General features: G+C 53.7%; 106 protein-coding genes, 1 pseudogene and 1 riboswitch (2 of these 108 running past the window's edge). Of the genes and pseudogenes, 45 read left to right on the top strand and 62 right to left on the bottom strand.

Annotated features, from left to right (window positions below; genetic code table 11):
* From LH23_RS18365 to LH23_RS18390, 5 genes are all read right to left on the bottom strand, one after another.
* The gene (locus LH23_RS18365; protein ID WP_374733224.1) for an IS3 family transposase occupies nt 1-179 on the bottom strand (it extends 930 nt beyond the left edge of the window). Within the gene, nt 1-179 belong to an annotated coding region that runs on past the window's edge; the region does not span the whole gene.
* Nucleotides 180-293: 114 nt separating this feature from the next.
* The gene (locus LH23_RS18375) at nt 294-1,532 is read right to left on the bottom strand and encodes a Wadjet anti-phage system protein JetD domain-containing protein (protein WP_159868352.1); all 1,239 of its coding nucleotides are present in this window, start codon (nt 1,530-1,532) and stop codon (nt 294-296) included.
* A 1-nt stretch (nt 1,533) separates the two neighbouring features.
* Nucleotides 1,534-5,046, bottom strand: coding sequence for an SbcC/MukB-like Walker B domain-containing protein (locus LH23_RS18380; protein ID WP_071842748.1), 3,513 nt, complete (start codon nt 5,044-5,046; stop codon nt 1,534-1,536).
* On the bottom strand, nt 5,030-5,701 hold the full coding sequence (locus LH23_RS18385; RefSeq protein ID WP_039294299.1) for a DUF4194 domain-containing protein: 672 nt from the start codon (nt 5,699-5,701) through the stop codon (nt 5,030-5,032). The genes LH23_RS18380 and LH23_RS18385 overlap by 17 nt, the downstream gene beginning before the upstream one ends.
* Nucleotides 5,691-7,097 carry a Wadjet anti-phage system protein JetA family protein gene (locus LH23_RS18390; RefSeq protein ID WP_039294301.1) on the bottom strand — a complete coding sequence of 469 codons (1,407 nt, stop codon included), beginning with the start codon at nt 7,095-7,097 and terminating at the stop codon, nt 5,691-5,693. Before LH23_RS18390 ends, LH23_RS18385 begins: the two co-directional genes overlap by 11 nt.
* A gap of 345 nt (nt 7,098-7,442) precedes the next feature.
* Between LH23_RS18390 and LH23_RS18395 the strand changes: the two genes are divergently transcribed.
* On the top strand, nt 7,443-8,267 hold the full coding sequence (locus LH23_RS18395) for a WYL domain-containing protein (RefSeq protein ID WP_156108060.1): 825 nt from the start codon (nt 7,443-7,445) through the stop codon (nt 8,265-8,267).
* Between the two features lie 132 nt (nt 8,268-8,399).
* Here LH23_RS18395 and LH23_RS18400 read toward each other — a convergent pair whose 3' ends face one another.
* From LH23_RS18400 to LH23_RS18440, 9 genes are all read right to left on the bottom strand, one after another.
* Nucleotides 8,400-9,695, bottom strand: coding sequence for a hypothetical protein (locus tag LH23_RS18400; RefSeq protein WP_039294302.1), 1,296 nt, complete (start codon nt 9,693-9,695; stop codon nt 8,400-8,402).
* A gap of 644 nt (nt 9,696-10,339) precedes the next feature.
* Nucleotides 10,340-10,858, bottom strand: a complete 519-nt coding sequence (locus LH23_RS18405; protein WP_039294303.1) for a hypothetical protein — start codon at nt 10,856-10,858, stop codon at nt 10,340-10,342.
* A 316-nt stretch (nt 10,859-11,174) separates the two neighbouring features.
* Nucleotides 11,175-12,611, bottom strand: a complete 1,437-nt coding sequence (locus LH23_RS18410; protein WP_039294308.1) for a purine-cytosine permease family protein — start codon at nt 12,609-12,611, stop codon at nt 11,175-11,177.
* Nucleotides 12,612-12,943: 332 nt separating this feature from the next.
* A complete protein-coding gene (locus tag LH23_RS18415; protein ID WP_008454157.1) occupies nt 12,944-13,345 on the bottom strand; it encodes a DUF6515 family protein in 402 nt (133 codons plus the stop codon).
* A gap of 205 nt (nt 13,346-13,550) precedes the next feature.
* The gene (locus LH23_RS18420) at nt 13,551-14,186 is read right to left on the bottom strand and encodes a carbonic anhydrase (RefSeq protein ID WP_039294310.1); all 636 of its coding nucleotides are present in this window, start codon (nt 14,184-14,186) and stop codon (nt 13,551-13,553) included.
* Nucleotides 14,187-14,332: 146 nt separating this feature from the next.
* Nucleotides 14,333-15,211, bottom strand: a complete 879-nt coding sequence (locus LH23_RS18425; protein ID WP_081946128.1) for a cycle-inhibiting factor — start codon at nt 15,209-15,211, stop codon at nt 14,333-14,335.
* Nucleotides 15,212-15,314: 103 nt separating this feature from the next.
* Complete coding sequence (locus LH23_RS18430; protein WP_039294313.1) at nt 15,315-16,778, bottom strand: hypothetical protein; 1,464 nt, start codon at nt 16,776-16,778, stop codon at nt 15,315-15,317.
* A gap of 87 nt (nt 16,779-16,865) precedes the next feature.
* A complete protein-coding gene (locus LH23_RS18435; protein ID WP_039294316.1) occupies nt 16,866-17,573 on the bottom strand; it encodes an SDR family oxidoreductase in 708 nt (235 codons plus the stop codon).
* A gap of 92 nt (nt 17,574-17,665) precedes the next feature.
* The gene (locus tag LH23_RS18440; RefSeq protein WP_039294319.1) at nt 17,666-19,033 is read right to left on the bottom strand and encodes a formimidoylglutamate deiminase; all 1,368 of its coding nucleotides are present in this window, start codon (nt 19,031-19,033) and stop codon (nt 17,666-17,668) included.
* A gap of 107 nt (nt 19,034-19,140) precedes the next feature.
* Here LH23_RS18440 and hutC point away from each other — a divergent pair, with 107 nt between their 5' ends.
* Both hutC and LH23_RS18450 read left to right on the top strand, forming a co-directional pair.
* Nucleotides 19,141-19,902: a histidine utilization repressor gene (gene hutC, locus LH23_RS18445; protein WP_008454147.1), complete on the top strand. Its 762-nt coding sequence runs from the start codon at nt 19,141-19,143 to the stop codon at nt 19,900-19,902.
* Entirely contained in the window at nt 19,899-20,453 is a 555-nt protein-coding gene (locus LH23_RS18450; RefSeq protein ID WP_039294321.1) for a HutD family protein, read from the top strand. Before hutC ends, LH23_RS18450 begins: the two co-directional genes overlap by 4 nt.
* Before the next feature lie 42 nt (nt 20,454-20,495).
* Here the strand turns inward: LH23_RS18450 and LH23_RS18455 are convergent, their stop codons facing one another.
* Genes LH23_RS18455 through LH23_RS18490 form a run of 8 tightly spaced genes read right to left on the bottom strand, consistent with a single transcriptional unit; the run spans nt 20,496 to nt 28,258 of the window.
* On the bottom strand, nt 20,496-21,257 hold the full coding sequence (locus LH23_RS18455; protein WP_039294323.1) for an enoyl-CoA hydratase-related protein: 762 nt from the start codon (nt 21,255-21,257) through the stop codon (nt 20,496-20,498).
* Nucleotides 21,250-22,143 (bottom strand): 3-hydroxyacyl-CoA dehydrogenase family protein, encoded by an 894-nt coding sequence (locus LH23_RS18460; RefSeq protein ID WP_039294326.1) that lies wholly within the window; start codon nt 22,141-22,143, stop codon nt 21,250-21,252. Before LH23_RS18460 ends, LH23_RS18455 begins: the two co-directional genes overlap by 8 nt.
* Before the next feature lie 16 nt (nt 22,144-22,159).
* Complete coding sequence (locus LH23_RS18465) at nt 22,160-23,356, bottom strand: CaiB/BaiF CoA transferase family protein (RefSeq protein WP_039294330.1); 1,197 nt, start codon at nt 23,354-23,356, stop codon at nt 22,160-22,162.
* On the bottom strand, nt 23,349-24,908 hold the full coding sequence (locus LH23_RS18470; protein WP_039294333.1) for an HAL/PAL/TAL family ammonia-lyase: 1,560 nt from the start codon (nt 24,906-24,908) through the stop codon (nt 23,349-23,351). The genes LH23_RS18465 and LH23_RS18470 overlap by 8 nt, the downstream gene beginning before the upstream one ends.
* A gap of 9 nt (nt 24,909-24,917) precedes the next feature.
* Nucleotides 24,918-25,802 carry an ABC transporter substrate-binding protein gene (locus tag LH23_RS18475; protein WP_039294335.1) on the bottom strand — a complete coding sequence of 295 codons (885 nt, stop codon included), beginning with the start codon at nt 25,800-25,802 and terminating at the stop codon, nt 24,918-24,920.
* Between the two features lie 33 nt (nt 25,803-25,835).
* Nucleotides 25,836-26,516 carry an ABC transporter permease gene (locus LH23_RS18480; protein ID WP_039294337.1) on the bottom strand — a complete coding sequence of 227 codons (681 nt, stop codon included), beginning with the start codon at nt 26,514-26,516 and terminating at the stop codon, nt 25,836-25,838.
* A 3-nt stretch (nt 26,517-26,519) separates the two neighbouring features.
* Entirely contained in the window at nt 26,520-27,164 is a 645-nt protein-coding gene (locus LH23_RS18485; RefSeq protein WP_008454132.1) for an ABC transporter permease, read from the bottom strand.
* Complete coding sequence (locus tag LH23_RS18490; RefSeq protein WP_039294340.1) at nt 27,161-28,258, bottom strand: ABC transporter ATP-binding protein; 1,098 nt, start codon at nt 28,256-28,258, stop codon at nt 27,161-27,163. The genes LH23_RS18485 and LH23_RS18490 overlap by 4 nt, the downstream gene beginning before the upstream one ends.
* A gap of 495 nt (nt 28,259-28,753) precedes the next feature.
* On the opposite strand from LH23_RS18490, the gene hutU reads away from it, so the two are divergent.
* From hutU to gap, 5 genes are all read left to right on the top strand, one after another.
* A complete protein-coding gene (gene hutU / locus LH23_RS18495) occupies nt 28,754-30,430 on the top strand; it encodes a urocanate hydratase (RefSeq protein ID WP_039294350.1) in 1,677 nt (558 codons plus the stop codon).
* A gap of 51 nt (nt 30,431-30,481) precedes the next feature.
* Nucleotides 30,482-31,690, top strand: a complete 1,209-nt coding sequence (gene hutI / locus LH23_RS18500) for an imidazolonepropionase (protein WP_039294353.1) — start codon at nt 30,482-30,484, stop codon at nt 31,688-31,690.
* On the top strand, nt 31,683-32,480 hold the full coding sequence (hutG, locus tag LH23_RS18505; RefSeq protein WP_039294355.1) for an N-formylglutamate deformylase: 798 nt from the start codon (nt 31,683-31,685) through the stop codon (nt 32,478-32,480). Before hutI ends, hutG begins: the two co-directional genes overlap by 8 nt.
* 40 nt (nt 32,481-32,520) lie before the next feature.
* A complete protein-coding gene (locus tag LH23_RS18510; protein ID WP_039294358.1) occupies nt 32,521-33,501 on the top strand; it encodes a GlxA family transcriptional regulator in 981 nt (326 codons plus the stop codon).
* A gap of 78 nt (nt 33,502-33,579) precedes the next feature.
* Entirely contained in the window at nt 33,580-34,590 is a 1,011-nt protein-coding gene (gap, locus tag LH23_RS18515; RefSeq protein ID WP_039294361.1) for a type I glyceraldehyde-3-phosphate dehydrogenase, read from the top strand.
* 85 nt (nt 34,591-34,675) lie between these two features.
* Here gap and mqo read toward each other — a convergent pair whose 3' ends face one another.
* Both mqo and LH23_RS18525 read right to left on the bottom strand, forming a co-directional pair.
* Entirely contained in the window at nt 34,676-36,334 is a 1,659-nt protein-coding gene (gene mqo / locus LH23_RS18520; protein ID WP_156108061.1) for a malate dehydrogenase (quinone), read from the bottom strand.
* A gap of 301 nt (nt 36,335-36,635) precedes the next feature.
* Nucleotides 36,636-37,196, bottom strand: coding sequence for an NADPH-dependent FMN reductase (locus tag LH23_RS18525; protein ID WP_039294367.1), 561 nt, complete (start codon nt 37,194-37,196; stop codon nt 36,636-36,638).
* A gap of 97 nt (nt 37,197-37,293) precedes the next feature.
* On the opposite strand from LH23_RS18525, the gene LH23_RS18530 reads away from it, so the two are divergent.
* A complete protein-coding gene (locus LH23_RS18530; RefSeq protein WP_052050342.1) occupies nt 37,294-38,064 on the top strand; it encodes a helix-turn-helix domain-containing protein in 771 nt (256 codons plus the stop codon).
* On the opposite strand, the gene LH23_RS18535 is transcribed toward LH23_RS18530, so the two are convergent.
* Entirely contained in the window at nt 38,028-39,449 is a 1,422-nt protein-coding gene (locus LH23_RS18535; protein WP_039294370.1) for an MFS transporter, read from the bottom strand. The two genes, LH23_RS18530 and LH23_RS18535, sit on opposite strands and share 37 nt — an antisense overlap.
* Nucleotides 39,450-39,557: 108 nt before the next feature.
* On the opposite strand from LH23_RS18535, the gene LH23_RS18540 reads away from it, so the two are divergent.
* From LH23_RS18540 to LH23_RS18580, 9 genes are all read left to right on the top strand, one after another.
* Nucleotides 39,558-40,436 carry a helix-turn-helix transcriptional regulator gene (locus LH23_RS18540; protein WP_409335196.1) on the top strand — a complete coding sequence of 293 codons (879 nt, stop codon included), beginning with the start codon at nt 39,558-39,560 and terminating at the stop codon, nt 40,434-40,436.
* A 484-nt stretch (nt 40,437-40,920) separates the two neighbouring features.
* Nucleotides 40,921-41,415: an SH3 domain-containing protein gene (locus tag LH23_RS18545; protein ID WP_039294373.1), complete on the top strand. Its 495-nt coding sequence runs from the start codon at nt 40,921-40,923 to the stop codon at nt 41,413-41,415.
* Nucleotides 41,416-41,536: 121 nt separating this feature from the next.
* Nucleotides 41,537-42,496: a hypothetical protein gene (locus tag LH23_RS18550; RefSeq protein WP_039294376.1), complete on the top strand. Its 960-nt coding sequence runs from the start codon at nt 41,537-41,539 to the stop codon at nt 42,494-42,496.
* A gap of 38 nt (nt 42,497-42,534) precedes the next feature.
* Nucleotides 42,535-43,917: a serine/threonine protein kinase gene (locus tag LH23_RS18555; RefSeq protein ID WP_039294379.1), complete on the top strand. Its 1,383-nt coding sequence runs from the start codon at nt 42,535-42,537 to the stop codon at nt 43,915-43,917.
* Nucleotides 43,918-43,981: 64 nt separating this feature from the next.
* Nucleotides 43,982-45,142 (top strand): merozoite surface protein 3b, encoded by a 1,161-nt coding sequence (locus LH23_RS18560; RefSeq protein WP_231560149.1) that lies wholly within the window; start codon nt 43,982-43,984, stop codon nt 45,140-45,142.
* A gap of 54 nt (nt 45,143-45,196) precedes the next feature.
* Entirely contained in the window at nt 45,197-46,591 is a 1,395-nt protein-coding gene (locus LH23_RS18565) for a hypothetical protein (RefSeq protein ID WP_039294385.1), read from the top strand.
* Nucleotides 46,591-47,991, top strand: a complete 1,401-nt coding sequence (locus LH23_RS18570; RefSeq protein WP_039294387.1) for a DUF6384 family protein — start codon at nt 46,591-46,593, stop codon at nt 47,989-47,991. The genes LH23_RS18565 and LH23_RS18570 overlap by 1 nt, the downstream gene beginning before the upstream one ends.
* 205 nt (nt 47,992-48,196) lie before the next feature.
* The gene (treA, locus tag LH23_RS18575; protein ID WP_039296875.1) at nt 48,197-49,954 is read left to right on the top strand and encodes an alpha,alpha-trehalase TreA; all 1,758 of its coding nucleotides are present in this window, start codon (nt 48,197-48,199) and stop codon (nt 49,952-49,954) included.
* A 238-nt stretch (nt 49,955-50,192) separates the two neighbouring features.
* Nucleotides 50,193-52,370: a TonB-dependent siderophore receptor gene (locus LH23_RS18580; RefSeq protein ID WP_039296877.1), complete on the top strand. Its 2,178-nt coding sequence runs from the start codon at nt 50,193-50,195 to the stop codon at nt 52,368-52,370.
* A gap of 63 nt (nt 52,371-52,433) precedes the next feature.
* Here LH23_RS18580 and LH23_RS18585 read toward each other — a convergent pair whose 3' ends face one another.
* On the bottom strand, nt 52,434-52,685 hold the full coding sequence (locus tag LH23_RS18585; protein ID WP_016536859.1) for a GlsB/YeaQ/YmgE family stress response membrane protein: 252 nt from the start codon (nt 52,683-52,685) through the stop codon (nt 52,434-52,436).
* A 236-nt stretch (nt 52,686-52,921) separates the two neighbouring features.
* On the opposite strand from LH23_RS18585, the gene ycgR reads away from it, so the two are divergent.
* On the top strand, nt 52,922-53,653 hold the full coding sequence (gene ycgR, locus LH23_RS18590) for a flagellar brake protein YcgR (protein ID WP_039294390.1): 732 nt from the start codon (nt 52,922-52,924) through the stop codon (nt 53,651-53,653).
* A gap of 1 nt (nt 53,654) precedes the next feature.
* Here the strand turns inward: ycgR and emtA are convergent, their stop codons facing one another.
* On the bottom strand, nt 53,655-54,266 hold the full coding sequence (gene emtA / locus LH23_RS18595; protein WP_039294392.1) for a membrane-bound lytic murein transglycosylase EmtA: 612 nt from the start codon (nt 54,264-54,266) through the stop codon (nt 53,655-53,657).
* A gap of 95 nt (nt 54,267-54,361) precedes the next feature.
* Here emtA and ldcA point away from each other — a divergent pair, with 95 nt between their 5' ends.
* Both ldcA and LH23_RS18605 read left to right on the top strand, forming a co-directional pair.
* Nucleotides 54,362-55,273: a muramoyltetrapeptide carboxypeptidase gene (ldcA, locus tag LH23_RS18600; protein WP_039294395.1), complete on the top strand. Its 912-nt coding sequence runs from the start codon at nt 54,362-54,364 to the stop codon at nt 55,271-55,273.
* An 89-nt stretch (nt 55,274-55,362) separates the two neighbouring features.
* The gene (locus LH23_RS18605) at nt 55,363-57,093 is read left to right on the top strand and encodes a potassium/proton antiporter (RefSeq protein WP_039296880.1); all 1,731 of its coding nucleotides are present in this window, start codon (nt 55,363-55,365) and stop codon (nt 57,091-57,093) included.
* On the opposite strand, the pseudogene LH23_RS24460 reads toward LH23_RS18605, so the two are convergent.
* The 3 genes and pseudogenes from LH23_RS24460 to LH23_RS18615 form a co-directional block, all read right to left on the bottom strand.
* Nucleotides 57,025-57,204, bottom strand: a pseudogene (locus LH23_RS24460) (hypothetical protein); the annotation flags it as partial. The gene LH23_RS18605 and the pseudogene LH23_RS24460 overlap by 69 nt on opposite strands.
* 59 nt (nt 57,205-57,263) lie before the next feature.
* Complete coding sequence (dadX, locus tag LH23_RS18610; RefSeq protein ID WP_039294397.1) at nt 57,264-58,334, bottom strand: catabolic alanine racemase DadX; 1,071 nt, start codon at nt 58,332-58,334, stop codon at nt 57,264-57,266.
* Between the two features lie 11 nt (nt 58,335-58,345).
* The gene (locus LH23_RS18615) at nt 58,346-59,644 is read right to left on the bottom strand and encodes a D-amino acid dehydrogenase (RefSeq protein ID WP_039294400.1); all 1,299 of its coding nucleotides are present in this window, start codon (nt 59,642-59,644) and stop codon (nt 58,346-58,348) included.
* 325 nt (nt 59,645-59,969) lie between these two features.
* Here LH23_RS18615 and LH23_RS18620 point away from each other — a divergent pair, with 325 nt between their 5' ends.
* The gene (locus LH23_RS18620; protein ID WP_039296882.1) at nt 59,970-61,502 is read left to right on the top strand and encodes a SpoVR family protein; all 1,533 of its coding nucleotides are present in this window, start codon (nt 59,970-59,972) and stop codon (nt 61,500-61,502) included.
* Nucleotides 61,503-61,547: 45 nt separating this feature from the next.
* Here LH23_RS18620 and fadR read toward each other — a convergent pair whose 3' ends face one another.
* Nucleotides 61,548-62,267 carry a fatty acid metabolism transcriptional regulator FadR gene (fadR, locus tag LH23_RS18625; RefSeq protein WP_008454089.1) on the bottom strand — a complete coding sequence of 240 codons (720 nt, stop codon included), beginning with the start codon at nt 62,265-62,267 and terminating at the stop codon, nt 61,548-61,550.
* Nucleotides 62,268-62,495: 228 nt separating this feature from the next.
* Between fadR and nhaB the strand changes: the two genes are divergently transcribed.
* Both nhaB and dsbB read left to right on the top strand, forming a co-directional pair.
* The gene (gene nhaB, locus LH23_RS18630) at nt 62,496-64,061 is read left to right on the top strand and encodes a sodium/proton antiporter NhaB (RefSeq protein ID WP_039294402.1); all 1,566 of its coding nucleotides are present in this window, start codon (nt 62,496-62,498) and stop codon (nt 64,059-64,061) included.
* Between the two features lie 145 nt (nt 64,062-64,206).
* A complete protein-coding gene (dsbB, locus tag LH23_RS18635; protein ID WP_039294405.1) occupies nt 64,207-64,737 on the top strand; it encodes a disulfide bond formation protein DsbB in 531 nt (176 codons plus the stop codon).
* Nucleotides 64,738-64,787: 50 nt separating this feature from the next.
* Here the strand turns inward: dsbB and LH23_RS18640 are convergent, their stop codons facing one another.
* The 6 genes from LH23_RS18640 to LH23_RS18665 form a co-directional block, all read right to left on the bottom strand.
* Nucleotides 64,788-65,027 (bottom strand): DUF333 domain-containing protein, encoded by a 240-nt coding sequence (locus LH23_RS18640; RefSeq protein ID WP_039294408.1) that lies wholly within the window; start codon nt 65,025-65,027, stop codon nt 64,788-64,790.
* 144 nt (nt 65,028-65,171) lie between these two features.
* Nucleotides 65,172-66,035, bottom strand: a complete 864-nt coding sequence (locus LH23_RS18645; RefSeq protein ID WP_039294411.1) for an aspartyl protease family protein — start codon at nt 66,033-66,035, stop codon at nt 65,172-65,174.
* Between the two features lie 409 nt (nt 66,036-66,444).
* Nucleotides 66,445-66,891 (bottom strand): YcgN family cysteine cluster protein, encoded by a 447-nt coding sequence (locus tag LH23_RS18650; RefSeq protein ID WP_008454079.1) that lies wholly within the window; start codon nt 66,889-66,891, stop codon nt 66,445-66,447.
* An 89-nt stretch (nt 66,892-66,980) separates the two neighbouring features.
* A complete protein-coding gene (locus LH23_RS18655) occupies nt 66,981-67,640 on the bottom strand; it encodes a fumarylacetoacetate hydrolase family protein (RefSeq protein ID WP_039294414.1) in 660 nt (219 codons plus the stop codon).
* A 90-nt stretch (nt 67,641-67,730) separates the two neighbouring features.
* A complete protein-coding gene (locus tag LH23_RS18660; protein WP_039296884.1) occupies nt 67,731-68,789 on the bottom strand; it encodes a lytic murein transglycosylase in 1,059 nt (352 codons plus the stop codon).
* A 75-nt stretch (nt 68,790-68,864) separates the two neighbouring features.
* Nucleotides 68,865-69,140 carry a YcgL domain-containing protein gene (locus LH23_RS18665; protein WP_039294416.1) on the bottom strand — a complete coding sequence of 92 codons (276 nt, stop codon included), beginning with the start codon at nt 69,138-69,140 and terminating at the stop codon, nt 68,865-68,867.
* Between the two features lie 126 nt (nt 69,141-69,266).
* Between LH23_RS18665 and minC the strand changes: the two genes are divergently transcribed.
* Genes minC through minE form a run of 3 tightly spaced genes read left to right on the top strand, consistent with a single transcriptional unit; the run spans nt 69,267 to nt 71,093 of the window.
* Nucleotides 69,267-69,977 (top strand): septum site-determining protein MinC, encoded by a 711-nt coding sequence (gene minC, locus LH23_RS18670; RefSeq protein WP_039294418.1) that lies wholly within the window; start codon nt 69,267-69,269, stop codon nt 69,975-69,977.
* 24 nt (nt 69,978-70,001) lie between these two features.
* Complete coding sequence (gene minD / locus LH23_RS18675) at nt 70,002-70,814, top strand: septum site-determining protein MinD (RefSeq protein WP_039294422.1); 813 nt, start codon at nt 70,002-70,004, stop codon at nt 70,812-70,814.
* Between the two features lie 3 nt (nt 70,815-70,817).
* Complete coding sequence (minE, locus tag LH23_RS18680; RefSeq protein WP_008454068.1) at nt 70,818-71,093, top strand: cell division topological specificity factor MinE; 276 nt, start codon at nt 70,818-70,820, stop codon at nt 71,091-71,093.
* A gap of 140 nt (nt 71,094-71,233) precedes the next feature.
* Here minE and rnd read toward each other — a convergent pair whose 3' ends face one another.
* The 5 genes from rnd to LH23_RS18705 form a co-directional block, all read right to left on the bottom strand.
* The gene (gene rnd / locus LH23_RS18685; protein WP_156108062.1) at nt 71,234-72,355 is read right to left on the bottom strand and encodes a ribonuclease D; all 1,122 of its coding nucleotides are present in this window, start codon (nt 72,353-72,355) and stop codon (nt 71,234-71,236) included.
* A 69-nt stretch (nt 72,356-72,424) separates the two neighbouring features.
* Nucleotides 72,425-74,110, bottom strand: a complete 1,686-nt coding sequence (gene fadD, locus LH23_RS18690) for a long-chain-fatty-acid--CoA ligase FadD (protein ID WP_156108063.1) — start codon at nt 74,108-74,110, stop codon at nt 72,425-72,427.
* A 201-nt stretch (nt 74,111-74,311) separates the two neighbouring features.
* Nucleotides 74,312-74,902: a Slp family lipoprotein gene (locus LH23_RS18695; protein WP_039294432.1), complete on the bottom strand. Its 591-nt coding sequence runs from the start codon at nt 74,900-74,902 to the stop codon at nt 74,312-74,314.
* Nucleotides 74,903-74,945: 43 nt separating this feature from the next.
* Nucleotides 74,946-75,641, bottom strand: coding sequence for a tRNA (adenosine(37)-N6)-threonylcarbamoyltransferase complex dimerization subunit type 1 TsaB (tsaB, locus tag LH23_RS18700; RefSeq protein WP_039294434.1), 696 nt, complete (start codon nt 75,639-75,641; stop codon nt 74,946-74,948).
* Between the two features lie 68 nt (nt 75,642-75,709).
* Nucleotides 75,710-77,620: an ATP-dependent DNA helicase gene (locus tag LH23_RS18705; RefSeq protein WP_039294437.1), complete on the bottom strand. Its 1,911-nt coding sequence runs from the start codon at nt 77,618-77,620 to the stop codon at nt 75,710-75,712.
* Nucleotides 77,621-77,748: 128 nt separating this feature from the next.
* Between LH23_RS18705 and LH23_RS18710 the strand changes: the two genes are divergently transcribed.
* Nucleotides 77,749-78,093: a RidA family protein gene (locus LH23_RS18710; RefSeq protein WP_039294440.1), complete on the top strand. Its 345-nt coding sequence runs from the start codon at nt 77,749-77,751 to the stop codon at nt 78,091-78,093.
* A gap of 21 nt (nt 78,094-78,114) precedes the next feature.
* Here LH23_RS18710 and LH23_RS18715 read toward each other — a convergent pair whose 3' ends face one another.
* Nucleotides 78,115-78,315: a YoaH family protein gene (locus tag LH23_RS18715; RefSeq protein WP_008454053.1), complete on the bottom strand. Its 201-nt coding sequence runs from the start codon at nt 78,313-78,315 to the stop codon at nt 78,115-78,117.
* A 62-nt stretch (nt 78,316-78,377) separates the two neighbouring features.
* Here LH23_RS18715 and pabB point away from each other — a divergent pair, with 62 nt between their 5' ends.
* The 3 genes from pabB to sdaA all read left to right on the top strand — a co-directional run bounded on the left by pabB (nt 78,378) and on the right by sdaA (nt 81,893).
* Nucleotides 78,378-79,745, top strand: coding sequence for an aminodeoxychorismate synthase component 1 (pabB, locus tag LH23_RS18720; protein ID WP_039294443.1), 1,368 nt, complete (start codon nt 78,378-78,380; stop codon nt 79,743-79,745).
* Nucleotides 79,746-79,748: 3 nt separating this feature from the next.
* Entirely contained in the window at nt 79,749-80,345 is a 597-nt protein-coding gene (locus LH23_RS18725) for a CoA pyrophosphatase (RefSeq protein ID WP_039294446.1), read from the top strand.
* Between the two features lie 183 nt (nt 80,346-80,528).
* On the top strand, nt 80,529-81,893 hold the full coding sequence (gene sdaA, locus LH23_RS18730) for an L-serine ammonia-lyase (protein ID WP_039294449.1): 1,365 nt from the start codon (nt 80,529-80,531) through the stop codon (nt 81,891-81,893).
* A gap of 142 nt (nt 81,894-82,035) precedes the next feature.
* Here sdaA and LH23_RS18735 read toward each other — a convergent pair whose 3' ends face one another.
* Complete coding sequence (locus LH23_RS18735) at nt 82,036-82,896, bottom strand: LysR family transcriptional regulator (RefSeq protein ID WP_039294452.1); 861 nt, start codon at nt 82,894-82,896, stop codon at nt 82,036-82,038.
* 95 nt (nt 82,897-82,991) lie between these two features.
* Between LH23_RS18735 and LH23_RS18740 the strand changes: the two genes are divergently transcribed.
* Both LH23_RS18740 and LH23_RS18745 read left to right on the top strand, forming a co-directional pair.
* Nucleotides 82,992-84,005 (top strand): nitrilase family protein, encoded by a 1,014-nt coding sequence (locus LH23_RS18740; RefSeq protein ID WP_039294454.1) that lies wholly within the window; start codon nt 82,992-82,994, stop codon nt 84,003-84,005.
* Nucleotides 84,006-84,193: 188 nt separating this feature from the next.
* Nucleotides 84,194-85,792, top strand: a complete 1,599-nt coding sequence (locus tag LH23_RS18745; RefSeq protein ID WP_039294458.1) for an EAL domain-containing protein — start codon at nt 84,194-84,196, stop codon at nt 85,790-85,792.
* A 1-nt stretch (nt 85,793) separates the two neighbouring features.
* Here the strand turns inward: LH23_RS18745 and yoaE are convergent, their stop codons facing one another.
* Nucleotides 85,794-87,356 carry a CNNM family cation transport protein YoaE gene (gene yoaE, locus LH23_RS18750; protein WP_039294460.1) on the bottom strand — a complete coding sequence of 521 codons (1,563 nt, stop codon included), beginning with the start codon at nt 87,354-87,356 and terminating at the stop codon, nt 85,794-85,796.
* Between the two features lie 474 nt (nt 87,357-87,830).
* On the opposite strand from yoaE, the gene manX reads away from it, so the two are divergent.
* The 5 genes from manX to mntP all read left to right on the top strand — a co-directional run bounded on the left by manX (nt 87,831) and on the right by mntP (nt 92,009).
* Nucleotides 87,831-88,796 carry a PTS mannose transporter subunit IIAB gene (gene manX, locus LH23_RS18755; protein ID WP_039294463.1) on the top strand — a complete coding sequence of 322 codons (966 nt, stop codon included), beginning with the start codon at nt 87,831-87,833 and terminating at the stop codon, nt 88,794-88,796.
* 63 nt (nt 88,797-88,859) lie between these two features.
* Nucleotides 88,860-89,660, top strand: coding sequence for a PTS mannose/fructose/sorbose transporter subunit IIC (locus LH23_RS18760; protein ID WP_008454035.1), 801 nt, complete (start codon nt 88,860-88,862; stop codon nt 89,658-89,660).
* A gap of 12 nt (nt 89,661-89,672) precedes the next feature.
* Complete coding sequence (locus LH23_RS18765) at nt 89,673-90,524, top strand: PTS mannose transporter subunit IID (protein ID WP_008454033.1); 852 nt, start codon at nt 89,673-89,675, stop codon at nt 90,522-90,524.
* Nucleotides 90,525-90,584: 60 nt separating this feature from the next.
* Nucleotides 90,585-91,043 carry a DUF986 family protein gene (locus LH23_RS18770; RefSeq protein WP_039294466.1) on the top strand — a complete coding sequence of 153 codons (459 nt, stop codon included), beginning with the start codon at nt 90,585-90,587 and terminating at the stop codon, nt 91,041-91,043.
* 198 nt (nt 91,044-91,241) lie between these two features.
* Nucleotides 91,242-91,430, top strand: a riboswitch (yybP-ykoY riboswitch).
* A 6-nt stretch (nt 91,431-91,436) separates the two neighbouring features.
* On the top strand, nt 91,437-92,009 hold the full coding sequence (gene mntP, locus LH23_RS18775) for a manganese efflux pump MntP (protein ID WP_039294468.1): 573 nt from the start codon (nt 91,437-91,439) through the stop codon (nt 92,007-92,009).
* Here mntP and rlmA read toward each other — a convergent pair whose 3' ends face one another.
* From rlmA to mgrB, 7 genes are all read right to left on the bottom strand, one after another.
* Entirely contained in the window at nt 92,010-92,813 is an 804-nt protein-coding gene (gene rlmA / locus LH23_RS18780) for a 23S rRNA (guanine(745)-N(1))-methyltransferase (RefSeq protein WP_039294473.1), read from the bottom strand.
* Between the two features lie 55 nt (nt 92,814-92,868).
* Nucleotides 92,869-94,614, bottom strand: coding sequence for a peptidoglycan glycosyltransferase FtsI (gene ftsI / locus LH23_RS18785; RefSeq protein ID WP_039294475.1), 1,746 nt, complete (start codon nt 94,612-94,614; stop codon nt 92,869-92,871).
* A gap of 231 nt (nt 94,615-94,845) precedes the next feature.
* A complete protein-coding gene (gene cspE / locus LH23_RS18790) occupies nt 94,846-95,055 on the bottom strand; it encodes a transcription antiterminator/RNA stability regulator CspE (RefSeq protein ID WP_001062678.1) in 210 nt (69 codons plus the stop codon).
* A gap of 12 nt (nt 95,056-95,067) precedes the next feature.
* On the bottom strand, nt 95,068-95,211 hold the full coding sequence (locus LH23_RS23630) for a DUF2627 domain-containing protein (RefSeq protein WP_008454022.1): 144 nt from the start codon (nt 95,209-95,211) through the stop codon (nt 95,068-95,070).
* A 541-nt stretch (nt 95,212-95,752) separates the two neighbouring features.
* Nucleotides 95,753-96,754 carry an MBL fold metallo-hydrolase gene (locus LH23_RS18795; protein WP_039294481.1) on the bottom strand — a complete coding sequence of 334 codons (1,002 nt, stop codon included), beginning with the start codon at nt 96,752-96,754 and terminating at the stop codon, nt 95,753-95,755.
* Nucleotides 96,755-96,770: 16 nt separating this feature from the next.
* Entirely contained in the window at nt 96,771-97,052 is a 282-nt protein-coding gene (locus LH23_RS18800; RefSeq protein WP_039294484.1) for a YebO family protein, read from the bottom strand.
* A 54-nt stretch (nt 97,053-97,106) separates the two neighbouring features.
* On the bottom strand, nt 97,107-97,250 hold the full coding sequence (gene mgrB / locus LH23_RS23635; protein WP_071842749.1) for a PhoP/PhoQ regulator MgrB: 144 nt from the start codon (nt 97,248-97,250) through the stop codon (nt 97,107-97,109).
* A gap of 159 nt (nt 97,251-97,409) precedes the next feature.
* On the opposite strand from mgrB, the gene LH23_RS18805 reads away from it, so the two are divergent.
* A complete protein-coding gene (locus tag LH23_RS18805; RefSeq protein ID WP_039296886.1) occupies nt 97,410-97,649 on the top strand; it encodes a YobH family protein in 240 nt (79 codons plus the stop codon).
* Nucleotides 97,650-97,691: 42 nt separating this feature from the next.
* On the opposite strand, the gene kdgR is transcribed toward LH23_RS18805, so the two are convergent.
* The gene (gene kdgR / locus LH23_RS18810; RefSeq protein WP_039294487.1) at nt 97,692-98,483 is read right to left on the bottom strand and encodes a DNA-binding transcriptional regulator KdgR; all 792 of its coding nucleotides are present in this window, start codon (nt 98,481-98,483) and stop codon (nt 97,692-97,694) included.
* 176 nt (nt 98,484-98,659) lie between these two features.
* Here kdgR and LH23_RS18815 point away from each other — a divergent pair, with 176 nt between their 5' ends.
* Nucleotides 98,660-100,033, top strand: a complete 1,374-nt coding sequence (locus tag LH23_RS18815) for an MFS transporter (protein WP_039296888.1) — start codon at nt 98,660-98,662, stop codon at nt 100,031-100,033.
* Between the two features lie 44 nt (nt 100,034-100,077).
* On the opposite strand, the gene htpX is transcribed toward LH23_RS18815, so the two are convergent.
* From htpX to LH23_RS18835, 4 genes are all read right to left on the bottom strand, one after another.
* Entirely contained in the window at nt 100,078-100,959 is an 882-nt protein-coding gene (gene htpX / locus LH23_RS18820; RefSeq protein WP_039296902.1) for a protease HtpX, read from the bottom strand.
* A gap of 193 nt (nt 100,960-101,152) precedes the next feature.
* Nucleotides 101,153-103,201: a carboxy terminal-processing peptidase gene (prc, locus tag LH23_RS18825; RefSeq protein ID WP_039294490.1), complete on the bottom strand. Its 2,049-nt coding sequence runs from the start codon at nt 103,199-103,201 to the stop codon at nt 101,153-101,155.
* Between the two features lie 20 nt (nt 103,202-103,221).
* Nucleotides 103,222-103,905: an RNA chaperone ProQ gene (proQ, locus tag LH23_RS18830; protein WP_039294493.1), complete on the bottom strand. Its 684-nt coding sequence runs from the start codon at nt 103,903-103,905 to the stop codon at nt 103,222-103,224.
* A gap of 104 nt (nt 103,906-104,009) precedes the next feature.
* The gene (locus LH23_RS18835) at nt 104,010-104,498 is read right to left on the bottom strand and encodes a GAF domain-containing protein (protein ID WP_039294495.1); all 489 of its coding nucleotides are present in this window, start codon (nt 104,496-104,498) and stop codon (nt 104,010-104,012) included.
* Nucleotides 104,499-104,644: 146 nt separating this feature from the next.
* Between LH23_RS18835 and yebS the strand changes: the two genes are divergently transcribed.
* The 5 genes from yebS to LH23_RS18860 all read left to right on the top strand — a co-directional run bounded on the left by yebS (nt 104,645) and on the right by LH23_RS18860 (nt 110,651).
* Nucleotides 104,645-105,889 carry a membrane integrity lipid transport subunit YebS gene (gene yebS, locus LH23_RS18840; protein WP_409335195.1) on the top strand — a complete coding sequence of 415 codons (1,245 nt, stop codon included), beginning with the start codon at nt 104,645-104,647 and terminating at the stop codon, nt 105,887-105,889.
* A complete protein-coding gene (locus LH23_RS18845; protein WP_039294500.1) occupies nt 105,858-108,491 on the top strand; it encodes a PqiB family protein in 2,634 nt (877 codons plus the stop codon). Before yebS ends, LH23_RS18845 begins: the two co-directional genes overlap by 32 nt.
* A 78-nt stretch (nt 108,492-108,569) precedes the next feature.
* Nucleotides 108,570-110,018, top strand: a complete 1,449-nt coding sequence (gene rsmF / locus LH23_RS18850; protein WP_052050346.1) for a 16S rRNA (cytosine(1407)-C(5))-methyltransferase RsmF — start codon at nt 108,570-108,572, stop codon at nt 110,016-110,018.
* Nucleotides 110,019-110,123: 105 nt separating this feature from the next.
* On the top strand, nt 110,124-110,363 hold the full coding sequence (locus LH23_RS18855; RefSeq protein ID WP_008453991.1) for a YebV family protein: 240 nt from the start codon (nt 110,124-110,126) through the stop codon (nt 110,361-110,363).
* A gap of 96 nt (nt 110,364-110,459) precedes the next feature.
* A complete protein-coding gene (locus tag LH23_RS18860) occupies nt 110,460-110,651 on the top strand; it encodes a YebW family protein (RefSeq protein ID WP_039294507.1) in 192 nt (63 codons plus the stop codon).
* A 16-nt stretch (nt 110,652-110,667) separates the two neighbouring features.
* Here LH23_RS18860 and LH23_RS18865 read toward each other — a convergent pair whose 3' ends face one another.
* The 5 genes from LH23_RS18865 to copD all read right to left on the bottom strand — a co-directional run.
* Complete coding sequence (locus LH23_RS18865; RefSeq protein ID WP_197062496.1) at nt 110,668-111,201, bottom strand: GNAT family N-acetyltransferase; 534 nt, start codon at nt 111,199-111,201, stop codon at nt 110,668-110,670.
* Nucleotides 111,202-111,215: 14 nt separating this feature from the next.
* Nucleotides 111,216-112,463, bottom strand: a complete 1,248-nt coding sequence (locus LH23_RS18870) for an MFS transporter (RefSeq protein WP_039294514.1) — start codon at nt 112,461-112,463, stop codon at nt 111,216-111,218.
* A 256-nt stretch (nt 112,464-112,719) separates the two neighbouring features.
* Nucleotides 112,720-114,216 carry a SulP family inorganic anion transporter gene (locus LH23_RS18875; RefSeq protein WP_039294517.1) on the bottom strand — a complete coding sequence of 499 codons (1,497 nt, stop codon included), beginning with the start codon at nt 114,214-114,216 and terminating at the stop codon, nt 112,720-112,722.
* Between the two features lie 542 nt (nt 114,217-114,758).
* A complete protein-coding gene (locus LH23_RS18880) occupies nt 114,759-115,103 on the bottom strand; it encodes a YebY family protein (protein ID WP_039294520.1) in 345 nt (114 codons plus the stop codon).
* A gap of 28 nt (nt 115,104-115,131) precedes the next feature.
* Nucleotides 115,132-115,343: the final stretch of a copper homeostasis membrane protein CopD gene (copD, locus tag LH23_RS18885; RefSeq protein WP_039294522.1), read on the bottom strand. Its footprint extends 664 nt past the window's final position; only the last 212 of its 876 coding nucleotides appear in the window; its start codon lies off the right edge, out of view — the gene reads right to left on this strand; its stop codon occupies nt 115,132-115,134.

Consider the following 115,343-nt stretch of genomic DNA (forward strand, 5'->3'; position numbering starts at 1 on the left):
TCAAGCTGCCGCATGTGCTTCAGCTCCGAAGGAGAAATCCCGCCGTATTTCTTGCGCCACGTATAGAACGTGGCATCGGAGATGCCCAGTTTGCGACAGACGTCCGGCACGGACGTCCCCAGTTCAGCCTGCTTCAGGGCAAAAACAATCTGTTCTTCGGTGAATCGTGATTTTTTCATCGGCACCACCTCCGTTCAGGGAGTGTAGATCATGCCGGAATTCTGTTTCTGAATGGAGCAGGATTTCGGGTCAGGGTCATAAGGACATGAAATATCAACGAATAGGGAGAACTTTCAATATTTCCGAGGGCTAACAGGGGCTATCTGCTCCTGCTCGATCCAAGGTAGATTCTTAATTTGGAGTTTCGCTAGATCTCTATAAAGCGCTAAAATAGCTGGATAGTGCTTTGCTGACTCCAGCGCCTGCATTAATTCGACTACAGGTTTATCAACGAGCTCATCATCAGCCTGAGTCAATGCTTCAGCCCCCACCCCCATCAGATATGGCTGAATATCAATATCAAGTCGCTTCGCCAAAAATGCAAGAATACGATAGCCACCGGCATCTCGATCACCCCAATGGTAAATCGGTATCTCCATACGCAGTTCAGCGATAATGATCTCTATTACATGTACCCAAGAGCGCGGCGGGAAGCCGGCGGTGTAAATAATCACACCCAAATCATCAATTTCGCGCACATACCGCTCGAAACTAGCACGATTTTCAATGAAAAGCACATAGGGTGGCCGTTGTCCCCACACAATGCCTTTGACTTCATCCGGGGAAACACCGATTCCGTAGTGGAGTGCAGATAAATCGATAATCCCCCTGCAATGCAACAACCCATTGGCTTTGAAACGCATTGGTATTGGGTATTTACTAATCCCAAAATACTCCAGCAGCTTAACCCCATCGTCAAGCAAATCCACAACATCATCGTCAATATGCGGCAACATCAACTTTCGAATAAGACCGGAAAAGCTCTTACATTCTAACTTCTTGGAGTTGCCATACAACATGGCACTGAGGGTCCGAATATCGGGAACATTCTCAGAGACAGGTAGTTGAACGATCCACTCAATAACTTTCATTGCATCAAAAAGTCGGTCTGCCTGGTTGCGATTCACACCACAAAACGTCTTGTTGCTCGACCATTCCTTGGCAATCTCCAGCTTCGTATTATCCCACCAAGGTACATTGAACACCGTTGTCTCTAAATGCCGAAATGAAACTTTGATTTCATCAGCCTGTGGTATAACTCCCTGACTATCCATTAATCTGTAGCCATCAACGATCTCGATATACTCAATATGTTTAAACGCTCCCAGCGCGACTTTACGCTGATAGTGGATATTCAAGTATGCAATGGATTCCAACGTCTTATGCAGCGCCGTTTTGGTACTATTATTGAGGGCGAAGTACCAACGATAGGCGTGATCTGTGATACGTATCCTGCACTCAAGTTCCACACCTTCTGGTTTATCTATCTTCTTGATCAATTGATTGATGAACTTCTCAACATAAGAGTTCATATCATTCAACCATCTCGGCTTTAGCTTTCAATTCAGCAGCGCGTTCAGCCACAAGCTCTGGATGGTAAACTGGATTACGTTGGTCTATAAGCTCCTGCCCTGCTTCGAAAATCTGCGTGTGGTCAATCACCACATCTCTGTCCTCACGGCAAATGGTATAAATTTGCTCCATCTCTTTACCAATTTTCAGGGTCACTTCTGGCGGGGCAGCAATCAGTAATTGCAACCCGATTTCTTTAAGAAAGGCCACTGCTGCGCTCGCATTGCCACCATCCATGTTATTGAACGCTTCATCAAGGAGTACCAAAGACGCCCCTCGATCTGAATGACCACTAATCTTGTAAACGTTCATAAAACTCGCAGCCAGCGCAATATACGCTGGTGTTTGTTGCTCTCCGCCTGAACCTGTGCTTTGCATATCTGCCACGCTGCGCTCAGTCCCGGTGTCAGGGTTACGCATCTTCATGTCATAGGTGAAGAAACTGCGATAATCACTGATCTCATTAATTAGATCGTCACCACTGAGCAATGCCTCTTTCAACAGGTCTATAGCAGGATGTTCTGATACTGTTTCGAACATTGTCCCAACTAACTCGGTCTCTTCTCTATCTGCAGTCGTAATGTACTCGTAGACGGTGCGCAAGCTCTCTATCTCGCGAACCTTGAAGTGGAAGCTGTAGATGTGGTCGTGAAACGGGACTTTCTTAAGCAAGTTATTGAGTTGATTGAAGGTATATCTCATCTGCTCAAAGCGGCTTTGAAGCTCCCCTACTATGATGCCTCGAAAGTTTTTTTCCATCTGTTCAGCAGCTTCCCGGGCCGCCTGACGATGCACTAAAAGCTGTGCTGCCAGGATACGCTCAACCCATTCCGTACAATCTGCCTCAATAAAGTGGTACGCCTCTGTATTCACGTTATCAGTTTTTGCGGCTTCAAGAAGCGCCTGACGATTCGCTATATCCTCTGCAAAGTCTGTCGTGAATCTAACGACCTTGTAATACAGATCTCCACGTGTATTGAGCGCCTTCTCCCGTTCAACCTGAGCCTCATTCTGGGCTTTGTTTCGAATCAGGGAATAGCATCCTTCTTCGCCCCCAAACTTCTGCTCATAAGTTTGCCAGTATTCATCTGCTTTGGCGGTATTGTGTATAGGAGATTTTTCTGTTTCACTGCGGATTCGTTCTGCCTCGTCCCTATTTTTTGAGAGGCTTTCAATCTCGGTGTTCAAGCTATTTAACGTTGCAATAGCGTTCTTTTGTTCGGCCGTGGCATTGATGATCGCCGTATTACATGCTTCATAATTGTCGTCAGCCTGCGCCTTTGCGACTTTGAGCTGTTCATCTTTTGATGTCAGCGGTTTCAACTGTTCCTGAGCGGCAGACAATGCTTTTTTATCTTGCATCAGGCGGATACTATTTTCCCGTACGGACGATGAGCCCTCCACAATAGATGTAGATAGCCCAGCCCAGTTGCGGTTAAGCCTGCTCAGCGTTTGTGCTGATCTCTCAACGCCAGAGAGCCGTTGTGCGAGCACATCCCGTTCATGCTCCAGGAGCTTAAGCTGCTCAGCTTTAGCCTGTTTCCCCATCAATAACCCGCGAATATGAGCGGTACCGCCCACCGTTCCACTACCGGTCGCAAGGCCTGATGCCATTAGCGCTTTGCGCTCTCTTCGTAGTTCATCGCGCGTTGCCGCCATCTTAGTTCTATCCAGAATGATGTTCATAAAACCACGAGCGATCGGATCGCTGGTTTCGATCAGCTTTGAAACCATTCTTTCAGTGGGCGCTTTGTTGGCGGCTAAAGCATGACCAGGGTTAATCATGCGTACTCGTTTGAGTTGCGGCTCTCGCTTCTGTGCAACTTCGTACACTTCCAATGCATGGTCAAAATCACGTACACTCACCACCAGTGCTTCGCGATTCGGACCCAAGTACGACTCCACTGCTTCTTGCCAGTCTCTATCAGCGATCTCACAGAGGTCACAGACGGGCATGGATTCTATTCTCTCTTGTTTGAGTAATTCGATGACCTTAGCCGTCGCCGGATTGATGTCCGAAAGTCCCTTTCTCAGCCGTTCAATACGCACCTGCAAGGCCTTACATTCATGCATGGTTTGTGTTAAGTCGTGGCTCACATTTTTATCAGCCACCTCTATACGTTCAGCTATCTCGTCCAGTAATTTTTTTGCGCTTTTAAGTTTATCGGTTACCTTAAGCGTATTCTCATGTTCCGATGCTGAGAGGCTCTCAATGCCTGCCCGATTGAGAATGTCCACGGATGTCGCCCAGTGCCGGGCTAATAGCTCGAAACTCTGGATACCCAGCGTGTCAGGAAATCGTTGACGGATAACTTCACGCACAGCATTTTGCAGTGAAAATATTCGGTTGGTAAGACTGTTTGTGGATTTAGAAACGGCGCTTTTTGCGGCATCAACGGCTCTACTCAGACTTGCAGCATCAGAATTTTGCCACGCGATCAGGGCATCATCACGACATTGTTTCAGCTCCGGCAGTCGTGGCTCTTCTCTGTCAATGGTGCGTTTAGCTGCTGTCTGGCGCTCTTGCGCAGCTATTTGAGCATCTTCTGTGCGGCCAAGTTCTTCGTTGAGCCGAACAGTATCGGCCTCTTGCGAAACCCAAAGAGCATGGTGGGCATTGGCGTAATGCCGAGTAAGCTTCTTCGCTTCGGCAATCAGTAACTCGCGCGCATTTTTGTGGCTCTCGGCACGTGCGATTTCCGCCTCAATACGCTGGTGCTCAAGAAGATCTTCGCGCAATTGATAGGTTTCAATGAGGTCGGGAGGAAGAATGAAGTCCCTGATAAATGGATCAATCGGGCTGTCCATTTTCAGTTGTAACGCATTTGATAATGTCTTAACCAATAAATCAGGTTCAATTTTGGCGCTGCGCGTCTGATTAACCGACATCGCCTCAGCCATTTTTTCACGTATCGTCCGCGCACTGTCAAGCAACTCATAGCTCATCGCACCATGACGCTCTTTGGCATCCTGTTTCATGCGGTCAACAAAGTCACGCCATGGTAGAAAGGCGTCATCCCCGGACAGTAAATCAGCTTCAGTAATGTGGCGGCCTTTAATGATATGCCCGCGGGTCTCAATGTTTGGTGACTGACTGTTGGCATAAACAGACAGTCCAAAAGCATAAGGACATTGATGATTATCGTACCAGTTTAAGAAAATGTAAGTATTGGCATTCTCACGTTGGCAACTCTTTGCATCGTTTTCTTTGAACTCGCCCAGCGCATAACTACGCGCAGAACGCCCAGAGGTTTTGGTTTCAGAGGCAGAGTTGTAGCGGGTTTTACGTTGATCCCCCCCCATCAGAACAAACTGGATCGCATCAAAAATCGTTGTTTTTCCCGCTCCGTTTTCGCCTGATACTAGCGTGGCTGGAGCATTGAGATGGATCGTCTCCAGTTCAAACAGATACCACTGCGCCAACACCACATTATGAAGAATATGTGCTTGTATGGGGTTATTCTGCACTGTCATCGTAGACCTCCAGTGTCTCAAGATCATCAGTTCCTTCGAAAACCGCTTCGCCAAACGCAGATTCAGGTGTGTAACTATCCATAAAGCGGTTAAGCATGCCCACATAGGTTTGATCGACCACACGGGTAATATTAGGGAGAACGGTCAACTCGTGGAGTTTGGTATCGGGGTCTTTAATTCCGAGTTCAATAATTCCCTTCTTCCTTAGGTTCTCCAGGGCATTATTGGTTTCTGTTATGGGGGGCATCTCCCCCCTGACATGTTCGTACTGATTAAGAAGCTCGACCGTTGGCGGTGTTACACACCCAAGCTCCGTACGTCCCATCGACGCTTCAGCGTCATACATTTTCCGTAGAATGAGCAGGAACAGCGTAGAGGTGATATCCAGTTGCTTACCAGAACCACGCGGTAAAATCCCCGCATAACCGAAGTTACGATCGTAGTACCACCCCATATCCAACCCATCAAAAAGCTTGTTAAAATAAGCCAGATTATCCTCACACAACTTGAAGTGCTCTTTTTGGCCGCGTTTACCCTTCCATACCCATTGCTTCTGCAGTAGGTATGCTGCCGTGTTACGTAAGCTATCGGCATAGTCAGCAGATGTCTTGGCCTCGATATCTTTCAACTCTCTGAGCACAATTTCACTGGTCATGTGTGCGTTTCTCCATAGTGACGATCCGACGAATTATGATGCGACGACCGGCCATCTGTTTAAGGTCCGTCCACTCCCCTTCATCGAACTCAACGCAGTACATGGACTGCAGAGAAAAAAGTGGATGAGTTTTCGATATGCCTTGTGCCAAAAGGCGCAAATGAAGCGCTGCCATCATGTCATCAGCGGTATCGATCCTAAGATCATCCGTGGTCATCTGTACTCGCTCTCCAAGATTCGATTCAATGAAGTTGGCAACACGTGTAGGGTCGCATTTCTGGAAACTGATATGTTCTTGCTTGAGCTGGTTGTATGCCCGTTTTTCCCACAACGGTTTTGGCTGTCTGCGCACCGTCGGAACAGGCAGTATTGACTTTGCCTTGGGTGTGGCCAACCGGCAATCAGCAAGGAGTTCTTCACCTATCAACGGGCTAGGTAATGAGCCTAACAAGGCTTCACTCCCGATGCGCTCAAGCAGCGCCTGAATCTGTTGCCCCATATTACTTGGGGTATGCACGGTATACTTGATCTTCTCATACATCTGCCGGGTTATACGACGAGCATAGTCCTGCGTTTTCTTGAACAGTGGAGCAATTCCGTCAAACGCTTTGCTCAATCGATCTAGATCTGCTTCCACAAGCTGAACCGAAGGATTAGAAATATCATCACGCTTATAGGCTCTAGCGCATGCTTCCAGGCGCTCTGAGCTGAAACGGATATCGCTAACTAGCTTACGAATTTTACTGGCATGAAGGTTGGGGTTTCCTTTCAGGGAGAGTTTCTCAATATTGGGTAGAAAGAGTTCGGCCAAGTATTCTTCAAAGTAAAAAGTGAAATGGCCACTACCTTGGACGGAACCACCGCTAATTGCATGGTGGATTTCGCGGATATTGCCCACGAGAGCTCTGAGTCGATTTAAGAAATCCTCCATGTCATCAGCCGCTTTGCGCACTAACGATCCGTTGGTTGGGTCTTTAACCACTTCAGAAAGGTTCGAGCGTACCGCCAGACACACCACACCTAACGAGGGATGCTCAGCACTCATATTGCCAAGGAAGTTCAACAGCCTACGAGCATCTTGCGCCATCCAGACGACGTATCGATACCCGCTCTCCTGCTCTTCTCGAATCCACCCCGTATCTCGCAACCGGTTATAGACATAATGTTCCAGAGCGGGATTTCCTATCGTTGACTCAACCGACGCTATCTCAAGGCTCAAATTCTTATTGGCGATATAGTCTCGTAGAAAGACCCGTACCTGTTGCGGCGTAGGTTCATCTACCAGTTGTGTCGGATCCAAGAAAGTATCGAGATCGACTAATAACGCAAGCATCGATCGTCCATTCTCGCCCGAGATCGGTTTAAACAGATTGGTATTGAGTGTGTTAAAGCTCACGGAATCGTCCTACGCTCTTTCGTTACTTTTTGAGTTCACCTGAAAGTACAATATAGCTATATGTATATTTTATACACCCCATTATTAAGTGATGGTAGTAGATATTTATACAGTGCCAACTTATACTTTCGGATGTCTGCACATTTAAGATATTAGAAGGGCCACTATATGCAGTACTCACAGTACATGAAACCCGCGATCGCATCAGACACGCAAACAGTCTCCGTAACGGATTTAGCCAGTAAGCGGCTAGAGACTGGGGCATACTCGCACCCTCAGTGGCTGCGTTTGTGTTACATTGAGCGTCAGTTGCTCTGGGAGCGTCGGCTAACAACGACCATGCTGATGGAAACCTTTGGTATCTCACGCCCTCAGGCTCAGAAAGATATAAAGCTTTACCAGCAACTCTCGCCTAAGGCGCTAAAGCCATATCAGTTGGGTATTCCCTACTATCAACCTACTGACGGGTTTGAGCCGGTGTTATTATCCAAGGCAGATTTGCAGTGGCAGGCCATTGAAGAGTTCGCGCCGCCCATAACTGCACACGCCACTGAAATGCCCATGCTGTTACGCCATCATAATTTGCGTGTTCTGGCACGATTACTCTCGGCCATTGAGCACCAGCAGTCTATTGAAGCTGTAGTAGCAACAATGAATTCACCTAAAGGACGTAGCCGACGGCTAACACCCACGGCTATCGCGTTCGTTAATAACCGTTACCACGTACGCGCTTTTTGTTGGGATAATATGGCGTATCGCGATTTTCTCATTGGTCGTTTCAAAAACACCCCAAAAGTAGTTAAACCCTCGAAAAACACGCAGAACTGGGGCGATAATGCACCTGCCTTTGAACGTTGTAGAGGTGTCCCACCTAATCCTGATACTGAGTGGGAGCAGATGATCGAACTTGAGCTGAGGCCTAATCCACACCTCAGCCAAGATCAGCAGGCATTAATCGTGATCGATTATGAGTTGGATCAGGATGGAATCACCAAACGGTTCGCGCTTCGCAAACCGCTAATCGGTTATTTTCTGATCGACAATCGCATTCCTGCAAGTGAAGCTGAATACAATCTTGCTGTTAATGAAAATCCTAAGGCTTGGCCAGTATTTGCCTTCATAACTGACTCAAATAAACTTGCCCACGAACTCGGATTTGACCCAAGTTGATTTCTAGTAAGAAAAAGTTCTGTAGAATATTCGAAGTATCTCAGAGCTAAGTTGGCCGATCCGGGCCAAATGTCGGCTTTGGGTTATCAGGTTCAATCCACATTAATTTAACACCGTGACGAGGAAATAGACTCATCCTTTGTTTAACCACTCTCCTGGTGTTTTCCACTTCAACAACCGCTCAATTGCCGTATCGTCAGACAGGAACTGACGGGCAAGTTGCAGGCGTTCCATGACCTGTATCTTCTGCTGGTTATCAAGCATTGCTGCATCCATCTCTGCTTCGTAAAAAAACTGCTCCAGCCGTTTGTCTTCTGCCCACTGGGCAATAATGGATTTCAGCTCAGTACGACTGGCATTACACGCTTCCTCCGCCTGCTCTATCCGCTTCTTTTCCAAGTATATGGCTTGTTCCCGCTCACGCTGAATGCGCCACTCCTCAGCTTCAATTCTGCCCTGTTCTAGTTGCTTTGAAATTAACGGAACAGCCTGTTGCATTGCCGAAATCATCTTAGGGATCTGACTAATTAATCCACATTGTTTTGTCTGCCGGAACTGAAGTAACCATTTTGCGGAAGTATAAGGTGAGTAAAGCTGCAACAGAAATCGCCCAGTAGGCAAGGTATGTTTCGATACGTGAAGAAAAGGTTCACTATTTCTTCCCCGTATCCATCTCCCCATCTGTTCGTCACGTACATAGCGATTCTTGACTTTTTTCGCTGGAACATACTCCGTCATTTCAGCAAGACTAAACGCAAAGTACATATCCTCAATACAAATAATACTTGGCGTATAAGGCCGCCATAGATTGCCCCTGCGATACCCACCCTCTTTCGAATCTTCCTTAATATCAATATCCGCACGATGTAGCCTTTCTCCCGGTGCATCCAACGTAACCCGGTATCCCTTATTTCCCAGGGCATCAAAGAATCTACTCAGGAACTCTATCGCACTATCAAATCCCGTATCAGAAACGTTGAGATCCAATAATTTCTTTTTCGTAGGCTTGTAATAGCCATCTTCTGTAACCGAGGAGGCCGGCAGATACGTTTTAAGATCATTTATTAACCCATAGCCATTCCCTGTAACAGGAGCTTGCTTTCGGGTTACGGAAAGTACTGGTTTTGGTAACGCAGTGGTGGAAGGTTGCACTGGTGGGTTGCTATTCTCAAGCGCCTTCACCACCTTATCCTTTTTCAGAGCTGGTAGCTCGGGGATTGCAGGTGCAACCCCTTTCGCCAGCGCTTTCCAGTAACCCGCAAGCGGCCTAGGTATACGCATTTCACTGCATTGTTTCGCCAGTAAATCCGTACTAATGCCATACAGGGCAGCTATACGCTCCGCAGGCTCACGCCAGACCAAGTGATACAGCGCTTCCCGATCTTGGGGGAAAATATGTGCAGCATCCTGTGGATTAATATCTGACATCACATTACCCTTCTTTGGCTAAAATTATCAGAAATCTTTGCCTGCTGGTCATTGAAAGGACTCTGGCCGGGCTCTCCATCGATTGACGTATCAATCGCGTTCGAAATGCCCGTTACCAGCAAAAATCTCTCTGTCAAATAAGATATATTCCTGTGAAAGTGCTTACAACTACACTTCCACTTATTGAATACTCGACAATCCCATCAAAACAATTCATTGATAAAGAAAAGTCGTACCACACAATCCGGGTGAACAAGAATTGGCTGTAGCTGTGATAACTGGCCTCAGCTGGTAGCATCAGCCAAAGTGAGTACGAATATGAGTACAAGATTAGTTAATAAAAATAAAAATGTTAAATATCAATAATATAACAATAAAATTACGGTTCAACGTCTAAGCCTTTCTCTTCAGCCATAAAAAATCCACGCTCAGGCGTGGATTTTTTTATAATGCATTAAGTGAAACTTTTAAACTTAATCTAAATTAGGCACAGAATTAGTTAAGCGAATAGATTTAAATATTCACAGGAGCACTCTACTAAAATTCATTATAGATAAACGGTCAGGTTCATATCACTGACATTTATATCCTGAAAGGTCCTGTGTCATGCATATATCTATATCATCCAATCATGGTCGTTCTTATCAGTCAAAAACACTATCAGGACAAAGTTTGATATCTTTAGACTTCCAGTTGACAATTTTTTCACTGGTATCTATGTCTTTGACAGAAACAAAATCGCCAGCATATAAGGAACCAGTGACTACTATATCGTAGTTATGGTTAGCCTGGGGAATAAAATCGGCATACGTCCAGGTGCTCGCATAATGTACAACATTGATCAATTGCCCAGGCTTAATCGTAAACTCATTTATAAATGGACCGCTTACATTTTGAGATGCGGGCATGCCTGCAAGCCTCTTGTTACCCGTTACCGGGATCCCCATAAGGGCAAAACCAGAAGTGATACGTCTTTCTAGTACCTTTTTATAACAGCCGCTAACCTGCTTTTCATAGAACTGTAATGCTGTGTTACCCATAGTATCGGCGCGTATACGGGCTGCATCGGCACCTTTATAGTCTTCAAGTGCAGGCCGGAAACCAGCAGTGCATCCGCTAAGAAGTATTGTCGCTATTCCAGTAGCTATAATTTCTTTATACATTTCTGAACCGTTATATTAATTTGAGTTAAGTGAAAGATTTTATAACATCACTATCTGTATTTTTTTATTTAGCCAGACGATTGGTTATTAGTAAACTAAAATCTGATACAGACAGCATTATCATAACTGATTTTTATCATGCTTCTAAGGTATAGCATTTAATAACCCCCCCCAAATTCTTACCAACACAAATCAACACGGCACTAAAGCACAGCATATATAGTCAGTATAAACTGAACAATTTATAAACATAATGAATAACCTGACAATAAAAAAATCCACGCTCAGGCGTGGATTTTCTTTAAACAAAGAACAATCAGCGAGCCGCGCTGTTCGGGTAAACCGTCGCCGCCGGTAGAATGCGTTTATCCAGTCGGTGTAACCCGTAATAGAGTGCTGCGGTGCCAAACCAGCCAATAATCCACGACACATCGTTGCCTTCGAAGAGCCACGTCAGCGAGCCGTGGAAAAGCGGGTTCTCAATAAACGGCAGTTGAATCAGCACCCCGACGATATAAACCCCTATGCCAAACAGGTTCCAGCGGCCATAGCGCTTATCGGCGTCAAACAGCGCGGGAATATCTACGGCTCGGGACGAAATAAAGAAGTAATCGGTCAGGCTAATCGCGCTCCACGGTACAAAGAAGGCCAGCAGGAACAGCAGGAAGTGGGTGAAATGTTTCAGGAATGCCGGTTCGCTAAGCAGCGCAATGATGCATGAGGCCGCCACCATCAGCACCACAAACAGAATGCGGTTCTTCTGACTCAGGGTTACCTGCTTGCGGAACCCGGACACAATGGTGGTCAGCGACATAAAGCTGCCGTAGGCGTTCAGCGTGGTAAAAGTAATTTTGCCGAAGCAGATAGCAAAATAAATCAGCATCGCCATGGTTTCGGTTTTACCCAGCCCCACAATATAGCCAACTTCGTGCCCGGAAAAGGCGCTCCCGGCTATGGCCGCGGTGATAACGCCCAGCGTCATCGAGGCCTGAGTCCCCAGCACGGTGCCGCTAAACACCGAGAAAAACACCTTCGGGCCAGACACGTCTCGCGGCAGATAGCGCGAGTAATCGGAAACATAGGGGCAAAAGGCAATTTGCCAGGAAGAGGACAGCGACACCGCCAGCAAAAACATCGGCATAGAGAAATGGTTATTTTGCAGGATAGCCGTGAGATCGGTATTGAACAACAAGGAGCCAAACAGCCAGGCAAAAGCCAGCACGCCGACAATACTGGCGACCTTCCCGAGCTTATGGATAACGCGATAGCCGAGCACGGCAATGACGATGATAATGGCGCTGAACAGGATCATGCCGCTGACATCGCTGATGGACAGCAAATGCGCCATCGCCTGCCCCGCCAGGACGGTACCACTGGCGGAAAACCCGATATACATGATGCAGACCAGCACCAGCGGAATGACAGCCCCGTAAACGCCAAACTGCGCCCGGGAGATGATCATCTGCGGCAAGCCAAGACGCGGCCCCTGCAAAGCGTGGAAGGACATGATCGATGCCCCCAGAATCTGCCCCACAAACAGCCCCACCAGCGACCAGACAACGTCGCCCCCCAGTACAACGGCTAGTGCGCCGGTGACAATCGCGGTGATCTGCAAATTGCCGCCAAACCAAAGGGTAAACTGGCTAAACGGATGCCCGTGACGTTCGCCGTCCGGGATGTAATCGATAGATCGGGTCTCGCTGAGACGTGAGCCCTTTTTTGACTGTTCTTCTGTGGATGAAAAGGAAGACATAACGACCTCGCTAAACCTGATTAAACGCCGGAAAACCCATCGCACATCAAATGATCACTCATGTATATACAAGCAATGTGCGTAAACCACACCCTGCTGATAATGAATTTGCGAACTAAGTTGTAGATTTTATGTAACCAAATTGATGTGTAGATGTACCAATACGAAAAACTGATGGTTAGCGAGTGTAGGAAGGCCAGCCCGGGCATTGACGGGAGGATAGGCGTTAAGCAAAAGCGGGAAATTAAGGCGTCAATGAATGCCAAAAGAAACCCACGCTGACGGTGGGTTTCTTATCTGGCTACCTGCTATACAGGCCGCAAAAATGGGGGTTACAGCCCGGCGGGGCGAGGCACTTCAAAATAGTTGCCGTTAATATCCTTCTGGTAATAGCTCCCGTTGCGCACGTAATAGCGCTTACCGTTGTAATCCAGCACGCTGACGCCAGAATTGATGCTGGACGGCGTCTCTACGCGAATGTATTCCGCCCCCTGACGCTGGTAGTAAATCCCATTGACCACATAATAGGTCAGACCGCCAACGATAATGGCCGTGGCAAGCCCAGGTAATACGGTCAAACGCGGCCCACCATAGAAATAATGTGGCCCTGGATAATAACGCGGGCCAGACCAGAATCCTGGGCCATGACCAAACCAGGGGCCAGGGCGCGCCTGCGCCAGGGACGGCACAACAATCAGCGCAGACATTGCCAACACATACAGATACTTTTTCATCTTAAACTCTCCTGACCTGCGGCTGAACGCGAGCTTTAGCCCGCTTTATGTCGATTATAATCCCGCCGCCTCAGGCTTTTCCGTATAGGGAAAGTAAATCCGTGAAATCTCCACAATCCTGGTTTTGGCGTCTTTATTTATCCATAGATGTAAAAAATCCACGCAAAGCGTGGATTTTTTTATCTGCAAGAACGCTGGCGTGAGTTTATTCGAAACAAACGTCAGGGTTATCCGCCAGGGAGATAAAGGTCTTGCTGTTTTTATCCAGGGTACGGATTTCACCGCTTTCGATATCATAAACCCAGCCGTGCAGGCGCAGGCCATTGTTACGCAGCCCTACCGCAACGGAAGGATGCGTTTTAATGTTGTTCAGCTGAGCAATAACGTTTTCTTCTACCATGGCGTTGACCTTGTCGGTCTCGTTGTTCCAGGTTTTCTTTTCCACTACCGCTTTTGCCGCATCGGCATAGTGCAACCAGTGTGCAACAGCTGGCATCGGGTCCAGACACTGGCAGGAGGCGATTGCTTTCATCGCGCCGCAGTTAGAGTGCCCACAAATCACAATATCGGTCACGCCAAGGGCAACAACCGCGTACTCGATGGTCGCAGAAACGCCGCCCGGCTCCGGGCCGAAAGAAGGCACGATATTGCCGGCATTACGAATAACGAAGAGCTGCCCAGGTTCTTGCTGCGTAACCAGCTCCGGCACCAGACGGCTGTCGGAACAGGAAATAAAAAGCGCTTTAGGATTTTGGCTGGACGCCAGGCTGCGAAAGAGCTCTTTGCGCTGCGGGAAAATCTCTTTCTGGAAGTTAAGAAAACCTTCGATGATATGTTGCATAGCACGTTCTCTTGTTCTGTAGTGACCCCGACATGATAGAGATCACATTGAGTTAGTCCAGCCCCAACGCCGCTTTTTCTCTGCCGACAAACCGGAATAAATCCACATCAACCATGGATTTATTCCCTGCGACCGGCAGCAAATACTTAGCCACATCGGGCTTTAATCGCCGAAACGTTTCTCTCCAGATTAGCCGGATCGTATTCCGCTAGTTGAAAATTAAAACCTTGATTCTTTTGTAGATCCAGCCGTTCCGGGCGCAGCATATTCGGGTTACTGTCAACGTCGAATAGCTTCGCAATATGCCCGGGATCGATTCGTCCGTTCGCCATATTCATAAAATGCGTGTTGATGTCGTTGAGCGATACCGGATGCGAGGCTTTCTTGCTCATCCAGTCATCAAGGCGCAGCGGGCGAGTCGCCCCGTCCCCTAAATCCGACTGATACAGGAACGCGTCGCGTCTTGGTTTTGCACTCGCCGGCAGATCAATCACGTAGGCATGGCCCATACCTGCATCGTTCACACGCAAAATAAAATGTTTGTGAGCGGGTAAATTGGCAAGCTGCTGCTGAAGCTGAGGTAACGACATTGTACGCCCGTGTTCAAAAGCGTAGCTGAAATGGTCAGTGTCGAGGAAAAGCTTCATCACGTTATTCGCCGTAACGCCGCAAACAGGCTCGTTTATGCGCTTGCTGCTGCCCAGCATCGCCTCAACTTCATGCTTTGGCATTCCCCAGTCTCTGGCCGTATTTGAGATATTATCGTCTATCGCCTTCAGCAGCGCCGAAGGGCTTTTGTGATGAATCGGCACCGAATTGTCATCGCTGTTAAGCAGCACGTTAGCCCTCAGGTTTTTGCCGCTTAGCTTCGCAAAATCCTGCACCAGGCGGGTGGACGGGTTATTCACGCTGCGGGACGACGAAGCCGTGGCCGACGTTCTGGAGGTGCGGCTCGACTGGCCGCTTTGTGCCTGCAAGCGCGGATCGGACTGTGTAGGACGGAACGTATTAAGGATGTTTCTCATCGGAGGGTATTCCACTCGTTGGGCAATTGAGGCTGAGTGGTAGCGCTGGCGCGCAGGTTCCCTACAGAGATAAAAAATCCACGCCGAAGCGTGGGTGACAGGACTATTTCAGATTCAATGGATTGGTTGATTTCAGGTTTACATTCTCCGCCAGCAGATTGACCTTCTTCGTCTCGTCTTTATCAAACGGGGTACGTTTCTCATCGGTCAAACGCGCCGCAACGTAAGTCTGAACATACTCGGCGTTATGGGTTGCGCGGCTGGTTTCCACGCTCGCCAGGTTGCCCTTTTTGAACTCCAGCGTCGTCCGGGTTGACGTTTCTTCGCTGATCACATGATAAGTGTAGTTTTGCGACGATTTCTGCCCCGTGAGATCGAGTTTCCCGCCAGAGAGCAGCGACTCATGATAGCTGGCCTTGAGACTAGCCCTCGTGCTTTGAACCAGTTTGCTCAGGTCACCCCGGCTGTCGGTGGTGGCCTGGGTCGTCTGGCTAAAGTCATAGGAAAAACTGTCGTTTTCCTCAGGCTTGTAAGGGTTAGAGGCCGAATCCGCCTGCTTGAAGGAGGCGGTAAAGTCAGCCAGCCCGCTCAGGTAAGCGCGAGCCTTATCCTCTGTAGAGACGGTGATACTTTGCTGTACCCCTCCAGTTTTCGCCTCGTTTGAGCCGTAATCGCTGTTTAAGGCGTGGAAGGCATTTTTAAACAGGGCAAGCTGGGCTTTGTTCGCGTGGCCGCGAGATCCGGCCCCATCCAGCTGTTTCTCATAGGCGGAGAGCGCCTGAGCCTGCTGGCTTTTGCTGCCCAACGTTCCCGGGTTACTGAGGTCAGTGGTCAGGTTAAACGTGGCGTCGCCGTCTTTGTAGCTTAACGCGCGCTGCGTACTGTCGCTCTGGAAGCTCAGAGACTGAATTGAGTTGCCGGCCTGGCTGACATCGGTATTCAGTTCCACAGACTTGAACAGCTTGCTGTTAACGTTGAGCAATCCATCGATTTTTATCGCCGGAGGTTGCTGCGACAGGCCATCAAGCGCGTTCTGGAAGCCATCCGCCAGGCCCGAGATCGCCGCCACGTCATCGTCGGTCAGGTCACCGCCGCTGGTCTGGACTTGCGCAACCAGGCCTTCAGACTGGCGGGATAACGAAATGCTGACCTTAACGCCGCTCTGTGTTTCGATATTCAGTGCGACCGCGCTGTCTTTGTCCTGCACAACGTCGCCATCTACGGCGGCGGCCGCAGGCGAGGCAACCGCCAGAGAGAAGCCTTTCGGATTATCTTTCAGCGCCTGCAGAAGCTCTTTACCCAGCCCCTGGAACGAGACAGAACCCGGTTGCGAAAGGGTAGCCCCCATCAGCGCGGACAAACTGCTGTTGCCTGCGGGCGTATTCGCCCTAAGTTTCTGGGCACCGAACGAGTAAACAGCGTTGATGCTGTCGCTCGCGCCGCTGAGGGTGACGCGCGTTGAGGCCTGGATCGCCGGGGCGGGAACCACAGGAGCTTTAACCTTTGCCGTAATATTTGCTCCCATTAAGGGAGCAGAAATGCCAATGCTGCCAATCGGACCTGTCATTTAATTCATCCCATTATGTTGGTCTGCAGTAAATATCGGCCTGAGTGGGGTTAACTTGAGTGAAAAAGCATCCACGGATAAACGTGGTTAACGCAGCGTATAGCCGCCATCGCAATAGATAGTGCTGCCGGTAATATTATGATTATCCAGTAGAAAAAGCGCCGTTGCAGCCTGCTCATCTACGTGCCCCGGGCGGCCATTTAACGCCAGGCTGTTCCAATATTGGTAGGCCGATTCGCGCACGTCAGCCGGGCGATTGCGCCAAAGTTCGCTATCGGTAGTGCCCGGCGACAGGCAGTTGACTCGAACCGGCTTCAGCTCCACCGCCAGCCCCCGCGCCAGTCCCTCAAGCGCCGCGTTGCAGGCAGCATAAGCGGGAGCACCAATGGGCCGGGCGGACGCCGCGCCGGACATCAGCACCACTGCAGAGGAGGCATGCAGACCAGGAAGCGCTTCGTAGACAGCCCAATATTGTGACCAGAATTTTGCCTGAAACAGCGCTTCCGACGTGGCGGCATCGCCGTCGCGAAAATCCCCGGTTTGATAAGATGCGGCCGGAGTAAACAACCCCGCCAGCGGCCCGGCATCCGAAAAGAAAGCCCGGAGAGACAAGCGATCGGTCACGTCCACCGTTTTGCCTGCGGCATGTTTGCCAAGTTCCGCCAATGCCGCCTGCAGTTTTTCCTCTGACCGCCCACCGATAAGCACGCTGTCTCCGCGAGACGTCAACTTGCGGGCGAGCGCCAGCCCGATACCAGAACTGCCGCCCAAAATGGCATAACGCGCATGGGTCATGATTTTCTCCTCGTGAACTTGCAGGCCAGCATTACAACCTGAAATCCCGTAGGCAGATAGCTCAATAGCGGATATGCATTTTCACCGGGTAACTAACGCGTTAACTGCTTCAGCACCTGCGCGAAACCTGCTTTGATCTCCGCGTCTTTCTCGTGCCGCCCTTCGCGTATCACCCATTTCCCGCCGGTCATAACGTCTTTGATTGGGTTAGAAGAGCAGGCAAAAATCCAGCGGTTCAACAGCTCGCTATCTTTCGCCGTCGCCAGGAACGGATCGTTGCCGTCCAGCACCAGCCAGTCGGCTCTCGCCCCAACGGCCAGCTCGCCAATATTTTGCCCCAGCGCCATGCGTCCGCCGCGCAGCGCCCCCTGATAAAGCACATTGCCGACATACGGCTCCGCTTTAAGGTGAAGCAAATTGCGGCGGCGGTTATTCAGCCGCTGGCCGTATTCAAACCAGCGTAAATCCTCGCTGACGCTGACGCTGATATGGCTGTCGGAGCCAATGCCCCAGTTGCCACCCTGCTGCAAAAACGCCTGGCCTGGGAAAATGCCGTCCCCAAGATTAGCTTCAGTCGTCAAACACAACCCGGCGACTGCGCCAGAATCAGCCATAAGCCGGGTTTCGCTTTCGGTGATATGGGTGGCATGAATCAGGCACCAGCGCTCATCGACGGGCATATTGTCATACAGCCACTCGACGGGACGCAGCCCGGACCAGGCGAGGCAGTCCGCCACCTCTTTCTGCTGCTCGGAAATATGAATATGTACCGGCTGAGGCTGCGTCTGGCTCGCCAGCACAAGATGCATTTGTTCCGGCGTCACGGCGCGCAGCGAATGGAAGCACAATCCGGCACGCTGCATCGGCTCCGGGGCAAGCGCCGTGGCAATGCTCTCGTACAGTTTCAGGTAGCTGTCGGTGTCATTAATAAAGCGGCGCTGCCCCGCCGATGCGGGCTGCCCCCCGAAACCGGAATACGTGTACAGCACCGGGAGCAGCGTCAGGCCGATGCCGACATTTTTTGCTGCCTGAGCCACGCGCAGCGCCAGTTCCGCAGGCTGCGCGAAGGCTTTGCCGTCCACATCGTGATGCAGATAGTGAAACTCGGCCACTGAGGTATAGCCGGCTTTCAACATTTCGATATACAGATAGCTGGCGATGATCTCCAGCTGCTCCGGGGTGATTTTGCCCACCAGACGATACATTAGATCCCGCCACGTCCAGAAGCTGTCTGCCGGGTCGCCAACCACTTCCGTCAGCCCCGCCATCGCCCGCTGAAAAGCGTGCGAATGCAGGTTCGGCATCCCCGGCACGACAACACCGTCCAGGCGGATATCGCCTTCATTCGGCATGCTGTCAGCTGCCACTGACTGAATGACGCCCTCGGGCGAAACGCCCACTCTGACATTTTCCGCCCAGCCCTGCGGCAGAAGCGCTTTTGCCGCGAAATATACCGCCATATCAGCACCCCGGTTTGATGTTAATCAATTGTATATACATGCATGTATATATACATCCAAATAGGGGTAGAGTAAACTTTAAAGGATACCCGGGCGAGGAATGATGAATGGCACAAAACGACGTTTTTAAAGCAGCGGCAGAGACCGACAATCTGGACCAGCCAGCTCCCTATTATGAAAGGGTCAAAATCATTATTAAGACCAATATTCATAGTGGATTGTGGCCAGTAAACTACCGGGTTCCCTCCGAAAGTGAACTGGTGAATCAGTTTGGCTACAGCCGCATGACCATCAACCGCGCCCTGCGCGAGCTGACCGCCGAAGGTCTGCTGGTGCGTATGCAGGGGATCGGGACTTTCGTCGCCGAAGTGCGCGGGCAGTCCGCACTGCTCGAAATCAATAACATTGCCGACGAAATTGCCAGCCGCGGCCACCGCCATCACGCCCGCGTGCTGGAGCTGACCCAGGTGTATGCTGACGCGCAGCAGGCCATGGCCTTCAACTTACCCAAAGGCAGCCGCCTGTTCCACTCGCTGATTTGCCACTACGAAAACGGCGTCCCGGTGATGCTGGAAGATCGCCTGGTGAACTCGCTGATCGTGCCGGATTACTTCCAGCAGGATTTCACTCGCATCACGCCCAACGCCTACCTTTCGTCCATCGCGCCCATCGTTGAAGGCGAACATATTATTGAGGCAGTGAACGTGCCTCGCGAAGAGTGCGCGTATCTGGAAATCGACGAACACACGCCTTGCCTGCAGGTCAATCGTCGCACCTGGACCGGGCGCCAGAACAAAAAAATCGTCACCAGCGTGCGCCTGGTTTACCCTGGCTCACGCTACCGCCTCGAAGGAAGCATGCATAAATGATCCAGCTTCTGCCCTATGAGCAGTGCCCGGAAATGCTCTGGAAAAACGGCCAGGGCGTGACGCGGGAAATTTATCGTTTCCCGGCCACGGATAACTACGCCTGGCGCATTTCGGTGGCCACCATCCGCCAGGACGGCCCCTTCTCTCTTTTTTCAGGCTATCTGCGCAATATCAGCGTGCTGGAAGGCGAAGGCATGTATCTCACCGTCGACGGTGAACAAAGCGCGCTTATTCCGCCGTTCCGGGCCACGGATTTTAGCGGCGACAGCGCAGTCAGCTGCGCAATTGTCGGCGGACCGCTGCTGGACTTTAACGTCATCTATAAAGCAGAAACCACACAAGCCACGGTAAGCTGGCTGCGGGAAGGCACCTGGGCGCACCAGCAAGGTACGCAGTTGCTGTTTAATGCCGGTGGCGTTCTGGAAGTTGAGGTCAACGGTGAACGCCAGGTATTACAACACTACGACAGCCTGTTAATTAGCGCCCCGGCCACGGTCAGAGTGGTTTCCTCTGCTTCATCCCTCTTCGCCCGCGTCACCCTTTCGGCATAAAAAAACCGGCAGACTGGCTGCCGGTTTCAACGTTATTTCACTTCATCGCCCTTTAAACTCGGGTGATTGCTTATTTTTAAACGCCGCCAGACCCGCCGCCCGGTCTTCGCTGTCGGCGATTAACGCAGAAAGCGAGCGCTCGTAGGCCACGCCCGCGCTCAGCGGCATTTCGTAGCTGGCCGCCACGGCTTTTTTAATCATCATCGCGGCAAGCGGCGCGGCTTTTGCCACCTGAGTGGCCAGCACTAGCGCCTGCTCTTCCAACGCATCCGTTACGCGACTAACAAGCCCGGCACGCAGCGCTTCCTGTGCGTCGATTCTCCTGCCGCTTAACAGCATATCCATCGCCAGCGATTTGCCCACGGCGCGCACCAGGCGCTGCGTTCCGCCCGCCCCGGGAATAATCCCGATGTGGCTTTCCGGCAGGCCGAAGACGGCGTTTGAATCGGCGATAATAATGTCGCACAGCAGCGCCAGCTCCAGGCCACCGCCGAGGGCGTAGCCAGACACGGCGGCAATCAGCGGCGTTTCAATGCTCGCCACTCGATCCCACTTCTCGCTGAACCCGCTGCGCCATAATGTTGTCGCTGAAGCAGACGCCAGCGTGCCGGTATCCGCCCCGGCAGAAAACGCTTTGGGGGAGCCAAGCAAAACGATCGCCCTGACGTCTGGTCGCCCGTCCAGCTCGGTTAAGGTGCCGAGCAGCTCATCAAGCATCTCAGCCGTAAGCGCATTGTATTTTTGTGGCCGGTTGAGCGTCACCAACGCAACCGCGCCGTCAACGCGAGAAAGAATATCACTCATGCTTCTCTCCCCCTGTCAGCTGCCGGACGATGTCATCCCGGTGGCGCATTCCGGCTGCGGCGGTCTCTGCGGTCCACGCATAGAAGCCCTCCCCACTTTTCGCGCCTAGCTTACCGTCGGCGACTTTGGCTTTCAGCCATGCAGGCAATTGACTGCTGTTATCCAGCTCGGGGAGTAAAATACCGGCCACTTTCTCTACCGTGTCCAGCCCGGCAAAATCCATTAGCTTCATCGGCCCCATTGCCGCCCAGCGGGGCGCCAGCGTGCGCTGCACCGCCCGGTCGACGTCCTCCACGGAGCCGATCCCGGCATCCACCAGGTAAAGCGCCTCACGCAGCATCGCGTACTGCAGCCGGTTGATAATAAAGCCCGGAATATCCTGGTTAACGACTATCGTCTCTTTCCCCAGTTGCTGGCAGATGTCCCGCACGCGCTGGCAGATGTCATTCCCGGTCTGTTCGCCACGCACAATCTCGATCATCGGCATGGTATCCGCCGGGTTAAACCAGTGCATGCCGATCAGCCGCTGCGGCTGGTTCAAGGCCGAGGCCAGCAGCGTGATGGACACGCTTGAAGTGTTGGTTGTGATCACGCAATGCTCGCCCACCAGGCGTTCAACATCGCTCAGCACGCGTTGCTTGAGCGCCACGTCTTCGGCAACGTTCTCAGACACCAGGTCAGCGTCGCTCAGGCAAGCCTCAAAGGAGGTGGTGAACTCTACGGCTTCACCAGCGCCGAGGGTGGCCACAATAGCCCGCGCTTTATCGAGCGTAGGCTCAGAGCGCGACCACAAGCTAACGCGGTAGCCCGCACGTGCCATCACCACGGCGATGCGCGCGCCCATCGTTCCGGCCCCAATCACCGCCACTTTTTTTATTTGCACCATTTGCGTTCTCCGCCGGTTAAATGACGCCCTGCGCCTTGAGCTGCGCCAGCGTTGCCTCGTCGATAGCCAGCAATTCCCGCAGCACGCTGGCCGTATGCTCGCCCAGCGCTGGCGGCACCAGCGCAGGTTCTGTTTGCATGGCGCTCATTTTCACCGGCTGCGGAACAATCGAGATGTTGCCTGCCGTCGGGTGCGTCACCTGCTTAACGAGTTCACGTTCTTTCGCATAGTCGCTGGTCAGGATCTGGTCGAGACGCAGCACGGCAGAGGCCGGGACGCCTGCGTGGTCCAGAATGGCCTGAGCATCGTTAACCGTTTTATCCGCCAGCCAGCGCTCAATTTCTTCCCGCAGGGGCCGCTGGTTCGCCAGGCGCAGTGGATCGGTGAGGTACAGCGGATCGCTTGCCAGTTCGGGCTTATTCATCGCCGAGCAAAGCTGGCGGAAGAGCTTATCGTTGGCGACCGCAATCACGATGTGGCCATCCTGCGCCGGATAGCTGTCCATCGGAGCGCTGATGGGGTGCGCGTTGCCCAGCCGCCCGGCGGAAGGCTGTCCGCCGATCCATTGAGTCAGGGAAACCATTTGCATCGTCACCATCGTGTCGAGCATCGAGACATCAAGATGCTGCCCTTTGCCGCTGATCCCGCGCTGCAACAGCGCCGCGAGCACCGCCCAACTGCCGTACAGCCCGGCCACAACGTCCCCGATAGCATCGCCGACGCGGGTTGGCTCCCCTTCCGCCCAGCCGGTGACCTGCATAATGCCGCCGTAGGCCTGCACGATATGGTCGTAAGCAGCTTTGTGCGCCATCGCCCCATTTTGCCCAAACCCGGAAATACTGGCATAAACCAGCCGTGGGTTGATTTCCTGCAACGTCGCATAATCAATGCCGAGGCGTTTAGTTACGCCCGGACGGAAGTTCTCCACCAGCACGTCGGCCTGCGCCACCAGTTGCTTCAGAATGGCTAACCCCTCAGGTGCCTTTAAATCCAGGGTAACGCTTTTCTTGCCGTGGTTAAGCTGCATGAAATAGCTGCTTTCCCCGCCGATGTGCGGGGTGAAGCTGCGGGAATCATCCCCGCTGCCCGGCATCTCAATTTTGATGACTTCCGCCCCGAGATCGTTCAGTAGCGAGGCGCACCACGGGCCGGCCAGCACGCGGGATAAATCAAGCACTCTGACGCCTTTCAGCGGCTGTAAAGCTTCACTCATGTTCGGATTCCTCAACCAGGGCGAGCAGCCGTTGGCTCAGCTCACCGTCAGCAATCAAACCGCGCACGGAATGCATATCCGGGTAAAGCGCTGTGTCTGTCTCACGGAACGGCACGCGGGCGCGCACCATGCTCAGCGTTAACTCTGCGCCAACCGAGGCGCGAAGCGGGCGGTGAAACTCCAGCGCCTGACTGGCACACAGCAGCTCGATGGCAACAATATCCACCGCATTGCTCACCGCCTGCATGGCTTTGCGTGCCGAAGAAACGCCCATGCTGATATGGTCTTCCTGCCCGGCACAGGTGGTGACGGTATGCACACTCGACGGCGCGGCCAGGCTGCGGTTATCCCCCGCCAGCGCGGCGGCCACATAAGGCGGGATCATCATCCCGGAATTCGCGCCGCTTCTGCCGACCAGGAACGCAGGCAGACCACTAAGATGCACGTTGGTTATACGATCCGATCGCGCCTGGGACGCCGTGCTGACCTGGGCAATGGCGACGGCCAGAGAATCCAGCGCCAGCGCCAGCGGCGCACCGTGCCCATTGCCGCCGGGCAGGATCGCCAGTGCGTCATTTTCGATAAGGAATACCGGGTTATCGGTCACCGAATTGAGTTCAATAGTCACAATCTGGCGGCAATGGGCGAGCTGGTCGCGCACCGCGCCGTGGATTTGCGGAATGCAGCGCAGGCTGAGCGCATCCTGCACCCGATGGTCGCGGTAGCGGGCAAAGATCTCGCTGCCGCTCAACAGACGACGAAGAATCGCGGCGGTTTTTTGCTGCCCGTCGTGTGGGCGGAGCGCATGCAGACGGGCGTCATAGCCACGGGTATTGCCCTTCAGCGCCTCAAGGCACATACCACCGGCCATATCAGCCACCGGCAGTAGTCGCTCAAAATCATGCACGGCAAGGCACGCCAGGCCGGTGATTTCATAGGTGCCGCTGATCAGCGCATGGCCTTCGCGCGGGCCTGGCACTCGGGGGGCAATCCCCGCTTTTGCCAAGGCTTCGGAGGACGGCAGAAGCTCTCCCTGATACCAGCACTGCCCCTCGCCAAACAGAGACAGCCCGATATGCGCCGTCGCAATTAAATAGCCGACCGAGCCGCTGGCCGGTGACCACGGCGTAACCTGCCGATTAAGCATTTCGGCCATGCGTTTCGCCAGCTCGGCGCTAACGCCGCTATACCCCTGCAGCAGCGACTTCAGCATGACCGCCATCATGGCGCGCACTTCACGCACGGACAAATCTGGCCCCATCCCGCAGGCGTGGCTGCGCAGCATATTGAGCTGCACGCTGGCTATCTGGTCGACAGAAAGGCGCTCCGTGACCAGGTCTCCTACCCCGGTGGTCAGGCCGTAGATCACCTGCCCTTCATCTATTGCTCGTCGAATATACCCGCTGACGTGGTCCATATTCGCCAGGGCTTCAGGGGCCAGTTCGACCGGCGCCCCGTCGGCAATGTGCACCAGTTCGTTAATGGTGGTTTGCGCCCTACCTAAAGTGACGGTTTCATGAGAACGAGCGGTGGAGCCAGTTTGTCTTGTCATCGTGCGCCCTTACTTGCTCAGACCATGTTTAACCAGCCACTGATGCGCCACGTCATCAATGCTGGCAAATTCAGCAAGCTGCCCGTTCATGGCAATCAGATCAGCGGTGGTTAGCTGAGCCGAGACTTTATTCAGCGTGCCTTCAATCGTCGGATTCAGCGTGGTGGTGGCCACAATCGGGACGATGTTTTGCGCCGCAAACAGGTTTTTCGGATCGGCCAGCGCCACCAGATGGTCTTTCTGGATTTCCGGCGTGGTGGAGGTTAAATCCGCCGCCTGAATTTGATTATTCTTCAGTGCGGTCAGCGTCAGCGGGCCCGCGACGTCCAGCACTTTGAAGCTCTTGAAGTTCAGGCCATACACTTCTTTCAGGCCAGGCACGCCTTCGTGACGCGTTTTCCATTCAGCCGGGCCGCCCAGAATAAGTTCTGCCGCGTGAGGCTTCAGATCTTCAATGGTTTTGAGGTTGTACTTATCCGCCGTTTTTTTGGTGACGGCGATAACGTCGCTGTTTTGCGCCACGGAGGTATTCAGCATTTTCACTTTGGCCGGCAGCTTCGCCGCCAGCGCGGTCGCCACTTCGTCAGAGCTGTGCGCTTTATTATTGGCATCCAGGTAGCTCAGCAGCGCGCCGCTGTACTCCGGGATAACGTTAATCGAGCCGTCCAGCAGGGCCGGAATATAAACTTCGCGGCTGCCGATGTTGAGCTTCTTCTCCACCGGGATGTTTTGCGCTTCCAGCGCACCGGCGTAAATCGTCGCCAGCAGCTGGTTTTCAGGGAAATCAGCCGAGCCAATAATCACCTTCTGCCCCGCATCTGCCGCCCACGCGGAGGAAACAACGGACAGCATCGCGGCACTCAACAGCGTCAAACAACGTTTCTTCATATTCATCGCTTTCACCTTGTGTAATTAACGGGCTCAACATCACTGGGGTTTGATACGTCGGGAAATACCGTGGGACACCACGTACTTCACCGAAAGGGAAAAGAACACATCCACGAGCAGCGCCAGAATGGCAACCAGCACCGCGCCAGCTGTCATCTGGGCAAAATCGTTCGCTGCGCGACCATCGATAATCAACCGCCCCAGGCCTCCAAGAGAGACGTAAGCCGCAATGGTGGCGGTCGAGATAATCTGCAGCGTGGCGCTGCGAATGCCGGACAGAATCAACGGCGTGGCGCAAGGCAACTCCACCTGAGTCAGCACCTGGAACGGCGTCAGGCCAATACCTTTGGCGGCGTCGTGCACGCTTGGGTCAACGGAGCGAATCCCCGCATGAACGCCCAGCGCTATCGGCGGCAGGGCTAATACCACCAGCACGATAATGCACGGCAAAATAAAGGCCATGTCGGACTCGAAGTAGCCCGCCATCAGAATAACCAACAGGATAATCAGGCCAAACGACGGCAGAGAACGAAGCGCGTTGGTGGTGCCAATCAGCAGCGCCTCTCCTTTGCCGGTATGGCCGGTGTAGCAGCCCACCGGAAACGCGATGGCTATCGCTATCGCCAGCGCCACCGCGCTGTAGCCGATATGCTGCGCCAGCAGCGGGAGAATACCGTCATCGCCATACCAGTGGCTGAGCGTAAAGAACCAGTCAGACATACTTTATCCCCTTGTTGGCTGCCAGCGGCTTAATGAGCGGGTGACGGCCACGACCACGCAGTCGAGCACGAAAGCCAGCACGATACACAGCACGATGCCGGCAATAATTGGCGTCAGAAACTGCAGCTGAAACCCCTGAGTAAACAGCGACCCGAGCTGCGGAGCGCCGATCAGTGCAGCGACTGAAACAATGCTGACGTTAGAGACCACGGCAACCCGCATCCCCGAGCCAATCACCGGTACCGCCAGCGGCAAATCAACCTGGAAAAACTGGTGCACCGGCTTGTAGCCGAGGGCAAAAGCGGACTGCCGGGTGTCGGTGGGCACTGAATCCAGGCCGTCGCACACGGTTCTGACCAGCAGCGCAAAGCTATAAATCGTCAGCGCCACCACCACGTTGATCGGGTCAAGGATTTGTGTGCCGAGCAGCGGGGGCAGCAGCACAAACAGCGCCAGGGACGGGATGGTATAGAGCAGCCCGAACAGGTTAAGAATGACGCCCTTTACGCGCGGCATGCTGCTCACCAGCCAGCCAGCCGGAATCGCCAGCAGCAGGCCAATCAGGATCGGCGTCACCGAAAGGTAGAGATGCCACAGCAGCAAATGGAAAATTTTGTCGCTCTGCGCCCACAGCCAGTCAAATCTCATACCGCCTCCCGCGCCATCGACTTGCAGGCATCCAGGACGTGATCCAGCCCCAGCGTCCCCAGCACTTCTGCACGCTCACCAATCACCACCGCCCGGTGGCACGGCGAGCTGAGCGCGGAGTCAAGCATCTGGCGCAGCGTGCCGGTTTGCGGGAAGAAGGTTGCGCCCAGATTAATGTGCTCCGGCACCACGGCCTCAACCTGCTGGTGCGTATCAAACCAGCCGCAGGCTTTGCCTTCGCGGGTCACCAGCAGCCAGCGCTGCACCGCAATGTTGCGCGCCATATCAATAGGCGTGCCTACTTCAGCGGTCGGCTCCGTCTGCATTGAAGCCAGCGGGCCGGAATTGTAGAAACTCAGCTTGCGATAGCCGCGGTCGCGGCCAATAAAGTCGGCAACAAAATCACTCTGCGGGGCGTTAAGCAGTTCACCCGGGGAAGCCATCTGCCCCAGCTTACCGCCAGGCTTCAAAACCGCGACCAGATCGCCCAGCTTCATGGCTTCATCGATGTCGTGAGTCACCATAATGATGGTTTTGCTTACTTCCTTTTGAATGCGGAGAAACTCTTCCTGCAGTTGGTCACGCACCACCGGATCCACAGCGCTAAAAGGCTCATCCATCAGCATGAACTCCGGGTCAGCGGCCAGCGCTCGGGCAACCCCGACACGCTGCTGCTGGCCACCGGAAAGCTGCCACGGATAGCGTTTCGCCAGCTGCGGGGCCAGGCCGACAACTTCCAGCAGTTCCCCTGCTCTCGCGCGGGCTTTGGTCTTAGGCATGCCGTTGAGGATCGCGGTGGTGGCAATGTTGTCGATGATGTTTCGGTGCGGGAACAGACCTGCATTCTGAATAACGTAGCCAATGCGGCGGCGCAGCTGCACCACGTCCATGGCGGAGGTAGATTCGCCGTTAAGCAGGATTTCGCCGGAGGACGGCTCAATCAGCCGATTAATCATGCGCAGTGACGTTGTTTTCCCACAACCGGAAGGGCCTACCAGTACGGTGATCTTGCCGCCGGGTGCGGTGAGATTCAGTCCATCCACCACGACCGTGCCGTCGTCATAAAACTTGGTCACATTGTTGAAAGTAATCATCGCTACGCCTCATGGTCATCTGGCTGCCGAAGAAATGAACGGCTGCGTAAAAAAGCTATGTATAGCATTGTATGTACAATCTGCAAAGCCTGTGCCATAACAAATACGCAACATCGAAAACAATGATATTTATTGTTTAAAAACAAATAAATAATGAATTTATTAAATTTTAAGTGTGATCAACTCGTGATTTTTATCAGGATTAAACGGTGCCTTTCTGGCGATTTGCCAGCTATCTGAACTGCTCTTTTTGCCCCAAAAAGGATCAATCTCTTTGTAAAGAGCGCCAAAATGGTGCGAAAGAGGTCGAAAAAGAAACGATATATGATGTAACTACTTACCAGAACTTATTTAAGTTATTGATTTAAAACGATAATAAAATGTTTTTCGTGCCTGGCATCAAATGTGCTAATCATGTATATACAAGCAAACGAAAAGATGACATGGTATTTTTCGTGAGCACTTTCCCCGTTATCTTAAAACAAGGTGAACCCCATGAAGAGTGAGTTTTCTCGTTATCGTGATGTTGAAATCAGGGCGCCACGCGGCACGAAGCTGAATGCAAAAAGCTGGCTGACGGAAGCCCCGCTGCGCATGCTGATGAATAACCTCGATCCGGACGTGGCTGAAAACCCGAAAGAACTGGTGGTTTACGGCGGCATTGGCCGGGCGGCGAGAAACTGGGAGTGCTACGACAAAATGGTCGAAGCACTTAAAGCCCTGAATGAAGATGAAACCCTGCTGGTGCAGTCCGGCAAGCCGGTTGGCGTCTTTAAAACTCACGCCAACGCCCCTCGCGTGCTGATTGCCAACTCTAACCTGGTGCCACATTGGGCAAACTGGGAACACTTTAACGAACTGGATGCTAAAGGTCTGGCGATGTACGGCCAGATGACCGCCGGGTCGTGGATCTACATCGGCAGCCAGGGCATTGTGCAGGGCACCTATGAAACCTTCGTGGAAGCAGGTCGCCAGCACTACAACGGCTCACTAGCCGGGCGTTGGGTGCTCACTGCGGGCCTCGGCGGCATGGGCGGCGCGCAGCCGCTGGCCGCTACGCTTGCTGGTGCCTGTTCACTGAACATTGAATGCCAGCAGTCGCGCATCGACTTCCGTCTGCGCACCGGGTATGTCGACGAGCAGGCCAAAGATCTGGACGACGCCCTCGCCCGCCTCAAACGCTACACCGGCGAAGGGAAAGCCGTCTCTATCGCCCTGCACGGTAATGCGGCAGAAGTTCTGCCTGAGCTGGTGAAACGTGGCGTGCGCCCGGACATGGTCACCGATCAGACCAGTGCCCACGACCCGCTTAACGGCTACCTGCCCGTTGGCTGGAGCTGGGAAGAGTACCGCGAGCGCGCAGCCGTTGAGCCCGCAGTGGTTACTCAGGCGGCGAAAGCCTCCATGGCAGAACACGTGAAAGCGATGCTAGCCTTCCAGCAGCAGGGCATTCCTACCTTTGATTACGGCAACAACATCCGCCAGATGGCCAAAGAAATGGGCGTCAGCAACGCCTTTGATTTTCCGGGCTTTGTGCCGGCTTATATTCGCCCGCTGTTCTGCCGTGGGATCGGGCCTTTCCGCTGGGCTGCGCTCTCAGGCAACCCGGAAGATATTTACCGTACCGATGCCAAAGTCAAAGAGCTGATCCCGGACGACAAGCACCTGCACCGCTGGCTGGACATGGCCAAGGAGCGCATTAGCTTCCAGGGCCTGCCGGCGCGTATCTGCTGGGTCGGCCTCGGTCAGCGCGCAAAACTGGGCCTGGCGTTTAACGAAATGGTCAGAAGCGGCGAGCTGTCCGCCCCTATCGTCATTGGCCGCGATCACCTTGATTCCGGTTCGGTGGCAAGCCCGAATCGCGAAACCGAATCGATGCAGGATGGCTCCGATGCCGTCTCCGACTGGCCGCTGCTGAATGCCCTACTGAACACGGCCAGCGGCGCGACCTGGGTTTCCCTGCACCACGGCGGCGGCGTCGGCATGGGCTTCTCACAGCACTCCGGCATGGTTATCGTCTGCGACGGTACCGACGAAGCGGCGGAGCGAATTGCTCGCGTGCTGAACAATGACCCGGCCACCGGCGTGATGCGCCATGCGGATGCGGGCTATGATATTGCTATTGAGTGCGCCAAAGAGCACGGCCTGAACCTGCCGATGCTGGCGAAGTAGTTCCCCTGGGGCGCGGCTTTCGTCGTGCCCCGTCCTGATGAGAGAGATCTTATGCGGATTTTATGGCGTAACTGCCACATCACCACCATGGTCAGCGGCAAGTACAATATTATCGAAGACGCGGCGATGCTGACCGAAGGCGACAAAATTATCTGGGTTGGCCCCGACAGTCAGCGCCCAAACCAGCCCCACGACGAAGAACGCGATCTGCAGGGCAAACTTGTCACCCCGGGCCTTATCGACTGCCACACCCACAGCGTGTTCGGCGGCAACCGCAGTCAGGAATATGAAATGCGCCTGAACGGTGCAACCTACGCGGATATTGCCGCTGCGGGCGGCGGGATAGCCAGTACGGTTAAGGCCACGCGTCAGGCGAGCGAAGCCGAACTGCTGGCAAGCGCCAGTCGCCGTATCAACGCGCTGCGTAAAGACGGCGTGACCACCCTGGAAGTGAAATCAGGCTACGGTCTCAGCTTTGACGACGAGCGCAAAATGCTGCGTGTTGTCCGCCAGCTGGCGCAAAGTCTGCCGCTGACGATTTACAGTACCTGCCTGGCCGCGCACGCCCTGCCCCCGGAATACAAAGACCGCAGCGACGACTTTATCACTGACGTTTGTGAACGCTGGTTACCAGAGTTGCACCGTGAAGGGCTCGTTGATGCCGTTGATGCCTTCTGTGAACACCTTGCCTTTTCCGTGCCGCAGGTTGAGCGTGTCTTTGTGAAAGCCCATGAGCTGGGCCTGCCGGTTAAGCTTCATGCCGAACAGCTTTCGCTCTTGCATGGCGCAGGGCTTGCTGCCCGCCACAATGCGCTTTCTGCCGATCACCTGGAATATCTCTGCGAAGACGATATTACGCTGATGGCAAAACACGGCACGACCGCCGTGCTGCTGCCCGGCGCGTTTTACTTCCTGCGCGAAACGCAGAAGCCGCCGGTGGCGCTACTGCGTAAACATCACGTGCCGATGGCCATTTCCAGCGACCTGAACCCAGGCACCTCCCCGGTGCAGTCCCTGCGTCTGATGATGAACATGGCCTGCACGCTGTTTGGCCTGACGCCGGAAGAAGCGCTTGCTGGCGTGACGCTAAATGCGGCGCGCGCGCTCGGGATTAGCGAGAAAACGGGCACCCTGGAAGCAGGTAAAGAAGCCAGCTTTGTCGCCTGGGAAATAGACCACCCCGCCGAGCTGAGCTACTGGCTGGGCGGCACGCTCTCCAAACAGGTTATCTATCAAGGTAAAGAGGTGTGGAATGATTAAGGGCTTTGAGCTTCATCAGGGCAAGCTGCCGCTGCTGATCAGCATGCCGCATCCGGGTACACAGTTAACGCCGGAAGTGGCTAACGGGCTGACGGCGCGGGCCAAAAAACTGGAAGATACCGACTGGCATATTCCCAGACTTTATCAGCCAATACGTGACATGGGTGCCAGCATACTCAGCGCCAACTACTCGCGCTACGTGGTGGATTTGAACCGTCCGTCGGACGATAAGCCGCTGTACACCACGGCTACCACCGGGCTTTACCCGGACATTTTTTTCGACGGCGAACCACTGTTCGAGGCGGGAAAATCCCCCGATGCACAGGCCAGAGCCGACATCCTGACCAACATCTGGCAACCCTATCACCAGGCGCTTGCCCAGGAACTGGCAAGGCTGAAAGAAATCTTTGGCTATGCCCTGCTGTGGGACGCGCATTCTATTAAATCCGTGGTACCTCGCCTGTTCGAAGGTCGCCTGTCGGATCTTAATTTCGGCACCGCGGACGGCACCAGCTGCGATCCGGCTCTCAGCGCTGAACTGTTGAAAACCAGCGAGCATTTTAACGGCTACAGCAAAGTGCTGAACGGCCGCTTTAAGGGAGGCCATATCACGCGCCATTACGGTGCGCCGCAGCAAAATATCCATGCCGTGCAGCTGGAAGTGGCCCAGTGTTGCTATATGGATGAAGAGAGTTTTGCCTGGTCTGAGGAAAAAGGAGCCCAGTTCCAGCAGGTGATCGCCCGCCTGATTGAAACCGCCCTGGCATGGGGGCAGCGGCAGTACGGCTAACTCTCTTGACTTAATTTGTTAAAAGCGTACTTTTCAGGACATGAAAACGATTCTGGTTATTGTCCCTGACGGCGGCATGCTGTTTGAAGCCGCCGGTATCGCCGATATTCTGATGCAGGCTAATCGCCTGCATGCGGAAGCCTTGACCGAGCCCCGCTACCGCATCAGTATCGCCACCACTCAACCTCATCACGTCGTGCACGGCATGTCCGGCCTGAACCTGCTGGCAGACCACCGGCTGGCCGACCTCGATCCCAATGAGCCTCGTGACACCATCATGATCACCGGCAAAGGCCAAAGCGAGCCCGAAGGCAGCGCGGTGGTCGACTGGCTATGCCGCGCCGCGCCAAATACTCAGCGTATTGCCTCCGTGTGCGGCGGTGCGATGTTGCTGGCTCGCGCCGGGCTGCTGGATGGCCGCCGGGCAACGACCCACTGGCGAATGCTGGAAGAGATGCAGGCCAGGTGGCCGCAAATCAACGTGGAAGGCGGCCCTTTGTATATTCAGGACGGCCCGGTGTGGACCTCCGGCGGCGTGAGTTCTGGCTTTGATCTTACGCTGGCGTTGGTTGAGGCGGATTACGGCTTCACCCTCGCGAGGGATGTGGCTCAGGATCTGGTGATGTACCTGCACCGCCCTGGCGGCCAGTTGCAGTTTAGCCGCTATCATCTGCGCCAGGCGGCCAACACCGGGCCGATAAGCCAGCTCCAGGACTGGCTGTTGGATAACCTGGCGGATGATTTGTCGGTAGAAAAACTGGCGGAACGGGTCGCCATGAGTCCACGTAATTTTACCCGCGTCTTTACAAGGGAAACAGGCGTTACGCCCGCCCGTTATGTGGAAGAAGCCCGGCTAGCCGCCGCCCGCCACCATCTTGAGCAGTCAAACGATACCCTGGAGCGGGTCGCCTGCGCCTCGGGCTTTGGCACCGCCATTAACCTGCGCCGCGTCTTTGAGCGCCAGCTTCACCTCACGCCGGGGGAATACCGCGAACGTTTCCATTGCCGGAAGTTGGCATGAATTGATCCTTTTTTGTCATTTACGCCATTTCACTCTGCGCCTACTCTGATGCCAGACATTCAAGAGAAGGAGTGAATCATGGTTAAGGTCGGGATTAATGGTTTTGGCAGAATCGGACGTAACGTGCTGCGCGCTGCCCTGGGTAACCCCAATATTGAGATCGTGGCCATCAACGATCTGACGGACAGCAAAACCCTTGCACACCTGTTAAAGCACGACTCGCTGATGGGCAAACTACCTGCGCCAGTGGAAGCCTCCGAAGGGCTGCTCCACGTTGACGGCAAGCCGGTTCGCGTTTTCAGTGAAAGAGATCCGGCGCAGATCCCATGGCGTGACGTCGGCGTAGATATCGTTATCGAGGCCACCGGCTTTTTCACCAGCCGCGAAAAAGCTGAAGTTCACATCACCCACGGCGGCGCAAAACGCGTCATCATTTCTGCCCCTGGGAAAGACGACGATCTGACTATCGTACTGGGTGTGAACCACGACAGTTACGATCCGCAGAAACACTTTGTGGTCAGCAACGGCAGCTGTACTACCAACGGCCTGGCCCCTGCCGCGCAGGTACTGCATCAGGCATTCGGCATTGAACACGGCCTGATGAATACCACTCACGCCTACACCAACAGCCAGGCGCTGCACGACCAGCCGGAAAAAGATTTGCGCGGCGCACGGGCGGCAGCGCTGTCGATTGTGCCGTATTCCAGCGGCGCGGCTAAAGCCCTCGGCAAGGTTATCCCTGAACTTGACGGGCGCCTGACAGGCTACTCTCTGCGCGTGCCGGTACCGGTAGTGTCTATCGTTGATTTAACCGTGACGCTCAAACGCGATGTCACGGCGGAAGAAGTGAACGCGGCGTTCCGCAAAGCCGCTGAAGCTGGCCCGTTGAAAGACATTCTGGGCTACAGCGATGAGCCGCTGGTCTCCAGCGATTATCAGGGCGACCCGCGCTCTTCTATTATTGACGGGCTTTCAACCCTGGTGATTGGCGGTAACCTGGTGAAAATCCTGGCCTGGTATGACAACGAATGGGGCTTCTCTAACCGCCTGGTTGACCTTGCCCTGCTGATGGATAAACGTGGGCTGTAACGGCCGCTGAAATGCAAAAGCCAGCCTTGCGGCTGGCTTTTTTATTACCGCCCCTGCAGTAACAGAGGCTGGCAGAGGCGTTTACTTACAGCGCCATATCGTGCTGGGTAGCGGCTTCCGCTTTCGCTTCGGCTGGTTTTGCTACCGGCGTTGCACTCTGGTCGTTCATCTGAATAACCGGCGGTTTGGTCAGCTGCAGCGTGGCTGCTGTGTCATCCCACACTTTCTGCGTCAGCGCCGCGTTGCCGTTCATCTCCTGGCCGTAGCTTGGCACAACGGCGCGGATCTTACTCTGCCACTCAGGCGAGTTGAACTGCTGCGGGAACATCTGCTTCAACACGTTCAGCGTGATAGGCGCCGCGGTAGATGCGCCTGGGGATGCCCCCAGCAGAGCAGAAATGGTTTTCTGCTGGTCAACAACCACTTCGGTACCGAGTTTCAGGACACCGCCTTTGTTCTCATCTTTTTTGATGATCTGCACGCGCTGACCGGCCTGAATCAGTTTCCAGTCTTCTTTACGCGCCTGCGGGTAGTACTCTTTCAGCGCTTCAAAGCGATCTTCATCACTCAGCATCACCTGACCAATCAGGTATTTCACCAGGTCAAAGTTATCCAGACCTACGTCGGTCATCGGCATAAAGTTGCTGGTGGTGGTCGTGCTCAGCAGATCAAAGAAAGAGCCGTTTTTCAGGAATTTGGTAGAGAAGGTCGCGAACGGCCCGAACAGCACCACGCGCTTGCCGTCGATAAAGCGGGCATCAATGTGCGGTACGGACATTGGTGGTGCACCCACGGAGGCCTGACCATACACTTTTTCAAGATGCTGGCTGGTTACCGCCGGGTTTTCGGTCATCAGGAAGGAGCCACCCACCGGGAAACCGGCGTAATTTTTCGATTCCGGAATACCGGTTTCCTGCAGCAGTTTCAGTGCGCCGCCGCCAGCCCCGATAAAGACATATTTCGCGTCGATGGCGTGCTCTTTGCCGCTGGTCACGTCTTTGATGGTGACGTGCCAGGAATTATCGCCGTTGCGTTTGAAGTCGGTGACTTCAGAAGAGGTTTGCAGGGAGAAATTCGGGCTTTTTTTCAGGCTGCCGATCAGCTGACGGGTAATTTCACCGTAGTTAACGTCGGTCCCAACTGGCGTCCAGGTCGCCGCCACTTTTTGATTCGGGTCGCGCCCTTCCATGACCAGCGGAGCCCACTGTTTAATTTGCTCGTGGTTAGTGGAGAATTTCATCCCCTGGAACAGCGTGGTTTTCTGCAGCGCGTCATAGCGCTTGGTCAGATACTCAACGTTTTTATCACCCCAGACAAAACTCATGTGCGGCGTGGAATTAATAAACGAATGTGGGTCGTTCAAAATACCGCGCTGAATTTGTGCGGACCAGAACTGACGGGAAATCATAAACTGTTCGTTAATTTCCAGCGCTTTGCTGACGTCAATAGAACCGTCCGGGCGCTCCGGTGTATAGTTCAGTTCCATATTTGCCGAGTGCCCGGTACCGGCGTTATTCCAGCCGTTAGAGGACTCAAGCGCCACGCCATCAAGTTTCTCAACCATGACCTGTTTCCAGTCCGGCTGCAGCTCCTGGAGCCACGTCCCGAGAGAGGCGCTCATAATACCGCCGCCAATCAGCAGGAAGTCGGTTTTTTGCGTGGAATCCGCGTTAGCGTAGCTAGCAGAGCTTACGAATAACGCCAGTGTTGTCAGAGAAATAATTGTCTTTTTCATTGCAGGCATAATAATTCTATTGCATCGCAGGTGAATGAAGTAAATCTATGTTAACCCACTTTCACGATATTTTAAAATCTCATTCACATCCTGATTAATCCATACAATTAATGCCAATGATTTTTTTAATTAAAAAAACCAAATAAAATCAAATATCATTAAAATAATATACCCGGAGAATACATCCTGTATTCCGGGTATTATTAGCGGTAATCCGCTTAGTTATCGGGATGTTATTGGCAAAAAAAATCCACGCACATGCATGGATTTTATCCTTATTCCGTTCCTGTAAAAGGCGATAAATTCGTCGTTAACGGTTTGTGCCATTCTGCCCTATCGCCTTAATAAAGACGGCAAGTTGGGTACGAATAAATGCATCCGTGGCAGAATCAATTAAACGCCCGTTCTCTAATTTCTGGTTCGCAAAGCTGACTGCCAGCTCCGGCAGCGGCACCATATTGCACAGCATTGAGGCCAGCGTTTCCCGCAGCTGGTATTGCGCCCTGACGCCGCCAAGCGCGCCGGTCGACTGCGAAACGAAAAAGACATATTTTCCCAGCATACAGCTGGCTCTGACTGGCCGTGACAGCCAGTCGAGCGCATTCTTGAGTACGCCGGGCATACCGTGATTGTATTCCGGTACCGTAATAATCACCGCATCAGCCTCAGCCACCAGCCGGCGGGCGCTTACCACTGGCTCAGGCAATTCCCCCTTTTCCAGATCCTGGCAATAATGTTCCAGGACACCAATATCAAGCACACTAAAATGACTCTGTTCGGGCAGCATTTCGCTGATGCTGTTGAGCAATGCACGGGAAGCCGAATCGACCCGCAAGCTACCGGCGATCCCCACGAAGCGTAATGTTTTCATCTTGTTCTCCTCTAATTTTCTCGATGCCGGTATTATCAGAAAAAGAATGTGATAATTCTTTCGCTAATCCGCCAAAACCCTTCGCAGGAGTGCCAACATGCCAGACGCCCTTTCCGTGGCTATCGCTGCTTCCGACATGGCGCATCGTCGCGGTGACGACGTGACGTTTCACCGCCATATGCATGGCCAGTTAAGCGTCACCCTGGAAGGGACTCTTCGCCTGCAAACCGAAACGGGTTGGTGGCTGGCAACGCCCGGTAACGGCGTTTGGGTGCCGCCGGGCCTTTTACACCGGGCGTTTTATACCGAGCGTTCGCGGCTGATCAATCTACGATTCAGGCAAGGATTCGAGCGGCTATTGCCGGGCAACAGCTCGCTTATCGTCGCTTCAAACCTGCTGATGGAGCTGGCGAAAGAAGCCTTAGCGATTCAACACAACAGCGATTCGAACGAACAACTCGAACTGATTGCACAGCTGCTGCACTTCCAGCTGCAAAAACAGGTGTTGAAAACAGACCTGTTTGTGCCTGAGGGTAAAGATAAACGGCTGAGGCTAGTCACCAGTCTGCTGCGGGAAGATCCGGCCTGTAGCAAAACGCTAATTCAGCTGGCCGCCGTTGCCTTCATCAGCCCCAGAACATTAGGCCGCCTTTTCGAAAGCGAAATCGGGATGAGTTTTACTCGCTGGCGGGAAAGAATGAGGATAATCAGTTCAGTGGAAAAATTGGTTAACGGCGAGCCGATAACTCAGGTGGCCTATGATATGGGCTATCAAAGCGCCAGCAGCTTTACCACTGCCTTTACCCGAATTATCGGCCTGCCGCCGGGGCGTTATCTTAAAGAGACCTTCACCCCGGACAAAAGCTGACGGCGGGTGACTGCGGCAACCGCCAGCACCAGCATCATCACGATTTCAGCCGCCAGGAAGCCGATCATCGCCACGGAGTAATCCCCGCTTTGGTGCTGCAGGTGCAGGAACAATGCTCCGAGGACTGCAGGGCCAAGACCCAGCGCAGACTGCTGCAGGGTACTCAATATTGCGCTTGCTGCTCCGGCATCGTTCAGGTCGATATCGCGCATCCCAATGCGGTAGAAGCTGTTCACAATCAGCGCCTGGCCGTAGCCCACCACCAGCGTCGCCGGGGCAATAGCCAGCGGACCTGCGTGGGTGCCAAAGTGCCAGAGCGTAAATATCAGCCCCAGCAGACCCACCACCTGGATAGCAATCCCGCTTAGCAGAATAGTACTCAGCGAATGGCGCACGATAAGCCTCGGGGCAAACCACGCGGAGACAAAATACGAAATGCCCATGGCAATAAAGCTGTTCCCGGACTGCCACGGCGCCATTCCCATCCCCGACTGCAGCGTCAGCGCCATGCAGAACATAAAGCCCGACCAACAGGTAAAGAACAGCAGCGCGATCAGCAGGCCAAACCTTATGCTGCCCAGCTTAAGCAGCCTTGGCGGCAGCAGCGGATGTAGCCCACGCTGCTGCTGGTTAAGCGCCCCCACGCGCATCAGATAACCGAGCGGCAGCGTTGCCACCAGCATCAGTTGCATCGGCCACGGCCAGTGCAGCTCGGGCCCAAGCGCCATAGGAAACAGCAGGCAACACAGCACCAGCGCGAGGGTAACGGTACCCTGCCAGTCAATGCGCGAGTGACTTTCGCTCCGCGTTTCAGGAATATAGAACCGGCTCAGGACCAGCACCAACAGGCAGATAGGCACGTTGATAAAGAACGCGTTTCGCCAGCCCAGGCCAGCAATATCCGCCGACACCAGCCAGCCGCCGCCCATCTGGCCGATAATGAAAGCGATCCCGCCAATGCCGCCATACAGGCTGATAGCCCGGGCGTGAGCGGTGCCTTTGAGCGTCACGTGCAGTGTGGCAAGGATCTGCGGCACGATCAGCGCAGCGCCAACGCCCTGGAGGGTACGTGCCGCCAGCAGCTCGGTGACCGAGCCGGAGATCCCGCACAGGAAAGAAGCAATACCGAACAGCGCCACGCCCCACAGCAACGTTCTGCGGCGGCCGTGGTTATCGCCAAGCTTGCTGCCCACCGCCAGGCTGACGGCAAAGGCGACGCCGTAAAGTGCCACAATAAGTTCAAGCTGGGTTGGCGTGGTGCCAAGGGACTCCGTGATCGAGTCCAGCGCCACGTTGGTGATAGACGTGTCGATTAACGGCAGCATCTGGCCCGTCAACAGCAGCACCAGGCCAGCACGACCGGGTGAAACAGGCGAATTATTCATCAGGGACTCCATTGCATAGTTCAGGATACCGACGTAGGATCCCTGAACATTTAACCGGGTACCAGTTCTTACTTATACTGGTACTGATACTACCATTCTGGAGTATTTGTGATGCTCATCACTCAGCCTGAGCTGCGTCATGGCCCGCTGGACGACAGCCGTAAAATGCTGGCGCTGTTTTTGCGCACCCGGCGCGAAAGTCTGGACCCGCAGCGGTTGGGTTTACCGCGCAGCGGGCGTCGCCGCACGCCCGGCCTTCGCCGTGAAGAAGTGGCGCTGCTGGCTGACATCGGCGTGACCTGGTATACCTGGCTTGAGCAGGGACGGGAAGTGAATCCTTCGGCCACTGCTATGACGGCGATCGCCAGCGCGCTGCAGTGCTCCCCGGCGGAAACCCGACACTTGTTTATTCTGGCTGGCCTGCCCCCGTCCGAAGCTCCCGCCGCCGCGCAGTGCGAAGGACTCAGCCCCGCCGCCCGCCGGATGCTGGACGCCCTGATGCCTAACCCCGCCAGCATCCAGAAGCCGAATTTCGACATCCTCGGCTATAACTCGCATTTTTGCCAGTTGATGGGAGTTGATCTCGACAATGAACCGCCGGAGCATCGCAACTGCATTTATCAGTATCTGACCAATGAGACCTGGCGAAGCCGGGTAGACTGTAACGAAGATGTGCTGCCCAAGTTTGTGGGCTGGTTCCGCGCCGGGATCACCGAACATCGCGGCGACCCGCGATGGGAAACACTGCTGGAATCGTTTTTCGCCGCCTCCCCCGCGTTTAAAACGCTCTGGGAGCAGCGCTATGAGATCCGCAATATCGAAAACCATATAAAACAGTACACGCACCCGCAGATCGGCACCTTCGGTATGCAGCAGGTCAACTGGTACTCTGCGCCGCGAGACGGTTCAAGGCTGCTGGTTTACCTCCCGGTTGATGAACTGGGTGAACGAGCTTTGCGACTTTTTTCTCAAGCGAGCGGAGCCTGAATTTCTGCAAACGCATCGGGCAACCTGCAGACGGCCCGATGTTTTTTATTGTTTTAAGAATAACCTCAGGGAAACCATAAAAGACCATTCGCATTGACGGCAGAATAAAAATAAGACTTCGCTGAAAACATTGAATTTATCAAACAAATTCAAAAAATTAACGCTATCTTCATGCTTTTCATTCCACTTAGATGCCCCCTTGATCATTTTTAAACCAACCCAATTTTCTGCTCTACCAACCTGGCATCAAACCTTCATGTACGTAATAGGTTATTCCACTGTTATAACACCATTGAATTGTTAACCGGGCTATGTAAAATCACGCTACTATGCTGAAACCACGCGAATTCCTTGCGCCGGCGAGATACCCAAGCCGCCACGCCGTTTTGCGTGGGCGTACCTCACGTCGTGGATAATTTTCCTGTGCGGCGCTCCTTGCTCCCGCGGCGGTTGGGTTTTAACCTTTTTCTCAGGGAACGTCTCAATGAAATTGCGAAGCCTGTTAGTCCTCCTTGTTGTCACTACGGTTGTCGGCTGTAAAGCGCCGCCGCCGAAGATGACCGACGACACCATTGTGACCAGCACGGTAAACGGCGTCACCCTGACTCACCGCTATATCGTTGAAGTACCGAAAGAATTTACACCTGTTGACGCCGAGTATCGGGCGCTTTATCCGGGCTCTATTATGAGCAAACCCGATTTTGGTGGCAAAGTACTGGCACAGCTTGAAAGCGGCCAAAGCTACACTGTGTTAGGCGAGGTAGAAAATCACTGGTTTGCTATCGCCGAGCAGGATAAACAAGAGCTGCTGGGCTATGTGCCGCTCAGGGCGCTGGTAAAAAGTGAGCTGTATAACCAGACGCTGAAAAAAGACCGCCCTCGCCCTCGCCGTGCGGCCAAAAAATCCACCTGCGTTGCGGTAGATAATAAAAGCAAAGCCTGCCAGAACGCCGATAACGGAACGTGGATCATTAATTAAACTTCCCCTCCGGGGGTTTTCTAACCAAAGATTTTGGTATGAGAGTAGCAACGACTCACCCGGCAACCTGTACGGGCGTTAACGTTGCCCTCTCTTTACACACAGGCTAACAAGGATCTTTATGAAACTCTGGCTTTCGGGTATGGCGTTGCTGCTGGCATCCACTACCGTCTGGGCAGGGAACTACCGCATTGTTCAGTCGCCGTCCCAAAAGCTGGACGTGTGGATAGACAACATCAAAAGCAATGCCCCTCAAAGCTGGTGCGGAAGCGATCTGCCGGTTCGTATTGTGGCAAACGGGGATAAAAACCCCCTTATTCTGAAAACGTTCATGCCTCGCCTCGGCGCACTTCTGGAAAACCAGTGCAGCGAGATTGATCGCGTTAACTGGCAATTGGAAGATCCCGAGGGCGCATCCCTTGCCCGCGGTTCCGCCACCAAGGCCAGCGACTGGGAAGTCACTATTGAATCCCCACTCTCTTCGGTCGCTAACCGCAACGAACGTCCGGAAGATCTTTCCACGCCTCTCGACCGCACGCCGTGGCTGGAGTTTACCCTGCAGGATGGTTGCCACTTGCGCACATTCTGGCAGGGCGACGCCGCCAGCAGTTCCCTGTTTATTCCGGGTAAAGAGAATGGCAAATGTGAAAAAGGTGGCTGGCTGAACGGCACCAGCGAAGTGGTTCAGCGCGGCACTGGCGGCGAAAAGCGCATTATGATGACGTTTGTCCACGGTTTCCCGGTCAGCGGATTGAATCCCTCAGCGGATGCCGACAGTCTGCTTATCACCAGCGTGAACAATGAGCGCATGGTGGTTAGCAATGAACAGGCACCACAAAGCTGGCTAATTTTGCCCTACCATCCTGAGATCAACGGCTGGAAAGCCAGCGGCACCGTTGCCGTAGAGGTATCTCGCGACATGGCGCTGGATGAACAACGCCTCCAGACGCGGCTCAACGAGGTGCGCAAGCTCTGGTCCGCCTGGCTGACGCCAGGTACGTCCATCACGCTGCTGCTGGTTGAATCCCTGCACCCGCAGCTGCGCGACCCGGCCGCCGGCGCCTGGCGCGCCCAAAAATAAACAGGCCGCAAATTGCATGATTACGCGCAGAGAACATTATGCTAGATAACGATTTTATCCCAAAAGTCCCGAACGCTCTGCCGCCTGGCTACCGCTTCGATGAGTTTGAAATTCAGGAAGCCATCGACGCCAGCATGACCAGTATTCTTTATCGGGCGTGGGATCACCAGCTAGAACGCCTGGTGGCTATCCGTGAATACATGCCTAAAGCTTACGTGATGCGCAATGACATGATGGAGCTGGTGCTGCACAGCGAACGCGATCACCTGGTCTATACCACCGGCCTGAACAGCTTTATGCAAGAAGCGCGTCAGTTGGCGCACTTTAACCATCCCAATCTGCCTCAGGTGCTGCGCATCTGGAGCGATAACAATACGGCTTACGTCGTCACCCTGTTTTATAGCGGTATTACGCTCGATGAACTGCAAAAGCAGCAGCCGTCGCTGATTGATGAAGCGTGGCTCCGCCGGATGCTGCCAATGCTTTGCGGCGCGCTGGCAACGCTGCATGCGGCCGAGCATCTGCACCGCAACCTGTCGCTGAAAAGCATTCAAATTCAGGATAATGGGCTGCCTATCCTGCTCAACACTGGTGCGCCACGCCGGGGGCAAGGCTCACTGGATGAAGGTAACACCCTGCTCCATCCCGGTTTTGCCCCGCTGGAGCAGTACACTGGAGACCTGGCCAGCCAGCTAGGGCCATGGACCGATATCTACGCCGTCGGTGCCGTGCTGTATACGCTTATTACCGGCAGTGCACCGCCTGCCAGCGTCGCTCGCAGTATTCAGGACAGCTGCGTCAGGCTCGCGGAAAGCCAACCCGAAGGCTATTCCCTCAATTTACTGCAGGCGGTTGATAAAGCGCTGTCGCTGAAGCCGGAAGATCGCCCTCAGTCCATTGACGCTTTTGCGGCCCTGCTGAATATCCAGCCAGACGACGTACGTGAACTGGTGAGCAGTAAAAAAACGGGTACCGCGCTGGTGCCGGTAGAAGATCCCGACAGCACCGTGGCTCTTCCGCGTTGGAAACGCTATCAAGCAGCCCTGCAAATCGGCGCAGCTGCCGTCGCGGGCCTGATTGTCGGTGCACTACTTTTTGGCCGGGGAAGCCCTGCTGTAAGTTCGCCGGAACCTGCCCCTGCGTCACTGGCGGTGAATCAAAGCCCGGCACAGGTCAGTGCGGCCCCTGCAGCCGCCGCGGCTGAAAGTACGCTTGCCAGAGTCTATATCCGAATGAACGACGGTGAGCAGCTTTCGGTGAACGGTAAAGTGCAAAAGCTGACGCCCGCTGCCAACGGTTTTGCATCACTTCAGCTCCCGGCCGGCAAATACTTGTTGGCGCTGAGCGGAGGCGAAATACCCCGCAAGCAAACCATTGTGGTAGCGAATTCCGGTACCTGGCTGGTGAACCCACAGGGGTGATTACAGAGGCAAAACATCAGGGTATAGTGCTGGCTGAAATATTTTGACATCAACAAAGGAAGCGATGATGACATCTGCCGTAGCCAGCTATACCAACCGGGCCATACAAAAATTACAGAAACTGGGCATCATGCCCGCGCCAGAAGCCGAAACACCGGTGCTGGTGCTGCTGGACGCGATTGCGGACCTGGATACCGATCGCGTTACCGCCATCGGCAGAACGTTGCAGCAGCAAAGCGCATTTAATGCCGTCGTGCGCGACAATATTTCAAGCATGGATGTTGCCAACCGCCAGACAAAAATCGTCGCCGCTTTCGACTCTATCCGCCAGGATGCAACCCAAATGGTGGGCTGGCTTGACGACGGAAAACTTGACCTGATGGAGCGCATTAAATCCGGCTGGATGACCCTCCGTCGTGGCTCTATTCCGGATCGATTCAACGCTATCAAAAAGACCTGGCTCGAGGTGGCGAAAGCCTCCGATGACCAAATCTCCCGCGAGAAAGTTATTCTCGACGCCTATCAGGATTTCCGTTTTGGCCTGAAAGAAGCTCATGTGGATGCCATGGCGCTTATGACCATGACAGAGCAACGTGTAGAACAATGCCGTCAGACGCTGCTGAGCGCTCAGACCGCCGCTGACAGTAACGATACCGCTGACGGTGCAGAACGCTCACGCCGCGAATTGGTCCGGGATGAAGCCCTCCGCGCGATGCAAAAAGAAGATGAGCGCTATCAAATCGTCAAGGACCTTACCGACAACCTGCTTATCGCCTACAACGCGGCGGAAGCGGTATTTGCCCGACTGCAGCAAACTAACGCCATTAAAGAGCGCGTTTACCGCCAGGGCGTGACCTTTTTTGCCACGAACGAAATCGTCTTTACCGCGCTTTCCGCTTCAATGACCTCGCTGCAAGGCCTGGACGAAAGTACCAAAACGCTGGAAGCAATGAAGGCTGGCATCAACGACGGGCTTAACACTATTGCCTCCAACGGCACCAAACAGCTGGAAGCTGGACTTCGGGCTGGTTACGGATCAACCATCAAAGCAGAATCAGTGCGTTCTCTGGTGAACGCCATCGTCAGTTTCCAGGAATCCAGCTACAAAATGATTGAGGAACTGCGCGGCGAAGCCACGAAAAATGCTGAAGAGCTGGCGGCGGTGGTGGAAGACGGGAAGCGCCGCTTCACCAGCATTGTCAATAAAGCAGAACTGACGCGCTGATCCCGGCGTTTCAACGCCCCTATTCCGACGTGATTCACGGAGAACCTGAGTTAAATGGAAGCCTATAAACTGGCACGAACGCTGGCACAAAATACCGCCAGCCAGCGTTTACAGCTCTCATCTGTCGAAGCCTCTGTGGCCGATCTGCGCGGCCAGCAGCTCTCGTTGCAGCAGCAGATCGCCTCTCTTTACCAAAAAATGGCGACGTTGCTACTGCAGGAATCCTCATCCGTGGATGTGGACGAGCAGAACATTCAAGTCTTGCTGCAGCAGCTAAACAAGGAAATTGACCTCACTCGCCAGCAGCTCACGGCCGAAGAACAACGTTTCCAGCAGCATCAACGGGCTCTGGTAACCCTGGATGAACAAGTCGACCAGCAAGAAGCCGAGCGAGAAAAGCAGCTGGCCGCAGATCCGCTAGCTGAGCAGGCTCGAACAGAGAAAGAGAGCTTCACCGCAGAATTAGAGAAACAAACCGCACTTCACGCCGAACTTGACGTTGAGGTCGCGCAGAAAACGGCGGTTTACGACCAACAGAAATTGTTTAGTTATTTGCTGAGCAAAGGCTACGGCACCGAGAAATATCGCGCCTGGCGCCTTCGGCGTAACCTCGACAGCTGGATTGCCGGACTCTGCCGCTTTAACGAAAACGTTGCTAATTACCATATGCTTTTTGCGCTACAGACTGCCTCCGAAACCAAACTGCAAACGCTGCGCCAGTTGGCGGCTGCGCGGGACGAGCACTTCAAAGGTTTTGTTAGCCGCGTAGAAAAAAATGTAGGACTGCCCGAGTTGTATCAGCGGCTTGAAGCCCTGGAAGCCAATCTGACAGTCAGCCAACAAAAGGTTAGCCAGCTGCAGTTGAAAATACAGGAATATGCCAACGGAGAAGGTGAGAGTTTTCAGCGTATTATGCGCAGACTGTCGGAGCAGATGTCGCGTCTGCCCCAGCAGAAGCTCAGCGAACTGGTGGCGCGCACTGCCTCGCCGGATGACGATATTATGCTGGAAAGAATACGCACCCTCATTCCTCAGGAAACAAGCCTCGTTGGCCGTATTGCCGCCGCGCAAACCGACCAGGAGAGTGCAAGGAACGATCTTGGCCGGGCTGAATCCCTGGAGAGCGCTTTCCATCAGCATGGCTTTAACGATCCCGACCTGGAGTTTAAATGGGGCCTGCTTGATAGCGAGGAAAAACAGATCAAGCGCTATATGGACGGCGAACAAAGCCTGAAAGATATCATGGCTAAAATCTCTGCGGCCTCTCGTAAGCGGCCGAAGCCCGCAGTCACCAGCAGCTATAGCAGCGCCCGACGCCCCGCTTCCAGCTCGATGTGGACATCCAGTTCATCCTCCGGTAGAGGCTCCAGCACAAGTTCGTCCGGCAGGGGTTTTAGCTCTTCTTCTTCAACCGGTGGCGGCAGTTACCGGACCACGGACAGTTTCTGATGGATAAGATAAAACTCAGCGATCAGCTTGGGGCGATGGCTATCATCGACACACTGCATGCCCAGCAAATTGCCGTTGACGAGCATTTAGACCTGCCGTTGTTAAGGCAGAAAATCAGCCAACGCATACGCGACTACTACCAGAAATCGGGCACTGTTGTGAATGACGAGCTGATTGAAGAAGGTGTGAAAAACTGGTTCACACACCGTCTGAGCTATCAGTCACCGTCGCTAACCCTCAGCCAGCGGCTGGGCGCAAACCTGTACCTGACCAGCCCGAAGTGGTTAAAAGGACTGGCCGTGCTGGTGTTGTGCGGCGCCCTGTTTACCGGCTATCGTCTTTATGACACCCATAAGCAGCAGGTAGCGTTGAGCGACAATATTGCGCTGCAGATAAAGAGAAGCCAGGACCTGACGGGGATTGCCCACTACATAAAGGGGACGCTGGATGTTGCCAATAAGGCGGCACTTGTCTGGGCCACGAAACCGTTAGCCGAGGTTGAGGATAAGGTCAACGGCATGTTGGAGCAGTTTTCGCATCAGCAGCCACAAAACTTGGTGATGGCGGGTTCCCGTACTGAGCGCGAGGAACAGCTCCAAGCGCTGACAGCGCTGAACGACAAACAAAGAGATCGCCTGGAATATACCAATAATCTCATCGTCGACGTACCTCGTCTGCTGCAGGCTGACGGCGCGCTGCAGGAGATTACCGCTGATCCACAGTTCGCGACATTCCTCAGCCAGTCCTCTGACGTTTCAGCCAAATTCGAGGCGGCGAAACAGGCGATCTTGCAGAATAGCCCGACGGTGGAGGCCGCTGTGGCAACGGTCAGCACCGCCGTTGAGCAGCAAAAAACTCGCATTGAGCGAATGAAAATTTTTGCGGAAAAGAAGAATAAGCTTCTCGGACTCCCCCTTTCCAGCGGTGACAGGAAAACACTCAGCGATTTTGTCGCCGGGCTGGAGCGTAGCGTAGCCGAACGCGGCTATACAGAGATTATTCCACCGCCGGAATGGATAGAGTCTATCAACCGCCTGGATGAAATGTATGCCTATGTGGTGGAACCTCTGACGTTCATCGTTGTGGATCGCATCGGTGAAAAATCGGGTGTGGAGAGAACTTACGATGAATCAGGCGGCCGCAGTTGGTACCTGATAACAGAAGCGATAAACAGCCGCGGCGTGCCGCAGGCGGTGTGGGTCAAAGACAGTGAAACCGGGCGGGAACGCAAGACAACCACCTTCGGAATTCGAATCTCCCAGGCCGAGTTTGAAAAGCTCAAAAAAGACAAGCAGGAAGATGGGCATATCGATAACTACATCGTCGGTAATAAGCCAGCCAATCAACTTACCGTTCGTTATCAGCGCCCGGTCATGAGCGGGCGGATTCTGAGCTGGTAATGATGAAACCTGAGCCAGCATTTTTTTAGGCAGTGAATGTTACACGATACTTCAGCCCCGCTCTGCGGGGCTTTTTTATGGGGTAAATAATCCGGTTTTTCTCTTTTTATCTTCAACGGTGCTCGAAATTCAGAAAATTCAACTAAGGTTTTCAGGGAGTTGATCGCAACGTAGTGCGTTGCGTCCCATCGATGGAGAAGAAATGATGATAAAAACCGTTTTGCGCCGGCCTTATGCGCTTTGCTTTGCGGCCCAGATGGCCGCTGCCGGTGCCGTATTTGGCCTCACGCCGCTTGCTTCATTTGCAGCCCAGGAAACAGAAACCCCACGTCCACCCGAGCCTCAATCGCCTGATGAGCTTTTTGGGCCTTTGTTTATTGATGTTCAAACGGCGAAGCTGTTCCCCGACCAGAAAACCTTTGCGGATGCCGTGCCCAAAGGCGACCCGCTGATGATCCTTGCGGACTACCGTATGCAGCGTCGACTCTCCGGGTTCGACTTACGCCATTTTGTTGATGTGAATTTTATCCTGCCGAAGGAAGACAAAAAGCCTGTGCCGCCGGAAGGAGAAAGCCTGCGGGAGCATATCAATGGGCTCTGGCCAGAATTGACTCGTACCGCGAACAGCGACAACAAATGGGACCCGCTTCTCCCGCTGCCAAAACCCTATGTTGTGCCCGGCGGGCGCTTCCACGAGCTTTACTATTGGAACAGTTACTTCACCCTGCTGGGACTGGCGGAAAGTGGGCGCTGGGATGACGTGCAAAATATGGTGGACAACTTTGCGCACGAAATCGATACCTGGGGTTACATCCCCAACGGGAACCGCAGCTACTATCTGGGCCGTTCGCAACCACCGTTCTTCGCTATGATGGTGGAACTGCTGGCGCAGAATAAAGGCGATAGCGTTTACACAACTTATTTCCCGCAGTTGAAGCAGGAGTACAGCTGGTGGATGGAAGGCAGCGACGCCCTCAAACCGGGTGAAGCCCATGCCCGCGTGGTGAAACTCAAGAATGGTGCCCTGCTCAACCGTTACTGGGATGAGAAAGACACGCCGCGAACCGAGTCTTACCTCGACGACGTCACCACTGCAAAAAATACGCCGTCGCGTGCGGCCACGGATATTTATCGCGATCTGCGGGCCGCCGCCGCTTCCGGCTGGGACTTCAGCTCCCGCTGGATGGATAATCCAGCCCAGCTGGGCACCATCCGTACCACAAGCATTGTGCCTGTGGACCTAAATGCGCTGCTCTATCAGCTTGAAAAAACTCTGGCGCACGCCAGCGAGCTGGCAAAAGATAGCGCCGCAGCACAGCGCTATAAGCAGGCAGCGATTGATCGCCAAAAAGCGATTGAGCAAAACCTGTGGAACGCCAAAGAAGGCTGGTACGCGGATTACGATCTGAAAAGCAACGCGGTTCGAAACCAGCTAACCGCCGCCGCCCTGTTCCCGCTCTATGTTCATGCCGCTTCGCAAGACAGAGCGGATAAGATGGCGAAAGCCACCCGCCAGCATCTGCTCAGCGCGGGTGGACTTGCCACCACTAGCGTAAAAACGACTCAGCAATGGGATGCTCCAAACGGTTGGGCGCCGCTGCAATGGGTCGCCACCGAAGGTCTGCAAAATTACGGGCATAACGACCTCGCGCTGGAAGTCAGTTTCCGCTTCCTGAGCACGGTGCAGAATCTCTACAACAAAGAGCAAAAGCTGGTTGAAAAATACGATGTGACCACCGGTGGCACGGGCGGTGGCGGCGGTGAATATCCGCTACAGGATGGCTTCGGCTGGACCAACGGCGTCACGCTGAAAATGCTGGATATGCTTTGCCCGAAAGGCAAATCCTGCGACAACGCGCCGGATAAACTGCCTTCAGCCACGCCAGGCCCGGCGACGGAAACGGCCAAACCTGCCGCAGATAAAACGGAGAGCTCACCTGCCTCGAGCAAGCCAGCGCCGTAACCTCCCCGCACTGACCACGGCATTATTGCCGCTTAATCATCTCATTTAAAACAACAAGCCCATGAAATCATCCGTTATTTCATGGGCTTTCATGCATTAAAAAAATCACATACCTTGCACTTACAAACAATAACGATAACAATTCGCATTCGAAATCGCATTTAAACCGCGTTTTCCCGTCGCATGCCGGCGGAGGATTTCCATCAGGATGATGACCTCAATACTTCCGGACAAAAAAATGATAAAGGTTTTTACCGTCAAGCGCTCCGCTTTACTCTGCGCGCTGGCGCTCATCGCCCCTTTTTCTTCATCGGCTGAAGAAACCCTGGTTGTGACCGCCAAACCTGCTGACACCGCAACCTCTCCTACGCTTGGCTATACCGCCACCACAACCCGTGGTGCGACCAAAACCGACGAGCCGCTGATTACCACCGGGCAAAGCATTTCCGTCGTGACCCGCCAGCAAATGGAAGACCAGGGCGCGCAAACCATTAACAACGCGCTGAACTATACCCCGGGCGTGTTCACCGGCTTCTCCGGCGGCGCAACCCGCTACGATACCGTCGCGTTACGGGGCTTCCACGGCGGGGATGTGAATAATATCTTCCTTGATGGCCTTCGCCTGATGAGCGACGCGGGCAGCTTTAACGTGGTCCAGGTCGATCCCTGGTTCCTCGAACGGCTGGATGTTATCAAAGGCCCTTCCTCCGCACTTTACGGCCAGACCGTGCCGGGCGGCCTGGTGATGGAAACCTCGAAACGCCCGCAGTTTGTTGAAGAAGGCCACGTGCGGGCAATCTTCGGCAACCACAATACCAACGGTACGGCGTTTGATTACACCAACGCGATTAATGACCAGTGGGCCTTCCGTATCACCGGCCTGACCAAAAATAGCGATACACAGTATGAAAACACGCGTGACGAACGTTACGCTATTTCGCCCTCCCTGCTTTGGCAGCCGGATGATGCAACGTCTTTGGTGCTAAGAGCTTACCTGGAAAAAGATCCGTCCGGCGGCTACCACGGTTCCGTTCCGGGCGACGGCAGTCTTTACACCACCACGGGACGCAAGCTGGATACCGGGTTCTCAGACGTACAGCCGGGGGATGACGCTTTTAAGCGCCACCAGCAGATCTACAGCTACGAGTTTGCACACGCCTTCGACGATGTCTGGTCTTTCCGCTCAAACGCCAGCTATACCCACTCAAACGTAGCGCTTCGGCAGGCTTACCAAATTGGCTGGGCAGATACCGCGCATAACGAACTGGCGCGCTACTACAGCCGTGAAAACTCCTCGCTGGATGCCTGGGCCATCGACAACCAGTTGGAAGCCGACTTCGCGACCGGCGACCTGCAGCATAAAGTGGTGCTCGGCGGGGAATACCACCGGTTCACCAACGATTTGACGGACGGAACGGGCTACACCACCAACCTGAACCCATGGACCGACGTTTCTGGCGGCGTTGGCGGTTACTACTATTACGATCCACGTGACCCAAGCTACACGACAATTAATCAGGGGCTTTTGGTTAAATCAGGCCGACGCCAGTATGAGCAAACCGGGGCTTATCTGCAGGATGAGATGAAGTGGGACCGCTGGCATATGACGCTGTCTGGCCGCTACGATCATCTGGTCACCAAAAGCCATCTGGTGGCGACGGCGATCGACAGTGACGTGACGGACAACCGCAGCGACAACCACTTTAGCGGCCGCGCATCTCTGCTGTACGCCTTTGATAACGGTATTTCGCCGTATGTGAGCTACAGCCAGGCCGTCACGCCGCAGGTACTTTCCGATGCCGAAGGCAAGCTGCTGAAACCGACAACCGCAGAACAGTACGAGGCCGGGATTAAATACCAGCCAATTGGCACCAGCGATCTGTATAGCGTCGCCGTTTACGATTTGACCCAAAAAGATGTGGGCAACCGTAACGTTCAGGGCGGCTATTTTGAACCGGCAGGTAAAGTGCATTCCCAGGGGCTGGAGCTGGAAGCCCGCACTCAGTTGACACCACGCCTGTCGACCATTGCCAGCTACACCCTCAACCGGGTTCGCTATAAAGACGCCATTGACGGTAATGACGGCAACAAGCCGTACGTCACGCCAAATCAAATGGCGAGCCTGTGGAGCACGTTTAAAGCCGATTATGGCCTGAGCCTGGGCGCAGGGATTCGCTACATCGGCAAACAATGGGCCGACAACGAAAATACCCTGCGTGTTCCTTCCGTAATGCTGCTGGATACCATGGTTCGGGCAGATATAGGCGCATGGACACCGTCGCTGAAAGGCGCGTTTGTGCAGCTCAATGCCACCAACCTGACGGGCCGTGACTATGTGGCGGGCTGCTACGGGACAGGCTATTGCTATTGGGGCGCAGAACGTTCCGTGATTGCAACCGTGGGCTACGATTTCTAAACTTGTACAGAAAGCTAAACGTAAAAACGGCCCCGCAGGGCCGTTTTTGTAATAAATGACTTTCTACCGTCGTACCATCCTGAAAATAGCCAGCACAATAATGGCGCCAATCACCGCCACAAAGAAACTTGGCCAGTTAAAACCGGTTACCGGTCCGCCAAGGTGCAATGCCGTCGCCACCCAGCCGCCGACAACCGCGCCCACGATCCCCAGAATACAAGTGAGGATAATACCGCCGCCGTCTTTGCCAGGCATAATCAACTTAGCGACCACACCCGCGATAAGACCAAAAATAATCCAGGCCAGGATACCCATTTTAGAACGTCCTCTTCTACATTGTGAGCTTTAGCAGGCTCGCCCGAGGCTCTCTGCGCCCCGGCCAGCGACCTGCTGTCAAAAAGAGTATAGTTCGGTTGCAAAAAAACGTGATGAATCTCACCTGGTTATACGCATTTTCAGGAAAAAATAGTCAAAAATTTGTATTAAGTTTTGTGCGGTTTTGCCGATAAGCTTCGTTACCACAACCTGAAAACACAACAAGGACTTGAGCCTTGAGTCACTATAACGATCAGTTCCTGAAGCAGTCTCCTCTGGCAGTATTAGGTGTGTTACGTGATTTACACAGACAGCAGGTTCCCGTCAGGCTGGAATGGTCTAACGGGCAGTTCATCAGCAAAATTCTCGACGTTTCGGCGGAGCGTTTAGTGCTGGACTTTGGCAGCCAGGCGCAGGAGAACCTTTCCGTGCAGAAGGCCAACGATATTGATTTCATCGCTGAAACGCAGGGGGCAAAAGTCGAATTCTCGCTGCCGGGCCTTAAAGCGACGGAATATCAAAATCTCCCGGCGTTTACCACGCCGCTGCCGCCATCGCTGTGGTTCGTTCAGCGTCGGGAATACTTCCGTATAACCGCGCCTACGCAGCCCCAGTACTATTGTCGCACCGAGCTGGCCGATGGGTCTCAGTTTGCCTTCCGGCTCTGTGACCTGTCTCTCGGCGGAATGGGGGCACTGGTGGATGGCACATTGCCGCCAGGACTTGCGCCCGGCCTGCGTTTTGGCCGCGTAGAGATGGATCTCGTGGAATGGGGCAAGTTTTATTTTGATATGCAGCTGGTGATGGTTTCGGAGCGAAAAGTGGTGGACAGTAAAAATGAAACCATTTCTACTCCGCGCCTGAGTTTTCGTTTCTTAAACGTCAACCCGGCGGTCGAGCGCGAACTGCAGAAAATTATTTTCTCGCTGGAGCGGTCGGCCCGGGAAAGGGCCAACCGTGTGAAATAGCTTAAATAGCATTCATGGCCCGCGTGACCTTATACAGGTAGCGCGGTGCCTGCGGCGCAGGATGGTTAGTCGCTACGTGCTGGTAGAACTCATCCGGACTCAGGCGGTTAATCTTGTCAATCGCGTCCTGCCTGTCAGAGTCAAAGGTTCTTAATAGCGCCCCCGCCCCGTTCACGTAAGAAACGATTAGCGCGTACTGCATCACCTGCGGGTCGTTGATCCCCCGTAAAATGCCGTGTTCCAGAATACTCAAATACGCTGTGCCGATGTCGATATTGCGTGCCGGATCTCGCAGTTCGCTGTCCGATGGCTGCCCACTGAAGCCTTGATTGCGGTATACCTCTTTGCCCGCCGTGGAGCCTTTGATTTGCATCAGGCCGATGGCATTAGAAGCGCTAACCAGCTTCGGGTTGCCGCCCGACTCTACCGCAATGATCGCCGTTATCAACCTTGGGCTAACGCCCCATTGCTGCCCGGAGACTTCGGTCAGCGGCATCCAGTTCAGCGCCCGCTGGGTGGGGATGGTCGGATCCCACGGCGCCTGCTGCTGCGGAGAATGGCTGGAGCAACCGGCCAAAAAAAGCACCAGAATGATAAACCCTCTTAATTTCACGCCTCTATCCTTATTGATGTGGCCAGCCATAACGGCGATGACAAGCGCTCTCGATAGCGGCATGATAACCAATTCATATTCAGCAAGGAAATGCCATGTCTCTGATTCATTTAATCGCCCCGTCCGGCTACTGCGTTAATCAACAGGCCGCGGCCAGGGGCATTCGTCGGCTGGAAGAGAATGGGCATCAGGTCGTCAATCAGCAGGCAGTGACAAGGCGTTTTCAACGTTTTGCCGGTACGGACAGTGAACGACTGGCGGAACTTAATCAGCTGGCGGCGCTACCGCCGGAAACGGACATTGTGCTGGCCGTGCGCGGGGGTTACGGCGTGAGCCGCCTGCTTGAGCACATTGATTTTTCACGTCTGGGTGCTGTGCTACGCGCCCGGCCACAAATTATCTGCGGCCATAGCGACTTTACTGCTTTTCAGCTAGGCCTGTTGGCACAGTGCGGGGCCATCACCTTCAGCGGGCCAATGCTTGCCGGAAATTTTGGTGCCGAGGAGAGGGATGAATACACCTGGCGCCACTTTTGGCAGGCGCTCAGCGAACCGACGTTCACGCTAAGTTGGGAAAACGATGCGCCCGCGATGCAGGCCAGCGGCACGGTTTGGGGCGGCAATCTCGCGATGCTGATCTCTCTGGTCGGCACGCCGTTTCTGCCGCAAATAGACGGTGGCATTCTGGTTGTGGAAGACATTAATGAACATCCCTTCCGCGTTGAGCGCATGCTGCTGCAGCTTTACCATGCGGGGATTCTGTCACGCCAGAAAGCAATTATTTTAGGAAGTTTTAACGGTACAACCACAACAGATTACGATGCAGGATATACTTTTGAAGAAATGCGTAAAACGCTGCAACAACGCCTTAATATACCAGTCCTTTCCGGCCTGCCTTTTGGACATGAGCCGCAAACCGTGACGCTGCCGCTCGGCGCGTTTGGCGAACTGGCCCACGACGGCGTCACCTCCCGGCTGACGTTGAGCGGGCACCCGGTACTTCGCTAAAGAAGCCCGGTTTAAGCGCCCTTTTTGGGCGTTTGGGTAGCAGATGACATGTTACAATTCGACAACATAGACAAAGGAGACGAGTGATTTTGGACGCAGGGGCGATTGTCAGTCTGTTTATTTTGGGTTCCGTTCTGGTAACTTGCAGTATCTTATTAAGTTCTTTCTCCTCTCGTCTGGGCATTCCCATTCTGGTTATCTTTTTGGCTATCGGCATGCTGGCCGGGATCGATGGCCTCGGCGGTATCCCGTTTGATAATTACCCTTTTGCTTACCTGATCAGCAACCTGGCGCTGGCGGTGATTCTGCTTGACGGCGGGATGCGAACCCAGGCGAGCTCGTTTCGCGTTGCGCTTGGCCCCGCGCTCTCGCTGGCAACCGTCGGCGTGTTAATTACCTCCGGCCTGACCGGAATTGCCGCCGCCTGGCTGTTCAACCTGAACCTGATTGACGGGCTGCTTATTGGCGCCATTGTGGGTTCGACCGATGCCGCTGCGGTCTTCTCCCTGCTCGGTGGGAAAGGCCTTAACGAACGCGTAGGCGCGACGCTTGAAATTGAATCGGGCAGCAATGACCCGATGGCGGTGTTTCTCACCATTACGCTGATTGAGATGATCCAGCAACACCAGACCGGCCTGAGCTGGCTGTTCCTCGTGCACATCATTCAGCAATTTGGCCTGGGGATTGCGCTTGGCCTTGGCGGCGGCTATCTGCTGCTGCAAATGATTAACCGGATAACCCTCCCCCACGGACTTTACCCGATGCTGGCCCTGAGCGGCGGAATTATGGTGTTTGGCGTGACCACGGCGCTGGACGGCAGCGGTATTCTGGCTGTTTATCTGTGCGGCTTTGTCATGGGCAACCGCCCGATCCGCAACCGTTTCGGGATCCTGCAAACCTTTGACGGCCTGGCCTGGATGGCGCAAATCGGCATGTTCCTGGTGCTGGGTTTACTGGTGAATCCGTCCGATCTGCTGCCGATTGCGGTGCCCGCCTTGCTGCTTTCCGCGTGGATGATCTTCTTTGCTCGTCCGCTGTCGATTTTTGCCGGTCTGCTGCCATTCCGCGGTTTTAATCTTCGTGAGCGCGTATTTATCAGCTGGGTTGGGCTGCGAGGTGCAGTGCCGATCATCCTGGCAGTGTTCCCGATGATGGCCGGGCTGGATAACGCCCGCCTGTTCTTCAATGTCGCTTTCTTTGTCGTGCTTGTGTCTTTACTGCTCCAGGGTACGTCGCTGGGCTGGGCCGCAAAGAAAGCCAAAGTCGTGGTGCCGCCGGTCGGCTGGCCCGTTTCCCGCGTGGGCCTGGATATTCATCCTGACAATCCGTGGGAACAATTTGTCTACCAGCTAAGCGAAGAGAAATGGTGTGTGGGCGCCGCCCTGCGTGACCTGCATATGCCAGAAGAGACGCGCATTGCCGCACTGTTCCGCGATAACGTGCTGCTGCATCCGACGGGCAGCACTCGCCTGCGTGAAGGCGATGTGCTTTGCGTGATTGGCCGCGAACGCGATCTTCCTGCACTTGGGAAACTGTTTAGCCAGTCGCCGCCGGTGGATTTGGATCAACGTTTCTTTGGCGATTTTATTCTGGAAGCCAGCGCCCAGTTCTCCGATGTGGCGACCATTTACGGCCTGACGCTGGATGAAGAAGTGGATACCCAGCAGTCGTTAGGTGATTTTGTGCTGGGGATGCTTGGCGGTGCACCGGTTGTTGGCGACCAGGTGGAGTTTGCCGGGATGATTTGGACGGTGGCCGAGAAAGAAGACAACCTGGTGCGTAAGATTGGTGTCCGGGTGGCCGAGGAAGAAGAGGAGTAGTTTCCCCTCACCCCGGCCCTCTCCCAGAGGGAGAGGGGGAAAACAAATGACGGAAACCTTCTTTATTCCCTCTCCTTCTGGGAGAGGGTTAGGGTGAGGGTAAAAAAACAAAACCTATACTGCGGTTTGTGAGGTGACAACCAAACTGCCTCTCGAGAGAAGCACGGACATTAACTCACCACCACCGGCACTCGCGGCGCTAACGCACACATCAGCTCATAACCCACCGTACCGGCGGCGCTGGCCACATCGTCAATTTTAACGTTTTTACCCCACAGCTCAACCGGGCTGCCGATGCCGGCCTGCGGGCAAGGCGTCAGATCTACGGTAATCATATCCATCGATACTTTCCCTACCACGCGGGTCATGACACCATCCACCATGACAGGCGTACCGTCTGGCGCAATGCGCGGGTAGCCGTCCGCATAACCACCAGCCACAATCCCGATTCGCTGCTCGCCGCTGGCGGAGTAGCGGCTACCGTAGCCCACGGTATCGCCAGCCTTCAGGTTCTGAATGCCGATAATTTCGCTGCTCAACGTCATTACTGGCTGAATACCGCTGGTGGCGACATCCTGCCATTGCCCGCTCGGAGAAGCGCCATAAAGGATGATCCCCGGGCGAACCCAGTCAAAGTGCGCTTCCGGGTGCCACAGCGTAGCCGCCGAGTTTGACAGCGAACGAGGAGCATCAAGGCCTTCTGCCGCCTGCTCAATGCGCTTCATCGGCTCAACAATGCCTTCTGGCTGCTCGGCATCAGCAAAATGCGCCATCAGCGTCAGTTCACCCACATTCGGGATCGCGTGAAGTTTTTGCCAGATACCGTGCACGCGATCGGGCGTAAACCCGAGGCGATTCATCCCGCTGTTGATTTTGAGATAAACATCCAGCGGCGCGCTCAGCTTCGCGTTGGCTATCGCCTTCACCTGCCAGTTGCTGTGCAGGCTGGTGGTCAGCCGGTATTTGTCGAACAGCGCCAGCTCATCGGCATGGAAGAACCCTTCCAGCATCAGGATCGGCCCTTTCCAGCCGCGCTCACGTAGCAAAATGGCCTCTTCGAGATTCAGCATGGCAAAACCATCGGTCGCGCCTAACGCCGACCAGATACGGTCGAGACCGTGGCCGTACGCGTTGGCCTTAACAACCGACCAGACACGTGAATGCGGTGCGGCTCTGCGCACTACTTCAAGATTGTTGCGCAGCGCGCTGAGATCCAGCGAAGCAATCACAGGACGGGACATGACGGCTCCTTTTAGTTATGTGCGCCGTGAAGGTGGCGGGCGCTCAGTGGCGTAAAGCCAGGCGCGTAGCGTGCGATGCCTAAATCCTCGCTTGGGATAGCCGGAGTACGCCCGGAGATCAGGTCGCTCAGCATCTGGCCCGAACCGCATGCCATTGTCCAGCCTAGCGTGCCGTGTCCGGTATTAAGCCAGAGATTCTTGAACGGCGTACGTCCTACAATTGGCGTCCCGTCCGGCGTCATCGGGCGTAGCCCGGTCCAGAAGGTTGCCTGCTCTACGTGCCCACCGCGCGGATAGAGATCCCTGACAACCATTTCCAGCGTTTCACGGCGTGGCTGCAGCAGTTCGGTGTTGAAGCCGACGATTTCCGCCATCCCTCCCACGCGGATGCGGTTGTCAAAGCGGGTAATCGCGATCTTGTAGGTCTCATCCAGAATGGTAGAAACCGGGGCGCCCTGCTCGTCGGCAATAGGAATGGTCAGGGAGTACCCTTTTAAAGGATAGACAGGAATATCGGCAATGCCCTTGAGCAGGCCAGTGGAATAGGAGCCGAAAGCCACGACGTAGGCATCCCCCTTCACCACTTCCTGGCCACACTGCACGCCGCTGATTTGCTGGTTGTCGTACAGCAGACGATCAACCGGCGTATTGAAGCGGAACTCAACGCCCGCTTCCGCCGCCATCCGCGCCAGGTTTTGGGTAAACAGCTGGCAGTCACCGGTTTCATCATTCGGTAAGCGTAGGCCGCCGGTCAGTTTGTGGGCTACGTCCGCCAGCGCGGGCTCAACACGATTGAGCTGGCTGGCTTCCAGAAGTTCATACGGTACGCCCGCGTCTTTCAATACGGCGATGTCTTTCGCCGCACTTTCATACTGCTGCTCGGTGCGGAACAGCTGCAGCGTGCCGCCCTGTCGGCCTTCATACTGAATGCCAGTAGTGTGGCGCAGCTCTTTCAGACAATCGCGGCTGTATTCTGCCAGACGCACCATGCGGCCTTTGTTTTCCATGTAATGCCGGGTATCGCAGTTACGCAGCATCTGCCACATCCACTTCAGCTGGAATTGGGTTCCGTCGAGACTAATGGCCAGCGGTGCATGGCGCTGGAACATCCACTTAATAGCTTTTAACGGGACGCCCGGTGCAGCCCAGGGCGCGGCATAGCCCGGAGATATTTGCCCGGCGTTGGCCGCGCTGGTCTCCTGCGCCGGCCCTGATTCGCGATCGATGACGGTGACTTCATGCCCGGCCTGACGTAAATACCAGGCGCTCGCCACGCCGACGACACCACTTCCCAGCACCACAACACGCATATCTGCTCCGCAATTAGCTAAAAGAATAATCTTCTGATTACATATTGATAACTCAGTTGAATATGTTATTCAACATATGGCTTTATTATGGTGACTAAACTCACAGAGTTGCCCGCCAGTGCTGGAGCGAGATAATTAGCATCTCCTGTACGGGAAAACATTTTCGTCAAAATAAAATGCTGTTAGGCGGGTGAAAACCCCGCTATTGAGATCAATAAATCGCGAAGAAAAAATTTTACTTGTCGGCGCTATCTTTCAGGAGTTGTCTATTCTTGAAAGTGAGGCTTTCCATCCAGAGAAAGTTGAAAACAATGAGGGCGCGCTGATGGCTACCGTAACTGATTTCGCCACAAAGGATCCCATCCGTCTGAGTGACGGACCCGACTGGACGTTTGAGCTACTGGACATCTACCTGGCCGAGATTGACCGGGTAGCAAAGCTCTACCGGCTGGACACCTATCCCCACCAGATTGAGGTAATTACCTCAGAACAGATGATGGATGCGTATTCCAGCGTGGGGATGCCAATTAACTATCCGCACTGGTCTTTCGGCAAAAAATTCATCGAAACCGAGCGCCTGTATAAGCACGGGCAGCAAGGGCTGGCGTATGAAATTGTCATCAACTCTAACCCCTGCATTGCCTATTTGATGGAAGAGAACACCATCACCATGCAGGCGCTGGTGATTGCGCATGCCTGTTACGGGCACAATTCTTTCTTTAAAAACAACTACCTGTTCCGCAGCTGGACGGATGCCAGCTCGATAATCGACTACCTGATTTTCGCTAAAAATTACATTACGCAGTGTGAGGAGCGTTACGGGGTTGATGAGGTGGAACGCCTGCTGGATTCCTGCCACGCGCTGATGAACTACGGCGTCGACCGCTATAAACGCCCGCAGAAGATATCCCTGCAGGAGGAGAAAGCGCGCCAGAAAAGCCGGGAAGAGTATCTGCAAAGCCAGGTGAATACGCTCTGGCGCACGCTGCCGCGTAAGGAAGAGGAAAAAACCGCAGAATCCGCCCACCGCTTCCCTTCGGAGCCGCAGGAGAATCTGCTGTATTTTATGGAGAAGAATGCCCCGCTGCTGGAGCCCTGGCAGCGTGAGATCCTGCGTATAGTGCGCAAGGTGAGCCAGTATTTTTATCCGCAAAAACAGACCCAGGTAATGAACGAGGGCTGGGCGACCTTCTGGCATTATACCATTCTCAATCACCTGTATGACGAAGGCAAAGTCAGCGACCGCTTTATGCTGGAGTTTTTGCACAGCCATACCAACGTGGTGTTCCAGCCACCCTATAACAGCCCGTGGTATAACGGTATTAACCCCTACGCGCTGGGGTTCGCCATGTTCCAGGATATCAAACGTATTTGCCAGTCGCCGACCGAAGAAGACCGCTACTGGTTCCCGGATATTGCCGGTAAAGACTGGCTGGAAACGCTGCATTTCGCCATGCGTGATTTCAAGGATGAGAGCTTTATCAGCCAGTTCCTGTCGCCTAAGCTGATGCGCGACTTCCGCCTGTTCACCGTGCTGGACGATGACCGTAATAATTACCTGGAAATTTCGGCCATTCATAACGAAGAGGGTTACCGGGAAATACGTTCTCAGCTGTCGGCGCAGTACAACCTGAGCAACCTCGAGCCGAACATTCAGGTCTGGGATGTGGATTTGCGTGGAGACCGCTCGCTGACGCTGCGCTACATCCCGCACAACCGCGCCCCGCTGGATAAAGGGCGCCGGGAAGTGCTCAAGCATGTGCACCGCCTGTGGGGCTTTGACGTCGTGCTGGAACAACAAAATGCGGATGGCAGCGTGGAACTGCTGGAGCGATGCCCGCAGCGAAACCCGCTGTAGGAGTGAAAAAAAACGCTTCCCCAGGGAAGCGTTTTTTATGCTGGCCTAGCGACTGTGCATCGCCAAATCGCCAGGCAGGTTTTTCTGCATACGGTGCCAAATCTCGCCGCTCTCGCGACCGTAGTTACGCACGGTATCAAAGACCTGCTCGTGAAGCCCCTGCTGACAGATTTCCGCCAGGCGGTGGTAAAAGCCCAGCGCCAGGCTGCGGGCTTCAGGATTAGAGAAGTAGTGACGCCCGATGCGGGTGTACAGCCCTTTCATCCCGTTCAGGATCAGCCCATAAATCGGGTTACCAGACGCAAACGCCAAGCCGCGGAAAATGTTGTAGTCCAGTTCGGCAAAGGCGTCCGCGTGGTCTTCAACTTTGCTAGCCGTGGCCAGCACTTCCTGCGCTTTATCTGGATACTGACGAATCGCTGTGCGAATAAATATCGTGGAGATATTGGTTCGCACCGAAAGCAGGTTATCAATCAGCTGCGGCACGCTGTCGTGATCGAGACGCGCCAGCGTTTCCAGAATGTTTAAGCCTGAGGTTTCCCAGAAATTGTTCACCCGCGTTGGCTTCCCGTGCTGAATTGTCAGCCAGCCGTCGCGTGCAAGACGCTGAAGCACTTCACGTAATGTGGTACGCGTAACGCCAATCAGTTCTGAAAGTTCACGTTCTGCCGGCAGGATGGAACCCGGCGGAAAACGACTGTTCCAGATACTTTCTATAATATACTCTTCCGCGAAACCCGCTGGGCTCTGCGCCTTAATGACCATAGTAAGATTTCCATTACTCAGGTTTTGCAAATTGGACTCATCATACCAGATGCCATGCGCGCCAGATAGCGGGGACGGCGCGCAAATGCGGGATCGGCGTTGAATTTTGACGATAAATGCCTTAACTCAGGATTTCCTTCGGCTTGATCGCATACGCCTTAAACGAGTACCCTGAAGCGTTATCTTTTTAAACATCAACATAATACAACGGATAATGGTAATAATACGATGGAAATGTCCTTTGGGCGGGCGTTGTACCGCAACTTTCTGGGTCAATCACCTGACTGGTACAAATTAACGCTACTTCTCTTTTTAGTGGTTAATCCGCTGGTCTTTTGGTTTGTCAGTCCGTTTATCGCGGGCTGGATGCTGGTGGTGGAGTTTATCTTTGCGCTGGCGATGGCGTTGAAGTGCTACCCGCTGCTGCCGGGCGGCCTGTTGGCTATTGAAGCCGTACTGGTCGGCATGACCAGTCCCGATCACGTCCGGGCTGAGATCGCTTCAAATCTCGAAGTGCTGTTGCTGCTGATGTTTATGGTGGCCGGGATTTACTTCATGAAGCAGCTTCTGCTGCTGCTTTTCACCCGCCTGCTGCTGGGGATCCGGTCCAAAATTGCGCTGTCGCTGGCTTTCTGCGTCGCCGCCGCGTTTCTTTCCGCCTTCCTTGATGCCTTAACGGTTGTGGCCGTTGTTATTAGCGTGGCCGTGGGCTTCTACAGCATCTATCACCGCGTGGCCTCTGAAGCGCAGGATGACAGCAACGTTCAGGACGACAGCCATATCCGAACCGACAGCCGCGAGATCCTCGAGCAGTTCCGCGCTTTCCTGCGCAGCCTGATGATGCACGCCGGCGTTGGTACCGCCCTGGGGGGTGTAATGACTATGGTTGGCGAGCCACAAAACCTGATCATTGCTAAAAACGCGGGCTGGCATTTTGGCGATTTCTTCCTGCGCATGATGCCGGTGACCGTACCGGTGCTGATTTGTGGCCTGCTCACCTGCGTGCTGCTGGAGCGTTTTAAAGTATTTGGTTACGGGCAAACGCTGCCAGAAAAAGTGCGCGGGATCCTGTATGACTTTGACGCCCAAAGCGCGAAGAAGCGGACGAAGCAGGACAAGGTGAAACTGCTGATTCAGGCACTGATTGGCGTCTGGCTGATTATCGCGCTGGCGTTACATCTGGCAGAAGTCGGCCTGATTGGCCTGTCGGTGATTATTCTGGCGACATCCCTGTGCGGGGTTACTGACGAACATGCTATCGGCAAAGCCTTTACCGAAGCGCTGCCGTTTACTGCTCTGTTAACCGTGTTCTTCACCATCGTGGCGGTTATCATCGACCAGCATCTGTTCAGCCCGATTATTCAGTACGTGCTCGATGCCTCCCCACACGCCCAGCTGTCGCTGTTTTATATCTTTAACGGCCTGCTCTCCTCGATTTCCGACAACGTCTTTGTCGGCACCGTTTATATCAACGAGGCGAAAACCGCGCTGCAGAATGGTGCCATCAATATGCAGCAGTTCGAACTGCTGGCGGTGGCTATCAATACCGGTACAAACCTGCCCTCGGTGGCAACGCCGAATGGCCAGGCGGCGTTCCTGTTCCTGCTGACGTCGGCCCTGGCGCCGTTGATTCGCCTCTCTTATGGCCGCATGGTTGTGATGGCGCTGCCTTACACGTTGGTGCTGACTCTTGTGGGCCTGCTGTGCGTGGAATATACCCTGGCGCCTGCTACACAATGGATGCTGGACAGCAGCTGGCTAATGACGCCTGATACGCTGCTTGCACCGCACTAAGGCAATTTGACGGGAAGTCCGCTTCCCGTTACAAATTTTTTCCTTATAAACATCCGATTACTGCGTTATTTTCATCTGCGCTACTGGCGCAAAAAGGGAATTGGTTTACACTGCCGATTCTACGCATGCTGCAGGGAAACTGATTATGTTGCGATATTTAAACCAATGCTCTCTTGGGCGCACCGCCTGGCTGCTTTTGGCCTTTACGGCATTTGCGCTTGAGATGGTGGCATTGTGGTTCCAGCACGTTATGGGGCTGAAACCTTGTGTGATGTGTATTTATGAGCGTTGCGCGCTATTTGGCGTGATGGGTGCCGGTATCGTGGGCGCGATAGCCCCTAAAAGCCCCCTGCGCTATGGCGCCCTGGCCATCTGGCTGTACAGCGCAGGGAAAGGCGTTCAGTTGGCGTGGGAGCACACCATGCTGCAGCTTCACCCTTCTCCGTTTGTGACCTGCGATTTCTTCGCTCGTTTCCCAAGCTGGCTGCCGCTGGACAAATGGCTGCCGCAGGTCTTCGTTGCCAGCGGTGACTGCTCCGTTCGTCAGTGGGAATTCCTGTCGCTGGATATGGTTCAGTGGCTGCTCGGGATCTTCGCTGTGTTCCTGATTATTGCGGTGCTGGTGCTGATTGCTCAGTTCTTCAAGCCTAAGCGTCGCGATCTGTTTGGCCGTTAATTTCGCAAACGCCCGATAGTAATAACCCACCTGTCGGTGGGTTATTTTTTTCAGGAATGATCGCGCCGGTACAGCGCCCATTCATCAATTCTTTCCCCGCCTGGCAGCAGGCAGTCACTTCTTTCGCCCTCAGGCGTTTTGACGCTGACAGATTTCCCTCCTTTGGCCTGGCAGTAAACCGACGCCGGGTTCGCCATGCCCACACTGTGCGGCGGCTTCGGTGCCTCGCGTTCTGCAGTCGCACAGCCGCTGAGCAGCAATATGCCCATAATAGTTGTTATTTTTTTCATTTTTCCTCCTCTGAAAAGTGAAGTATACGCCGGAGAAATAAAAAAGTGCCTTCAGTTTTTTATTACATACTCGTAGTCGAAGTTTCGTGCAAAAAAACTGAGGTCACTATGCGTCAGATAAAATTTTTTCCCAGGATTAAGCATCTAAGGATTGATATAAAGTCGCCCCTCAATCATATCGAGAATCACCTGATGCTCCCGCATGAAATTCATTCCCAGCAAACCATCGAAATCAATTTCTTGGGGAGTCGAGCTACTGGAGACAATAGCCACATTGCTGCTAGTCTTGCCTTCGTTATCTGTAATACTGATTTCCGCTACTCTGCAGTCTAAGTTGGATGCCTCAGGCTCAAGGGTTTTGCACCCTGAAAAAAGCGTGTTGGCTGGTAGTCGGTCTGAGAATAGAAGTGAGTGGCTGGCACCAGTATCTACAATCAAATGCAAAGGCGTTATTCCGACGAATGCGGTAACACGTAAGCCCGATTCCGTTTGCTTTATCGGGTAGGATGACCACTTATTAACTTCCGATGAGATTGAGTCCAACATTTGCAACCGGCCATTTTTAAAGTCGATTAAAACCCGACGGTCGTGAAAAATGCCAAGCCCCATCACTTCATTTGCAGGCACATCGCCACCCAAGTTGAAGCCCCATGGCTTGAGCTCTACCGCTTCAACGTTATCGAAATGCACATCAGAAATAGTTAATTGATGAATTGTCCAGGACGGGATAATACTTTCACCACCTGATACATCGATCATCCGACGGGGGGCTTTCTGAGTAATTTTCAGTCCGATATTTGCAATCAGTGTGTCCAGGTTATGTTTGTAAAGATGCAACCCCTCTCCACTCCCGGTATCCAACATTAACGTATGAAATCTATTATTTATTCGGACATCCGCCAATGGTAGTCCTCGCTCATCATATCGCAACCGCCAGAAATCAGCAGGGGCGCTGGCCATGCAAACATCAGAGAAAAAAAGCATTAATAACGGAAGACATTTCACCATGATTAAATTTCCATATTTTTCATAAGAAAGAGATTCAAATAAATAGTTCTGCCAATCATTGGTTTTATGCAGGGCTGAGTGAATTATATTGATTGTAGGTTACAGCGACCTGAAAACAAAAACTCATGGGCAAACTATGGGTTTAACTTACTAAGATAATGGGACCGTAATAACCACAAAACACAAACAAAAAAGCCACCGGAGTTAACCAGTGGCCTGCCGAGTGCGGGCGTGAACCCGAACTTATAGCAGCGCAAATGGGGCATACTTTGCGCAACGTTTATGGTAAGTGGATGAACGACAACAACGGCGATCGGATGAGCGTTTTGAACGCTAATTTTAATGAATACGCCCCACTCATGCCCCAGGCACAAAACCAGTAAGGCAAATTCCCTTTCAAATCAGAGCATCAATCCGCCCATTCGGGCTTGTTGAGAATGTGATCCTGCCAGTCGCGGACCTCCGATTCTTTCACCGCGATATGGCGCACGGAAATACGCTCGCCGTGCATGGCGGCTTTTGAGCCAGTGATTAGCGGGTGCCATTCCGGCAGCGGTTTACCTTCGGCCAGCAGACGATAAGCGCAGGTGTGCGGCAGCCATTCAAAGGTCGGCAGATTGTCGCGGGTGAGTTTGATGCAGTCCGGCTCGTACTCAAAGCGGCGGGCGTAGTTCTTGCACTGACAGGTTTTGATGTTGAGCTGCTTACACGCGACGTTAGTGAAATAAATCTCGTCGGTGTCTTCGTCCATCAGCTTATGCAGGCAACACTGACCGCAGCCGTCGCACAGGGATTCCCACTCGGCGTCGCTCATTTCGTCGAGAGTTTTACTTTGCCAAAAAGGAGTGGGTGTCATAGCGGTTCCTGCATTTGAAAATTAAGCTGCACCTTATAAACAGTCTGACACCCGGATGCAAGTTTTGCCGCCCTGAAGCGGCAAATTGTTTATAAAACGCGCGTCGTCAGGCTGTGGCCGGCAAAGCTCACTTCCAGCTCGTCGCCGCTGAGCAGAGGGCCGACGCCTTCCGGTGTTCCGGTCAGGATCACATCCCCCGCACGCAGAGTGAAGAATTTGCTCATATAGGCAATCAGCGGCACGATCTTATGGATCATGTCTTCGGTGTTTCCCTGCTGGCGAACTTCACCGTTGATCTTCAGCTCCAGCGGGGTATTTTGCGGATCGTGAGTAAACTGCGCCGCCGGAATAAACCCGGAGATTGGGCAAGAGTTATCAAAGCCCTTGGCTTTTTCCCACGGCTGGCCTGCTTTTTTCAGTTTGGCCTGCAGATCGCGTAGCGTGAGATCCAGCGCAACGCCATAGCCGGCAATGGCTTTCTGCACGTGCTCTTCGCTTGCCTGCTTGAGGGTTGAGCCAATCAGAATAGCCAGCTCAACTTCATGATGCACGGAACCAAATTCCTGCGGCAATGCCAGCGGCTGGCGAATATCACACAGCGCGCTTTCTGGCTTGATAAACACCACCGGCTCGTCCGGCGTCGCACTGCCCATTTCTTTAATATGTTTGGCATAGTTGCTGCCAACACAGACTACCTTGTTTACCGGAAAATCCAGCAGCGCACCCTGCCAGTTATGATGTTGATACATGCCTTTCCTCTGTGTCGTTTGTGTTAACTGCCTTTGATACTAGATAAAAAACGCCCCGCTGAATACCGGGGAAGTGTTTCTAAGCGTGCTTTATCGGGCAATAGCATCCGCCATTTTGCCAATGCTAATGGCAAAGTAGTAAGAGCGGTTCCAGTGCATCAGGGTGCGGAAGTTGTTATAGACGAGGAATGAACGCGCCAGGCCATCGTCTGGCCTCACCAGCCAGGCTTTTTTTGAGGAGACAGGGAGATGAGTTCCACCCGGCAGTGTTACCCCTAGTTTTTTCCACTGGGCCACGGACTTGCCCTGCTCCGGACTTGTTCCCAGCAGCGAACTATTAAAGCCAGCAGGCAGTTTCACCTCATAGCCCCACGCTCCGCCACGCTCCCAGCCTTCTACCGCCAGGTAGTTTGCCGTGGAGGCGAAAACGTCGCGGGTGTTATTCCAGATATCAATTTTACCGTCTCCGTCGCCGTCTTTGCCGTAGCGCAATAGCGAACTCGGCATAAACTGGTTTTGCCCCATCGCGCCGGCCCACGAGCCTTTCATCTGCGCCTCACGAACATCACCCCGCTGAATGATTTTCAGCGCCGACATCAGTTCGTTGGTAAAAAATGCTTCACGGCGTCCCTCAAAAGCGAGCGTTGCTAAAGCAGAAATGACATCTTCTTTGCCCTGCAGTTTGCCGAAGTTACTCTCCATTGCCCACAGGGCGACGATGTAGCGACTCTGAACGCCACTGTTGGCGCTGACCTTTTCCAGCTCTGATCGATGCTGTTTGGCCAGACTACGCGCCTGTTTTATTTTTGCCGGGGTGATCACTCGGGTTAAATAGTCATCGAGCGTTATTTTCTTTTCCAGCTGATTGCGATCGGATTGAATAACCCGATCAACAAAATGAATATTGGTAAAGGCTTTTGCCAGCGTCTCGTTGCTGATGCCCTGCTTCCTGGCTTGTGATTTTAATTTTTCGACATAAGCCGGGAATTCAGCGGGATTACGCCCTTGTTCAGCGAGCGTGATGGTTTGAGGCGTGCTGCTTTGAGGATCTGAAGCGGCTGTGGGAGCCGCCTCAGCATGGGGGAGATAACCTGCCCCACAGGAGAGTATTAAGACGCTGAAGGTATAACGCAAAGCAGCATTTTTCATCGGCTTATCTTCAATAATGTGTTTCACACATTTTCCGTGTGAATGCATGGAAAAGATTTACCTTCAGTCCGAAAGTTATTTTTTAGGACTCTTTTCCAGGTGCATGGCCAGCAAACTTTCTACCGGAGGTGGGATCTGTAAATAATAACCCTCCGTTTCCAGTGCCTGCTTCACTTTATCCAAATCGGCATTGGCCAGTTTTTTACTGCCGTCCAGCGGCAACAGCATCGACAGCACCGGTTTGCCAAAGCCTTTCATCAGTTCTTCCGGCACTCGGGAAAAATCGTCTTTTTTTTCGACATAAAGATATGTCTGGTCACGTTTAGTACTTCTGTAGATCACACAAAACATTTTTTTTACTCTATTTTCGCCAGCGAGTGGCTTGCCTGAATATAAGCTGGACTATAACATGCCTGGTGTACTTCGGAATATCGTCCCACAATAGTGGGGATTGAAACTGAATTGAGTAAGGCCAGGATGTCAAACACGCCAATCGAGTTAAAGGGCAGCAGTTTTACCTTATCTGTGGTTCATTTGCATGATGCACAACCTGAGGTTATTCGCCAGGCTCTGGAAGATAAAATCGCCCAGGCTCCCGCATTCTTAAAGAATGCCCCGGTGGTCGTTAACGTCGCCAGTCTCGATGGTTCCGTCAACTGGAAGAAAGTACAACAGGCCGTCACCGCAACCGGCCTGCGCGTTGTGGGTATCAGCGGCTGTAAAGATGAAGCCTTAAAGGCTGAAATTGAGCGCGCTGGCCTGCCCTTGCTGACCGAAGGGAAAGAAAAGGCCGCAAGAACGCCAAAAGCCGCACCTGCAGAGCCCGTCGTGGTTGCTGCGCCGGATGTTACACCGGTCACAAAAACACGTTTAATTGATACACCGGTCCGTTCCGGGCAGCGCATTTATGCGCCAAACTGTGACTTGATTGTGACCAATCACGTCAGCGCCGGTGCAGAACTGATAGCAGATGGTAATATTCATATTTACGGCATGATGCGTGGCCGTGCGCTGGCTGGTGCAAGCGGCGATCGTGATGCACAAATATTTTGTACTAACCTGGTGGCAGAGCTTGTCTCTATTGCGGGCGAGTACTGGCTGAGCGAGCAGATCCCAGCCGATTATTATGGAAAAGCGGCTCGCCTGAATCTGGCGAGTGGTGCGCTCTCCGTTCAATCTTTGAATTAAGCCCTTTTAACAAGGAAATCCTTTATGGCACGCATTATTGTTGTTACATCGGGTAAAGGGGGCGTCGGTAAGACCACGTCCAGCGCGGCCATCGCTACGGGGCTGGCCCAAAAGGGAAGAAAAACCGTCGTTATTGATTTCGACATTGGCCTGCGTAACCTTGACCTGATCATGGGCTGCGAACGCCGCGTTGTGTACGATTTCGTTAACGTGATTCAGGGCGATGCCACGCTGAATCAGGCGCTTATCCGTGATAAGCGTACTGAACAGCTCTATATCCTGCCAGCTTCACAAACCCGCGATAAAGACGCCCTGACCCGCGAAGGCGTGGCCAAGGTGCTGGAAGACCTGAAAAACATGGACTTCGAGTTTATCGTTTGTGACTCCCCGGCAGGTATCGAAACCGGCGCGCTGATGGCGCTGTACTTTGCGGATGAAGCCGTGATCACCACCAACCCGGAAGTTTCCTCGGTGCGTGACTCAGACCGAATTCTCGGCATTCTGTCCTCTAAATCCCGCCGCGCTGAAAACGGTGAAGATCCTATTAAAGAGCATTTATTGCTGACCCGCTACAACCCGGGTCGCGTCAATAAAGGCGATATGCTGAGCATGGAAGATGTGCTCGAAATTCTGCGCATTCCGCTGGTTGGCGTTATCCCGGAAGACCAGTCAGTGCTGCGTGCGTCCAACCAGGGCGAGCCGGTGATTCTTGACGGCGAATCGGATGCAGGCAAAGCCTACGCCGATACCGTTGAACGCCTGCTCGGCGAAGAACGCCCTTTCCGCTTCATTGAAGAAGAGAAGAAGGGTTTCCTGAAACGCCTGTTCGGAGGATAAGTTATGGCATTACTCGACTTTTTTCTGTCACGAAAAAAGAACACCGCCAACATCGCGAAAGAGCGTTTACAGATTATTGTAGCTGAGCGTCGCCGTAGCGATGCAGAACCCCATTACCTGCCGCAGCTGCGCAAGGACATTCTCGACGTGATTTGCAAGTACGTGCAAATCGACCCGGAAATGGTTAGCGTCCAGCTTGAGCAGCGCGATGGGGATATTTCGATTCTGGAGCTGAACGTGACGCTCCCGGAAGCGGAAGAAGCCAGCAAATCGGCCTGAATAAAAAACCCCCTGCATGTGTCAGGGGGTTTTATTTTTATGCCGCCACTTAACGTTTATTAAGAGCCTTCTCGTTGCGGTCCACAAATATATATCAGCCTGAGAACAATACTGTAATTATTCCCAGGTCATATGAACAATCAGTATTCCGCCAACAATTTCGTTAGCGCTTCTGCCATTAATTCTGCCCGCCAGCCGCTAATTAATTCCGGCATGACGTTTTGCGGCTTCAATTTCCAGTGCCAGTTTAACAGCTGATTGATTTGGCGGCGGGAGGCCAGTAATTCGGCACTCAGCCCTTTTGCCTCGCTCACTTCCTGCACCAGAGCTTTAATCGCCTTAAACACTTTGCGGTAGCCCGGCATATCCACAAGGTTTTGCAGCGGCTGCGGCAGTTCGCTCTCCGGCAGCGCCTGCGCCTCGGCCACCAGGGCGATAAGCGTCTTACCGTGGAAGCGAATTTCACTGCCGCTCAGGCCAAGCGAGTCCAGCTCCCCCAGCGAGCCAGGCATGTATCTCGCCACCTGCCACAGGTTTTCTTCACGGACGACAAAGTTTACCGCCATATCGCGCTCGCGGGCTTTGCGAAGGCGCCAGGCTGCCAGCTTCTTAAGGCAGGCCAACTGCCGGGTTCGCAGCTGCCAGGCGTTACCTATGTCGCGCCAGGCCTCTTCCGGATCAAGCTGATCGCGGCGGCGAGAGCACATCAGATGGCACTCATCGAGAGCCGCACCGATCCAGCCCGCCGCTTCCGTTTCGGCCATCAGTTTCTCAGCGATAGGCAGCAAATAAAGTACGTCTGCCGCAGCATATTCACACTGCCGCTCCGTGAGCGGACGAGCCAGCCAGTCAGTCCGGGATTCACTTTTATCCAGCGCAATGCCGGTGTAGGACTCGACGATGGTGGCAAAGCCGCAAGACAACGGGCGGCCAGTGAAGGAAGCCAGAATCTGCGTATCGATAAACGGATCTGGCAGCATGCCAAAAGCATTCAGGAAGACTTCGAGATCTTCACTGCCCGCGTGCAGATATTTGATTGTATCCGGATCCTGCAGCAAGGCTTTGAAAGGCGACCAGTCGCTGATGGTTAAAGGATCGATCAGCGAAACCTGCTGACCGTCATAAAGCTGGATCAGCCCCAGCTGAGGGTAGTAGGTACGGGTACGAACAAACTCGGTGTCCAGTGCCAGCGCGGGGAATTGACGGGCGGCCAGGCAAACGGCGGCCAGCCCTTCATCGGTAGTGATCATCTGGTAAGTCAAATTCAGTTCTCTTAGGTTGCGCCCATAAAAAATGCCGGCGAACCGGCATCAGGACGAGTGACTTGGAGCTCAGGCGTTATTGTTGCCTGTCTTGCCCGCTTCGTCACGCAGTTCTCGTCGTAAAATTTTCCCGACGTTCGATTTTGGCAGTTCCGTGCGGAATTCAATCAGTTTCGGCACTTTATAGCCAGTTAACTGACGACGGCAGAAGGCGATAAGCGCCTCTTCCGTTAGCGTGGGATCTTTTTTCACCACAAAGATTTTCACCTGCTCACCGGTCACCCCGGCAGGAACCCCCACAGCAGCGACTTCAAGCACGCCTTCGTTCTGCATCACCACATCTTCAATTTCGTTTGGATAAACGTTGAAGCCGGAAACGAGGATCATGTCTTTTTTGCGGTCAACGATGTTCATGAAGCCTTCTTCGTTCATCACCGCAATATCCCCGGTGCGCAGCCAGCCGTCTTTAAGGATTTCATCAGTTTCTTTTGGACGCTGCCAGTAGCCCAGCATCACCTGCGGGCCTTTAACACACAGTTCGCCAGGCTCGCCCGGTGGCACCTCATTACCCTGATCGTCTACCAGCTTCACATCGGTAGACGGCACCGGCAGGCCGATAGAGCCGCTGTGGTAATCCATATCATGCGGGTTGGCGCTGACCAGCGGTGCGCATTCAGTCAGGCCATAGCCTTCAAGCAGGAAACGGCCCGTGAGTTTTTCCCAGCGTTCGGCAACCGCGTGCTGGACGGGCATACCGCCGCCCGCAGAGAGGTGAAGGCTGGAGAAATCAAGCTGCTGAAACTCTTTGTTATTCAGTAACGCGTTAAACAGCGTATTCACGGCAGTCATGGCGGTGAACGGATATTTCGCCAGCTCTTTTACCAGCCCTGGAATATCGCGCGGGTTGGTGATCAGCAAGTTCTGGCCACCCATGTCGATAAACAGCAGGCAGTTAATAGTTAGAGCAAAAATGTGGTACAGCGGCAGCGGGGTCACCACCAGCTCTTTGCCTTCATGCAGCAGCGGGCTGTATGCCGCTCTGACCTGCTCCAGGTTGGCCAGCATGTTGCGATGCGTCAGCATCGCGCCTTTGGCTACGCCGGTTGTACCGCCGGTATACTGCAGGAAAGCCAAGTCTTCATTGAGAATGTCAGGCTTGATGTACTGCATGCGGTAGCCGCTTTGCAGCGCCCGACGGAAAGAGATAGCGTTTGGTAAGTGGTATTTCGGCACCAGCCGCTTGATGTACTTCACCACGAAGTTAACCAGCGTCCCTTTCGGCCCGGAGATCTGATCCCCCAGGCGAGTCAGGATCACATGTTTCACCTGGGTTTTTTCGACCACTTTCTCCAGCGTGTGGGCAAAGTTTGACACAATAACAATCGCGCTGGCTCCGCTGTCGTTCAACTGGTGCTCCAGTTCTCGCGGGGTATAGAGCGGATTCACGTTAACCACCACCATACCGGCGCGCAGAATACCGAACAGCGCGACAGGATACTGCAGCAGGTTTGGCATCATCAGCGCCACGCGGTCGCCTTTTTTCAGGCCCAGCCCCTGCTGAAGGTATGCGGCAAATGCCCGGCTGCGCTCTTCCAGTTTGCGGAAGGTCATCACCTCCCCCATGTTGATAAACGCAGGTTTGTCGGCGTAGCGAGTGACAGCCTGCTCAAACATATCAACCAGGGATTGATAGCGGTCGGGATTTATTTCAGCCGCAACGTCGGCCGGGTAGCGGTTAAGCCAAACCTTATTCAAGGATCCACCTCTGAAATTATTATTTGTCGTCATCACAACCCCAGGGAATACATTTCGTTAACATAATATTAACTCAGCGTACCAGTTTATTAATTAGCCTGATTAAAGGTTGCGAAGCACATCACTAAATTTTTTCATCCGTCCTGGATAAAAACAAACAGCGGCCAGGCCGCTGTTTGAAAATATTTTAAAAACAACAGATTATTCGGTTACAACGGTTTGCACCTGTGCAGGCCCCGGATTGTACCAGCCGCCCCACATGTCGTAATGGTGGCGATACGGGTAAGGCCCACCCCAGAACCACGGGTCAATAGGCTGTGGTGGCATGACCACCTGCTGGACCACGTTCCAGCGCTTGTAGCCCGTCGCCTGCATGGTCATGAATTTATAGGGCGTCTGGCCAATCTTACCTTCTGCCGTGCCGGTAATTGGCCCAACGACGGTCACCAGCTGATTGCGGAAATCGACCGGATCAAGGAAGCCATTCACATCGGCATAAATGCGCCCTTGCGAAGGCTCATTCAATGCCGGACGGGCACCTTCATCGAGGCTGACGGTGGCAATCTCCAGGCGAGTTTTGCCCTTCAGGTTGTCCACGTTCACCACCCGCCCGCCAAAGCGCGCTTCCTGCCCGACATAAAGCTGGGGCGCGCTCATCACCGCCGTCAGATCCTGCTGCGGGGTCGCGGAAGTCCCTTTAATCGCATCCGGCACGCTCACGCAGCCGCTCAGGACCAACGCCGCAGCGGCCGCCAGCAGCCAGCTGCATTTTTTGACATTATAAACAGCCATACCTCATCTCCTTAACCTTCCCGCCGTTTAGCGGCGGTCGGTCTTACTCTCTGCCAGGTAGCTTTTTCCAGGTGACTTCATTACGCAGGTAGACAGGCTCAGCATGCTCGACGGCGACGGTTTTACCGGCGCTGAACGCCTGCTGCGCCAGAGGAAGCATATCCTCAGCTTCAGGCAGCGTAGTTTCACCGTCCTGCAACAAAAGTCCGCTACCCTTCGCCATATCAGGCCAGGCCTGCCAGCCTGTTCCGACTGTAGCCCAGGTGCCGCTCAGATGCTTCAACCGCCCGGCAACGTCTTCAGGCTTGAGGACGGCTTCGCTTGCTTCACCGTGCCACACGCCCTGCTCGTCACGCTCATACTCAGCCCAATAGACTTCGCCCATGCGGGCATCTATTGCAGCAAGTACGCGGGTCGCGCCCGTTCTGCGCCATGCGCCCTGCGCCATCGTCGCCAGCGTTGAAACGCCAATCATCGGCAGCTCAGCGCCCAGCGCCAGCCCCTGCGCAATACCAATGCCAATGCGCACGCCGGTAAAACTGCCCGGCCCACGCCCGTAGGCAAGTGCGTTCACCTCAGACAAAGTAATCCCGCCCTGGTTCAGGATCTCTTTGACCAGCGGTAAAATTCTTTGCGTATGCTCGCGCGGGCAGAGCTCGAAATGGGCGTAGGACGCCGCGTCGTTTTGCAGGGCAACAGAACAGGCTTCTGTTGCGGTATCGATGGCTAAAATTCGCATGGGCTTGCCAACCTCTGGCGGAGATAAGGTCAAAAAACGGCGCGCATCATACCATAGCCTGGCACAAATTACTGCGCGCCTGAGGCATTGAGGAACTCAACTGCCCGATTTATATCCCTGGTACGCGGCGTAGGCGGCAGGCTGTTAAGAAAAACAGCGCCATAAGGCCGCATGACCAGGCGGTTATCACAGATAACCAATACTCCACGGTCTTCCACATCACGGATGAGGCGACCGACGCCCTGCTTAAGAGTAATGACTGCGTCGGGCAACTGGACATCGTCAAACGGATCGCCCCCGCGAATGCGGCAATCTTCCATTCTCGCCTTGAGCAGCGGATCGTCCGGTGAGGTAAAGGGAAGTTTGTCGATGATGACCAAAGAGAGCGTATCGCCGCGCACGTCAACGCCTTCCCAGAAGCTGCTGGTCGCCACCAGCAGGGCGTTACCGGCCTCGACAAACTGCTGTAGCAGTTGACCTTTGCTGGTTTCCCCCTGCAGCAGCACGGGCAACGTCATGGTGGCCCGGAACTGTTCCGCCAGGTCACGCATCATGGCGTGGGAGGTACAAAGCATAAAGCAGCGCCCGTTGTTCGCCTCAATAAGCGGGCGCAACAGGTTAGCCAGGTGACGGCCAGCGTGAGGCTGATTGGGCGTTGGCAGCCCTCTCGGCACGCACAGAAGCGCCTGCTTAGCATAATCAAACGGGCTGGCAAGCAGCAACGTTTCCGCCTCGTCGATACCCAGCCGCTCGGTGAAATGGCTCATATTGTCATTCACCGCAAGCGTGGCCGAGGTAAAGACCCAGCAGCCCGCTTTTTCACGAATGACTTCCTTAAACTTGTCCGCTACAGAGAGAGGCGTCAGGGCCAGCGTGAAGTGGCGGGCGTTGCATTCATACCAGTAGCTGTAGCCCGGCTGATTAATCTCTTTCAGCCTTTTGATCCGCCCGCGATAAATTACCGCCCGTTCAAAAGCGGCGTCCAGCAGCGCCGAGCGGCCAAGAGAAAGCTTTGCCACGTCATAACACAGCTCCAGGGCATCATCGAGCAGCAGCAGCGAGCGCTGGATATTGGTGTCCGCAAGCAGCTCCCGCAGGTTTCCCCGGTAGCCCGGGTCGCCTATTTGCAGGCGGAAGTCCTGCGTGCGCTGGGCAAGGCTGTCGGCGCTTTTTTGCAGCTGTTGCGCGTCGCGGACTTCCGTGCGGTAGGCAATGGAAATGTCTTTGGCGAGGTCGAGCAACTGCCGGCTGGAGATAGACTGGCCAAAATACTGGCTGGCAATATCCGGGATCTGGTGGGCTTCATCGAAAATCGTCACCTGAGCCTCGGGAATAAGCTCCGCAAAGCCGCTCTCTTTCACCACCATGTCGGCCAGATATAGATGATGGTTCACCACCACCACGTCGGCATCCATCGCCTTTTTACGCGCCTTGACCACAAAACAGTCCTGATACTGCGGGCAGTCCTGCCCCAGACAGTTGTCGTTGGTGCTGGTGACCATCGGCCAGACGGTGGAATCTTCGGCGACGGACCCACAGGTGCTGATATCGCCATCCACGGTTTCACTGGCCCAGCCGCGCAAATGCATTACGTCGCTTAACGCCTGCACGGGCAAATCACCGCCCGCCAGCGACTGCTGTTCCAGCCTTTCCAGACAAAGGTAGTTAGAGCGCCCTTTGAGCAACGCCACGCGGCCGGTAAATTTCAGCGCGAGGGATATCGTCGGCAGATCGCGAGAAAACAGCTGATCCTGAAGCGCTTTCGAGCCGGTAGAGATAATGACTTTTTTGCCAGAACGCAGCGCGGGGGCAAGATAAGCATACGTTTTCCCTGTCCCGGTGCCCGCTTCTACCACCAGCTCACCGCCGGCTTTGATCGCCCTGGTTACGGCTTCCGCCATTTCACGCTGAGCTTCACGCGGCTTGAAACCGGGAATGACCTTAGCCAGCTGGCCGTCTGCTGCAAAATCGTCCGTCACGTTACCCCCTGGTTAAATTGCCAGTGATTATGTCAGCCCCGGCGAGGTTTATCCAGCCAGGCGGTGGCACCGGGCAGCAGATTGTGGCAGTCTGTGCCGCACATATCGTTTGTTGTTAAGGAGTTGCCATGAGTATTGCGCGTATTAAACCCGAAGCCCGCTGGTCTGATGCGGTTATCCATAACCAGACCGTGTACTACACCGGCGTTCCGGAAAATCTGGATGCTGACGCCTACCAGCAGACGGCCAACACCCTGCAGCAAATCGACACCCTGCTGGCCGAACTCGGCAGCGACAAGACCCGCATTCTGGATGCAACGATTTTCCTGCCGGATGGCGAAGATTTTGCGGCGATGAATAAAGCGTGGGATGAGTGGGTCGTGGCGGGTAAAGCGCCGGTACGCTGCACCGTACAGGCTAAATTGATGAACCCGCGCTACAAAGTGGAAATCAAAATCATCGCGGCGGTGTAACGCTAAGTCGCTGAGGCCCGGCTAGTCCTGCGGGTCTTCTTCTTCGCCGTCTTCATCCTCAAAACGTACGGCGACGTTACCCCCGGTATGCGAGGCGCGAATCTCACTGGCTACCAGGGCGATGGCTTCACCGCTACTCATGCCGTCGGCCATCAGTTCGTGAATACGCTCGACGGCCTGCTGCTGCTGCTCGTGGCTAAGCGCCGGTAATCCTGAAATCATGTTTAACTCCTGTTACAGTGCTGAAGTCGCTATTTTACTCTGCTCCTGACGATGCTACCAAGATGAATGTTACAACCTCTCCCGCTTTTCGCGAACTCCGCTGGCAGGCTGATGCCGTTCAGCACTATTTCCGCGCGGTTTCCGCTCAGCCCTGGGCCATGCTGCTTCACTCTGGTTTTGCCGACCATCCGCATAATCGTTTTGATATTATGGTCGCCAGCCCGCTTGCGACGCTGGTCACACGCGGCCAGGAAACCGTTATTGAACGCCACGGACTCTCATCGCTACACAGCGAATGCCCGCTCGAACTGTTACAGCAAACGCTGGACAGCTTTGGCCTTGCCACCACGCCCACCAGCGATATTCCTTTCTGCGGCGGCGCGCTGGGGCTATTCAGCTACGACCTGGGTCGCCGCTTTGAGAAAATCCCTGAGACAGCTGAACAGGATTTGATCACGCCGGACATGGCCGTCGGCATTTATGACTGGGCGCTGATTGCAGACCACCATCTGCAGCGTCTGACGCTGGTTAGCCAGGGAGATATTGACGCGCGTCTGGCCTGGCTGAATGCACTCTCGCCCCGGCAAGAGGTTCAGCCTTTCCGGCTGACCAGCCAATGGCAGTCCAATATGTCCCGAGAAACGTACGGCGAGAAGTTCCGCCAGATCCAGGCTTATCTCAGCAGTGGCGACTGTTACCAGGTTAACCTGGCTCAGCGGTTCAGCACCCGCTATGAAGGGGATGAATGGCAGGCTTTCGAAACGCTAAATCAGGCGAACCGCGCGCCGTTCAGCGCTTTTTTGCGGCTGCCGGACAGCTGTATTCTCAGTCTTTCTCCGGAGCGTTTTGTTCTGCTCGAAGACAAGCAGATTCAAACCCGTCCGATTAAAGGCACGCTGCCTCGCCTTGCCGACCCGCAGGCCGACGCAGCCCAAGCTGAGCGCCTGGCGAACTCACCAAAAGATCGCGCTGAGAATCTGATGATTGTTGATTTGCTACGCAACGATATTGGCCGCGTTGCGGTGCCGGGCAGCGTCAAAGTGCCCGAGTTGTTTGTGGTGGAGCCTTTCCCTGCGGTGCATCATCTGGTGAGCACAATTACCGCCAGGTTGCCTGAGACGCTTAGCGCCTGCGATCTCCTGCGCGCCACCTTCCCCGGCGGTTCAATTACCGGCGCCCCCAAAGTGCGGGCAATGGAAATTATTGAAGAGCTGGAGCCTCAGCGGCGTAACGCATGGTGCGGCAGTATCGGCTACATTAGCTTCTGCGGAAAGATGGATACCAGCATCACCATCCGCACGCTTACTGCTGAAGGCGGGAAATTATATTGTTCTGCCGGCGGCGGGATCGTCGCCGACAGTAACGAGGCGGCGGAATATCAGGAAACTTTTGATAAAGTTAATCGTATCCTGCCCTTACTGGAGAATTAATGCATGCCTGGTTCGTCCCTGACGCTGAATGATTTCCTTACCCGGTTTCAACTGTTACGCCCGGCGGATAGCACGCCGGTCAGCAACAAACGTCAGGCGGCTGTACTGGTGCCGATTGTACGCCGGCCTCAGCCAGGGCTTTTGCTCACCCAACGCTCGCTGATGCTGCGCAAACATGCCGGTCAGGTGGCCTTCCCCGGTGGAGCGGTAGACGACACCGACAGCTCGCTGATAGCCGCCGCGCTGCGCGAGGCACAGGAAGAAGTCGCTATTCCACCAGAATCCGTCGAGGTTATCGGCACGCTTCCGCCGGTGGACAGCGTGACGGGTTTCCAGGTAACGCCGATTGTCGGCATCATTCCCCCTGATTTACCGTGGCGCGCCAGTGAAGATGAAGTTTCTGCGGTGTTTGAAATGCCGCTCGCCGAGGCCCTGAGTCTTGGGCGCTACCATCCGTTAGATATTCATCGCCGCGGCAACGCGCATCGCGTCTGGCTTTCCTGGTATCAACGCTATTTTGTTTGGGGTATGACGGCGGGGATTATTCGCGAACTCTCTTTACAAGTAGATAGCGATCCAGGCGACACTTTAAAACGCTGAAAATGGCTATATTTAAGCAACAGAAAGACCATAAATCATCTGCTATTAGGTGATTTATGGTTAAGCATTAGTTTAATTCATGTGAATAGTTTCCTGGTGGAACCAATAAATTTTTAAACTAGCGCTTAGCCATTTCAAAGCATCATGTTCCATGAAACAGGGTGCTATCAGAGGAGTTTTAGAGTGATTAGCATATTCGACATGTTCAAAGTCGGCATCGGGCCTTCCAGCTCCCATACCGTCGGGCCAATGAAGGCCGGGAAACAGTTTGTCGACGCACTGATCGAACAGGGACTGCTGGACAGTACCACCCGCATCGCGGTGGACGTTTACGGTTCTCTTTCCCTGACGGGGAAAGGCCACCACACCGATATCGCGATTATTATGGGTCTGGCCGGCAACCAGCCTGATAACGTCGATATCGACGCTATTCCGGCTTTTATTCGCGACGTGGAAACCCGCGGTCGTCTGCTAATTGCTCAGGGTCGGCATGAAGTCGATTTTCCGCAGGATAACGGCATGCGTTTTCGCAGCGACAACCTGCCGCTGCACGAAAACGGCATGCAGATCCACGCCTATAACGGCGACAAAGAGATCTACAGCAAAACCTATTATTCCATCGGCGGCGGCTTCATCGTCGACGAAGAACACTTTGGTAAAGATGCGGCCAGCGAAGTCACCGTGCCTTATCCGTTCCATTCCGCACAGGAAATGCTGCAGCACTGCAAGGACACCGGGCTGTCCGTGTCCGGCATGGTAATGCAGAACGAACTGGCACTGCATAGCCGCCAGGAAATCGAAGACTACTTCGCCAACATCTGGCAAACCATGCGCGCCTGTATCGATCGCGGCATGAATACCGAAGGCGTGCTGCCTGGCCCGCTGCGCGTGCCGCGTCGTGCCTCTGCCCTGCGCCGGATGCTGGTGTCCAGCGACAAGCTGTCCAACGATCCAATGAACGTGGTTGACTGGGTGAACATGTTTGCCCTGGCGGTGAACGAAGAGAACGCCGCAGGTGGCCGCGTAGTAACCGCGCCAACCAACGGCGCCTGCGGGATCGTGCCTGCGGTGTTGGCCTACTACGACCACTTTATCGAGCCTGTCACGCCGGATACCTGGGTTCGCTACTTCCTGGCCTCCGGCGCTATTGGCGTGCTGTACAAAATGAACGCCTCTATTTCTGGTGCTGAAGTGGGCTGCCAGGGTGAAGTTGGTGTTGCCTGTTCGATGGCGGCGGCGGGTCTGGCTGAAATTTTGGGCGCAAGCCCGGAACAGGTTTGCGTTGCGGCGGAAATCGGCATGGAGCATAACCTCGGCCTGACCTGTGACCCGGTCGCCGGCCAGGTACAGGTGCCATGTATCGAGCGTAACGCGATTGCCTCGGTGAAGGCTATCAACGCCACCCGTATGGCGATGCGTCGTACCAGCGCCCCACGCGTTTCGCTCGATAAGGTCATTGAGACCATGTACGAAACCGGTAAAGACATGAACGCCAAATACCGCGAAACATCACGAGGCGGGCTGGCCATCAAGGTTCAGTGCGATTAAGCCGTAACCACGAAACGCTGCTTATGCGCTGAACAGCGTTCGTGATGAAATAAGCGGGAAGTATCGTGAGGTATTTCCCGCTCACCTCGTTTTACCGAACATCCGCTTGTTCTTTCCCCGACATTCAATATCTAAAATTCAATCACCCGAGCACCATCTGCAGGAAACGATCTCGCACAGGATCGTTTAACTGAGCATTCCAGGCAATGCCGGTCTGCCAGGTGGTATGTTTGCCTTCAAGTGCCACAAGCCTGACGCCGGCTGGCAGAATATGACTTACCCCCGCCGGCAGCAATGCCACACCCTCTCCGGCGGCAACGAGCGCCAGCAAGGTCTGAATATCATCTGCCGCTGAAACGGTGCGGGGAGCGAGATTATTTCCTGAGAGAAATTGCGATGTCTGTGCCGACAGCCCTTCTCCCCGATTGCGAGACAGCTGCAGCAGTTGGCTTATTTGAAGCAACTCTGTTGCAACCGCTGTTTCCGTATAAGCAGTCTGAGCCACGGCAAGAACCAGCTGTTCTTCCGCCAGGATTCGACTGTCCAGCTGCGCAGGCGCAGGCAATCGCACGAATCCGACCTGAAGGCTACCCTCCGTTAATTGCCGAAACTGGTCGGCAGACGACATATCATTCAGGGAGACCTGCACATCTGGAAACTGGCTACGAAAGACGGCCACGTGACGAGGTGCCCGTTGGAAAGAGGAGATCCCAAAGCCCATGGTCAGTTTTCCTGCCCGTCCTTTCTGAATATCGGCCACTTCGGAACAGAAAAAATCATGACGTTCAAGAACCGCTGTGGCCCCTGGGAGCAATAGTTCGCCTGCCACGGTCAGCCTTGCCCCGTGGCGACCTCGCTGAAATAGCGTGATGCCGGAAAGGGACTCCAGCGTCTGGATCTGTTTGGTCAGTGCAGGCTGCGTGACACACAGTTTTTCAGCGGCTGAATGATATGACCCTGACTTTGAGAGGGTAACGAAAGCGCGCAGCAGTTTTATATCCATTCCGTCTGGTTATCGTATGGGCCGAAATCGTGATTATACACGCGAACGTGCTCTCTGATGGAATAGCCTCCGAATCGTTAAATAAGGAGCGAAAAATGGATACCACTATTCGTACTGCCACAGTTCAGTTTTGCCACCGGGCGGGAGACAAACAGTACAATTTATCGGTGATGGAGAAATTTATTATTCAGGCCGCCCAAGAGGAGGTAAAGATTTTGGCCTTCCCTGAAATGTGCATTACCGGATACTGGCATGTGCCGGATCTCAGCCGTCAGGCACTGGATGCGTTGTCTGAGCGGGCTGATGAGAGCGCATCATTGGCCAGGATTGCAGCACTTGCCGAACAATACCAGATGGCTATTGGGGTTGGGTTCATTGAAAAGAGCTGCGACGAGCGCTTGTATAATGCCTACGCCATCTGCATGCCGGATGGCACGCGGCATGTACACAGGAAGCTCCACGCTTTTGAACACCCTGATATCGCCTCCGGCAACAGTTTTACTGTTTTTGACACCCCGTGGGGAGTGCGTGTTGGCGTGCTTATTTGCTGGGACAATAATCTCGTGGAAAATGCGCGTATTACGGCATTACTGGGCGCCGACGTTCTTATCGCTCCGCACCAGACTGGAGGAACCCATTCGCGAAGTCCCTTCGGCATGAAACCTATTCCCCCCAGCCTCTGGGAAAACAGACATAACGATCCTCAAACGCTGGAAGCAGCCTTGCGCGGTGACAGCGGCCGGGGGTGGCTGATGCGCTGGTTACCTTCTCGCGCGCATGATAATGGCTTTTTCATTCTGTTCAGTAATGGCGTCGGCCTGGATAACGGCGAGGTTCGGACAGGAAATGCCATGATTATTGACCCCTACGGCAGGATCGTGAGCGAAACAGGTTCCTTTGAGGATACGATAGTGTACGCCAACCTCGATCTGCAATTGCTGCCGATGTCTACTGGCCGCAGGTGGATTCACGGCCGTCGGCCTGAGCTGTATGGCGTCTTGTGCGAATCACAGGGTTACGAGCGAGATGCAAGGACAGCGCGATTTTCTGAAGATGTGCCTTCTTTTGGCGGTGACTCTCGAAGCGAGGCCGAAAATAAGGCTGAATAGGTTGTCATCAGGAGACCAATATTTTGCCTCATGAACACTGATATCAGCGACAGATGCATACCAAACACCGCTTGTGCGGTGTTTTTTTTATCTTATCTTTTTTTATTTTTTTCGCGCTCTGATATCCCGCTACACTTTGATGATAACGTTACGCCTCATTTCTTGCGGCGAGAAACAGGGAAACAGGGATGCAAACGGCACAGCGGATTATTTCTGACTATCGCCGCAGGCGAGTTATTGTCTGCGCCGTACTCGCCATTTTAGTTTTAATCGTCACGCTTAGCGTCAGATATGCGACAGAGCGTAATCTTAACGAACAGCGCGTCGTCCAGTTTAATCAGCGAATTATTACCACACTTGACACACTTCTTGCCCCGCTGAATACCGTCAGCGACGATATTATGCAGCTCATCGGTACCTCCTGCGACGGCGCCCAATTAAAAATTCGCGAACACGCCGCCAAAATGCAAACGGTACGCGCGATTGGTTTAATCAAAGATGGCGTGCTGTACTGCTCCAGTATTTACGGCAGCCGCAACGTGGGGATTCATCAGCTCCACACGCGCCTGCCGTCCGATGAACCTCTGCTTTTTTTATCCCACGACAGCTCGCTATTAAAAGGCACCCCGGTGCTGATTTTCTGGCGGCCACAGCTGGGGCAGCCTCACGATGGCGTGATGCAGATCGTTAATATTCAGATGTTAACCAGCCTGCTGCTTAAGCCAGAGCATCCCTGGGTGACGCGAGCGGTACTGAACGTTGGCGACGATCATCTTGAATACGGTACCGGTCTGCTAGGCAAGATAGAAACAAACGAAGATGATGTTTCCACACAAACCGTATCTAAGCTTTACCCATATTCTATTACCGCCATTGGCCCTTCTGCCGACCAGTTAACGCTGCAAAATTTACCGGCTCAACTTCCGCTGGCTTTATTACTCAGCCTGCTGGTGGGCTATATTGCCTGGCTTGCCACTGCCAACCGAATGAGCTTCTCCTGGGAAATAAACCTCGGCCTTGCCGCCCGGGAATTTGAAGTCTTCTGCCAGCCGCTGGTTAGCGCCCGAAACTTACAGTGCGTTGGCGTCGAGCTGCTGCTGCGCTGGAACAACCCAAGACAGGGCTGGATTTCGCCGGAGGTGTTTATTCCTCTGGCAGAACAGCAGCAGCAAATCGCCCCACTCACCCGCTTTGTACTGGATGAAACCGTTCGCCATCTGGATATTTTCCCTAAAACACCAGGGTTTCATATCGGCCTTAATGTTGCCGCCAGCCATTTCCACGAAGGGGCGATAATTCGCGACCTGAAACGTTATTGGTTCCCGGCCACGCCTAAGCAAAAATTAACGCTGGAACTCACCGAACGTAACGCCCTGCCTACCGTGGACCATGGTGTGGTGCAACAGTTGCATAAGATGGGGATAGACCTTGCAATCGATGACTTTGGCACCGGACATAGCTCGCTCGCTTATCTTGAAACGCTGAATCCGAATGTGCTGAAAATCGATAAATCCTTTACCGCCGCCATCGGCACCGATGCTGTGAACTCGACGGTGACGGATATTATTATTGCGCTCGGGCAAAAGCTGGGTATCGATTTGGTGGCTGAAGGAGTGGAAACACAGGAACAGGCAGAATATTTACGACGTAACGGTGTGGATGTGCTGCAGGGATTTTTGTACGCCAAACCCATGCCGCTGCGAGATTTCTCTCACTGGCTCGAGGGCAACACGCCGCCGCCCCCTCGCCATGAAGACCGGGCTATCCCGGCCTTCCCTATGCGCTGACTTACTCTTCTTCGTCCTCGTGTGGAGATCGTTCTTTCTCCACGCGAACTAAATCGACGCGATAGTCATTGGCTTCGACTATCTGAATACGCAGCGGCGCGACTTCGATCACATCCCCGACTTTAGGAATATGACCATTCACCGCAATCACCAGGCCGGCGATAGACGCAATGTCTTCTTCGCTGTGCATCAGGCGATGGATATCCAGACGCTGCTGAAGCGCGTGCAGGTCCGTTGAGCCTTTCACCAGCCAGCCGTCGCCATCGCGAACGATTTCAGGTGTTTCATCCGCATCGGGGAATTCACCGGCAATCGCTTCCAGTACGTCCAGCGGCGTGACCAGTCCCTGCACTACGCCGAATTCGTTGTTAACGATAACAAAGCTACCTCGAGCCCGGCGCAGCACGCCAAGCAGGTTGATTGGGTCCAGCGTTTCCGGCACAACAATTGCCGGCGACTGTGCGGCAATCGCCGCCACGTCAACACCTTCGTCCAGGGCAACCAGCAGCTCTTTCGCGCGTACTACGCCAATAATTTCATCCAGTTCGCCACGACACACCGGGAATAAGCTATGAGGAGATGCCAGCAGCTGTTCGCGGATCTCCGGCACGCTCTTCATCGCATCAACCCACGAAATCTCTCCGCGCGGCGTCATGATGCTACGCAATGAGCGCGACGCCAGCGTCAGCACGCCGTTAATCATATAGCGCTCTTCTTCTGCGAAGGATTCCGCCTCGATTGGCGTCATAGCTTTGCTGTCTTCGCTGCTTTGGACACGTTCCTGACGCTTACCGCTCATCATGCGCAGAATCGCATCGGCAGTACGCGCTCGCAGCGGCTGTCGTGACTGATGGCGAATAAAGTTACGGCGCGCGATCTGGTTAAACAGCTCGATGATGATCGAGAAGCCAATGGCCGCGTACAGGTAGCCTTTTGGAATGTGGAAACCGAAACCTTCTGCCACCAGGCTCAAACCAATCATCAGCAGGAAGCTCAGACAGAGCACCACCACCGTCGGATGTTGGTTAACAAAGTTGGTCAGCGGCTTGGAGGCAAGCAGCATGACGCCCATAGCAATGACGACCGCAGCCATCATCACCGGCAGGTGGTTTACCATCCCCACGGCGGTAATCACCGCATCCAGCGAGAAGACGGCATCAAGCACCACAATCTGCAACACCACCACCCAGAAGCTGGCATAGCCCTTGCCGTGGCCGTCATCATGCTGACGGTTTTCAAGGCGTTCGTGCAGTTCCGTGGTCGCTTTAAACAGCAGGAAGATACCGCCCACCAGCATGATCAGGTCGCGGCCTGAGAAGGTGAAATCCGCGATGCTGAACAGCGGCGCGGTTAGCGTGACCAGCCATGAAATCAGCGACAGCAGCGCCAGACGCATAATCAGCGCCAGCGACAGGCCGATCAATCGAGCCTTATCCCGCTGCTTAGGCGGAAGTTTGTCCGCAAGAATGGCGATAAATACCAGGTTATCAATACCCAGTACGATTTCCAGCACAACCAGCGTAAGCAAACCAGCCCAGATCTGCGGGTCCATTAACAGTTCCATGTCAGACTCCCGTTAAGGGCGCAGCAAATCGGCATTCCGTAGGTTACGGACGCAAGGCGGCTGATTAGTCGTATTTGCGGGCATAAAACGCCGCTGAGAGGGTGGGATTTAGGCATCCCGGCAGTGAAAAGACGTCGGTGACGGTCCATAGGGTGGGCTACTGCCCGCTACTCCTGAAAGTGAATCGGACGCTAACATTATCAAAGTAAACCAGGGCTTGGCAAAGATTTACCTGACTTTGCAATTTTTTTGCAACTTACGCTGACCATATTTTACAGCGTAATGCCATGAAATCACGGCAACGTTAAATTACGGATCTTCATCACATAAATTATTTTTTCACTGTCTAAAATAATTCCGGCAAATGGTTTGTTCTTTCTTGAACGTGTTATCTGAATCGATTCGCTGAAACGATCCCGATACACCACCGCACCCTTCGAGGGGTGTTGTAATGACAAAAACAGGAGGTAGCAAGTGACTATTGCTATTGTCATAGGCACACATGGCTGGGCAGCGGAACAATTGCTGAAAACCGCCGAAATGCTATTAGGCGAACAAGAGAACGTTGGCTGGATAGATTTCGTCCCGGGTGAAAATGCTGAAACCCTGATCGAGAAATATAACGCTCAGCTGGAGAAACTGGATACCAGCAAAGGCGTGCTATTCCTCGTGGATACCTGGGGTGGCAGTCCATTCAATGCGGCAAGCCGTATCGTTGTGGATAAGGAACATTACGAAGTGGTCGCCGGGATAAATATCCCGATGCTGGTCGAAACCCTGATGTCGCGGGACGACAATCCTACCTTCGACGATCTGGTTGCCCACGCCGTTGAAACCGGCCGCGAAGGCGTGAAAGCGCTGAAAGCTAAGCCGATTGAAAAAGCTGCACCAGCCCCCGTTGCCGCCGCGCCGAAAGTCGCTGCACCGGCTAAACCGATGGGTCCAAACGATTACATGAACATCGGTCTGGCACGTATTGACGACCGTTTAATTCATGGCCAGGTCGCCACCCGCTGGACGAAAGAAACCAACGTGACCCGCATTATCGTCGTCAGTGATGAAGTTGCGGCAGACACCGTTCGCAAAACGCTGCTGACCCAGGTCGCTCCGCCGGGCGTTACCGCCCACGTGGTAGATGTGGCAAAAATGATCCGCGTTTACAACAACCCCAAATACGCCGGTGAACGCGTCATGCTCCTGTTCACCAACCCAACCGACGTTGAGCGCATTGTTGAGGGTGGCGTAAAAATCACCTCCGTCAACATCGGCGGCATGGCGTTCCGCCAGGGCAAAACCCAGGTTAACAACGCTATTTCCGTAGATGAGAAAGATATTGAGGCCTTCAAAAAACTGAATGACCGCGGTATTGAGCTTGAAGCGCGGAAAGTGTCTACCGATCAAAAACTGAAAATGATGGATCTGATCGCGAAAGTTAAATGATTGTCATCACTAATAATATTGCTCAGATTTCACACATAAGTCATCGTCAATAGGAGAAGTACAATGGAGATTACCACTCTTCAGATTGTGCTGGTGTTTGTCGTAGCCTGTATCGCCGGTATGGAGTCGGTGCTCGATGAATTTCAGTTCCACCGTCCGCTTATCGCCTGTACGTTAATCGGCGCCGTTCTCGGCGACATGAAAACCGGCATCATCATCGGCGGTACGCTGGAAATGATCGCCCTGGGCTGGATGAATATCGGTGCCGCCGTGGCCCCGGATGCCGCCCTCGCCTCAATTATCTCAACCATCCTGGTCATCGCTGGGCACCAAAGCATCGGGGCCGGTATCGCGCTGGCTATTCCACTGGCTGCTGCAGGCCAGGTGCTGACCATTATCGTGCGTACTATTACCGTTGGCTTCCAGCACGCGGCGGATAAGGCGGCCAATAACGGCAACCTGACGGCGCTTTCCTGGATCCACGTCTCGTCCCTGTTCCTGCAGGCAATGCGTATCGCTATTCCAGCGGTTATCGTCGCCATCTCCGTAGGCACCAGTGAAGTTCAGAACATGCTGAACGCCATTCCTGAAGTGGTGACCAGCGGCCTGAACATCGCCGGCGGCATGATTGTGGTGGTCGGTTACGCGATGGTCATCAACATGATGCGCGCGGGCTACCTGATGCCGTTCTTCTACCTCGGTTTCGTTACCGCAGCGTTCACCAACTTCAACCTGGTGGCACTGGGTGTGATTGGCGCAGTGATGGCCATTCTCTACATTCAGCTCAGCCCGAAATATAACCGTAGCGCGGGTGCTCCGGCCCAGGCTGCTGCCGCGAACGATCTTGATAACGAACTGGACTAACAGGTGAGCGAAATGGTTGATTCCACTAAATTAACGACTGAGAAGAAAATCACCCAGAGTGATATCCGTGGCGTATTCCTGCGTTCGAACCTGTTCCAGGGTTCATGGAACTTCGAGCGTATGCAGGCGTTAGGTTTCTGCTTCTGTATGGTGCCGGTAATCAAACGCCTGTACCCGGAGAACAACGACGCCCGCCGCCAGGCTATCAAGCGCCATCTGGAGTTCTTTAACACCCACCCTTATGTTGCCGCCCCGGTGCTTGGCGTAACGCTGGCGATGGAAGAGCAGCGTGCTAACGGCGCCGAAATTGATGACGGTGCGATTAACGGCATCAAAGTTGGCCTGATGGGACCGCTGGCTGGTGTAGGCGACCCTATCTTCTGGGGTACTGTGCGTCCGGTCTTTGCTGCCCTGGGGGCCGGTATCGCCATGAGCGGTAGCCTGCTTGGACCGTTGCTGTTCTTCATTCTGTTCAACGCAGTGCGCCTGCTGACCCGCTACTATGGCGTGGCCTATGGCTACCGCAAAGGCGTCGATATCGTTAAGGATATGGGCGGCGGCTTCCTGCAGAAACTGACGGAAGGGGCGTCTATTCTCGGCCTCTTTGTCATGGGGGCGTTAGTTAACAAGTGGACGCACGTTAACATCCCGCTGGTGGTGTCTAAAATTACCGACCAGACCGGGGCAGTTAAAGTGACCACCGTGCAAACGATCCTTGACCAGCTGATGCCAGGCCTGGTACCGCTGCTGCTGACCTTTGCCTGTATGTGGCTGCTGCGCAAAAAAGTCAACGCACTGTGGATCATCATGGGCTTCTTCGTGATCGGCATCGTAGGTTACGCTATTGGCCTGCTGGGTCTGTAATATGTACTGATAACCGGGGGCATCCAGCCCCCGGTTTTTTTATCTTTGACGGGAGGTTTCATGACGTTAACGGATGTCGTGCTGGTTGTGTTTATCGCGTTGCTGCTGGCTTTTGCCGTTTACGATGAGTTTGTGATGGACAAACTAAAGGGCAAAACCCTGCTCAAAATCCCCCTGCTTCGCCGCAATCGCGTGGACAGCGCCATCTTTGTCTTTCTTGTCGGCATTCTTATCTACAACAACGTAACCTCGCACGGTACCCCGCTAACCACATGGTTATTATCTGCTCTGGCGCTAATGGCTATTTATCTTTCCTGGTTCAGGCAGCCGAAGATCATCTTCAAAAGTCATGGTTTTTTCTTCGCCAATGTTTGGGTGGAATATAACCGCATTAAAGAAATGAATTTATCGGAAGATGGTGTGCTGGTGATGCAATTAGAACAGCGGCGCTTATTGATTCGCGTAAAGAATATTGATGACCTCGAAAAAATCTACAAATTAATGGTTTCAACTCAGTAAGTTACAATTATAGCAAAGTCTATATTTGTGGGTTGTTTTTCACCACCTGAAACATAGCCTTTGCTATTTCATAAGATTTGTACGGCTTTATTTTAACCTTTTCATTGCATATCTCATTAAAATGAAAATCGTTATCAATAAATAATGATAAAAATAGAATTCAAAGATTGTTTTAATTTAAAAAAATATGTTAAGGTTGCGCCCGTCGTTGGGGAGTAGCCGATTTCTGCCACAGGCAGAAATGTACATGTCAACATACTCGTTATATCCGTTCCTGAGATTAACGTGGCATGTACGCCTCAGAGTTCTGAGTAGGCGAGACCATAGGCACGCGCCATCGTAAAGTTGGGGATGGTTTGCGTGTATATGGATATTCCCAACTGAGGCGTAAGAATGAATCTCTCCGCAACAATCCTGCTTGCTTTCGGCATGTCCATGGACGCCTTCGCCGCTTCCATCGGCAAAGGTGCCACCCTGCACAAACCTAAATTCTCAGAAGCACTCCGTACCGGTTTGATCTTTGGCGTCATTGAAGCCATTACCCCGCTTATCGGCTGGGGCCTTGGCCTGTTGGCTAGCAAGGTTGTGCTGGAATGGAACCACTGGGTGGCTTTTATTCTGCTGGTGTTCCTCGGCGGGCGTATGGTGCTGGAAGGCTTCCGCGGGGCGGCTCAGGAAGATGCGCCTAAAATTCATCGCCACGGTTTTTGGCTGCTGGTGACCACTGCGATTGCCACCAGCCTTGATGCAATGGCCGTGGGCGTTGGGCTTGCCTTCCTGCAGGTCAATATTATTCAGACTGCTTTAGCCATCGGCTGCGCTACCGCGATCATGTCTACGCTGGGGATGATGGTCGGCCGATTTATCGGACCCATGTTAGGTAAACGCGCCGAGATCCTCGGCGGTATCGTGCTGATAGGCATCGGCTGCCAGATTATGTACAGCCATTTCGCCCCTTTTAACTGATCAATCGCGCTGCCAGACTCGCACCACAAAGTCAGTTTCACAGCTAAACGCCGTTTCTCCTCTCAGCTCCTCCCAAACTTCAGGGCGAGCACGCCAGGCGAACGGCGTCATTTGCAGCAGGGCAACAGCCTCATCCCCGCGCAGGTTCATCATCCAGCCTGGCTGTAGTGTCCGTTGCAGCGTAAAGCCCGGCATAGCTTCAACCTCTTCACTGTGCAAAACAATATCCTGATAAATGAGCCCTTTTAGCTGCATCAAATGGCGTGGGCCAGGCGTGGCTGTCACCACCACACCGCCGCGCTTCACAACTCGCGAAAGCTCTTCAGCCTTACAGGGGGCAAAAATGCGCACAATCGAGTCCATGCTCTCATCGGCAAACGGCAGGCGGTGGCTGGATGCAACGCAAAATTTCACTTCCCGGTAGCGTTTAGCCGCGTAGCGAATGGCAACTTTTGAAACGTCCAGCCCCCATGTCTCACCGCCCTGCTCAGCCACGACCGCTGCAAATCCCGCCGTGTAATACCCTTCCCCACAGCCAATATCCAGTAGTGCAGAGGGCGCTATCTCTTTTAACAGCAGGCAAAGAGCATCGCGTAGTGGCTGATAATGTCCGGCGTCGAGGAATGCCCGGCGAGCCTGCATCATTTCCGCGCTGTCACCCGGGTCTTTCGAACGTTTATGCTGAACGGGCAGCAAATTAACATAGCCTTCTTTGGCTATATCAAATTGATGCCCCTGAGGGCAGCGGTAGCTGTTCGCGCTGGCGCTAAGCACGGAATGGCAGAATGGGCAAAGCCAGGACATAGAAAACTCCGGAGGCAACAAAGGGCGCAAGTTTAGCGCCCCTTTTGCCAAACCGCTACATAGCGGCGCGGTCATTCTCCATTTTGTTCAGCACCATCACGCTGTTGTCTCCGGCAGGCAGCCCGTCCGGCTCAATATTTTCCAGACGTAAAACGTCACCCATGATTTGGCTGAATACCGGGGCAGAAACCGCACCGCCGTAGTACTTCCCGTTGGAAGGATCGTTAATCACCACCACCAGCGCATAGCGAGGATTACTGGCCGGCGCCACGCCAGCCGTGTAGGCAATGTACTGATCTATATATTTACCATCAGGGCCGATCTTTTTGGCAGTGCCCGTTTTCACCGCCACGCGGTAACCATGAACTGCGGCCTTAACGCCCCCGCCGCCAGGCAGCGCCACGCTTTCCATCATATGCTCCACTTCATGCACAATTTCTTCCGGCATCACTCTCGTCCCTTCCACCGGCGGGTCAACGCGCGTGATAGACAGAGGACGTGAAATACCAAAACTACCAATAGTGGCGTAAACATGAGCCAGCTGCAGCGGGGTTACCATCAGGCCATAGCCAAATGCGAAAGTGGCTCGATCCAGCTCTCCCCATCGCTGGCGCACCGGCAACAGGCCGCGGCTTTCGCCCGTCAGGCCGATTGCAGTGGGGACGCCAAAGCCAAATCTATGATAAGTGTCCCAAATATTCTGAATCGGCATAGCCAGTGAAAGACGGGACACGCCGGTATCGCTCGATTTTTGCAGCACCCCGGTCAGGGTAAGTTGCGGATAGTACCCCACGTCACGGATGTGGTGCCCGTCGAGAGTAAATGGATGGGTATCAATAACGCTGTCAGGCCGGACAATCCCCTGTTGCAGCGCCGTCATGACTACCATAGGCTTCACCGTCGAACCGGGTTCGAAGGTGTCACTTATTGCGCGGTTGCGGAAATCGTCGAGCCTGGCGTCATCACGGTTGTTCGGGTTAAAGGTTGGGTAGTTAGCCATTGCCAGGACTTCACCGGTCTGCACATCAATGACCACCGCGGCACCGGATTCTGCTTTGTTCCAGGACACAGCGTTGCTGAGCGCATCTTCCGTCACAGTTTGCAGTCGTTCATCGATGCTGAGCTGAATATTGTGTGCGGGGCTGGCAGCATTCTCGGTGATATTTTCCACCACATGACCGTAGCGATCTTTGCGTACCAGACGCTCACCCTCTTTGCCGGTAAGCTGCTGGTTAAAACTTTTTTCGATCCCCTCAATACCCTGATCGTCAATATTGGTGAACCCAATAAGGTTCGCCCCCACCCGACCTGCAGGATAAAAGCGGCGTGATTCATCCCGCAACGCGATACCGGGAATATTCAGTTTGTCGATGTATTGCGCCTGTTGGGGATCCAACTGGCGAGCAAGGTAGATAAAACGGCCTCGCTCGTTGCTGTGAATACGCGTGGCAATCTCGCTCAAAGGGACATGCAGCGCAGAGGCCAGCGCCTGCCAGCGGCTGTTAACCAGTACCCCCCCCTTCTCCATAACCGTTTTCGGATCGGCCCACACCGCTTCGACCGGCACGCTGACCGCCAGCGGTTTTCCGTTGCGATCTTCTATCATCCCACGCGGCACCTCAATCGGTTCTTCGCGCAGGGAACGCATATCCTCCTGCTTAACCAGGTTATCCGGGGAGATAATTTGCAGCCAGGCAATACGTCCGAGCAGAAACACCAAACTCCCGGTGATGGCCACACACAGAAGCCCAAAACGCCACTGGATAAAATTACCGGTTAATACGGGGACACCCTTCTTCACAACTATTCCTTGCTCAGCCTAAGCGATTGAAAGATTTAACCAGATCCCCGACATTTTGCCGGGAGAACAGTGCTAAAACCTTCGCAGCTTTGCAACAAGAGGCAACAAATGATTCAATTTGTTAATAGCTTGAAAAACAGTAGATTAGTGACAGAAATGAAAAAGCCCCGTCGAAACGGGGCTTTCATCTCAATTCGGCGTTATTCGCGCCTGAGCTCTAATCCAGAAGAATTAGATGGCAGTCACGTTAACTGCAGCAGGGCCTTTCTGGCCGTCCTGGATTTCGAATTCAACGTTCTGGCCTTCAGCCAGAGTTTTGAAGCCGTTACCCTGGATTGCAGAGAAGTGTACGAATACATCTTTGCTGCCGTCAGCTGGAGTAATGAAACCAAAACCTTTAGACTCGTTGAACCACTTAACTTGACCTTTAATCTTTGCCATTTTGCAAATTCCTTAGATTGTATTCTTCGCCCGCAGGCATAACTTAGATAAAACAGAGACATTACTGCATGAGGCACTAATATAAGGCTCGGCAGAGAAGCGGTATTCAACGACAACGTGTTTACTCAGGTCTTCTTTACTGAAAATGCCACACATAAACAGAACTGTACCTCGTTTAACCCAACGTGTTATCACACACAACGTAAACAATGGCAAGCCATTTTTAAGCATGTGTCGATCTGCCGCACAGATTCAGAAAATTACACGATTACCTTAAGAAAGTAACCCGCGTTTTTTGACGTATATTTTCATCAGAAAAAGTTGTCGCAACAGATTGTGTTTTAACAACATTCCGACAACGTCTGAACCTTAGCGTAAAGCGTACTTTTCGTCCAGACATCCGTACAATAAAATCCTTTTTGAAGGATATATCTTTATGATTTTTTATGCATATCTATGCACAAATCAACCTAAAGACAATCATCGTGACTGGGACACGGATTTCATCACTGTATTTTTTACGCCCAACAGAATAAAGCCTGTACAACAAGCCTGATATTCTGCACCAAAATAATGAAAGTTTAATGACATTGCCCCAGGATAAGGCAATAAAAACGTTTCGATGGAATTTAAAGCGTGATTATCGGGCGTTAATTTAGCCAAATAGAAATAAAGCCGTCATTGCCGACATTAATAATTAATTCTTATTCTTCGTGAAGGGCAAACTTTGACCAATGCGCAGAGGTGAAAATATTTGGTCGTTTTCCCCCTGCTCATGCAAGGCCGCAAGCAACTCCTGCGGTGGCTTGTCGAGAGACTCATCGGCCAGCTCGAAAACACCCCAGTGGATAGGAATTGTCACGGGTTTGCCGATCGCTTGCCATAACGTCACTGCCTGCTGGGGATCCATGTGGTGATCGCCCATAAACCAGCGAGGCTCGTAGGCACCAATGGGCAACGCGGCCATATCGAACGGCCCCAGCCGAGTCGCTATCTCGGCCAGCGACTCGGTGTAGCCTGAATCACCGCTAAACCAAAAACGCAAAGCCCCCTGCTCCACAACCCAGCCGCACCAAAGCGAACGGTTACGATCCCAAAACGTTCGCATACTCCAGTGCCGGGCAGGCACGGCGGTGAAAACCATGCCGCACCAGTTAAAGCTTTGCCACCAGTCCAGCTCTGTGACCTGCTCAATCCCACGCTGGCTGAACCATGCTTTCAGGCCGAGGGGTACAAAAAAATGAACGTCGGGAAAACGCTTAATCAACCGACGGACTGTTTTTTTATCGAGATGGTCGTAATGGTTATGGGAAATGAGCACGGCATCCAGTCGAGGTAACTGATTAATATCGAGTGGGACTTCAGTTCGCCGGGCAGGACCGGCAAAAGAAACCGGGGACGCGCGACGGGAAAATACTGGATCGGTCAGCAAAAAATGGCCATTAAGCCGCAACAACAGGCTGGCATGCCCCAGCCACCATACGCGGTCATCACTACCGCTCAGATCGGCCTGTTGCCACCAGCGTTCAATAAATGCGGAGTAACCTTGACCGGGAGGATGTGGAAGCTTTTGCGCTTTGCGCTCCTGCCGCCACTTTTGGACGTCACCAGGTTGCCGTATTGCAGGCTCTGTATTGCGAAACCCATCAGGTAGATGGTGGGATAACTGTGGATTGTACCAAGGGTTTTTCCAGCTCATCCCACCTCCAGCCAGATTAGCGTTCCGCTACCAGACGCACAAAGTCGTCGTCATTTTCTTCTTCAACCTTCGCAGCCGGTTTGTGTTCCGGCTCTGGTTCGTTCGCTTCACACAAGCGGCGCAGCAAGGCATTTTGACGCTTCTGTAAATCCACCAGTTCTTCGAGCAGTGCAATCTGTTCGTTTGCACGACTACTGGAACGATTGACAAAAAACCACAGAACAAGACCGACAATCAACGTCACCAGCGATATCGCCAGCGGCATGATAGTTAAAGCACTAAAACCCAATTCGTTCATCTTACCACCTCAAAAAAAACGCATTCTACACCTGAGGCAGAGAGAGAAAAATCACTACCAGGGGATAAATTTATTAATGGTACAAATGCCGCTGAAAAATTGCACATCCTGGTCGCACATCACATTTATCATTTGAGTCCATAGCAGCAGGCAGGTAACAGCAATCACCAAAACGATCACCCATCTGTACTTTCTCACTACATCGCCACCTCTTGACCATAGAATTTCGGTAATTTAACACTAACCAACTAAACCATGAGTAACGTTTCCTGCTTTTTCATTTCAGAATCATCAGATTGTGACGTCAATTTTTCAGAGTAGGGTTGATGCAGGATTAGATTGATGTTTGAGGTCAGTATGCGAGTGATTATTCGTACAATTATTGTTATTGCCATCATCTGGATTGGCCTGTTGCTTTCAGGCTATGGCGTTTTAGTGGGCAGCAAAGAAAATGCGGCGGGGCTTGGGCTGCAATGTAAATACCTGACGGCACGTAATACCGTGACCGCGCAGTTTATTCACACCGATAGCGGGATTATTGGCCTGACCGATTGCCCGCTTCTGCGTAAAGTCGACACGCCGATTGATAACGGTTAAAGCGACAAGGCCGCGTGTCTTGCGCGGCCTGATTTTACAAAATCAGAAAGGATAATGGTGGTAGCCCATCTGCTGAGATAACGTTCGTGCGGCCTGATGAAGAATACGGACGTATTCAGCCAGCCCTTCATCCGAGTAGCGGATCGTTGGAAATGAAATGCTCATGCCCGCGACGACAACGCCAAAACGGTCGAAAACGGGTACCGCGACACAGCGAATGCCCTCTTCCTGTTCCTCATTGTCTTCACCATACCCCTGCGCTCTCACCTGCTCAAGCACAGGGATAAGTGCTTCTGTACTGACGATAGTCCGTTCTGTGCTGCGAACATACTCAACATCCGAAAGAATGTCCAAGATCTCGTCGTGCGGTCGCCACGCAAGCAAAACCTTACCAATGGCAGTGCTATACAACGGATTCCGTCGTCCGACACGCGAATACATACGCAAGTTATAAAGCGAATCTATTTTGTGGATATAGACAATGCTGCTTTCCTCAAACGCCCCCAGATGAATCGCTTCTTTGGTTCGTCGGGAAAGCTCGCGCATCTGAACATCCGCGCTGCGAATAAGGTCGATATTCTCTAATGCCCCGCTGCCCAACTCGAAAAGCTTCAGCGTCAGGGCATATTTTTCCGACTCTTCTTCCTGTGACACGTAACCGAGGGATTTCATTGTTTGCAGAAACCGATATACGGTGCTCTTGGACATCATGACGCGCTGCGACAGTTCGGTGATACCAATTTCTTTTTCTTCACCAAGTGCCTGTAGGATGCCAAAAACCTTTAGCACGGAAGAGACGGCATCGGGCTGCTTGTCGGGGTCTGAGAGAGCCATACATCACCTCGGGTATTCTTGTTTTATAAAAATTAGAACCGTTTTTTAGTATATTGATGCCCTATGATCGCCGCAATCAAAGCCTGCTGATTCGTTACAAATCTGCGGCATTGACAAGATTAATTGATGATAAAATCATTACCCTCCTAACGACTTCAGACAGCCAAATTTTAAATATGGATAAATCAGTGTCCGATGGCTTACCTACGCCTCAGCGTTACGGTGCCATTTTGACGATTGCGCTCGGGATCATGATGGCCGTGCTCGACGGCGCTATTGCTAATGTCGCCCTGCCTACGATTGCACACGATTTGAATGCCAGCCCTGCGGAATCTATTTGGGTGGTTAACGCTTATCAAATAGCCATTATTGTGTCGCTTTTATCGCTTTCGTTTCTCGGCGATATTTTTGGCTACCGCCGTATCTATCAGTGCGGTCTGGTCCTGTTTTGCCTGACCTCGCTATTTTGCGCCGTTTCTACCTCACTGCCGATGCTTACCTTTGCCCGGGTGCTGCAAGGCTTTGGCGGCGCAGCATTAATGAGCGTGAATACCGCCCTGATTCGTTTGATTTATCCTCAGCGTTTTCTGGGGCGCGGGATGGGCGTGAATTCATTTATTGTTGCCGTGTCCTCTGCCGCCGGCCCCACCGTTGCCGCTGCAATTCTTTCGGTAGCCTCGTGGCAATGGCTGTTTTTAATCAACGTGCCAATTGGCATTGTTTCGCTGATTCTGGCGCTGCGCTATTTACCGCCCAACCAGCAAAAATCCCAGGGTCAGCGTTTTGATATCCCGAGTGCGGTAATGAACGCCCTCACCTTCGGTCTGCTTATTTCAGCGATCGGTGGTTTTTCACAGGGCCAGTCGGGGTTCATCATTATCGGTGAACTGGTTGCGCTTGTCGTGATTGGCTATTTCTTCATCCGTCGCCAGCTTCGTTTACCGTTCCCTCTGCTCCCGGTCGACCTGCTGCGAATCCCAATTTTTTCGCTGTCTATCGGCACATCAATATGTTCGTTCGGCGCTCAAATGCTGGCGCTGGTTTCACTGCCCTTTTTCTTGCAAACCGTCCTGGGCCGCAGTGAGGTTGAAACCGGTCTGCTGTTAACGCCGTGGCCACTGGCAACGATGGTGATGGCACCGCTGGCAGGTTATCTTATCGAACGTGTGCATGCAGGTCTGATGGGTGCCGTAGGGCTTTTAGTGATGGCCTGCGGCTTGTTTGCTTTGGCCATGCTCCCGCACGATCCGTCCGACCTGAATATTATCTGGCGTATGGTGCTGTGTGGGGCAGGATTCGGCCTCTTCCAGTCCCCGAATAACCACACCATTATCTCCTCTGCGCCCCGGCACCGCAGCGGTGGAGCAAGCGGTATGTTAGGGACTGCTCGCTTGCTCGGTCAAAGCTGCGGGGCCGCATTGGTCGCTCTAATGTTTAACGTGTTTGGTAACAGTGGGACGCATGCCTCGCTGATTCTTGCAGGCATATTTGCCACCATTGCCGCCGTCGTCAGTGGGCTGCGAATCTCGCAGCCCAGGGTACAGGCATAAAAAAAGCGTGCCGCCTGGGCACGCTTTTCATTTCTGAGTTACAACTACTTCAGGTATTCGCCGTTGCGCAGCGCTTCGATACGTTTGTCCAGCGGCGGGTGCGTCATGAACAATTCGCTCATTGACTTGGCCTTACCGTTGATGCAAAACGCCATCATGCTGCTGGCTTCCTGCGGCTCATAGCTGGTTTTCAGGCGCTGCAGCGCTGCAATCATCTTCTCTCGGCCCACAAGTTTCGCAGAACCCGCGTCGGCGTGGAATTCACGATGGCGTGAGAACCACATGGTGATAATGCTCGCCAGAATGCCAAACACCAGTTCCAGCACCGTTGCCACCGCAAAGTAAATCAGCGGGTTGCCGTTGCTGCTTTCGTTATCATCACGGTTCCCGGACAGGAAGCCAGAAGCCACCTGAGCGATGATGCGGGAAATAAAGATAACGAAGGTGTTCACTACGCCCTGAATCAGCGTCATGGTCACCATGTCACCATTGGCGATATGGCTGATTTCGTGCGCGATAACCGCTTCCGCTTCGTCACGACTCATGTTCTGCAGCAGACCTGTACTGACCGCAACCAGAGAGGCGTCACGGCGCGCTCCGGTGGCGAAAGCATTGATGTCTGGTGCATGATAAATCGCAACCTGCGGCATGGCGATGCCCGCCTGCTGTGACTGCCGACGCACGGTTTCCATTAACCAGTGCTCCGTTTCATTACGAGGTTGCTCAATCACCTCACCGCCTACTGAACGTAATGCCATCCATTTTGACATCAGCAGGGAAATAAAAGAGCCGCCAAAGCCAAACAGCACCGCCATGATCATCAGACCCTGAACGCTGCTCGACTGGATCCCCGTCAGGCTTAGCACCAGCCCGAAAACGACCATTACCGCAAGGTTGGTCAACAGGAAAAGCCCGATACGCATCATAATTTTCTTTTTACCTCGGTTAAAAACACGCTCTTTGCGCTCCCACACATCGTAGGGGCGCGCCGCCTATTTTCAAGCATCAATCCCGCCCAAGTGATTAATAATACATAACTTTACATTTTGTATGCATTTATCTTACATCACTGAAGACAGGCAAAAAAAATGGGCACCGCTTGGGTGCCCATCCGGGAGGTTACTTGGTCGCCGTCGGCTGCTCGGCAGGCCTGTCTTGCTCCATGCCGGCAAGATCGATGGCAATATGCACCGTCTCGTCAAGATACGGATCGGGCTCCTGGTAATCCTTCGGCAAATCGTCGAGTTTCTTAATCGGCGCTTTACTTTCCCGCTTGAAGCGATCGTTGATTCTGGCCAGGCGAGTCGCGTCGTCTTCCTGATTCTCTTTTTCACGCTGAGCGTAATTCAGAGAAACAACGTTCCGTTTTTCCTTCAGGGCATTGAAGCGAGCAATGTCCTTCATGATGTACTGGAACTCAGGGTCTTTGGCGATGCGATCCTGATGCAGCTTCAGTAACTCAGGTTCGAACGGCGTAAGATCGCCGGTTTTCACATAAGTCGCCGCGTTGATGCTGTCCCAAGGCAACGCGTTGTCTTCGAACTTCTCGCCGGTCTCAGTTTGTTCGGTCCCGGTTGGCATCATGATGTCCGGCGTCACACCTTTCCGCTGAGTACTGCCGCCGTTAATGCGGTAGAACTTCTGAATGGTGTACTGAACCGAACCCAGCGCAGGCCATTCCGGACGCAGCATCTGATCGTAAATGCGATTCAGTGAACGGTACTGCTGCACGGTGCCTTTCCCGAAGGTCGGTTCGCCGACAATCAGCGCGCGACCATAGTCCTGCATCGCCGCCGCAAAGATTTCAGAGGCCGAGGCGCTAAAGCGGTCAACCAGCACCACCAGCGGACCTTTGTAGTAGACCACGCCGTCGGTATCGCTATCTTCGCGGACTTTACCGTTGTTGTCGCGAACCTGAACCACCGGGCCACTAGGAATAAACAGACCGGACAGGGACACCGCTTCCGTCAGCGCACCGCCGCCGTTAGAACGCAGATCGATAATCACGCTCTTCACGTTCTGTTTTTCCAGTTTCTGCAGCTGAACCTTCACGTCATCCGTGAGGCCAACGTAGAAGCCAGGAATATCCAGCACGCCGACTTTGTCTTTGCCGACAGTCTTCACAGACATCTTGACCGCGCGGTCTTCGAGGCGAATACGTTCGCGGGTCAGCGTCACGGTACGCGTTTTGGTGCCTTTGCCCGCAGGCAGGATTTCAAGGCGAACTTTGCTGCCTTTTGGCCCTTTAATCAGCGCCACAACGTCGTCCAGACGCCAGCCGATAACGTCAACCATCGGTTTACCCGTTTGGCCTACGCCAACAATACGATCGCCGACGGTAATCGCCTTACTTTTCGCCGCCGGGCCACCGGCAACCATGGAGTTGATCAGCGTATAATCATCGTCCATTTGCAATACCGCGCCGATGCCTTCTAAAGACAGGCTCATTTCGGTGTTGAACTGTTCGGTGCTGCGCGGGGAAAGATAGTTCGTATGCGGGTCAATCTCATGGGCAAACGCAGTCATCGCCAGCGAGAACACATCTTCACTGTTGCTTTGCGCCAGACGGCGGATGGCAAACTGATAGCGCTTGGTCAGTGTTTCACGAATTTCCTGCTCGGTTTTGCCGGTCAGTTTCAGGCTCAGCTCGTCGTATTTAACTTTCGCATCCCAGAGCTTATCCAGCTCATCGACGCTTGTTGGCCACGGCGCCTTGCTGCGATCCAGATTGATGGTGTCGTTACCGGTGAAATCCATCGGCTTCGCTAACACCTTCAAGGCATACTGATAGCGTTCAAAACGGCGCTTCTGACCCAGATTATAAAGGTCGTAAAACACATCGAGCTTACCGCTGCGCAACTCATCGCCAATCTGCCCTTTCTTCGCGGCAAACTGGGCGACGTCGCTGGCCAACAGCACGTTGTGGCTGTAATCCAGCAAGTTCAGGTAGCGGTCAAAGATTTTTGCCGAGAAGTTGGCATCCAGATCGAACTGGCGGTAATGAGAACGCGTAAAACGCGAGGTCACGCGTTCACTCACCGTTGCGTGCTGAGCTTCTTCCTTTAACTGAGGAATTTGGTCAGCACGGGTAATGTTGTCCAGGGCCAGGGCGCTGCCTGCCACGAACAGCAGGCTGGCGATGGCCGTAAGCTTAAAGAGTTTGTTCATGCCTGAGTCAGGCCTCCGTTTCAGAACTGCAAGTGTTCTGCGCGTACGATCATTGCCATACCAGAAGTCAGCTGTACACGGACGCCATCTTTGGTAATTTCCAGTACGGTAGCATCCATTGCGTTGTTACCGGCTTTGACTTTAATGGCCTGTCCAACCTGCAGAGCAGCTATATCGGTCACCGGTGTACGACGCTCTTCACGAGGTGCCTTTGGTGCCGGTTTCTCAGCGCGAGGTTTACGCTCTGCCCCTTCTTTGCGACGCGGTGCTGCGGCCGGGCGAGGTTTGCGTTCGCGACGTGGAGCCTCTTCAGTGACGCCTGCGGCTGCAGCGGCTTCACGTTTCTTCGCCTGCTGCTCAGCACGCTGTGCCTGAACGCGGGCTTTGGCTTCATCCAACTGCTGGCGAGCATGTTCTACATGCTGTTCGTCCAGCTCACCGCAAGGGTTGCCATCGAGATCAACGCGAGTTGCGCCAGCTTTGATGCCGTACAGGTAACGCCAGCTTGACGTATAAAGACGCAATGCTGAACGAAGCTGCGTTTTGCTGAGGCTCATTTCGCCTTCAACACGAGAGACTAAATCCTGGAAGATACCAATCTTCAACGGACGAGCTTCACCTTCTGCGCTAAAACATTGAGGGAAACGCTCGGCCAAAAATGCGATAACTTCTTTACTGCTATTCAACTTAGGTTGATTTTCCATGAAATTTCCTGATTACAACGGAATTGCCAATAAGTCGCAGGCATGAACAGGCGACATTATAATGACGCCATCGCTAAATGCCACGTTATCCGTTGCTTATCATGCTATCGAGGGAAGAATTTTTTAAAATCAGTGCCGCTCAGCACGTCTGAAAGCTGCGAAATCAAGGTTTTTAAACCCATTTCGTCTTCTTCCGAAAAACGGCCATACTCGGTGCTGTCGATATCCAGGACGCCAATTGTCTGACCGTCAACCGTCAGCGGCAGCACAATTTCCGAATTGCTGGCCGCATCGCAGGCAATATGCCCGTCGAAAGCATGCACATCTTCCACACGCTGAATCGTGCCTGTAGCAACGGCTGTGCCGCATACGCCCTTGCCGACAGGGATTCTTACGCAGGCAATTTTGCCCTGGAAGGGCCCCAGAACTAGCGTTTGGGCTTCGAGAAGGTAGAATCCTGCCCAGTTCACGCCATCAAGGCGCTCAAAGAGCAAAGCACTGGTGTTCGCCAGTGTTGCGAGGAAGCTGGTTTCACCTGCCATTAACGCACTAAAATCGCGATTCAGATCCGCGTAAAATTGTTCTTTGTTCATTAAATAACCGTTATGTTGTCTTGCTTTACTTTGTAGCATACTAAAATAAGCATTAAATGCACGGTGCCACAAGGTGTATCATTTTATGAATTACGATAGGCTAAATGCATTATTCAGATAACAACGCTCCCGGCTTACGACGCACAATGAAAATACACGCCATCAGTCAGGAATTGCCTCAGGCACGTTATCAGCGTTGTCCTCAATGCGATACCCTTTTCTCTCTGCCCCAGGTTAAATCGACACAAAGTGCCTATTGCCCCTGCTGTGATGCAAGGGTACATCATGGCCGTGACTGGTCATTGACGCGCCTGGGGGCAATGGCCGTGGCGATGCTGGTGCTTATGCCCGTCGCCTTTACCGATCCGCTACTGCGCATTTATCTGCTGGGATCGAGTATTGACGCCAACGTTATGCAAGGGATTTGGCAGATGGCAAGCCAGGGAGATGTGCTTACCGCCGCCGTCGTGCTCTTCTGTGTGATCGGCGCACCGGCCACGCTGGTCGCGGCTATTGCCTACCTCTGCTTTGGCAACATTCTCGGCATGAACCTTCGCCCGGTACTGCTGATGCTCGATAAGCTTAAAGAGTGGGTGATGCTGGATATTTATCTGGTGGGGATTGGCGTGGCCTGCATTAAAGTACGCGAGTACGCGTTCATACAACCCGGTCCTGGACTGATAGCCTTTATTGCCCTGGTCGTCTTGAGTCTGTTGACCATGATCCACCTGAATATTGAGCAGCTATGGGAGCGTTTTTACCCTCAGCGCCCGGCTCGCGCTTTCAACGCGCAGCTGCGCGTTTGCCTCGGTTGCCATTTTACCGGCGTTCCTGACGAACGGGGTCGCTGCCCTCGCTGCCATATCCCGCTTTATCATCGCCGTAAGCAAAGCTTACAAAAATCCTGGGCAGCACTGGTTGCCTCCCTGGTCTTTCTGCTTCCGGCAAACCTGCTGCCTATTTCAATTATTTACGTGAACGGAGCACGCCAGGAAGACACCATTCTTTCGGGCATCATTTCCCTGGCACACAGCAATATTGCGGTCGCTGCCGTGGTGTTTATTGCCAGTATCCTGGTGCCGTTTACTAAAGTTATTGTATTGATTACGCTACTGATCAGTATTCATTTCAAATGCCAGCAGGGATTACGAACCCGCATATTATTGCTGCGGTTTGTCACCTGGATTGGCCGCTGGTCTATGCTCGATCTGTTTGTCATCGCTTTGATGATGTCACTGGTTAATCGTGACCAGCTGTTAGCCTTTACGATGGGTCCCGCCGCGGTCTTCTTTGGCGCGGCGGTTATATTAACTATTCTTGCCGTCGAATGGCTGGATAGCCGACTACTTTGGGACGCACATGAGTCAGGAAACGCCCGCTTCACCGACTGAAGCGAGAATTAAAACGAAACGCCGGATCTCCCCTTTCTGGTTATTACCTGTAATTGCGTTACTGATTGCCGGCTGGCTGATCTGGACGACTTACCAGGAGCGCGGCAATACCGTGACCATCGACTTTATCTCCGCCGACGGGATAGTCGCTGGCCGCACGCCCGTACGCTACCAGGGCGTCGAAGTGGGCACCGTGCAAAACATCAGCCTGAGCGATGATCTGCGTAAAATCGAAGTCAAAGTCAGCATCAAAAGCGATATGAAGGATGCGCTGCGGGAAGACACACAATTCTGGCTGGTGACGCCAAAAGCCTCCCTCGCCGGGGTATCCGGGCTTGATGCCCTTGTTGGCGGGAACTACATCGGCATGATGCCGGGTAAAGGCGAGCCGCGGGATCATTTTACCGCGCTCGATACCCAGCCTAAGTATCGTCTTGATAACGGCGAACTCATGATCCACCTGCATGCCCCGGATTTAGGCTCCCTTAACAGCGGGTCGCTGGTCTATTTCCGCAAAATTCCGGTTGGCCGGGTGTATGACTATGCCATCAATAAGAACAAGCAGGGCGTCACTGTCGACGTACTGATCGATCGCCGCTTTACCAGTCTGGTGAAAAAAGGCAGCCGTTTCTGGAATGTGTCTGGGGTGAAGGCCGATGTTGGCCTGAGTGGCGCCAAAGTTCAGCTAGAAAGCCTCGCAGCCCTGGTCAATGGTGCGATTGCTTTCGATTCACCTGACGATTCAGAACCGGCCAAAGCGGATGATGAATTCGGCCTTTACGAAGACCTGGCGCACAGCCAGCGCGGCGTCATCATTAACCTCGATCTCCCGAGCGGAGATGGCCTCAAAGCAGGATCAACTAAGTTGATGTATCAGGGGCTGGAAGTGGGTTCTCTGACTAAGTTGAACCTCAATCCAGGCGGTGCCGTGACAGGGGAAATGACCGTTGACCCCGGAGTGGTTAGCCTGATGCGTAGCGGCACGCGCATCGAACTCCGTAGTCCAAAAATCTCGCTGGATAATCCGAGCATCAGCACTTTGCTGACGGGCAGCACCTTTGAGCTTGTGCCTGGTGACGGCGAGCCGCAGGATCGCTTCACCGTGGTCTCCAGCGATCAAACGCCGCTCCAGCAGCCAAATGTACTCACGCTTTCACTGACCGCACCTGAAAGCTATGGTATTGATGCCGGGCAACCCGTCATCCTGCACGGGATACAAATCGGCCAGGTGGTCGAGCGAGCACTGTCGGCCAAAGGCGTCACGTTCTCCGTCGCCATTGAACCGCAATACCGTCATCTGCTGCAGGGCGACAGCAAATTCGTGGTCAACAGTCGCATTGATGTGAAGCTTGGCATGGACGGCGTTGAGTTTCTGGGTGCCAGCGCTAACGAATGGGTCAACGGCGGTATTCGCGTACTACCAGGCAACAAAGGCGAGATGAAAAGCAGCTACCCGCTTTACGCCAACATGGAAAAAGCGATTGAAAACAGCCTGAGCGACATCCCGACCACCACACTGACGCTGACGGCATCCAGCCTGCCTGATATCCAGACCGGCTCCGTGGTGCTGTACCGCAAATTCCAGGTGGGCGAAATCATCACCATCCGCCCTCGCGCTGAGAACTTCGATATCGATGTTCATATCAAGCCGGAATATCGCAAGCTCCTGACGCCAAATACCGTGTTTTGGGCTGAAGGTGGCGCGAAAGTTCAGCTCAACGGCAGTGGTCTGACGGTGCAGGCCTCGCCGCTCTCTCGTGCGCTCAAAGGGGCCATTAGTTTTGACAACATGAGCGGTGCCAGCGTCGGGCAAGTGAAAGGTGAGAAACGCGTGCTTTACGCCTCTGAAACCGCAGCAAGAGCGGTAGGCAGCCAGATAACGCTGCACACGTTCGATGCCGGAAAACTTTCCGCCGGAATGCCAATTCGCTATCTGGGTATTGATATCGGCCAGCTTGAATCCCTGAACCTGACGCAGTCCCGCAACGAAGTGGAAGCTAAAGCGGTACTTTACCCTGAATATGTGTCTACCTTTGCACGTGTCGGCACACGCTTCTCCGTAGTCACACCGCAGATCTCTGCGGCGGGAGTCGATCATCTTGATACCCTTCTACAGCCGTACATCAACGTTGAACCGGGTAAAGGCGACCCGCGTCGCGACTTTGAGCTGCAGGAAGCGTCTATCACCGATTCTCGTTACTCGGACGGGCTGAACATCGTACTGGAAGTGCCTGAAGCCGGCTCGCTGAGTATTGGCACGCCGGTCCTCTTCCGTGGCATTGAAGTCGGCACGGTCACCGGCATGACGTTGGGCAATCTCTCTGACCGCGTGATGGTTGGCCTGCGCATAAGCAAGCGTTACCAGCATCTGGTCCGGGACAACTCCGTCTTCTGGCTGGCTTCCGGCTACAGCCTCGACTTTGGCTTAACCGGTGGCGTGGTGAAAACCGGGACCTTTAATCAGTTTATTCGCGGCGGTATTGCGTTTGCGACCCCGCCGGGGATCCCGCTTTCCCCTAAAGCGGAAGCCGGGAAGCACTTCCTGCTGCTGGAAAGTGAGCCGAAAGAGTGGCGCCAGTGGGGCACCGCCCTTCCGCGCTAAACCGCAAGCCTGGGCGGTGAGTCGCCCGGGCAATTCCGTGTTAAACTGCGCCCCTTAATTTTTTCAGGGGCGTTTTTCATGGCTCAATCTACTGCCGTTTATCTTCCTCAACCTTTTCTCGACGAGATTCGTGACGCACTTCCCGCCGACCAGACGCTGGAAAGCTTTATCGAATACTGCCAGCAGCCGCTGCGCCGCAGCCTGCGCGTCAATACGCTGAAGATATCCGTGGCCGACTTTCTGACGCTCGTCGCGCCTTATAACTGGCGTTTAACGCCGGTGCCGTGGTGCGAAGAAGGTTTCTGGATTGAACGTGAAGATGAAGAAACCCTGCCGCTGGGCAGCACCGCAGAGCATTTGAGTGGCCTGTTCTATATTCAGGAAGCCAGTTCAATGCTGCCCGTTGCCGCGCTGTTCGCCGACGGCAACCAGCCGCAGCGCGTGATGGACGTCGCCGCCGCACCGGGCTCAAAAACAACCCAGATTGCCGCCCGCATGAATAACACCGGCGCAATTCTTGCCAATGAATATTCCGCCAGCCGGGTAAAAGTCCTGCATGCCAACATCAGCCGCTGCGGTATCAGCAACGTGGCGCTGACGCATTTTGATGGCCGAGTATTCGGTGCCGCTCTGCCAGAATCATTCGACGCCATTCTGCTTGACGCCCCCTGCTCCGGTGAAGGCGTGGTGCGAAAAGATCCCGATGCGCTGCGTAATTGGTCGCCAGAAAGCACGACCGAAATTGCCAACACCCAGCGCGAATTGATTGAGAGCGCTTTTCATGCGCTCCGCCCCGGCGGCACGCTGGTCTACTCGACCTGCACGCTGAATCGCCAGGAAAACCAGGACGTGTGCCAGTGGCTACTGAATACCTGGCCAGATGCAGTGGAAATAGCCTCCCTGAATGAACTTTTCCCGGAAGCAAGTCGCGCGCTAACTCCGGAAGGTTTCCTGCACGTCTTCCCACAGATTTACGACTGCGAAGGCTTTTTCGTTGCACGTTTACGCAAAACGGCCTCTATCGAGCCGCTGCCTGCCCCAGGCTATAAAGTAGGGAAATTCCCCTTCGCGCCAATGAAGGGCAAGGCCGCTACCGAACTGACCGCTGCGGCGGCAAAATCGGGTCTGGCCTGGGGTAATGAGCTGAGCTTATGGCAGCGCGATAAAGAGATCTGGCTGTTCCCAACAGAGATTGAGCCGCTTATCGGTAAAGTGCGTTTTTCCCGCATTGGCCTGAAGCTCGCCGAACAGCACAACAAAGGCTTTCGCTGGCAGCATGAAGCCGTGGTTTCTCTGGTCAAAAGTGACAACCCGCTATGCTTCCCACTGAGCGAGCCCGAAGCCGAAGAGTGGTACCGTGGGCGAGATATCCATCCAGAAGTGACACCGTCACGAGATGAAGTGATTGTCACTTTTCAGGGGCAACCGCTCGGTCTGGCGCGAAAAGTTGGCTCACGCCTGAAGAACAGCTACCCAAGGGAATTAGTGCGCGACGGCAAGCTTTTCGCTGCCCCGCAGGCTGGCTGAAAAAATAAGCACGTTTTAAGTTGGCAATTTGTGCTGCCTTGACTACGCTGAAATTGGGGTGACCTACTGGTCATACCACCTGCCGCAGATAACAAGGAGCCAAAGATGACAAAGACCAATGTCCGGATCGGCATCTTCGAGATCGATGATGCCGAATTACACGGTGAACAACAGGGGGATCGAACGTTAAGCATTCCCTGCAAGTCCGATCCTGACCTGTGCATGCAGCTTGATGCCTGGGATGGGGCAACCTCTATTCCCGCCGTGCTGGACGGCGAACATTCCGTACTTTACCTGCAACACTACGATCGTCAGCGCGATGCCTGGGTTATGCGCCTTGCATAATTCAAGATGAACCCGTCCCTGAGACGGGTTAATTATTTCCCCCACTCCCTTGTGCTCCCCTACACTTAAACCAAACGAAGCGGTTCTGAGGCGCTAATGTTTGCTTTGGTTTTATTTGTTTGTTACCTGGACGACGGCTGCGACGAACTGGTGCTGGAAGTCTTCACCAGCGAACGTCAGTGTCTGAGTGCAATGAGCGAACAGCGGATGCGCCACGGCGGCTGTTACCCGGTGGAAGCATTTATCGATGGGTTCTGGCGACCTGCCCAGGAGTACAGCGACTTTTGAGCAGGGCCAGGTGAGATTAGCGATTATTCGGGCGAAGGAACATTCTTATTTGCTTCCCGTGGTACTCAACGTAGTGCTGGAAAGCAAAACCGAAGCGCTCTGCCAGGCCGATAGAGCGCTGATTATCGTCATCAATAATGCAGCATACCGGCCCGCTGAAATTGTCATCAGCCCAGCATAAAACTGCCCTGAGCGCCTCCGCTGCATAGCCTTTACCGTGTACCGCAGGAATAAGCGACCAGCCCGCCTCCGGGTATGCCAAAGCTGGCGTGAGATTCCGTTTAGCCTCCTGAAAACCAAACGACCCCACGAATCGCCCGCTCTGTTTTTCAAACAGCGCCCAGTAGCCATAGCCCAGCGCCTGCCAGTGGCCGATATAGCGCATCAGGCGCGCCCAGCTCATTTCACCATCCTGCGGTTTGCCGCCGCCGATAAACTTCACCATCTCCGGATCGGACCAACAGGCAACCAGTGCCTCATAGTCGTCCAGCGTAAAGTGGCGCAGGATAAGGCGTTCCGTTTCAAGACGTGGGGCTTCAGTAATCATCATGACTCCGCTCAGTATTACTCTTGTAGTCGTTGTTTAAGGCCGGATTTGCAGGCGTAAATGATAGCGCAGAGCAGCAGGCTAAACAGCATAGTCCCCAAAAACACGCCCGCGCCGGTCAGGGTCAGCATAACGCCGCCAATCAACGGTCCCAGCGCAATGCCTAACGTCGTCAGGGTCGATGCCCCCAGGTACGCGCCACGATGCTCATCCGGTGCCAGCTGATCCAGCAAAATATTCAGGTTCGGCATCAAAATTGCCTCGCCGATGCTGAAAATAACCGTCACGCTCACCCACAACAGCGCATCCGGCGTACGGACGGACCAGAACAAAAGCTGCGAAAGCGCGAAGATAGCGCCCCCGAGCAAAATACGATTAGACAGACTCACCTGAGCCAGGAAGCGAACCAGGAAAAGCTGGGCAATAAGCACCGTACAGGCGTTCGACACCAGAATCAGCGTAATTAACTTTACGGCCGCCTCAGCGTCCAGCGTCAGCAAATAAAGCGGCACCACGGACTCATAATGTACGAAAACCACGGCGCACAACGTGCTGCAAAGCAGCGCCGCGACAAACAGTTTGTCCCGGGCGATGATCAGCATAATGTCGCGTAATCTGACCCCGGCTTTATGTTCGCTTTCGTTGGCCACCAGCTTGCCTGCAGGAATATACAGCAGGGTGTAAATAAGCAGGGGCAGATAGCTCACCGCGGTGATCACAAAAGTGCCTTTTTGCGATGTCAGCCCAAACGCGATGCCCACCAGCGGCCCGGTCACAGCCGCCACGTTCACCAAATAATAGCGAATCTGCAGTGCCAGAGCGCGACGACGGCGATCGCCCAACAAGTCACTCATCAGGGCACGTGTAGGAGGCTCTACCCAAGCAAAACAGACGCCAACAATCATTAGTCCAATGATAAATAATGCCATTCCCGTGGCCAGCCCAAGCAGAGCATAGCCAACAAACGACAGCGCACAGCCGAGGGAAAGCACGCCCCGGCGACCTAGCTTGTCCGACAGCTGCCCGCCATACATCCCCAGCACAACCGCCAGAAGCGCGCTGCTGGTCATTGCTACGCCCACTGAGATCGGGGAGAGATGATAATTACGGGTCATGATCACCGTCATAAACGGCCAGGCCATAAAATAGCTAAAGCGAATCACCAGGGTAAAAAACAGCAGCGCAATTACCGTGGCTGGGAAGGTTTTGACCGTCGGCCAAAAACCGCGCGCAGCGTCCTCACGGACGGCATCGTTTGTCGTCATAAAGTGTCCTGTTATTTATCGTTATAGTGGAGGCGGGGCCGCTTACGCTGAGTAAGCGGTTAAATAGTAATAAGTTATTCCGTATTGGCTGGCAACGGAAATGTTACTGAAATGTTTATTTCCCCAGCTTGTCGTTTAAACCGTCAGCCGGGCAGCAAAAAATAGTGGGAAATTGTGACCTGCCGCTCAAAAAATGGCATTTCGTGCTGAGAATGTTTGGGGGCGAGCCGGCGGCTGAACGCCGCCGGTAGAATCGCTACAGTTTTCCGCTAAGACGCTGATGGAAATCGGCGCTGTGGGTATCCAGACCAACAATTTCGACCTGAGTCTGATAACGCTGATACCGCGTTTCAATGGCATCTAATACGGCAACCGTGGAAGCATCCCAAATTTGCGCCTGGCTCAGATCGATCACCACCCGTGCCGGGTCGTCAGCATAATGAAAATGCTCGACAAGGTCGTTGCTGCTCGCAAAGAACAGCGGCCCACGAACCCAGTACGTCACTTCACTCCCGTCCGCTGCCAGATGCCGCTCAGCACGCACCACATGCGCAATACGACGGGCGAATAACATCATAGCGAAGATAACGCCCCCCAAAACGCCAAGCGCCAGGTTATCGGTATAAACCGTGATCGCGACAGTGGTGAGCATCACCAGCGTTTCCGGCACCGGCATACGGCGAAGTGTAACTGGAGAGATGCTATGCCAGTTCAACGTTTTCACCGCCACAATCATCATGATCCCGGCCAGCACCACCATCGGAATTTTCGCCATCACTTCACTCAGCACGGTGACCAGCAGTAATAATACCAGCGCAGCCGCCACGGTAGACAGCCGCGTACGCCCTCTTCCCAGCTCAACGTTGACGATGGTTTGCCCAATCATGGCGCAGCCCGCGATGCCGCCATAAAAACCGGCGAAGATATTCGACACACCCAGCCCCCAGCATTCGCGCCGCTTGCTTGAAGGGGTATCGGTGAGATCGTCCACCAGCTTGGCCGTCAGTAAGGACTCCATCAGGCCAACAAAAGCAATACTCAACGCACAGGGCCAGATAATACGCAGCGTCTCAACGTTAAGCGGCACTATCAGTTCCGTTAATCCAGGTAAGCCGGCTTTCATCGGCCCGCTGTCACCTACCGTGGGCATTATCCATCCCATGGCGATGCTCAGCCCGGTCACAAGAACAATCGCCACCAGCGGAGAAGGCACTGATTTAAGCACTTTCGGTAACAGTAAAACGACGGCGAGCGTCACGGCGAACAGGCCCCAAACGAGAGGCGATTGCCCCCAGACATGAGGCACCTGAGCAAAGAAAATAAGAATGCCCAGTGCATTCACAAACCCGGTCATGACCGAAAGCGGGATATAACGCATCATTCGCGCCAGCCCGCTCACGCCAAACAGGATCTGGATCCCGCCCGCCAGCACCACCGCAGGCAGGATATAACCCACGCCGTACTGATGAACCATCGGAGCAATAACCAGCGCCACCGACCCGGCCGCCGCGGTGACCATTGCCGGACGGCCACCCAGAATCGACATAGCAAAACAAAGCACGATCGAGGCAATCAGGCTGACCTTCGGATCCACGCCAGCGATCAGGGAAAAAGAAATAACTTCGGGGATCAAGGCCAGCGCGGTGACGACCCCGGCAAGAACTTCGCGCTGGATTAACAGGGGGGAGCGAAGCACGGCGCGCAGGCTATTCTCATGCGCATGTTGAGCGGCAAGCTCAGTTTGATTTGTCATAGTGGGATGCAGGCTTATTGTCATGAACGCCGCATTTCTCAAGGAATGCGGTCAGCGAGGCAGAAAGTGTAGCGTTGTCGCTCCAGTGATGCGAATTTTTGTGACTCACATCACTAGTCTAAATGACTCATCTGCCCAACCCTTTCGTTTGCGCAACAAATAATTAACAAGTTGAGCAAAAAACGCTGGACGGCAAGCTATCAAGGTGTGGTATGGTTTTAGCGCACAGGCCAAGCCGAAGCGTTATGGGAAACGCTTTACGCGCAAGCAGGCTGGCTGGTTTCCGAATAAAAAAAAGACCGAACACGATTCCTGTATTCGGTCCAGGGAAATGGCTCTTGGGAGAGAGCCGTGCGCTAAAAGTTGGCATTAATGCAGGCTAAGTCGCCTTGCCTCTTAAGAATAGATTACCGGCGCAGGTTTTCCAGTCCGCAGCAAAAGTGGTCAGAAAAAAGGCGCAATAAAGGTGACTATTTATGCAAAAACAGCAATATCCCGTTGAGGTTATTGCTGTTTTTTTATGGCAAAAAATGCGTGTTTTTTTATTCACTGCAAAGCTTTTGCGCGCGCTCAATGAAGGGTTCGAGACTCATCTTCTGGCCTGGATGCTGCGGGTCGTCCACTTGAATAACGCTGATTGGCTGCCCGCTCGTTTTACCACTCTTGATCTGTTGCTCGGCAATGGCGTTCAGCGGGTATTGCATCAGCGTGCTTGGGTTGATGGCAAACAAGGCATTCCCCGCTCTGCAGCTCAGCATCACCTCTTCGCGGTTGAACGCCCATTTGTCTTTACCCACCTCAAACCGACTCACGGTGATAATTTGCGGGGCAGCCAGCGCAGAACCCGCGCAGGCCAGCAGCAGTAAAGTCAAAATGCTCTTTTTCATGAATCTCTCATATAACCAGTTTGCGCCGTCAGAACGGCTCCCAGGTAGCATAGATGCTGACAAGCAGCAGTACTCCTACCGATAAAATAACTTCCAGCCACGTAAGCTGAATAAATCTTCGCTGAGCATCGGCCTGAACAGCGTCAAAACGCGGCACCAGTATATAGCGGTTGATCAATGCCAGCATGACCATCACGAGCACCAGCCCAACCTTCAGCGCCAGCAATTGAAAATAGCCAC

Origin of the sequence: Cedecea neteri (genome assembly GCF_000758305.1) — a bacterium.
GTDB classification, from domain to species: Bacteria; Pseudomonadota; Gammaproteobacteria; order Enterobacterales; family Enterobacteriaceae; genus Cedecea; species Cedecea neteri_C.

Excerpts from the sequence above, each read along its gene's own strand:
- LH23_RS18845 (WP_039294500.1), top strand. The coding sequence starts at position 105,858 with ATGAGTCAGGAAACGCCCGCTTCACCGACTGAAGCGAGAATTAAAACG.
- LH23_RS18710 (WP_039294440.1), top strand. The coding sequence starts at position 77,749 with ATGAGTATTGCGCGTATTAAACCCGAAGCCCGCTGGTCTGATGCGGTT.
- rlmA (WP_039294473.1), bottom strand. The coding sequence starts at position 92,813 with ATGTCCTGGCTTTGCCCATTCTGCCATTCCGTGCTTAGCGCCAGCGCG.
- LH23_RS18570 (WP_039294387.1), top strand. The coding sequence starts at position 46,591 with ATGGATAAGATAAAACTCAGCGATCAGCTTGGGGCGATGGCTATCATC.
- LH23_RS18765 (WP_008454033.1), top strand. The coding sequence starts at position 89,673 with ATGGTTGATTCCACTAAATTAACGACTGAGAAGAAAATCACCCAGAGT.
- hutI (WP_039294353.1), top strand. The coding sequence starts at position 30,482 with ATGCGGATTTTATGGCGTAACTGCCACATCACCACCATGGTCAGCGGC.
- LH23_RS18580 (WP_039296877.1), top strand. The coding sequence starts at position 50,193 with ATGATAAAGGTTTTTACCGTCAAGCGCTCCGCTTTACTCTGCGCGCTG.
- ldcA (WP_039294395.1), top strand. The coding sequence starts at position 54,362 with ATGTCTCTGATTCATTTAATCGCCCCGTCCGGCTACTGCGTTAATCAA.
- LH23_RS18660 (WP_039296884.1), bottom strand. The coding sequence starts at position 68,789 with ATGAAAAATGCTGCTTTGCGTTATACCTTCAGCGTCTTAATACTCTCC.
- pabB (WP_039294443.1), top strand. The coding sequence starts at position 78,378 with ATGAATGTTACAACCTCTCCCGCTTTTCGCGAACTCCGCTGGCAGGCT.
- LH23_RS18745 (WP_039294458.1), top strand. The coding sequence starts at position 84,194 with ATGCAAACGGCACAGCGGATTATTTCTGACTATCGCCGCAGGCGAGTT.
- minC (WP_039294418.1), top strand. The coding sequence starts at position 69,267 with ATGTCAAACACGCCAATCGAGTTAAAGGGCAGCAGTTTTACCTTATCT.
- LH23_RS18615 (WP_039294400.1), bottom strand. The coding sequence starts at position 59,644 with ATGCGTGTTGTGGTGCTGGGAAGTGGTGTCGTCGGCGTGGCGAGCGCC.
- LH23_RS18380 (WP_071842748.1), bottom strand. The coding sequence starts at position 5,046 with ATGACAGTGCAGAATAACCCCATACAAGCACATATTCTTCATAATGTG.
- hutU (WP_039294350.1), top strand. The coding sequence starts at position 28,754 with ATGAAGAGTGAGTTTTCTCGTTATCGTGATGTTGAAATCAGGGCGCCA.
- LH23_RS18510 (WP_039294358.1), top strand. The coding sequence starts at position 32,521 with ATGAAAACGATTCTGGTTATTGTCCCTGACGGCGGCATGCTGTTTGAA.
- LH23_RS18695 (WP_039294432.1), bottom strand. The coding sequence starts at position 74,902 with ATGGCTGTTTATAATGTCAAAAAATGCAGCTGGCTGCTGGCGGCCGCT.
- treA (WP_039296875.1), top strand. The coding sequence starts at position 48,197 with ATGATAAAAACCGTTTTGCGCCGGCCTTATGCGCTTTGCTTTGCGGCC.
- LH23_RS18550 (WP_039294376.1), top strand. The coding sequence starts at position 41,537 with ATGAAACTCTGGCTTTCGGGTATGGCGTTGCTGCTGGCATCCACTACC.
- LH23_RS18430 (WP_039294313.1), bottom strand. The coding sequence starts at position 16,778 with ATGACAGGTCCGATTGGCAGCATTGGCATTTCTGCTCCCTTAATGGGA.
- LH23_RS18770 (WP_039294466.1), top strand. The coding sequence starts at position 90,585 with ATGACGTTAACGGATGTCGTGCTGGTTGTGTTTATCGCGTTGCTGCTG.
- yoaE (WP_039294460.1), bottom strand. The coding sequence starts at position 87,356 with ATGGAACTGTTAATGGACCCGCAGATCTGGGCTGGTTTGCTTACGCTG.
- LH23_RS18435 (WP_039294316.1), bottom strand. The coding sequence starts at position 17,573 with ATGACCCATGCGCGTTATGCCATTTTGGGCGGCAGTTCTGGTATCGGG.
- LH23_RS18375 (WP_159868352.1), bottom strand. The coding sequence starts at position 1,532 with ATGAACTCTTATGTTGAGAAGTTCATCAATCAATTGATCAAGAAGATA.
- dadX (WP_039294397.1), bottom strand. The coding sequence starts at position 58,334 with ATGTCCCGTCCTGTGATTGCTTCGCTGGATCTCAGCGCGCTGCGCAAC.
- htpX (WP_039296902.1), bottom strand. The coding sequence starts at position 100,959 with ATGATGCGTATCGGGCTTTTCCTGTTGACCAACCTTGCGGTAATGGTC.
- LH23_RS18585 (WP_016536859.1), bottom strand. The coding sequence starts at position 52,685 with ATGGGTATCCTGGCCTGGATTATTTTTGGTCTTATCGCGGGTGTGGTC.
- LH23_RS18410 (WP_039294308.1), bottom strand. The coding sequence starts at position 12,611 with ATGTCTTCCTTTTCATCCACAGAAGAACAGTCAAAAAAGGGCTCACGT.
- LH23_RS18395 (WP_156108060.1), top strand. The coding sequence starts at position 7,443 with ATGGAAACCTTTGGTATCTCACGCCCTCAGGCTCAGAAAGATATAAAG.
- LH23_RS23630 (WP_008454022.1), bottom strand. The coding sequence starts at position 95,211 with ATGTGTGGCATTTTCAGTAAAGAAGACCTGAGTAAACACGTTGTCGTT.
- LH23_RS18855 (WP_008453991.1), top strand. The coding sequence starts at position 110,124 with ATGACAAAGACCAATGTCCGGATCGGCATCTTCGAGATCGATGATGCC.
- LH23_RS18460 (WP_039294326.1), bottom strand. The coding sequence starts at position 22,143 with ATGGTGCAAATAAAAAAAGTGGCGGTGATTGGGGCCGGAACGATGGGC.
- LH23_RS18465 (WP_039294330.1), bottom strand. The coding sequence starts at position 23,356 with ATGAGTGAAGCTTTACAGCCGCTGAAAGGCGTCAGAGTGCTTGATTTA.
- LH23_RS18620 (WP_039296882.1), top strand. The coding sequence starts at position 59,970 with ATGGCTACCGTAACTGATTTCGCCACAAAGGATCCCATCCGTCTGAGT.
- LH23_RS18485 (WP_008454132.1), bottom strand. The coding sequence starts at position 27,164 with ATGAGATTTGACTGGCTGTGGGCGCAGAGCGACAAAATTTTCCATTTG.
- LH23_RS18760 (WP_008454035.1), top strand. The coding sequence starts at position 88,860 with ATGGAGATTACCACTCTTCAGATTGTGCTGGTGTTTGTCGTAGCCTGT.
- mqo (WP_156108061.1), bottom strand. The coding sequence starts at position 36,334 with ATGCCTGCAATGAAAAAGACAATTATTTCTCTGACAACACTGGCGTTA.
- LH23_RS18740 (WP_039294454.1), top strand. The coding sequence starts at position 82,992 with ATGGATACCACTATTCGTACTGCCACAGTTCAGTTTTGCCACCGGGCG.
- LH23_RS18400 (WP_039294302.1), bottom strand. The coding sequence starts at position 9,695 with ATGTCAGATATTAATCCACAGGATGCTGCACATATTTTCCCCCAAGAT.
- LH23_RS18425 (WP_081946128.1), bottom strand. The coding sequence starts at position 15,211 with ATGAGAAACATCCTTAATACGTTCCGTCCTACACAGTCCGATCCGCGC.
- LH23_RS18665 (WP_039294416.1), bottom strand. The coding sequence starts at position 69,140 with ATGTTTTGTGTGATCTACAGAAGTACTAAACGTGACCAGACATATCTT.
- LH23_RS18470 (WP_039294333.1), bottom strand. The coding sequence starts at position 24,908 with ATGACAAGACAAACTGGCTCCACCGCTCGTTCTCATGAAACCGTCACT.
- prc (WP_039294490.1), bottom strand. The coding sequence starts at position 103,201 with ATGAACAAACTCTTTAAGCTTACGGCCATCGCCAGCCTGCTGTTCGTG.
- LH23_RS18455 (WP_039294323.1), bottom strand. The coding sequence starts at position 21,257 with ATGAGTGATATTCTTTCTCGCGTTGACGGCGCGGTTGCGTTGGTGACG.
- LH23_RS18480 (WP_039294337.1), bottom strand. The coding sequence starts at position 26,516 with ATGTCTGACTGGTTCTTTACGCTCAGCCACTGGTATGGCGATGACGGT.
- LH23_RS18715 (WP_008454053.1), bottom strand. The coding sequence starts at position 78,315 with ATGATTTCAGGATTACCGGCGCTTAGCCACGAGCAGCAGCAGCAGGCC.
- fadR (WP_008454089.1), bottom strand. The coding sequence starts at position 62,267 with ATGGTCATTAAGGCGCAGAGCCCAGCGGGTTTCGCGGAAGAGTATATT.
- mntP (WP_039294468.1), top strand. The coding sequence starts at position 91,437 with ATGAATCTCTCCGCAACAATCCTGCTTGCTTTCGGCATGTCCATGGAC.
- nhaB (WP_039294402.1), top strand. The coding sequence starts at position 62,496 with ATGGAAATGTCCTTTGGGCGGGCGTTGTACCGCAACTTTCTGGGTCAA.
- gap (WP_039294361.1), top strand. The coding sequence starts at position 33,580 with ATGGTTAAGGTCGGGATTAATGGTTTTGGCAGAATCGGACGTAACGTG.
- LH23_RS18645 (WP_039294411.1), bottom strand. The coding sequence starts at position 66,035 with ATGGTGAAATGTCTTCCGTTATTAATGCTTTTTTTCTCTGATGTTTGC.
- tsaB (WP_039294434.1), bottom strand. The coding sequence starts at position 75,641 with ATGCGAATTTTAGCCATCGATACCGCAACAGAAGCCTGTTCTGTTGCC.
- LH23_RS18640 (WP_039294408.1), bottom strand. The coding sequence starts at position 65,027 with ATGAAAAAAATAACAACTATTATGGGCATATTGCTGCTCAGCGGCTGT.
- yebS (WP_409335195.1), top strand. The coding sequence starts at position 104,645 with ATGAAAATACACGCCATCAGTCAGGAATTGCCTCAGGCACGTTATCAG.
- LH23_RS18650 (WP_008454079.1), bottom strand. The coding sequence starts at position 66,891 with ATGACACCCACTCCTTTTTGGCAAAGTAAAACTCTCGACGAAATGAGC.
- LH23_RS18870 (WP_039294514.1), bottom strand. The coding sequence starts at position 112,463 with ATGACGACAAACGATGCCGTCCGTGAGGACGCTGCGCGCGGTTTTTGG.
- LH23_RS18545 (WP_039294373.1), top strand. The coding sequence starts at position 40,921 with ATGAAATTGCGAAGCCTGTTAGTCCTCCTTGTTGTCACTACGGTTGTC.
- minD (WP_039294422.1), top strand. The coding sequence starts at position 70,002 with ATGGCACGCATTATTGTTGTTACATCGGGTAAAGGGGGCGTCGGTAAG.
- LH23_RS18875 (WP_039294517.1), bottom strand. The coding sequence starts at position 114,216 with ATGACAAATCAAACTGAGCTTGCCGCTCAACATGCGCATGAGAATAGC.
- proQ (WP_039294493.1), bottom strand. The coding sequence starts at position 103,905 with ATGGAAAATCAACCTAAGTTGAATAGCAGTAAAGAAGTTATCGCATTT.
- LH23_RS18565 (WP_039294385.1), top strand. The coding sequence starts at position 45,197 with ATGGAAGCCTATAAACTGGCACGAACGCTGGCACAAAATACCGCCAGC.
- LH23_RS18880 (WP_039294520.1), bottom strand. The coding sequence starts at position 115,103 with ATGAAAAAGAGCATTTTGACTTTACTGCTGCTGGCCTGCGCGGGTTCT.
- LH23_RS18490 (WP_039294340.1), bottom strand. The coding sequence starts at position 28,258 with ATGATTACTTTCAACAATGTGACCAAGTTTTATGACGACGGCACGGTC.
- LH23_RS18535 (WP_039294370.1), bottom strand. The coding sequence starts at position 39,449 with ATGAATAATTCGCCTGTTTCACCCGGTCGTGCTGGCCTGGTGCTGCTG.
- hutC (WP_008454147.1), top strand. The coding sequence starts at position 19,141 with ATGGCACAAAACGACGTTTTTAAAGCAGCGGCAGAGACCGACAATCTG.
- minE (WP_008454068.1), top strand. The coding sequence starts at position 70,818 with ATGGCATTACTCGACTTTTTTCTGTCACGAAAAAAGAACACCGCCAAC.
- LH23_RS18805 (WP_039296886.1), top strand. The coding sequence starts at position 97,410 with ATGCGAGTGATTATTCGTACAATTATTGTTATTGCCATCATCTGGATT.
- LH23_RS18795 (WP_039294481.1), bottom strand. The coding sequence starts at position 96,754 with ATGAGCTGGAAAAACCCTTGGTACAATCCACAGTTATCCCACCATCTA.
- LH23_RS18385 (WP_039294299.1), bottom strand. The coding sequence starts at position 5,701 with ATGACCAGTGAAATTGTGCTCAGAGAGTTGAAAGATATCGAGGCCAAG.
- hutG (WP_039294355.1), top strand. The coding sequence starts at position 31,683 with ATGATTAAGGGCTTTGAGCTTCATCAGGGCAAGCTGCCGCTGCTGATC.
- LH23_RS18735 (WP_039294452.1), bottom strand. The coding sequence starts at position 82,896 with ATGGATATAAAACTGCTGCGCGCTTTCGTTACCCTCTCAAAGTCAGGG.
- LH23_RS18835 (WP_039294495.1), bottom strand. The coding sequence starts at position 104,498 with ATGAACAAAGAACAATTTTACGCGGATCTGAATCGCGATTTTAGTGCG.
- LH23_RS18560 (WP_231560149.1), top strand. The coding sequence starts at position 43,982 with ATGATGACATCTGCCGTAGCCAGCTATACCAACCGGGCCATACAAAAA.
- cspE (WP_001062678.1), bottom strand. The coding sequence starts at position 95,055 with ATGGCAAAGATTAAAGGTCAAGTTAAGTGGTTCAACGAGTCTAAAGGT.
- dsbB (WP_039294405.1), top strand. The coding sequence starts at position 64,207 with ATGTTGCGATATTTAAACCAATGCTCTCTTGGGCGCACCGCCTGGCTG.
- LH23_RS18555 (WP_039294379.1), top strand. The coding sequence starts at position 42,535 with ATGCTAGATAACGATTTTATCCCAAAAGTCCCGAACGCTCTGCCGCCT.
- rsmF (WP_052050346.1), top strand. The coding sequence starts at position 108,570 with ATGGCTCAATCTACTGCCGTTTATCTTCCTCAACCTTTTCTCGACGAG.
- LH23_RS18860 (WP_039294507.1), top strand. The coding sequence starts at position 110,460 with ATGTTTGCTTTGGTTTTATTTGTTTGTTACCTGGACGACGGCTGCGAC.
- LH23_RS18420 (WP_039294310.1), bottom strand. The coding sequence starts at position 14,186 with ATGCAACATATCATCGAAGGTTTTCTTAACTTCCAGAAAGAGATTTTC.
- LH23_RS18405 (WP_039294303.1), bottom strand. The coding sequence starts at position 10,858 with ATGTATAAAGAAATTATAGCTACTGGAATAGCGACAATACTTCTTAGC.
- LH23_RS18655 (WP_039294414.1), bottom strand. The coding sequence starts at position 67,640 with ATGTATCAACATCATAACTGGCAGGGTGCGCTGCTGGATTTTCCGGTA.
- LH23_RS18725 (WP_039294446.1), top strand. The coding sequence starts at position 79,749 with ATGCCTGGTTCGTCCCTGACGCTGAATGATTTCCTTACCCGGTTTCAA.
- LH23_RS18415 (WP_008454157.1), bottom strand. The coding sequence starts at position 13,345 with ATGAAAAAGTATCTGTATGTGTTGGCAATGTCTGCGCTGATTGTTGTG.
- LH23_RS18440 (WP_039294319.1), bottom strand. The coding sequence starts at position 19,033 with ATGGCGGTATATTTCGCGGCAAAAGCGCTTCTGCCGCAGGGCTGGGCG.
- kdgR (WP_039294487.1), bottom strand. The coding sequence starts at position 98,483 with ATGGCTCTCTCAGACCCCGACAAGCAGCCCGATGCCGTCTCTTCCGTG.
- LH23_RS18800 (WP_039294484.1), bottom strand. The coding sequence starts at position 97,052 with ATGAACGAATTGGGTTTTAGTGCTTTAACTATCATGCCGCTGGCGATA.
- LH23_RS18815 (WP_039296888.1), top strand. The coding sequence starts at position 98,660 with ATGGATAAATCAGTGTCCGATGGCTTACCTACGCCTCAGCGTTACGGT.
- LH23_RS18525 (WP_039294367.1), bottom strand. The coding sequence starts at position 37,196 with ATGAAAACATTACGCTTCGTGGGGATCGCCGGTAGCTTGCGGGTCGAT.
- LH23_RS18475 (WP_039294335.1), bottom strand. The coding sequence starts at position 25,802 with ATGAATATGAAGAAACGTTGTTTGACGCTGTTGAGTGCCGCGATGCTG.
- LH23_RS18530 (WP_052050342.1), top strand. The coding sequence starts at position 37,294 with ATGCCAGACGCCCTTTCCGTGGCTATCGCTGCTTCCGACATGGCGCAT.
- LH23_RS18450 (WP_039294321.1), top strand. The coding sequence starts at position 19,899 with ATGATCCAGCTTCTGCCCTATGAGCAGTGCCCGGAAATGCTCTGGAAA.
- LH23_RS18865 (WP_197062496.1), bottom strand. The coding sequence starts at position 111,201 with ATGATGATTACTGAAGCCCCACGTCTTGAAACGGAACGCCTTATCCTG.